At 39.7% G+C, this 115,343-nt stretch carries 75 protein-coding genes and 1 tRNA gene (1 of these 76 running past the window's edge); 30 read left to right on the top strand and 46 right to left on the bottom strand.

Annotated features, from left to right (window positions below; translation table 11 throughout):
- Nucleotides 1-379, bottom strand: partial view of a type I restriction enzyme HsdR N-terminal domain-containing protein gene (locus ASU31_RS17650; protein WP_057933599.1) — the 5' portion only. Its footprint begins 80 nt before the window's first position; the window shows 379 of its 459 coding nt (coding positions 1-379); the start codon lies at nt 377-379; the stop codon falls past the left edge of the window.
- Between the two features lie 191 nt (nt 380-570).
- Here ASU31_RS17650 and holA point away from each other — a divergent pair, with 191 nt between their 5' ends.
- Both holA and ASU31_RS17640 read left to right on the top strand, forming a co-directional pair.
- On the top strand, nt 571-1,593 hold the full coding sequence (holA, locus tag ASU31_RS17645; protein WP_057933598.1) for a DNA polymerase III subunit delta: 1,023 nt from the start codon (nt 571-573) through the stop codon (nt 1,591-1,593).
- A gap of 136 nt (nt 1,594-1,729) precedes the next feature.
- Complete coding sequence (locus ASU31_RS17640) at nt 1,730-3,988, top strand: glycosyl hydrolase family 95 catalytic domain-containing protein (RefSeq protein WP_057933597.1); 2,259 nt, start codon at nt 1,730-1,732, stop codon at nt 3,986-3,988.
- A gap of 219 nt (nt 3,989-4,207) precedes the next feature.
- Here the strand turns inward: ASU31_RS17640 and ASU31_RS27740 are convergent, their stop codons facing one another.
- Complete coding sequence (locus ASU31_RS27740) at nt 4,208-4,948, bottom strand: class I SAM-dependent methyltransferase (RefSeq protein WP_057933596.1); 741 nt, start codon at nt 4,946-4,948, stop codon at nt 4,208-4,210.
- 36 nt (nt 4,949-4,984) lie between these two features.
- Here ASU31_RS27740 and ASU31_RS17630 point away from each other — a divergent pair, with 36 nt between their 5' ends.
- The 4 genes from ASU31_RS17630 to ASU31_RS17615 all read left to right on the top strand — a co-directional run bounded on the left by ASU31_RS17630 (nt 4,985) and on the right by ASU31_RS17615 (nt 8,045).
- The gene (locus ASU31_RS17630; RefSeq protein WP_057933595.1) at nt 4,985-5,977 is read left to right on the top strand and encodes a helix-turn-helix domain-containing protein; all 993 of its coding nucleotides are present in this window, start codon (nt 4,985-4,987) and stop codon (nt 5,975-5,977) included.
- Nucleotides 5,978-6,466: 489 nt separating this feature from the next.
- Entirely contained in the window at nt 6,467-7,027 is a 561-nt protein-coding gene (locus ASU31_RS17625) for an RNA polymerase sigma factor (protein ID WP_057933594.1), read from the top strand.
- Entirely contained in the window at nt 7,008-7,277 is a 270-nt protein-coding gene (locus tag ASU31_RS17620) for a hypothetical protein (protein WP_157258085.1), read from the top strand. The genes ASU31_RS17625 and ASU31_RS17620 overlap by 20 nt, the downstream gene beginning before the upstream one ends.
- A gap of 78 nt (nt 7,278-7,355) precedes the next feature.
- Entirely contained in the window at nt 7,356-8,045 is a 690-nt protein-coding gene (locus ASU31_RS17615) for an ATP-dependent Clp protease proteolytic subunit (protein ID WP_057933592.1), read from the top strand.
- A 149-nt stretch (nt 8,046-8,194) separates the two neighbouring features.
- Here ASU31_RS17615 and ASU31_RS17610 read toward each other — a convergent pair whose 3' ends face one another.
- From ASU31_RS17610 to ASU31_RS17585, 5 genes are all read right to left on the bottom strand, one after another.
- Nucleotides 8,195-8,731 (bottom strand): hypothetical protein, encoded by a 537-nt coding sequence (locus tag ASU31_RS17610; protein WP_057933591.1) that lies wholly within the window; start codon nt 8,729-8,731, stop codon nt 8,195-8,197.
- A gap of 524 nt (nt 8,732-9,255) precedes the next feature.
- Nucleotides 9,256-9,753, bottom strand: coding sequence for a hypothetical protein (locus ASU31_RS17605; RefSeq protein WP_057933590.1), 498 nt, complete (start codon nt 9,751-9,753; stop codon nt 9,256-9,258).
- A gap of 127 nt (nt 9,754-9,880) precedes the next feature.
- Nucleotides 9,881-10,915, bottom strand: a complete 1,035-nt coding sequence (locus tag ASU31_RS17600) for a hypothetical protein (RefSeq protein WP_057933589.1) — start codon at nt 10,913-10,915, stop codon at nt 9,881-9,883.
- Complete coding sequence (locus ASU31_RS17595) at nt 10,912-11,202, bottom strand: hypothetical protein (protein WP_057933588.1); 291 nt, start codon at nt 11,200-11,202, stop codon at nt 10,912-10,914. The genes ASU31_RS17600 and ASU31_RS17595 overlap by 4 nt, the downstream gene beginning before the upstream one ends.
- Before the next feature lie 1,049 nt (nt 11,203-12,251).
- Entirely contained in the window at nt 12,252-14,009 is a 1,758-nt protein-coding gene (locus tag ASU31_RS17585) for a hypothetical protein (RefSeq protein WP_057933586.1), read from the bottom strand.
- A 327-nt stretch (nt 14,010-14,336) separates the two neighbouring features.
- Between ASU31_RS17585 and ASU31_RS17580 the strand changes: the two genes are divergently transcribed.
- Entirely contained in the window at nt 14,337-14,741 is a 405-nt protein-coding gene (locus ASU31_RS17580; RefSeq protein ID WP_057933585.1) for an EVE domain-containing protein, read from the top strand.
- A gap of 282 nt (nt 14,742-15,023) precedes the next feature.
- Nucleotides 15,024-15,587, top strand: a complete 564-nt coding sequence (locus tag ASU31_RS17575) for a hypothetical protein (RefSeq protein WP_057933584.1) — start codon at nt 15,024-15,026, stop codon at nt 15,585-15,587.
- Nucleotides 15,588-15,857: 270 nt separating this feature from the next.
- Here ASU31_RS17575 and ASU31_RS17570 read toward each other — a convergent pair whose 3' ends face one another.
- Together ASU31_RS17570 and ASU31_RS17565 are read right to left on the bottom strand one after the other, a co-directional pair.
- Entirely contained in the window at nt 15,858-17,039 is a 1,182-nt protein-coding gene (locus ASU31_RS17570) for a cation:proton antiporter domain-containing protein (RefSeq protein ID WP_057933583.1), read from the bottom strand.
- 70 nt (nt 17,040-17,109) lie between these two features.
- Nucleotides 17,110-17,631, bottom strand: coding sequence for an acyl-CoA thioesterase (locus ASU31_RS17565; RefSeq protein ID WP_029275086.1), 522 nt, complete (start codon nt 17,629-17,631; stop codon nt 17,110-17,112).
- 472 nt (nt 17,632-18,103) lie between these two features.
- On the opposite strand from ASU31_RS17565, the gene ASU31_RS17560 reads away from it, so the two are divergent.
- Complete coding sequence (locus ASU31_RS17560; protein WP_057933582.1) at nt 18,104-19,591, top strand: alpha-amylase; 1,488 nt, start codon at nt 18,104-18,106, stop codon at nt 19,589-19,591.
- 183 nt (nt 19,592-19,774) lie between these two features.
- Here the strand turns inward: ASU31_RS17560 and ASU31_RS17555 are convergent, their stop codons facing one another.
- From ASU31_RS17555 to ASU31_RS17530, 6 genes are all read right to left on the bottom strand, one after another.
- A complete protein-coding gene (locus tag ASU31_RS17555; protein WP_057933581.1) occupies nt 19,775-20,698 on the bottom strand; it encodes a hydroxypyruvate isomerase family protein in 924 nt (307 codons plus the stop codon).
- Between the two features lie 10 nt (nt 20,699-20,708).
- Nucleotides 20,709-21,719 carry an FAD:protein FMN transferase gene (locus tag ASU31_RS17550; RefSeq protein WP_057933580.1) on the bottom strand — a complete coding sequence of 337 codons (1,011 nt, stop codon included), beginning with the start codon at nt 21,717-21,719 and terminating at the stop codon, nt 20,709-20,711.
- A 10-nt stretch (nt 21,720-21,729) separates the two neighbouring features.
- On the bottom strand, nt 21,730-23,049 hold the full coding sequence (locus tag ASU31_RS17545) for a Gfo/Idh/MocA family oxidoreductase (RefSeq protein ID WP_057933579.1): 1,320 nt from the start codon (nt 23,047-23,049) through the stop codon (nt 21,730-21,732).
- A gap of 34 nt (nt 23,050-23,083) precedes the next feature.
- Nucleotides 23,084-24,049, bottom strand: a complete 966-nt coding sequence (locus tag ASU31_RS17540; RefSeq protein ID WP_057933578.1) for a formylglycine-generating enzyme family protein — start codon at nt 24,047-24,049, stop codon at nt 23,084-23,086.
- 340 nt (nt 24,050-24,389) lie between these two features.
- The gene (locus ASU31_RS17535) at nt 24,390-25,667 is read right to left on the bottom strand and encodes a type IX secretion system plug protein (protein ID WP_057933577.1); all 1,278 of its coding nucleotides are present in this window, start codon (nt 25,665-25,667) and stop codon (nt 24,390-24,392) included.
- Between the two features lie 531 nt (nt 25,668-26,198).
- Nucleotides 26,199-28,106, bottom strand: coding sequence for an ABC-F family ATP-binding cassette domain-containing protein (locus tag ASU31_RS17530; RefSeq protein ID WP_057933701.1), 1,908 nt, complete (start codon nt 28,104-28,106; stop codon nt 26,199-26,201).
- Between the two features lie 347 nt (nt 28,107-28,453).
- Between ASU31_RS17530 and ASU31_RS17525 the strand changes: the two genes are divergently transcribed.
- The 3 genes from ASU31_RS17525 (at nt 28,454) to ASU31_RS17515 (ending at nt 30,830) form a co-directional block, all read left to right on the top strand.
- Complete coding sequence (locus tag ASU31_RS17525) at nt 28,454-28,864, top strand: Rrf2 family transcriptional regulator (RefSeq protein WP_057933576.1); 411 nt, start codon at nt 28,454-28,456, stop codon at nt 28,862-28,864.
- A 74-nt stretch (nt 28,865-28,938) separates the two neighbouring features.
- Entirely contained in the window at nt 28,939-29,589 is a 651-nt protein-coding gene (locus tag ASU31_RS17520) for an NAD(P)-dependent oxidoreductase (protein WP_057933575.1), read from the top strand.
- 212 nt (nt 29,590-29,801) lie between these two features.
- Nucleotides 29,802-30,830: a quinone-dependent dihydroorotate dehydrogenase gene (locus ASU31_RS17515; protein WP_057933574.1), complete on the top strand. Its 1,029-nt coding sequence runs from the start codon at nt 29,802-29,804 to the stop codon at nt 30,828-30,830.
- Between the two features lie 876 nt (nt 30,831-31,706).
- Here ASU31_RS17515 and ASU31_RS17510 read toward each other — a convergent pair.
- The 4 genes from ASU31_RS17510 to ASU31_RS17495 all read right to left on the bottom strand — a co-directional run bounded on the left by ASU31_RS17510 (nt 31,707) and on the right by ASU31_RS17495 (nt 33,749).
- The gene (locus tag ASU31_RS17510) at nt 31,707-32,372 is read right to left on the bottom strand and encodes a DNA alkylation repair protein (RefSeq protein WP_057933573.1); all 666 of its coding nucleotides are present in this window, start codon (nt 32,370-32,372) and stop codon (nt 31,707-31,709) included.
- A gap of 292 nt (nt 32,373-32,664) precedes the next feature.
- Nucleotides 32,665-32,835 (bottom strand): hypothetical protein, encoded by a 171-nt coding sequence (locus ASU31_RS17505; RefSeq protein ID WP_057933572.1) that lies wholly within the window; start codon nt 32,833-32,835, stop codon nt 32,665-32,667.
- Nucleotides 32,836-32,869: 34 nt separating this feature from the next.
- Nucleotides 32,870-32,943, bottom strand: a tRNA-Cys gene (locus tag ASU31_RS17500).
- Between the two features lie 59 nt (nt 32,944-33,002).
- Nucleotides 33,003-33,749, bottom strand: coding sequence for a TrmH family RNA methyltransferase (locus tag ASU31_RS17495; protein WP_057933571.1), 747 nt, complete (start codon nt 33,747-33,749; stop codon nt 33,003-33,005).
- On the opposite strand from ASU31_RS17495, the gene tamL reads away from it, so the two are divergent.
- Nucleotides 33,740-36,166, top strand: coding sequence for a translocation and assembly module lipoprotein TamL (tamL, locus tag ASU31_RS17490; RefSeq protein ID WP_057933570.1), 2,427 nt, complete (start codon nt 33,740-33,742; stop codon nt 36,164-36,166). The genes ASU31_RS17495 and tamL overlap by 10 nt on opposite strands.
- Here tamL and ASU31_RS17485 read toward each other — a convergent pair whose 3' ends face one another.
- The 7 genes from ASU31_RS17485 to ASU31_RS17455 all read right to left on the bottom strand — a co-directional run bounded on the left by ASU31_RS17485 (nt 36,167) and on the right by ASU31_RS17455 (nt 44,270).
- Nucleotides 36,167-36,736: a 2'-5' RNA ligase family protein gene (locus ASU31_RS17485; protein WP_057933569.1), complete on the bottom strand. Its 570-nt coding sequence runs from the start codon at nt 36,734-36,736 to the stop codon at nt 36,167-36,169. It lies immediately after the preceding gene.
- Between the two features lie 483 nt (nt 36,737-37,219).
- The gene (locus ASU31_RS17480) at nt 37,220-37,750 is read right to left on the bottom strand and encodes a hypothetical protein (RefSeq protein WP_057933568.1); all 531 of its coding nucleotides are present in this window, start codon (nt 37,748-37,750) and stop codon (nt 37,220-37,222) included.
- Nucleotides 37,747-40,044 carry a patatin-like phospholipase family protein gene (locus ASU31_RS17475; protein WP_245224559.1) on the bottom strand — a complete coding sequence of 766 codons (2,298 nt, stop codon included), beginning with the start codon at nt 40,042-40,044 and terminating at the stop codon, nt 37,747-37,749. The genes ASU31_RS17480 and ASU31_RS17475 overlap by 4 nt, the downstream gene beginning before the upstream one ends.
- A 49-nt stretch (nt 40,045-40,093) precedes the next feature.
- Complete coding sequence (locus tag ASU31_RS17470) at nt 40,094-40,567, bottom strand: TspO/MBR family protein (RefSeq protein ID WP_057933567.1); 474 nt, start codon at nt 40,565-40,567, stop codon at nt 40,094-40,096.
- Between the two features lie 44 nt (nt 40,568-40,611).
- A complete protein-coding gene (locus ASU31_RS17465) occupies nt 40,612-41,961 on the bottom strand; it encodes a M28 family metallopeptidase (RefSeq protein WP_057933566.1) in 1,350 nt (449 codons plus the stop codon).
- A gap of 153 nt (nt 41,962-42,114) precedes the next feature.
- Entirely contained in the window at nt 42,115-42,735 is a 621-nt protein-coding gene (locus ASU31_RS17460; RefSeq protein WP_057933565.1) for a peptidase M16 family protein, read from the bottom strand.
- A gap of 698 nt (nt 42,736-43,433) precedes the next feature.
- The gene (locus ASU31_RS17455) at nt 43,434-44,270 is read right to left on the bottom strand and encodes an alpha/beta fold hydrolase (protein WP_057933564.1); all 837 of its coding nucleotides are present in this window, start codon (nt 44,268-44,270) and stop codon (nt 43,434-43,436) included.
- A gap of 156 nt (nt 44,271-44,426) precedes the next feature.
- Between ASU31_RS17455 and ASU31_RS17450 the strand changes: the two genes are divergently transcribed.
- On the top strand, nt 44,427-46,505 hold the full coding sequence (locus ASU31_RS17450) for a CehA/McbA family metallohydrolase domain-containing protein (RefSeq protein ID WP_057933563.1): 2,079 nt from the start codon (nt 44,427-44,429) through the stop codon (nt 46,503-46,505).
- Nucleotides 46,506-46,829: 324 nt separating this feature from the next.
- On the opposite strand, the gene ASU31_RS17445 is transcribed toward ASU31_RS17450, so the two are convergent.
- The 9 genes from ASU31_RS17445 to ASU31_RS17405 form a co-directional block, all read right to left on the bottom strand.
- Nucleotides 46,830-47,339 carry a hypothetical protein gene (locus ASU31_RS17445; RefSeq protein ID WP_057933562.1) on the bottom strand — a complete coding sequence of 170 codons (510 nt, stop codon included), beginning with the start codon at nt 47,337-47,339 and terminating at the stop codon, nt 46,830-46,832.
- On the bottom strand, nt 47,332-48,600 hold the full coding sequence (locus ASU31_RS17440) for a hypothetical protein (RefSeq protein WP_057933561.1): 1,269 nt from the start codon (nt 48,598-48,600) through the stop codon (nt 47,332-47,334). The genes ASU31_RS17445 and ASU31_RS17440 overlap by 8 nt, the downstream gene beginning before the upstream one ends.
- Nucleotides 48,597-49,886, bottom strand: a complete 1,290-nt coding sequence (locus tag ASU31_RS17435) for a condensation domain-containing protein (protein ID WP_057933560.1) — start codon at nt 49,884-49,886, stop codon at nt 48,597-48,599. The genes ASU31_RS17440 and ASU31_RS17435 overlap by 4 nt, the downstream gene beginning before the upstream one ends.
- Nucleotides 49,887-50,030: 144 nt before the next feature.
- The gene (locus ASU31_RS17430) at nt 50,031-51,233 is read right to left on the bottom strand and encodes a glycosyltransferase (protein WP_057933559.1); all 1,203 of its coding nucleotides are present in this window, start codon (nt 51,231-51,233) and stop codon (nt 50,031-50,033) included.
- A 10-nt stretch (nt 51,234-51,243) separates the two neighbouring features.
- Nucleotides 51,244-52,443: a glycosyltransferase gene (locus ASU31_RS17425; protein ID WP_057933558.1), complete on the bottom strand. Its 1,200-nt coding sequence runs from the start codon at nt 52,441-52,443 to the stop codon at nt 51,244-51,246.
- A gap of 12 nt (nt 52,444-52,455) precedes the next feature.
- Complete coding sequence (locus ASU31_RS17420; RefSeq protein ID WP_057933557.1) at nt 52,456-53,220, bottom strand: alpha/beta fold hydrolase; 765 nt, start codon at nt 53,218-53,220, stop codon at nt 52,456-52,458.
- The gene (locus tag ASU31_RS17415; protein WP_225876570.1) at nt 53,208-53,456 is read right to left on the bottom strand and encodes a phosphopantetheine-binding protein; all 249 of its coding nucleotides are present in this window, start codon (nt 53,454-53,456) and stop codon (nt 53,208-53,210) included. Before ASU31_RS17415 ends, ASU31_RS17420 begins: the two co-directional genes overlap by 13 nt.
- 35 nt (nt 53,457-53,491) lie before the next feature.
- Nucleotides 53,492-57,727: a type I polyketide synthase gene (locus ASU31_RS17410; protein WP_057933555.1), complete on the bottom strand. Its 4,236-nt coding sequence runs from the start codon at nt 57,725-57,727 to the stop codon at nt 53,492-53,494.
- Between the two features lie 223 nt (nt 57,728-57,950).
- Nucleotides 57,951-64,991: a type I polyketide synthase gene (locus ASU31_RS17405; protein ID WP_057933554.1), complete on the bottom strand. Its 7,041-nt coding sequence runs from the start codon at nt 64,989-64,991 to the stop codon at nt 57,951-57,953.
- 786 nt (nt 64,992-65,777) lie between these two features.
- On the opposite strand from ASU31_RS17405, the gene ASU31_RS17400 reads away from it, so the two are divergent.
- Nucleotides 65,778-67,106: a rhamnogalacturonan acetylesterase gene (locus ASU31_RS17400; protein ID WP_157258083.1), complete on the top strand. Its 1,329-nt coding sequence runs from the start codon at nt 65,778-65,780 to the stop codon at nt 67,104-67,106.
- Between the two features lie 21 nt (nt 67,107-67,127).
- Nucleotides 67,128-69,473: a glycoside hydrolase family 127 protein gene (locus tag ASU31_RS17395; RefSeq protein WP_057933553.1), complete on the top strand. Its 2,346-nt coding sequence runs from the start codon at nt 67,128-67,130 to the stop codon at nt 69,471-69,473.
- Nucleotides 69,474-69,850: 377 nt separating this feature from the next.
- Here ASU31_RS17395 and ASU31_RS17390 read toward each other — a convergent pair whose 3' ends face one another.
- From ASU31_RS17390 to ASU31_RS17380, 3 genes are read right to left on the bottom strand one after another with little or no spacing between them, the layout of a single operon-like run.
- A complete protein-coding gene (locus tag ASU31_RS17390) occupies nt 69,851-70,786 on the bottom strand; it encodes a glycoside hydrolase family 43 protein (protein ID WP_083505420.1) in 936 nt (311 codons plus the stop codon).
- A gap of 4 nt (nt 70,787-70,790) precedes the next feature.
- The gene (locus ASU31_RS17385; protein ID WP_057933551.1) at nt 70,791-72,329 is read right to left on the bottom strand and encodes an alpha-N-arabinofuranosidase; all 1,539 of its coding nucleotides are present in this window, start codon (nt 72,327-72,329) and stop codon (nt 70,791-70,793) included.
- Between the two features lie 16 nt (nt 72,330-72,345).
- Complete coding sequence (locus ASU31_RS17380) at nt 72,346-74,349, bottom strand: alpha-L-arabinofuranosidase C-terminal domain-containing protein (RefSeq protein ID WP_083505419.1); 2,004 nt, start codon at nt 74,347-74,349, stop codon at nt 72,346-72,348.
- Between the two features lie 466 nt (nt 74,350-74,815).
- Between ASU31_RS17380 and ASU31_RS17375 the strand changes: the two genes are divergently transcribed.
- From ASU31_RS17375 to ASU31_RS17320, 12 genes are all read left to right on the top strand, one after another.
- Nucleotides 74,816-77,218, top strand: a complete 2,403-nt coding sequence (locus ASU31_RS17375; RefSeq protein WP_167346200.1) for a carboxypeptidase-like regulatory domain-containing protein — start codon at nt 74,816-74,818, stop codon at nt 77,216-77,218.
- Between the two features lie 44 nt (nt 77,219-77,262).
- Nucleotides 77,263-79,110 (top strand): rhamnogalacturonan lyase, encoded by a 1,848-nt coding sequence (locus ASU31_RS17370; protein ID WP_083505414.1) that lies wholly within the window; start codon nt 77,263-77,265, stop codon nt 79,108-79,110.
- A 14-nt stretch (nt 79,111-79,124) separates the two neighbouring features.
- Entirely contained in the window at nt 79,125-81,470 is a 2,346-nt protein-coding gene (locus ASU31_RS17365; protein WP_083505413.1) for a glycoside hydrolase family 2 TIM barrel-domain containing protein, read from the top strand.
- Nucleotides 81,471-81,675: 205 nt separating this feature from the next.
- On the top strand, nt 81,676-82,446 hold the full coding sequence (locus ASU31_RS17360; protein WP_057933549.1) for a rhamnogalacturonan acetylesterase: 771 nt from the start codon (nt 81,676-81,678) through the stop codon (nt 82,444-82,446).
- 111 nt (nt 82,447-82,557) lie between these two features.
- Entirely contained in the window at nt 82,558-83,352 is a 795-nt protein-coding gene (locus ASU31_RS17355) for a rhamnogalacturonan acetylesterase (RefSeq protein ID WP_057933548.1), read from the top strand.
- A gap of 95 nt (nt 83,353-83,447) precedes the next feature.
- Nucleotides 83,448-86,351, top strand: coding sequence for an exo-beta-1,4-galactosidase (locus ASU31_RS17350; RefSeq protein ID WP_057933547.1), 2,904 nt, complete (start codon nt 83,448-83,450; stop codon nt 86,349-86,351).
- An 18-nt stretch (nt 86,352-86,369) separates the two neighbouring features.
- Nucleotides 86,370-87,497, top strand: coding sequence for a glycoside hydrolase family 88/105 protein (locus ASU31_RS17345; protein WP_057933546.1), 1,128 nt, complete (start codon nt 86,370-86,372; stop codon nt 87,495-87,497).
- A gap of 5 nt (nt 87,498-87,502) precedes the next feature.
- A complete protein-coding gene (locus ASU31_RS17340) occupies nt 87,503-89,998 on the top strand; it encodes a glycosyl hydrolase 115 family protein (RefSeq protein ID WP_057933545.1) in 2,496 nt (831 codons plus the stop codon).
- Nucleotides 89,999-90,000: 2 nt separating this feature from the next.
- The gene (locus ASU31_RS17335; RefSeq protein ID WP_057933544.1) at nt 90,001-92,454 is read left to right on the top strand and encodes a glycoside hydrolase family 31 protein; all 2,454 of its coding nucleotides are present in this window, start codon (nt 90,001-90,003) and stop codon (nt 92,452-92,454) included.
- Between the two features lie 263 nt (nt 92,455-92,717).
- Entirely contained in the window at nt 92,718-93,026 is a 309-nt protein-coding gene (gene rhaM, locus ASU31_RS17330; RefSeq protein WP_057933695.1) for an L-rhamnose mutarotase, read from the top strand.
- A 4-nt stretch (nt 93,027-93,030) separates the two neighbouring features.
- Nucleotides 93,031-95,802 carry a glycosyl hydrolase gene (locus ASU31_RS17325; RefSeq protein WP_057933543.1) on the top strand — a complete coding sequence of 924 codons (2,772 nt, stop codon included), beginning with the start codon at nt 93,031-93,033 and terminating at the stop codon, nt 95,800-95,802.
- A 29-nt stretch (nt 95,803-95,831) separates the two neighbouring features.
- Complete coding sequence (locus ASU31_RS17320) at nt 95,832-97,085, top strand: glycoside hydrolase family 28 protein (RefSeq protein WP_057933542.1); 1,254 nt, start codon at nt 95,832-95,834, stop codon at nt 97,083-97,085.
- Nucleotides 97,086-97,770: 685 nt separating this feature from the next.
- Here ASU31_RS17320 and ASU31_RS17315 read toward each other — a convergent pair.
- The 3 genes from ASU31_RS17315 to ASU31_RS17305 all read right to left on the bottom strand — a co-directional run bounded on the left by ASU31_RS17315 (nt 97,771) and on the right by ASU31_RS17305 (nt 103,970).
- Nucleotides 97,771-99,438 (bottom strand): GH39 family glycosyl hydrolase, encoded by a 1,668-nt coding sequence (locus ASU31_RS17315; protein WP_057933541.1) that lies wholly within the window; start codon nt 99,436-99,438, stop codon nt 97,771-97,773.
- Nucleotides 99,439-99,996: 558 nt separating this feature from the next.
- Complete coding sequence (locus ASU31_RS17310) at nt 99,997-102,960, bottom strand: glycoside hydrolase family 2 protein (protein ID WP_057933540.1); 2,964 nt, start codon at nt 102,958-102,960, stop codon at nt 99,997-99,999.
- Nucleotides 102,961-102,965: 5 nt separating this feature from the next.
- On the bottom strand, nt 102,966-103,970 hold the full coding sequence (locus ASU31_RS17305; RefSeq protein ID WP_057933539.1) for a family 43 glycosylhydrolase: 1,005 nt from the start codon (nt 103,968-103,970) through the stop codon (nt 102,966-102,968).
- Between the two features lie 348 nt (nt 103,971-104,318).
- On the opposite strand from ASU31_RS17305, the gene ASU31_RS17300 reads away from it, so the two are divergent.
- Both ASU31_RS17300 and ASU31_RS17295 read left to right on the top strand, forming a co-directional pair.
- The gene (locus ASU31_RS17300; RefSeq protein WP_057933538.1) at nt 104,319-104,594 is read left to right on the top strand and encodes a type II toxin-antitoxin system Phd/YefM family antitoxin; all 276 of its coding nucleotides are present in this window, start codon (nt 104,319-104,321) and stop codon (nt 104,592-104,594) included.
- Between the two features lie 3 nt (nt 104,595-104,597).
- Entirely contained in the window at nt 104,598-104,873 is a 276-nt protein-coding gene (locus tag ASU31_RS17295) for a Txe/YoeB family addiction module toxin (RefSeq protein WP_057933537.1), read from the top strand.
- 69 nt (nt 104,874-104,942) lie between these two features.
- Here ASU31_RS17295 and ASU31_RS17290 read toward each other — a convergent pair whose 3' ends face one another.
- The 5 genes from ASU31_RS17290 to ASU31_RS17270 form a co-directional block, all read right to left on the bottom strand.
- Nucleotides 104,943-106,943 carry a RagB/SusD family nutrient uptake outer membrane protein gene (locus tag ASU31_RS17290; RefSeq protein WP_057933536.1) on the bottom strand — a complete coding sequence of 667 codons (2,001 nt, stop codon included), beginning with the start codon at nt 106,941-106,943 and terminating at the stop codon, nt 104,943-104,945.
- A gap of 29 nt (nt 106,944-106,972) precedes the next feature.
- Nucleotides 106,973-110,215 (bottom strand): SusC/RagA family TonB-linked outer membrane protein, encoded by a 3,243-nt coding sequence (locus ASU31_RS17285; protein ID WP_057933535.1) that lies wholly within the window; start codon nt 110,213-110,215, stop codon nt 106,973-106,975.
- A gap of 579 nt (nt 110,216-110,794) precedes the next feature.
- Nucleotides 110,795-112,159, bottom strand: a complete 1,365-nt coding sequence (locus tag ASU31_RS17280; RefSeq protein WP_057933534.1) for a DUF3526 domain-containing protein — start codon at nt 112,157-112,159, stop codon at nt 110,795-110,797.
- A gap of 9 nt (nt 112,160-112,168) precedes the next feature.
- Complete coding sequence (locus ASU31_RS17275; RefSeq protein ID WP_057933533.1) at nt 112,169-113,614, bottom strand: ABC transporter permease; 1,446 nt, start codon at nt 113,612-113,614, stop codon at nt 112,169-112,171.
- On the bottom strand, nt 113,614-115,343 hold a 1,730-nt coding region (locus ASU31_RS17270), incomplete at its 5' end, for a TonB-dependent siderophore receptor (protein ID WP_057933532.1). The genes ASU31_RS17275 and ASU31_RS17270, both read right to left, overlap by 1 nt.

Below are 115,343 nucleotides of genomic sequence, written 5' to 3'. Positions count from 1 at the left end.
GCAAACCATTGGTTAACACAATCCATTTGGCCTGATGGATAGAATTGTACCGCGAAGCCTGATCGAAAACCGATTGCGTAATCTTTACTTTGGGTGCCTTACATTCAATTAACATCAGTTTTTCGCCAGCGGTATTGTAAACCAAAATATCGCTCCGCTTTTGTAATTGGTTTAAAACTAAACCGCCTTCAATCTGGATTAATGTACGTGGAAATTTCTTTTCCAAAACCAGGTGTTGTATAAAATGTTGGCGTACCCATTCCTCAGGTGTAAGTACGAGGTGCTTTTTCCTCAGCTCATCGAAAATGAAAACCAGATCATCTTTTTGGGTAATTTTAAATGGATAGGGCGGAAGGTTAAGCGGAGTAGGGGTAAACATTTTCTCAGTTGGCAGTTATCAGTTTGCAATTGGCAGTTAACCATGCAACAATAAACAATTTATCAATTATTACGGCTTCAAAGTTAGTTTAATTTTAAGATATGTAAGCGAATCTCAAATCTGGCACCTCACATCTTTAAATTATAAACATTTGCCTAAATCCTTAAAGCTAAATCGTAATTTTACGGGCAATGACTGCTGCCGAAATTATTAAAGATATCAAAGCCCGAAAATTCAAACCTGTATACTTATTGCATGGTGAAGAATCTTACTATATCGATCAAGTAACAGATTATATTGAAGATAAACTGCTGAACGATGCCGAAAAAGGTTTCAATCAGACGGTTTTATACGGAAAGGATACGGATATGGCTACGGTTTTGGGAGCGGCAAAGCGTTACCCGATGATGTCTGATTATCAGGTGGTAATTGTTAAAGAGGCACAGGATTTAAAGTGGGGCAAAGAAGATTCGAGCAGCAAAGAGGGCGAATTTGTGCTCAATTATTTTGAGAAACCTTTACCGAGTACCATATTGGTTTTGGCCTTTAAGTATGCGAACTTCGATAAACGAAAAAAAATCTACAAAGCCATTAATAAAAGTGGACTGATTTTTCAGTCAGATCCTGTGCGCGATTATAAACTGGTACCCTGGATTGAAGAATTTATTAAAGATAAAGGTTACAAGATCGACCAGCAGGCATCGGCTTTAATGGCCGAATATTTAGGAACTGACCTCTCTAAAATTGCCAACGAGATCGAAAAGTTAATGCTCAATGTTCCAAAAGAGGTAACCATTAATACCGATCTGGTTCAGAAAAATATAGGTATTAGTAAAGAATATAATGTTTTCGAATTGCAGAAGGCACTGGCTATCCGCGATGTGCTGAAATGCAATAAAATTATCAATTATTTCGCCAGCAACCCTAAAGCCAATCCAACAGTAATGGTTTTGGCCAATTTAGGTGGTTACTTTACTAAACTTTTAAAATACCACTATATCCCCAATAAGGCCGATGCGGCATCAGCTTTGGGCGTGCCTCCATTTTTTATTAAAGATTATGAGGTAGCTGCAAGAAATTACAACACAGGGAAGGTTTTCCAGGTAATCGGTTTACTCCGCGAATACGATTTAAAAAGCAAAGGTTTAGATAGTACCGGAAATGTTGAAGATGGAGAACTCTTAAAGGAACTCGTTTTTAAAATTGTGCACTAAGCTTTTTTTCGCAATAACCTGTTTTATATTATCCATCAAACGTTTGCGCAATTTTTCTGGATTTTATTGTAATTTAATATCATTATTTTAGAAATTGATAGAACACCACACGTGCTAACCATTTCTAAACAAACAAATGAAAACTAAATTTACCCTATTCTTTTTACTCCTGTGCTTTTCTTCAGCAGGTTATGCCCAATCTTTAAAACCTTATAATCTTTCCTTTCCTAAACTCGCCAACAAGTGGGATGAAGCCATGCCCTTGGGGAACGGTATGTTAGGTGTTTTAATATGGGAAAAGAACAACAAACTACGCCTTTCTTTAGATCGTGCAGATCTGTGGGATGAACGAAAAGCACTGGATATTTCGAAACTTAACTTTAAGTGGGTAGAAGAGCAGGTTCACCAAAATAACTATGCTGCCGTTCAAAAAATAGGTGATGAACCTTATGATAACAGTCCATATCCAACTAAATTACCTGCAGCGGCAATGGAATTTGATATTGCTAAGCTGGGTAAAGTGGTATCAAATGAATTGGATATCGAAACGGCCTTAAACACCGTAAAATTTGAAAATGGTACAGTTTTTAACTGTTACATTCATGCAAAGCGGCAACGGGGATATTTTAGTTTCGAAAATCTTAAATCAACGGCGATCATACCTAACCTGATTGTGCATAATTACGCTAATAATTTGATAGAAAAAGGCGATAACAGCCATGCAGGTGAGGGTTTGCAGAAACTGGGCTATGCAAAAGGAACAGTTAACAATACGATAAATAGTGTCCGTTACCGCCAGCCTACTTACCAAGATCATTATTATGAAGTGCTGGTTCAATGGAAAATAATGGCGAACGGCAATGTAATTGGTTCCTGGACTATTAGTAATGATAAAGCTGCAAAATTACCCGCTATTTCTTCAACGGCAAAAGAGCCAAAAGGCTGGAATTCTCACACCAAATGGTGGGAAGATTTCTGGAATAAATCGAATATCTCTGTTCCGGATCAGCTTATTCAAAAACAATACTATTTAGAAATGTACAAGTTAGGGTGTGTAGCCAGAAAAGGTGCGCCAGCCATAACTTTACAAGCCGTTTGGACAGCCGATAATGGCAGCTTACCACCCTGGAAAGGCGATTTCCACAATGATTTAAATACTCAATTGAGTTATTGGCCAACATATAGCGCTAACCACCTGGCAGAAGGAGCCACTTTTACCGATTGGCTATGGAAAATCAGAAAAAGTAACCTTACCTATACCAAACAGTATTTTGGCGTTGAAGGCTTAAATGTTCCTGGTGTAATTACTTTAAATGGCGATCCGATGGGTGGATGGATCCAGTATTCACTTTCGCCAACCGTAAGCGCATGGACTTCACAACATTTTTATTGGCAGTGGAAATATAGCATGGATAAAGCGTTTCTTAAAAGTAGAGCCTATCCATATATCCATGAAGCAGCAACTTACCTGGAGAATATTACAAGGTTGAAAGATGGCAAACGTTCACTGCCTTTAAGCTCTAGTCCTGAGTATAACGATAACAGTATTAAAGCCTGGTTCTTAAACTGGACCAATTTCGATTTGGCCTTAGCTAAGTTCTTATTTAACGCTGCGGCCGAAGTAAGCAAGGCAAAAGGTAAAATAGACGAAAGCAAACATTGGGCGGAAATGCTGAATCAGTTACCGGATTATGAAATAAATGAAACTGGTTTTACCATTGCACCTGGATCTAATTTAACAAGCTCGCACAGGCACATGTCGCAGTATATGGCCATATATCCGCTCGATTTATTGGATGTTAACCGCGAGAAAGATAAAACCATTATCGATAACTCCTTAAAACGGTTAGAAGAAATTGGTACAAGGGCATGGTGTGGTTACTCTTTTAGCTGGATGGCTTCTATATATGCAAGGGCTTACCAGGCCGGTAAGGCAGTAAAGCAACTGGAAATTTTTGCATCCAATTTCTGTTCGCCGAACAGTTTTCATTTAAATGGCGATCAAAAAGGGGGGCAGTACTCAGGCTTCACCTACCGCCCTTTTACCTTAGAAGGCAATTTTGCCTTTGCACAGGGCGTTCAGGAACTTTTATTGCAAAGCAGAAATGGTTATATACAGGCATTCCCGGCAGTGCCACAAAGCTGGAAAGATGTTACTTTTAATAATCTACGTGCTGAAGGCGCCTTTTTAGTAAGCGGCAATAAAGAAAACGGTGTGCCAACAACAGTAAAAGTTTATGCAGAAAAAGCGGGCGTTCTTAGAATTAAACTGCCTTTTAAAACTTATGTGGTAAGAGATATACCTGCTGAGAGTGTAAAAATGGGCGATGATGGAATTGCCGAAGTGAACCTGGAAAAAAAACAGACTATCGTTTTTGAAAACGGTTACGAATAACATTTGTTGGCCAGAAAATAGGATAATTAATCACAGCAGGGAAATACGCTTGCCCGAAAAAAGCAGAGGGGGGTAATTATCCTGCCCCCTCTTACGGTCATTTACTCCTTGAACGGTTGCTTAGCTTCCATGAATCAAATTTGCTTCCGTCACGGTTTAGCTATTTGAATCTCCGATCTTTTTAGAGATAATGCTTTGTTAAATTAACCACATTATTGATTATTTCAGGCCAGACACCATGATAAACGGTTTGCTGATTTCCTTTCCGTTTTGATCCATTATTGTCTCCATCATTTTCTTTACTTCAATATTCGAAAATCCCGATTTTTTGAAAAACGATTTTACTTCATCAATCTCATAAAATGTAAAATCGAGCTGCGTCCAGGGCAGGCCGCTACCAAAGTTTTTTTCAACAAAGGCAAGGTTCATTTTTCCTCCCGGTTTTAACACACGGTAGCTTTCAGCTAAGTATTTTAGCGGATCCGGCCAGAAATAAATGGTATTCGCCGTAAAACAATAATCGAATAAATTATCCTGAAAATCGAGTTTATCATCCGTTGTTTTAATCAATTCTATGGCATTATTACTGGCTTTATAAGCAAAAAAGGCTTCTTTTATCGTAGAGTCGGTAGAATAAGTGCCGGAGTAACTGATATTTTCTGCTTTTTGAAACAGATAAGAGAGGTGTTCGGTACCAGCTGGGCTGATTTCCAATACTTTTGCATTCGTTTTTAGTGGTAAATCTTGTATGAGTTTAAAAATTAAGGTGTTTTTGGGTGGGAGAACGTCAATTTTTTGATCTTGCGTTAATGTGTTCAGGTCTTCTTGCTCCTCCATGTTATAGTTATTAGTCTCTTGCGGTGCATTTCGCAATTCGGGCAAAATTGAAAAATAGCAGCTGTACGCTTTTACATCAAAAGGATTTTCTTTTACAGAAAATCGAATTGTGGATAACCCCATTACCTTAGCTCGGCTTTTTTTGTGATAATTGCCTTTATGGGAATCAATGTTGGTAAGGATTACGGGGCCTGGAAAAAGGTAGGGGGCAGCTTTAATGATCTTCCTGTTCGGGGAGGATTGGTAACAGAAAGGAAGGAGAAATACAGTTTTTCTTTTAGCGATGCCGAATTGGTACAGATCAATATCCCCGGTATTTACATTGTATATGGCGACATCCTGTTTAAACAGCAACAGATGTATTTCAGGCCCACTTACGATGTACCCGATATGGTTAAACTGCGTTTTACACTCTCTGGTAATGGCACGATCTTTAACCGGGTAAATAAGCAGCAGTACATCTTTAATTCCAACCAGCAGAATATTATTTACATGCCTGAGCTTGATGGTACAGGCAAATACGATACCGGCCATAGCTACCGCTTTTTTGAGGTACATTTTGCTAAAGAAAAGTTTTTGCAACTGGCAGAACATTCCACCAAAGCATTGCAGGTTTTGGCAGATTATGCCGATACCGGGCGTTATACACAGCTGGCGGAGCAAAACCTTCCCATTTCATGGGCCATGCAGCACTGCATCCGCGATATTCTAGATTGTGATTACCCCGAAGGTCTGAAACGCATGTTTATCGAATCGAAATGTATTGAGCTGCTTGTGCTCCAGGTCGAAGCTTTTGAACGTGCCATTAGCCAAAAACAGCCTTCCGCTTTACATTCCGCTTATGATAGGGATTGCCTTTATCATGCAAGAGATTACCTCATTGCCAATATCCACCAGCCACCATCGGTTGCCGAACTGGCTAAAATATGCGGCATTAACGAATTTAAACTTAAACAGGGCTTTAAAGGACTGTTTGATAACAGCATATTCGGTTATTTGAGTGATTACAGGCTTAACCATGCAAAAGAGTTGCTGCTCGATGGTCTACCCATAAAATCGGTGGCATTTATGCTTGGTTATTCATCTGTACAACACTTCAGCAATGCTTTTAGAAAGAAATTTAGCTCAACACCGGGTAAGCTGAAAAGTTAAACCGAGTTCCTGCTAAATGCTTATCATGTGAAACACAGATATTCAGTATAGTTTAGGCATTTTGCTAACCAACTTTAATAAAACACAGATTTTACCCAAGCACGCCTGTCAATCCCAGGGGCCGGGAAATCAAAAAAACAGTAGCACAACAGTATAAATGGCACTATCAAACCTAAACGCAGTGGTTTTGTGTTTCATGTTTGCAAAAACCTTTCAGCTAGCTCTAACAAACAAAACAAAGTGCCGCTGTTTTTTTGATGTGTATAAGGATTGTGTAAAAGGCCCATTGCTGGATCCGATAGCTATCGGATGACGAAGCATTTTTGCATACTTTTGATGCTTCAAAAGTTTGATGCCGTGCGGCATAGAGCACTAAAATAATTTCAGTGTTAGTATCTACACATTGGGCTAAAAGTGAAAAAAAATAATTGTTAATTTTAGGTGATATCTGATCAAAAATAGCCACATACTATATAAAGCATAGTAATCATGACAGCAACATCAACTAAAGAGCAGCCCAGCCAGCGCGAAGCACTTTTTATGAAACTCTACAAAGAAGCTTTTCCTTTGGTGGCAAGGCATGTAAGCAAGATGGGCGGATCATTTGAGGAAGCGAAAGACATTTTTCAGGATGCACTGGTGGTGTATTATGAGAAAGTACAGGTTTCTGGCCTGCGGCTGAAGTATCAGGAGAAAGCCTATTTATTTGGGATTGCCAAATATTTATGGATCAAACGTTATAACGAAAACGACAAGCAAGCTACCCTTAATTCGCTTGGCCTTGTTCTTAATGAAGAGATCGATTTGGCAGATACCGGATATGAGGAAGTTTCTTCGGGTAAACTGATGCATTTACTAGAGCAGGCCGGACAGAAATGTATGCAGTTGCTCAGTGCTTTCTATTACGAAAAACTGGATATGGAAACACTGGCAAAGCGGTTTGGCTTTTCGGGGGCACGTTCTGCAACCGCTCAGAAATTTAAATGCCTCGAAAAAGTGAAAGAAACGGTTAAAGCAAAATCCTTAAAATATGAAGACATCGTTGAATGAGCTCCGTTTAATAGAGCATTATCTGCTGTCGGACGATAAGGATGGAGAAAGTTTCCTCTTCGAAGCCAAAATGATCCTACAGCCTGAACTGAGGCAGCAAGTTTACTGGCAAAACAAAACTTATCAAATGGTGCGTGATTATGGCCGGAAGCAGCTGAAAAATGAAATTAATAACATACACGAAACGTTGTTTAATACCGATGCGCACCAAAGCTTCAGGCAAAAGGTAATGCGTTTCTTCAGCAAATAAACAATCAATTTAATTTATAAATCGTGCCTCATTATCAGGGCAGGGGCATTGTTATGCCTAAAATTTAAAATCAATATGATGGATATCAACAAAGAATTCCGCCTTTACGCGGTAAAACACCAACGTTTAAACAGTCTTTATGTAGACCAGTATATGGGCAGAACAGCTGCTCATATCATGCCTGTTGCCATGACGCCCTATATTACGGAAGAACGCCAGCTGAATGTGGCACAGATGGATGTTTTCTCGCGGTTGATGATGGACAGGATTATTTTTTTAGGTGAAGCCGTTGATGAGCGGAATGCAAATGTGATACAAGCACAATTGCTTTTTTTGCAGTCGGTTGATACCAAAAACGACATCCAATTGTATATCAATTCGCCTGGTGGATCGGTATATGCAGGCTTTGGCATTTATGATACCATGCAGTATATCGCGCCTGATGTAGCCACCATTTGTACGGGCATTGCACTTTCTATGGGTTCGGTATTGTTGTGCGCTGGAGCTGCGGGTAAACGTTCGGCCTTGCAGCACTCGAGGGTCATGATTCATCAAACCTCGGGTGGGACAGAGGGAACTGCCATTGATATGGATATCAGGATCAGAGAGGTGTTAAAAGTCCAGTCGGATCTGTACCACATTCTGGCGAAACATAGCGGACAAAGTTATGAGCGGATAAATGAAATTGCCAGTCGCGATTATTGGATGACCGCCATCGAAGCAAAGGAATTTGGAATGATAGATGAAGTGTTAATGCGTGGGGAATAGGGCTTGGTTTGGTTCAAATATCTTTATTAAATGTATTTAGCAAGGGTTAAAAACCTTAACCACCCCGCCCTTTGGCCCCCCTCCTAAATTAGGAGGGGAGTTGCCCCTCATAGCTGCATAAGGTAAATGGCCAATTAAAATTTGAACGTTTATGGTGTAGCTGCTAAACCGATCGTTTCATTATATTCATCACACTCAACAGCATTACACCAGGCATCGCAGTCTGACAGCCAATCATAAATCATTTTATAGGCAGCAGTAATTTCGGCAGAAAATTTTAAGGTTGCGCCTTCAAAATCATCCTCCTGAAAGATGTAGGCATTTAATCCAACATATAATAGTTCAGAAAGATGCTCCACATCAAATTGGCCAACGGCTTGTAGGTGATAACCCAGGTTTATGGCATAACGCTGAAAGGTTTCTTCATTGGCCAAGAGTTTTGCTTTGGTAAGCAGATTGATGATATTGTTTACATCATAAAGGGCGTTGGCAATAGTAATGGGTTTGTGTTTGCCAGAGCGTGGATCGGGCCCGATAGCTGCGCTAAGCATTTCAGTAAGGAATTGATTCGCATCCGATAAACTAATCATATCGAAATAGGCTTCAATCAGTTTCCGGAATTCTGTTACAGCTGCTACCTGATTTGGGAGCTGTGTGTTTGGGTTTTTACAATTGTTAGTCTGCATAACATTGAAATTAAAGTTCCTGGACGCTGCAGACTAACAAATAACTCTTTTCAGAGAAATTAGAAAATGCGTTTCTTAAACGCTCGTCCAGGAATATTTTTAAAATTTAATTGTTGAAATTGATCTCTCTCTGTTAGGTGAAAAAATATGTTATTTATTAATCTGCACCACTAAGATAAACACAATTAAATAATTCACGAAATCTTTTTGCTCAAATAAGGCATAAATAGGGGCGGTTTTATACTTGCAGTCGGCAGTTCAGATGTTGCAGTCGATAGTTCAGAGGTTGCAGTCGATAGTTCAGAGGTTGCAGTCGATAGTTCAGAGGTTGCAGTCGATAGTTCAGGCGTTGCGGTCTACAGTTCAGAGGTTGCAGTCGATAGTTCAGGCGTTGCGGTCTACAGTTCAGAGGTTGCAGTCGATAGTTCAGGCGTTGCGGTCGATAGTTCAGACTTTGCAGTTGATAGTTCTGACTTTGCAGTTTGACCCTTCCTAAAATAGCTAAACTGCCATTACAGGCAATTCTATCTCTTGTTTCCCATGGGGGTATATATTGGTATTATTGAAACAGAGTCTGGTTCTGAATGTCTAAACTTCAATTTTCCGAGTTCAAGTTTTAAATTGGTAGGTAGTTTGTAAATAACGTTATTCAGTCCATCAATTGTCTCCGATAATATGATTTCTCTAAGTAAGTTTTTTGGTATCGGTATCTTCTTCTCATTTATTTTCTTAATTAGATTATCCTTTTTTATTTCTAATGAGACTTGTTTTTCGAGTTCGGATAAAATATTGAATTCATAACAATTAAGAATTTTATTAATATCAAAGTTTACCCTATTAAAGATTATTTTTTTTACTAACAGCCCCTTTTTAATCGGTATGCGAAGTTCATTCAAAAGTTTGCTTCTTTCGTCAGGTTGCTTGAGTAGCAATTCAAATTTTTCAATCTCGACTTGAGAAAAATTGTTAAGGCATTTTAAAGCATTTATGGTTAAGGTCGCTTTCTTGTCTTTCTTTGCCATTGATTATGTTATTATCTTTAAATTATTTATAATCTTTTTTAGGACTTGACGAAGAACCAAATCGAAGCGCAAAGCTTCATTAACCACTGAACAGCCAATTATTGTAGGTGCTGTTATATGGAGCAGTTCACTCCGCAAGGTTAAGTAGTTTTCTAGCAAGTTCTGGGGTTAAAGGAGGGCCGCCTTTTTTTACAATGTTCTTAAGTTTATCTCGATATTCATCAGTAAAGAATACTACAATTTCCATATCTATTTTCTCTTCCCACTTTTCATAAAGTTCAATTAATTGAGGAGGATTTTCAATTGCCTCGCCAAATAATGCTGATTCTAAATAATATCTACGAAGTAAATTATATCTAAATTTAGTAAACAAGTTAAACACATTACTACTAATTTCATATTCACCGGTAGCTTTCATTTTAATGTCAATCAATGTTCTTAAATACAAAAAAGCAAGCGATATTCCTTCGATTATATGATTAAGTATAAATTTTTCTTTTTTTGAATAAAAGGAATAAGTTAATTCTAAAGCAATTAGATCACATGCGAATTCTTCATAGAAATGGGATAAGAAAGAGTCTCTTTTGTCTAGAGCAATTTTTTCCTTTAAAATGTCTGTGATTATTTTGGATGATTCTGTACTTTCTAGAAAAGTTTTTGATTTTGCCAATAAATTTGGGTTTTGATTAACTAGTGAGTGTGCAAATTCATGAAACAACACGAAAGACTCTTGTACCATAATTAGATCATTTTTTTTTACCAAAAAATCTTGAGGTAATTGAGTGAAGTTTGCACTCGCATTGACATGATATGATACTAGGTATGGTATGCAATTGTTGATATCGTTAATCAAATAATATTCTTCACCCAGTAGTTTGCATAAATAAGCCTTAACCTCTCGCTCTTCTTCATAATATATTAGTCTATTGAATTTATTAAAGCATTGTCCAAGATATTGATCATAGATAATATAATTTGAATTACCATATTTAAAGGTTTCACATAGCTTATTTAGTGAATGCACAATTATAACAGTTGGCAATTCTAGACTTGAATAAATTTTTCTAAGATGCTCGTATAGGTCAGGAAAATAAAAATAAATTTCCTTGCGTGGAGGATTTGGAAATTGAGCTCTAGAATTTTCGAGTATTTCGTCAATCACTTTTTAGATTTTAAGCTATTAAGATATTTTTTGAGATCTTGTTCAGTCTCAAATGTCATTTCAACGCCTTTTTTTATTAGCTTAATTTTTTTTTCTTTCTTCTTCTGATCAAGGAAAAACTGAATTATAAATGGTGAAGCTATGCTGACAGCTGTCAGTGCTATTTGCAAAAAGACTTCACCTCCATCCATTTTCTTTGAAGCTATATAGTTTGGATCATAAGTGTCACTTTCAAATAAGGATTGAAAAGTTGCTAGTTCAGATTGATCGAATTGTAGAGTTAACATGTTATTACTATTTAATATTATTAGGGTCTGTTGAATTGAATATAACACTTAAAGTTACGCAGCCAATTCTTTTCAAAATATTTGTTTACAATTAATGAAAAAATATTGTTTATTTTAGGAATTGCGTTTTAAAATAGTCTTAATCCGCGTTTAAATGTTTATAAGCATTTAAATGAAGTTGATCATGAGTGTTAATTTAGTCAGCAAGATATTAATTTTACTCGAGATTAGAATATCCAAAAATTAATCAATTTATATATTTACCATTCTAGCGCGAGTCTTAGTGCTTATAACTTCAAGCCTTAGCCTGACTTGTGCTTTGTAGCATATCAAGATCAATAATGAAAGCACAAGTCATCCAGTCCGCTCGCATAGACACTCAGTTTGCGCAAGTAATGGTGATCATTAGTTAATCATATAGGTTCGCATGTAGCGAATATATTAGAACCACTAGTATATACGAACAACCATTCTTTCTGCTTCTTTTCCCCACTGTACTTGCCATGTTTTACCATTTACTTGGTCAAGCAAAATGAAGTTATATACGTTAGTAGTAGGGTACAGGAAGAACCGGCCATTTTTCTCTTCGACAGAACTCACCTGAGAGACGTCCGAAAGTGAACTCTCAAATCTATACTTGCTATCTATACCCCATTGAACTTGCCACATTTGACCATTTCTGGTGTTCAGTTTAATAAATGTGTAAATGTTTCTAGTGGAAAAAAGTCGAAACACGACCGTGCTGTCCGGCGAAATATTTTGAACAGGAGGTTCCGAGGTATTTTGTGCAAAAGTTATAGTTGAAGATAAAATAAGAATGAAAGAAATCAAAGTGAATTTCATATTGTTTGTTTTTTATTTTTTAAAAGCGCAATGCAACTAGCCGATAGCCATTCTGGTGAAAATCTTGGCGTACTAATCTAAAGTGAGCGCCTGACTTTCGTTCCTGCACTATTATCTATATTAATAGTGAAAGCACACTTCATCAAGCCCACTAGCCTAGAAACTATCATTAGCACTAGTATTGAGACGGCATTAGTCCTTTTTGTTTATGTAAATAAATTTTTTATCATTTGTTTAATCGTACCGTTCTCTAGTTTTAGTCCGAGCGGTTTTGAAATGTCGTGTCCCTCGGTTAAATGCAAAGATGTATTGTATATTATTCCTAGTAAAAAATATGTCTCGGGAATATGTATTCCAATATTTTGGGCAAAATGCAGCTTATTCTTGGATCCATTTGTATTTATGAACTTCGTCTTGTTTGCTGGGTCTGGAATTAAATCATACACGAGTTTTTCTATTTGAATCCTAACTCCAAAACAAATCGCTAATGGATCAAATGCACTTTTCTCAAATAAGTATCTTCGTACCTCTCGGAATACTTTTTGAAAGAATTTTTCAGGCTTAGCCCAATCTACATTAAGTTTAAGTGCCTTAAACTCATGTTCCAAATCAATCGCATTGATCGTCGGATGATAGTGAAAGTAGTATGCATCTACTTGGTCTTTGATACTTAAGTCGTCTCTCTTGTAGATTATTTTTAGTATGTTTTGATTAGATTTTACATTTGGCTCTTTCAGGTAACCTACTTTAATTTTTGCGTCATTGAAACAGAAATGGTTGAAGAATAATGGGTCAAGATGCGTCAATAGAATGGGGAATATTCTACGCTTTTGTCTTTTCATTTCATCTATGAATGTTGAAACATAATATTGAAATGTTATAAGATTTGCGTCATCCATATAATCAAATATTTCATCTATTATAAGTATGCAATCCTTTTTCTTAAAATTCCTTCTTGATTTTAAAAGCAGGGCAATGAAAGTTAAAATATCTCTTTGGCCATTCGATATTTCATGAGCCTTTGGCCATCTTACAACAAGGCTGCTTCCTTCAACTTTTGGTTTGATGTCGAATCTATCCTTTACTGGGTTGAAGGATTCAATTGTTTTTGTGAAATCATCTTTTTCATCAAGGTAATATAGATATTTACAAGCTTTTTTGAAGTTGATCCCCATTCTATCCTTAACCGAAAGTATTTGCCATGCTGTAAAATATGCGTTCACTTCATCCTTAACCTCAACGAAACCAAATGAAGTGATTATGTCTACTAGCTTTCTAAACTCATCCAAAGCTTGAAATGAAGGTAAAATATTTGATTGAATCCATCCTCTAATAGAATTGCCTGTTCCATTTTGTCTATTTATAGCGGGAAAAGCAGAATCGAAAGTTTGTTGATATGATTTTAAGTCGAAACGAGTAAAGTCAATTTCACTTTCAATTCTGAAGAAGAGATGTCCACAGTTAAATAGGTTTGAAATGTTATTTAACAATTTGCCGCCATTTTCACCGAATGTCGATTTCATGGTAGAAGAGTTATAATCAAAATAAATTTTTGGAGGTATCGTTTGGATTAACGTAGTCGGCATTATGTCAAGAGAAGTTTTTGCAAATGCTGGACGTCCGGGGATTTTCTGTACCACAGATTTTGGCTCAGTCTGATTATTTATAACAAACACATCAAAGTAATCCGAAATTGTATTTTGAGTATCGTCTGCAACAAGTGTTTGCCCTGTTGTCAAAGTGAGAGTTAATATAGGTCTATTGTTAGCATCTTTTAGATAATAGTTTTTGTCGTCTAATTCAATTTTGTTGTTTCTTAAAGAATCAAATCCAATAGCGAAGGAGCTTTTTCCAAAGCCGTTCGGAGCAACTAATATGTTCGGTCTGTTAGCTGCTAAGTCAAGGGTAAACAGCTTGTGTCCAATGCCTTTAATGTTCGTTATCTCTATTGTTTTTATGTTCATTCTTAATACAGGGTGTTGTTTGTATAATGACGGCTAACTCCTGAGTATACGGTACTAAAAAATCAGAAAAACCTTCGTTATTTGTTAAACGTTTATAAACGCTAACGCTCAGATGATCTATTGTAAAGAGAAGGTGAAGAGTTTAAAATTTATTTAGTTTATCTAAATTATTAGTTTAATCTTAATCCTCAATACGGGAAACCATAATTACACATAAGTAAGTATGTCAACTTAATTGTGGTATTCGTTTATCTCCCCAACCTATTTCCTAATCCATTCCCTTTTCTTAGTTTTGAGGGCAAAATAATCGAAATAAATACAAGCAGCATGAACCATTGGTTAGTAAAATCAGAGCCTTTTAAATACAGTTGGGAAAAATTTAATGAAGATGGCCGTACCTTTTGGGATGGTGTGCGTAATTACCAGGCCCGTAATAACCTGAAAGCCATGAAAGAGGGCGATTTAGTGCTTTTTTACCATAGCAACGAGGGTAAAAATGTAGTGGGTATTGCCAAAGTGGTGAGGGAGTTTTACCAGGATCCAACTACTGATGATGCAAACTGGGTAGTGGTTGATTTATCGCCTGTAGAAAGCCTGAAAAATCCGGTTTCTTTAGAGCAGATCAAAGCTGAACCCAGTTTGGTTGATATCTCACTGGTGCGCCAGGGCCGTTTATCGGTAATGCCGCTTAAAGCTGCTGAGTTCGATAAGATTTTGGAAATGGGAAGCTAAATCAGTTTTCAGTTAACAGTTGGCAGTTGACGGTTTTCAGTTAACAATTTAATAGGTTAACACGCTTAAGGTGGAGTTTAAATCGTTGGAATGCTGATTATGCTGATGACCTGCAGGGTCGTAAACGAAAGCAGATCGCAGGATCTATTGATTATAAGGTAAAGGTTCGCAAAATTATTTAGATCTCCATTAAGGGATTTTGGCGCAAGTTAACTCAGAAACCTGAAAATTCTTCAAATTTTATTATATTGATAAAATATTGATAAATCTTAACGCCTTGATATGAAAACCATCTGTATTACACTCCTCTTTTTTCTTTCCTTTACTTTAGCAAATGCTCAAGGTATAAAACCTTACATCGCCATTCTAAAAACCCAAAATGGAAAATACAAAGGGATTTTATACAAAGTAGATTCTGTAAATGCGATCCTGAATCATGACAGCGAATTTATTAAGGTTCCGATTAATGAAATTAAAACAGTACAGATCAGAACGATTAAAAAGGGCTATAAAGGAACGAGTTTTATTAAAATAGGTGAAGATCGGGCAGAAGAATATAAAATGAATACAGCTGGTAAAATGGTTGATAAATGGGGTAAGGAAGAGCCGGGTCTGAAGGAAGATGCGGCAGCAACTGCATATTCTGTGGTTTTTACAACACTTGCAAATGCTATTGCAATGCCTATCCATGCCATTAATCCGAATCTGGCACGTTTTAACTTTAATAAAATAGATGAAAATAAGTTAAACGAACTCAGTTATTATTCCATTTACTATCAGGCCAATCCAAATGTGCTCGCCGAACTGCACCAGCTAAAAAGCATTTCAGCTACGTTTAAACCTTAGCGTGTTGCGGGTAGCGTTGGGAGTTTGGCGTAGAATGAAGCTAATCTGTCTAGATAGATCTCTCCATTTCACTGCGCTACAGTCGAGATGACGATCATTCTATTGGAATTTATACGGTTTAACCCAATGAACCAATGACCAATGGACTACTAACCGGTTTAAACAAATGACGATATATCTGTCCAGATAGATCTCTCCATTTCGCTGCACTACAGTCGAGATGACGATCATTCTACTAGAGTCTATACGATCAATCCAATGAACCAATGACTAATGAACCTTACCATTTCTTTTACTTAGCGTTATCCCCAACGTCATTACAATACTCGATCCCAGTACCACCAGGAATAAGAATGGCGTACCCACTTCAGGTATTTTTAAGGAAGCTGGCAGGTTGAAATAAAGCAAAATGCTAATCAAACCACGGGGGGCAATGTATAAAATCGGACTCAGGTTTTCTTTTTTGAATATTTTGAGAAATACCACTCTGATGATGTAAATCGATATCAAAATGAAAAGGCCATTGGCCAGTACAATTTTGTTATTTAAGTCACCGATATTCATCGTAAAACCAAAAATAACGAAGAAAAAAGTACGCAGAATAAAAGCACTTTCGGCCGATAACTGATAGAGTTGGGATAAATCGGCTGTTAAATTTTTGTATAAAAAGACACTTCTAAACCAGGCATTCTCAATCGTATCGGCATTGTTCAGAAACAGGCCTGTACTCAAAATCAACACCAGAGAGGATAGGTGGTAAGACTGACCAATGGCATAAACCAGTATCAGTATGGCTATAATTAAGAAGAACTTAATGTGGTGTACCAATCGGCCCATTACGTATAACAACACCACACAGGCAATGGCCGATAGTAAAAGGATGAGGAAGGTACTTAACCCCAAACCAATAAAAGCAGATGTATTGATCGAATGGTTGGTAATGGCAAAATTGAAGATGATAATCCCTAAAATATCAGAGAAAGAAGATTCATAAATTACAAATTCTTTATCGGTATTGTTTAATGCCGCTGCCGAAGGGATGGCAATAGCCGAACTGATTACACTAAAGGGAATGGCATTCGCTATACAAGTATATAAATCGTGATGGGTGATCTGATAAATAATGCCTGTGATTACCACGATGGTTCCAATTAAAATGCTTAGGGCAGAGAAAAAAGCACTGCGAATAATCTTGTTTTTATTCCGGTCGTATTTAAGTTCGAGCGAGCCCTCAAAAACAATTAAAATTAAGCCTACAGTACCCAATGTTGGTAGGATAGAGAGGAAATTGAAGGTATGTATCTTCAGGTTATCGACCAGCAAACGTAAACCAATACCTAAAAGGAGTAGCAATAAAACCGATGGTACTTTGGTTTTACTGGCCACTAAATCAAACAGATAAGAGAAAATAACTAATCCGCTTAAAATAATAAGAATGGTATAAGTTGTCATATTTTTCAGCGTAGGGTAAACCGCTAAAATAAAACAATCGTGCTAAGCAAAAAGAAATTTAGTGTAAAAATTATGCTTTAAAGAAAAGAGCTTTCAGTTCGCTGGCATCATCAGGGTTCATTTTTCCACCTAATACCAAACGCAATTGCCTGCGGCGCAGTGCACCATCAAATAGATCAATTTCTTCAGGCGTTTCTGGTATTAATTCTGGTACAGGGATGGTACGGGCACTCTGATCTACCGCAACAAAAGTATAATAAGCCTCGTTACTTTTTTGGCGTGCACCACTTGGAATATTCTCTGCCCAAACATCCAAACGAACTTCTACAGAGGTATTAAAAGCCCTGGTCACTTTGGCCTCAATGGTAATTACATCACCTAATTTAATGGGTTGTTTAAAAGAAACGTTATCAACCGAAGCAGTTACCACGATACGGTTACAGTGTTTTTGAGCCGAAATTGCTGCTGCAATATCCATCCAATGGAGCAAGCGCCCACCCATTAAGTTGTTCAAGGTATTGGTATCGTTTGGTAATACCAATTCGTTCATGATGGTAAAACTTTCTCTGGCAAATTTCTTTTTTAAACTCATTTGATGGCAAAAGTAAGTAAAATGTGGGTAAAATGGTATTGCAAATAGATGCTGGCGGATTTAGAAGTTGTTTCTGCGGCGATCTGCGAAATCAGCGGGAAAGATCATCTTTTTTGCGCAAACCTAAGTATTACGTTTGCCACGGAAGCACGAAAAACACGGAAAAACTTTAATCTCCTCTGTGATTTCTGTGTTTCGGTGGTTAATTAATTTTTGCATAGAAGTTATGTTTTAAAAGCGATTCCTTAGATTCTAGCGGATTGAAAGGATTTTTTTCTGCGGTGATCTGCGAAATCAGCGGGAAAGACATAGGCAACGTGGTTCCCGCAGATCAAACGGATTTTCGCAGATTTATTTAAGTGTTTCTACGGCTATCAGCGAAATCAGGGGAAAAGCATGCATAATATTGTTCTTGTAATTCAAAAACAAATTCATCAGCTATCATGTTATCCATACAAAAAAATCCAAATTAATGCAAAACCAGACCCTGATCCAATTTTTCCATTGGTATTATAATGAAGAACAAAATTTGTGGACTAAAGTAGCTGCCGAAGCGAGTCATTTAAAAGAAATTGGAATAACCGCTGTTTGGTTACCTCCAGCCTATAAATCAAACAATGCGGCTTATGATGTTGGTTATGCCGTTTACGACCTTTTCGATTTGGGCGAGTTCGATCAGAAAGGGAGCGTGAATACCAAACATGGCTCTAAAGATGAGTATATTAAAGCTATTGAAGCACTGCACGATAATGGAATTGGAGCTTTGGCCGATGCGGTTTTTAACCACAAAGCCGGTGGCGATGAACTCGAAAAAATAGCCGTTAGAACTGTAAATCCAGAAGATAGAAACGAATTTACCAGCGATGTTTTCGAAATACAAGCATGGACGAAGTTTACTTTCCCGGGGCGGCAGGGAAAATATTCTGAATTTATATGGAATCATGAATGCTTTAGTGGAGTAGACTGGGCCGAAGACCTCCAAAAAACGGCAATCTATTCGATCCAGAATTATTTAGGAGAAGGTTTTGAAGAGGTTCCATCTACAGAATTTGGAAATTACGATTATCTGATGTTTAACGATATCGATTACCGCAACAGGGCTGTAATTGAAGAATTAAAATACTGGGGCGAATGGGTAGTGGAAACCACCAAAGTAGATGGTTTTCGGTTAGATGCGGTTAAACACATCAATCCGGATTTTATTGTAGAGTGGATCGATCACCTGAACCAAAAATTTAACCGCGAATTTTTTATCGTGGCCGAAGATTGGAATGTGGTAGATAGAGAAGGACAATTGAAATACATTGAGATTACGGGTGGCCGGACACAAATATTCGATTCGCTTTTGCATCATAATTTTTTCCTGGCGAGTAAGGACGAGGAATTTGATATGCGGACGATCTTTGATGGAACCCTGGTTCAGGTAAAGCCTGATCTGGCCGTAACATTTGTTGATAATCATGATTCACAACCTTTGCAGGCATTAGAATCTTATGTTGATTTTTGGTTCAGGCCTTTGGCTTATGCCATCATCCTGTTGCGTATACAAGGGATCCCGTGTTTGTTCTTTCCTGATCTGTACGGAGGAATTTATGATGATAAAGACAAAGAAGGCGATGAGGTACATGTGGAGCTGGTCGCAATTCCTGCAGTAGAAACCATGAGTAAAATCCGTACAGCCTTAGCCTACGGTGAACAACGCGATTATTTTGACCATGGCATCTGCGTAGGATGGACCCGCGCAGGTGATGAGGAACATGAAAATAGTGGTTTGGCAGTATTGTTAAGCACAGGGGAAGAAGGCTTTAAAGAAATGGAAATCGGTAAACACTTTGCCGGAAAAACCTTTGTTGATGCGTTAGGTTATAGAGAGCAGGAAGTAATCATTGATGAAAATGGCTGGGCAGAATTTCACTGCAATGCAGGAAGTGTTTCAGTGTGGGTGTTGAAGGTGGGGTAGGAGAAGAGTTGATATTGTGGTCTGTGGGGACACAGACCACGGCATTGAGAATTTAATGCAAATATCTCTTCGAATGATCGTCATTTCGAGCGGAGTGCAACGCAGTCGAGAAATCTATTAGCTAGATCTCTCCATTTCGCTGCGCTTCAGTCGAGATGACGACGCTTTATTTGAACATATTAATTACAAAAAATTATCTTCAGCCCTGTAAGCAGAAATAACAGCCAATTCGCCCTCTTTTCCAGCTTTCGAATTGCCATGTTCCATACCCATTACCCCTTTATAACCTTTTTTATGTAAGTGTTTGAATAGATTTTTATAATTGATTTCTCCGGTTGTAGGTTCTTTCCGGCCTGGGTTATCGCCAATCTGGATGTAGGCAATTTCATCCCAGCAGCGGTCGATAGTTTTAATTAAGTCGCCTTCTGTACGTTGCATGTGATAAATATCGTAAAGGATTTTACATGAAGGACTTTTAACCGCTTTACAAACCGCGTAGGTTTCATTTGTTTTTTGAAGGAAAAGCTCTGGGGTGTCGCTCAAGGTTTCCAAAACCATAATCAAACCATGGGGTTCAAAAATTTCGGCCCCTGCACGCATGGCATCAATTACATTGGCAAATTGATTGCCATAAGGTAGATTGCGTTCATAAAACCCAGGAACTACGGTAAGCCATTTTGCATTACAACGTTTTGCGGCTTCGACTGATTTTTTGCAGGTTTCAACAAATTTGTCTTTAAATTCCTTTTTGCCAGTGGTTAAAGAAGTTTTCCAGTTATCGCCACCATCTACCACGAAAACGCCCATGCGCATACCCAGTTTCGCCAGGAGGTTTCCAATTTTTTCCTGTTCTTCTACTGAACGGTTTAGGTAGCCGTTATCTTCGATAGCACGGAAACCTTTATCGTACATAAATTGGATCTGATCTAAAAAACTCTTGCCCGCATGGTTTTCGAACATGCCCTGGTGTGGGGCATAATCCATGTTAAAAACCTTATCACTTAAGGTATTTTGCTTTTCAGCTGCAAAAGTACGGGTAATTCCGGCTCCTGTAGTAATTGCACCAGCAGTTAACAAGCTGTTTCTTATAAATTCACTTCTTTTCATCGGTTTGTTTTTAAAACGGATAGGTATTTTGTGTAATTAATCTTCTAAACCCTGTGGTTAAGGTATCAGCCACTTTGCCATCTTTTTGATGGTACACAAAATAAGCTTCGAGATTTTTTCTGCTTTTTACAAAGGCAATTGCATCTTTAAGGTGCATGGCCATTAGGGCATTGTCGTAACCATCGGCTGTAATGGCATCATTGGCGTATACTGTTACGCTGATCATTTCATTATCTAGCGGATAACCTGTTTTGGGGTCGATCAGGTGTGAAATCTTTTTCTTTCCGCTCTGGTGGAATTTCCGGTAGTTACCAGAAGTGGTGATTGCTCCTGAATTTATCGCAGCGATATGCCTGATTACCGGCGTTCCATCCTTATCTGGGCCTTCAATTCCGATCTTCATGGTTTCGCCATTGGGTTTAGGTCCTGAAATCCGAATTTCGCCCCCCAGTTCGGCTACATACTGCTTAATTCCTTTTTTTTCGAGATAAGCGGCAATTAAATCAACGCTGTAACCCTGGGCAATTCCGTTTAAATCGATCTGCACGCAAGGCTTTAGTTTGCTTAATAAACCATTCTTTAATTTTAGGTTTTTCATGCCTACGCAGGCGAGTATCGATTTAATGACTGCTGGATCGGGCTCGTTTTTAGCTTCTTTTGGCCCAAAACCCCAGGCCTGTACCAATGGAGCAACCGTAATATCGAAAACACCTTTTGTATCCCGATTGATCTCGAAACTCCTTTTGAGCACATCGTTTATAAAACGGTCGGTTTTGATTTCCTTTTTGGCAGCATTAAACTGATTTATCAATGATCCCTTTTTGTAAAGCGACATCGATAAATCAATTTCGTTTAATAAACTATCTATGCCTGCCTTAGTGGCTAAACTATCAGTGGCATAGTACATTATAGCATAATCGGTTCCTTGTGCATAACCATTGATTTTGTATTGCTTCACTTCTTTTTTCAAGGAGAAAGCAAAAATCAGTGGTAACAGGAAAAGTAAAAACCTATAACGCATCAGTTTAGTTTTAGATCACCTTTGCTTGTCCGGGCATGGCGATAGGGTATAGCCCTTTTTCATCAGGCATTAATCTTGGGTTCGCATCCCACGCAAAACGCTCCGGCATTAAACTGATGTTCGAAGCTAAAGCCTCATCCCATTTAATGGTTTGACCAGAGTAAGTAGCATAACGACCGATAATTGCAGAGAATGTACTGGTTGCAGCATAGTCTACATTACTGAATCTATATTCTCCCTTAGAAACAGCGTCGAATAGCTCGTCGTGTTCTGTTTGGTAAGGATTAGCGTTTCCTTTGGTATTGTGGTTATATAGCTCTTTGCCACTGTAATCTTTCATAATGGCCTGATTGCTGCCTGAAAGATAAATTTTACCTTTGGTACCTTGAAAAGATTCATCTACACGGTTACTGATACCCTCGAAATGTCGGCACTGGCTATTAATTACCGCACCATCTGCATAAGTTAATTCGATAGAGTGGTTATCGTAAATCTCTCCGTAATCTTTCCCTGTTCTCCAGGCACGGCTTCCCGTTCCCTGTACCGAAACCGGATGTCCGTTTTTTATCCAGTTGGCAATATCGATATTGTGTACATGTTGCTCAACGATATGATCGCCGCATAACCAGTTGAAATAATACCAGTTTCTCATTTGGTATTCCATTTCGGTTTGGTTTGCTTTACGCGGACGTACCCAAACGCCACCACTGTTCCAGTATACCTGGCCCGACATGATATCGCCAATGGCACCATCGTTAATGCGTTTCATCGACTCGCGATAGTTGGTCTGATAACGGCGCTGTAAACCTACTACAACATTTAATTTTTTCTTTTTAGCTTCTTCAGCGGCGGCCAATACCTTTCTAATGCCCGGTGCATCTACAGCAACAGGTTTTTCCATGAAAACTTGTTTGTTCTGTTTAACCGCTTCTTCGAAATGGATAGGACGGAAGCCCGGAGGAGTGGTTAACAACACTACATCGGCTAAAGGAATGGCTTTTAAATAAGCATCGAAACCTACAAACTGGCGTTCTTTTGGAACATCCATCTTTGCTGCAAATTTTCCGCTTAATGATTGGTAACTGCTGTCCAGGCGATCCTGAAAAGCATCGGCCATAGCGACCAATTTAATATTGAATTTGGTACTCAAGGCCTGGAAAGCGGCTCCGGTACCGCGGTCGCCACAGCCAATTAAGGCAATTTTAATCGTGTCAGAGCCCGAAGCATAAGCTCCGGCCAATGGGATACTGCTTAACATTGCACCGCCTGCGAGCATTGCTGTCGCTTTTAAAAAATCGCGACGATCTTGTTGGTTGATTGGTTTTTTCATGTGTTTAGTTTTTATTTTGGTTAGATAGTGTCGGTTAAAAGTCTTTTATAGGTTGTTTATTGTAATAAGCATCAATTTCAGCTTTTGATGGCGTTTTTACCGGGCGTACCAGGCGCATCCCCACAAACGGAGCTTCGGGGAACCACCAATTGCTTTTCGGAATCTGTGGATCTAATTGTTTCCACGATGGATCAGATGCTAATCTAGCTGTTGAAGTTAAATTGTTAGGTGTTTCATCATAAGAGCCCCCACGAACTACATTTGGATAGAGTTTTTCGGGAACTGCCACAGGATTTTCTGCAATTTTATCCTTGCTTTGACTATAGAAATCAGCGATGTATTGGTCGTAAGTCCATTCGCTAACGTTTCCGTACATGTCAAATAATCCCCAGGCATTTGGTTTTTTTTGCCCTACCTGATGGGTTTTATTGTCGCTATTGTCTTTATACCAGGCATAATCTCCCAATTTGGCTGCATCATTGCCAAAAGAATAATTGGTTTCGGTACCTGCTTTACAGGCGTATTCCCATTCTGCTTCTGTTGGTAAACGGTAGAAAATACCTGTACGCACATAAAGCCATTTGCAAAATTGAATGGCATTATATTGAGTCATTGCTACCGCTGGCTGGTGTTCTTTACCCATGCCAAAAGTCATATCAAGATAGGGTTTTGTAGGTCTGGTTACCGCATCTACCTCGGCTGGAATAGCACTTGTGCTGGCTTGTTTTTCGTAATCGCGATAAAGGAAAGGTTCGAAAATATCCCAGGTTACTTCGTGTTTTCCAATCCAGAAAGCATCGAGTTTAACCTCGTGAACGGGTTGTTCATCAGGTTTCCCTGTTTTGCTTCCCATCTTAAATTTGCCTGCTGGTATAGCCTGCATGTCGAATTTTAATTTTGTTCCATTAATGGATTGTGTGTACGATTCACTAGAAGTTTGTGCTGAAATCTGTGCGCAGGGATAGGCGATTAATGCTACGGCAATTAACTTTTTAAACATAATTTTTGGTTAGATACACTTATTTTCTAAGTGTTTATCTGGTTGCTTTCTGAAACACTAAAGTAAATAACCACATTTAAAACAAAGAAAACTTATGTAACAATAAAGGTAAGAAATGTAACATTAAAAGTCAAATTGACAATTAAATCGATCGTCATCCTGAACTTGTTTCAGGGTCTAATTGGCGAAGATCTTTTAAATCGAGCCTAATTTATAATTATTTGTCTAAGCGTATTATAGGTAAAAGGTCTTTTGCCACATAAGGAATATAAGGTCATTTAAGCTTATAGATCTTATATCGTTTGTTTTACACTTTGACGCATCATCATTGCAAGCTGATTTACCTTCTATCGGTAACTTTATTGCTCAAATTGGTATAACCAATCAATGTATCCCATCGCGCTCCGGGACGGCGATAATAAACAAAGATCTGATAGCTATTTTCAGTCTGGAAGAATGCACCTTCGAAAGGTTTGGTTTCCATTACCCTGGTGTCTTTATTAAACCAGGCAAATTCATAATCGTATAGGCCCTGTTTAAGTATAACGTTACCGTAAAACTGTTTCCTGTTGGCATCATAGAGCAATTTATTTTCATTGCTCATGGTATAATTGTTAAACCGGCCAACAACATAGGCATCGCCATTCGGGCCGGGTGCCGGAGCATTTAATGTAAATAAAACACTCATATACTCTGCTTCTGTTTTATCATCGCGTCCATCAGTATTGCGGATAAAAAAGTTTCCATTTTCATCGTACTGGTTGGCAAATGCACCGACAGTTCTGGCCGCATCCTGAAAAAGCATGACGTTTACGGATTGATTGTCGCGGTAAATATCTTTAACATTATCAGCCTTGTACCTTAAACTCCTCGTATCAAATTTTCTGAATTCATTATCTCCCCAAAAATCATTCGTATTGAGGTCGTTATAAACCAATTGGTTTGGTCTTACAAACGAAGGTTTAGTATTAACCTGAATAGTATTGGCATTGAAGTTTTGCATTACTACTGCTTTAATATCCTGATACGGGTTGGGGATAGGGAAAGCATGGTTAATAGTGAAATTGATTTTTTGTTTATAGTTCCTGTTTTCCACCTGCATGGAATTGTTTACTTCTGCCGCTACAGCAACCTGACTATCGAGGATGTAGAAACGTTGCGAAATAACAGGTTTGTTTTTATCGCCATCTAAATAAACTTTTAATACGTAGTTGCCCCCGATTTTTGGCTGGATTTGGGTATTGGGTAAACTGATTTCGTAATGGGTGTATTTTCGGGCGGTATTAGAAGAGTAGCGATAATTGATGATGCGGTCATCATTAAAGCTTCCTAAATAATCTATACTCGAAATTTTCGAAGTTTCCCATTCTGCGGTGCAGTGTTCTATGGTGTACCAGTAGTTTTGGGTGCCTGCAAGTAAATCGTCGAACGAAAAAGTTATGGTTTCTGACGAATTGAGCATAATTACAGGTAGGCTCTGCTCTTTATTGCTGTTATAACAAAGTACAGTTTTAATATTTGGAAGATAAATTTTATTCTCGTTGGTAAACGTTTTGTCGTTTTGTGCGAAGGCCAGGGTAGAGATGAAAAATAAAACCGGAATTAATATTTTCTGCATGGCTAAAAGTAAAGTTTTATTGGGAAGTGGCAAAACGCATCTTTAAGTTTGGCCACGGATGCACGGATTGACACGGAAGATTTTCAGCGTGCCGTCATTTCGAGCGGACCCGATAGCTATCGGGTGCAACGCAGTCGAGAAATCTACTAAACAGATCTCTCCGTTCCGCGTTGCTTCAGTCGAGATGACGCAACGATTCCTTAACTCCCGCCATATCCATGGTGTCAGATATTACTATCTGACACTAAATGATGAATTCATAAACAAAGCCAGATGGTAACATCTGGCTGCACATTATTTCTCTTGGGGCGTCATCTCGACCGTAGCGGAGAGATCTTTTTTATGGAAATTTGATTTGTTCAGCGTTGTCAACTTGAATAGCAAGGTAGCCTGAAAGTTGACAACGCTTCGATTTAAACCTAGTACACAGTTGATCATATGCTTAGTATTCCGTATTTCTGCGCTTCCATGGCAATAAAAAAAGCCACAGCATTCTCTGTGGCCTTAATATGCTTTAATAGGGGCTAAAAACTATCCTTCCAGCTCCATAATCTCAGCAGCTAAACTTTCCCATTTATTTTGGCAATTGTCTAACTCCTGTTTAGTCGCTAAATAACGTTTGTTGGCTTCAGCTAATTTATCGGCTTTGGCATAAACATGCTCATCAGCCAATTCTGCTTCAATATTTTTAACGTTCTGCTCCAGTTCTGTAATCAGCTTTTCTGTTTTTTGCAGTTCGTCGTTCAGCTTTTTTAATTGGTTGGCCGTATTTGGCGTAACTACTTTTGGCTGTTCCTTTTGTTTCTCGGGCATTTTAACCGGAATAGGTTTAGCCACAGGAATTACCCTTTTGCTATTCCATTCTTCATATTCGGCATAAGTACCAGGGTATTGTTTAATTTTTCCGCCTTCGATAAACCAGATTTTATTGGCTACATTATCTAAGAAATACCTATCGTGGGATACTGCAATAAAAGTACCTTCAAACTGTTGTAATGCCTGAATCAGAATGTTTACCGATTGGATGTCCAGGTGATTGGTAGGCTCATCCAGAATCAGGAAATTCGAATCTGTTGTTAATGATTTAGCCAGGGCCACACGCGATTTTTCCCCTCCCGAAAGCACTTTGATTTTTTTGAAAACATCATCGCCGGTAAAAAGGAAACAACCTAAAATACTACGTAATTCGGTATCGGTATGTTTTGGGGCAAATGCCTGTAATTCTTCTAAAATTGAATTTTCTAAATGTAGTGATTCTAACTGGTGCTGCGCAAAGAAAGTGGTGGTAACATTATGACCAGTTTCGCAGAAACCTTCAAATTTCTCTGCTCCTGCAATCATTCTCAATAAAGTAGACTTACCCTTACCATTTGCGCCGATCAAGGCGATTTTATCGCCTTTTTCAATCACTCCTTCAGCATCATCCAAAATATGCACATTTGGATAGCTTTTATTGGCGTGTTCTATACGCACCACGTGCCTGCCCGATGGTTTAGAAAATTTGAAAGCGAAATTTACGGTTGGGTTATCATCATCAACATCATCAATACGCTCCATCTTATCTAAAGCTTTCATCCGCGATTGTGCCATTTTAGCCTTGCTCGCCTTTGCTTTAAAACGCTCAATTAAACGTTCTTCCTGCTTGATTTTAGCCTGTTGGTTTTTAAATTCACCCTTCTGGATTTCCCCACGTAAGGCTTTTTCTTCCACATAGAAGCTATAGTTACCCGCATATACGGTTAATTTTCCTTTACGCGATTCGACCGTACGGTTTACAATTTTATCTAAGAAGTACCTATCGTGAGATACGATCACAATGGCCCCTTCAAAACCCATTAAATAGTTTTCCAACCATTTAATGGAAGGTAGATCCATGTGGTTGGTAGGCTCATCCAGCAATAGGATATCAGGAGTTTGCAGTAATATTTTAGCCAGCATTACACGCATACGCCAACCCCCTGAGAAGGTATTTAACGGACGCAATTGATCGGCTGTACTGAAACCTAAACCGGCCAAAATTTCATTTGCCCTGTATTCGATGTTGTAGCCGTCTAAAGCTTCAAATTCTTGCTGTTTATCGCTTAATTTAAATAGAACCTCTTCGCTATAATCCGTTTCGATTTTTTTTAGCAGTTCCTCAATCTCATCATGCAATTGGTTTTGGCGCTCGAAAGCCTCCATGGCCACATGCAAAATGCTATGGTGAGAATCGTAAGAAAGTAAATCCTGGTTTAGGTAGCCAATTTTCAGGTCTTTAGACATGGACACAGTACCTGAACTCGGGGCATATTCGCCTACAATTATTTTTAAAAGTGTTGATTTTCCTGTTCCATTGGCGCCGATTAAGCCAGCTCTGTCGCCAGGTTTAATGTGCCAGTTCGCGTCATCGTACAAGGCCCTTGAGCCAATCAGGAAGGTTAAATTATTTATTGAAATCATTTCGGCTGCAAAAGTACGAAATTTAAAGGCTTTTTTCAGCTGGAAAGTCAAATAGGATAAGCTAAAACATTAATTGGTTTTTGGGTAAGCAATACTTGCTAATTGGTGCCATAGTGACATTAAAAATCAATTTTTATAAAAACAAAAGCTTTTAAGTGCCTGTTTAGTAATTATTACTGTTTTAAATTGATACCCGATAAAACGCTTATCTGCTCTATATCCTCAAATTTTAGTGATCTATAAAACGGTAACGCATTATAATTGTCAGTACAGGGTTAAATGGTGTTAAATTTTTATGATGTATAAAAATTATCATACCTTTGTTCTGTAATAAAAATAGTTACAGTATGAATAGCAGTCATTTTTCCATATCGCTTCACATTCTTACGCTCCTCGATCAGGTGAAGGGGCAGCTATTGAATTCTGAATATATTGCCGGAAGCATCAACTGTAATCCTGTTTTGGTAAGAAAAGAATTGGCCAATCTACATAAACATGGCTTCGTGCAGAGCAAGGAAGGGAAGGGTGGAGGCTCTACATTGGCGAAAAATCCTGCCGACATCAATCTGGGTGATGTGTATAGGGCGGTTAAACAAAAAAGCCTGTTGGGCGAAAGCAAAAATGAACCTAATCCCGATTGCCCGGTAGGGAGACAGATTACCAAACACCTAAACGATTTATATGATGAAGCCGAAACCGCTTTGGTGAAAAATCTTTCATCTAAAACATTAAAAGATTTTAGTGCGGGTTTTAAATAAAAAATTTTGAATATAACTGTAATAAAAAACATTACAATTTAAACTAGATTAATAAATTTTAAAAATTAAATAACATGAAAGTAGCATTAATTGGAGCCTCTGGATTTGTAGGCAAAGCCATTTTAAACGAATTGGTAAGTCGTGGAAATGAAGTAATCGCCATTGCACGCGATACCGCTAAAATTGAAAGCAATAATGATAAGATAAGTAAGGTCGCTGTAGATGTTTTAGACACTGAAAAATTAGCAGCAGTTTTAAAAGGTGCCGATGCTGTGGTGAGTGCTTTTAACGCGGGTTGGACTAATCCGAATTTATATAACGATACGGTAAAGGGAGCAGCGGCTATTCAGGCTGCAGTAAAAGCATCGGGCGTTAAACGTTACATTTTTATTGGTGGAGCAGGTACTTTACAGATTGATGGTCACCAAATTGTAGATGGGCCGAACTTCCCTGCAGAATACAAGCCAGCTGCAACAGCAGTAAGAGATTATTTTAATACGCTAAAACAGGAGAAAGAATTAGATTGGTTGTTTTTTAGCCCGGCTATTGAAATGCACCAGGGCATCACCACTGGCCGTACCGGGAAATACCGTTTGGGTAAAACAAGTCCGGTTTTTAATGAAGAAGGCCGTTCTGTTTTATCAGTAGAAGATTTAGCAATTGTTATTGCCGATGAGCTGGAAAATAATGCACATCATCAGGAGCAGTTTACGGCAGCTTACTAAAGAAGTTGGTTCATTAGTCATTAGTTCATTGGTGGATGGCAGGTTGCCTAGGATTGATAGTTCATGGCCATAAAACCATTGACCATGAACTATAAACCAATGTTAGGATTAGGGATGGATTTGGACACTTAGACTAATGAACGAATGGCTATTGAACTAATGAACCAACTAACCTTTTTTCATAATTAGTATTAAGTTCTTATCTTCGTGCCATGTATCGCCTTATTAAACCAATATTCTTCAAATTTGACCCTGAAAACGTACATTATTTTGTAGTTAAGCGGTTAAAATGGTTTAATGATAAATTTCCACTAGGTAAAACCATTATCCGTAGCAGCTTTGATGTGCACATCAAAGGTTTAGAACGTGAGGTTTTCGGTATAAAATTCAGAAATCCTGTTGGGTTGGCCGCTGGATTTGATAAAAATGGAGAATATGTAGAACCACTTAGCAATTTAGGCTTCGGATTTATCGAAGTGGGTACGGTAACACCAATGCCTCAGCCTGGAAATGATAAGCCCCGTATGTTCCGTTTACCTAACGATGAAGCCTTAATCAACCGGATGGGTTTTAACAATAAGGGCGTAGATGTAATGGCTGAGCGTTTGCGCTTGCTAAAAGATAAACATCCTGATATTGTAGTTGGTGGAAACATTGGTAAAAACAAGGCTACTCCAAATGAAGATGCAGTAAACGATTATATTAAATGTTTCGATCGCCTTTTTGATGTGGTCGATTATTTTGTGGTGAATGTAAGCTCGCCCAATACACCAGGTTTACGTGAATTACAGGAAAAAGAACCGCTGAAAAAAATTCTCAATACCTTACAGCAGCGCAATCGTAAAAACGATATTTCACGTCCGATTTTATTGAAGATTGCTCCTGATTTAACAGATGCGCAATTGGATGATATTATCGAAATTGTGGCAGAAACCAAAATTGCAGGCATTATTGCCACCAATACAACCATTAGCAGGGAAAATCTGGCCACAGAAAAAGATTTGACTACGCAAACCGGTGGTTTAAGCGGTAAACCTGTTAAAGAGCGCTCCACTGAAGTAATCCGTTATCTTTCGGAGAAATCGAACAAAGCATTTCCAATTATTGGGGTAGGTGGTATTCATTCGGCAAAAGATGCAAAAGAAAAATTAGATGCCGGTGCATGTTTGGTTCAATTGTATACTGGTTTTATATATGAGGGACCAGGGTTAATCAAAAGCATCTGTAAAGAGTTAGTTTAAACATATTCACCCTGCGCCGAGCCATCACTCGTTTCTCGCCTGCGGGTTTTACGCTATTATCAGGTTTAGTTAGCAAGGTTTGTCTATAAAAGCGGGACTGAAATTGCCAAAAGAGCAGAACCAGCCGTTTCTTAATCATTATTAATATTTTTTCTTTTTTAGGAAATGAAAGTTCAGCGTTTCATGGGGATTGTAGCCCCGCCATCCGCTTTACTTCACCCGATGGAAAAATCGGGTTCGTGTTCGCTTCTGTCAGGTTTATAAACAATGGCTTGCTTTCAGTGCGCCGACCCAAGTTAAATAAACCCGATTGTCGGGAAGAGCTTCCGATCCTTCATCGGAACCCGCACCAAAAGGGGGGGGCTGAAATTGCCAAAAGATCAGAACCAGCCGTTTTTTAATCATTATTAATATTTTTTCTTTTTTAGGAAATGAAAGTTCAGCGTTTCATGGGGATTGTAGCCCCGCCATCCGCTTTACTTCACCCGATGGAAAAATCGGGTTCGTGTTCGCTTCTGTCAGGTTTATAAACAACGGCTTGCTTTCAGTGCGCCGACCCGAGTTAAATAAACCCGATTGTCGGGAAGAGCTTCCGATCCTTCATCGGAACCCGCACCAAAAGGGGGGGGCTGAAATTGCCAAAAGAACGGAACCTCTATTTCCTAATGATTATAAAAGTCTTTTATGTTTAGAAAATGAAGGGCAGCATTTTATAGGTACTGTAGCGCCGCCATCCGCTTATCCTGATTGAAAATAATCGGGATGCTTATGATTGTTTATTTAACAAGGTCTGAATTTTATGATTGAATGTTATTTGCCGGGCCTGCTCCAAACAGAGGGATATCATGCATGAATATGCTGATAATAGGTAAATAACTATTTCTGACGGCTTACCATCTCATTAATCCAGATTGGCGCAAAGGGAGAGGTGCAGCCCTTAGAAACAGGGTAATCGCGGTAAATGCCAAGTTTTTCGCCGATGGCCAAGGCTCTTTCTCTATAAATAGGGTGGTTAATGCCAATCTGGGCCAATGCAGTATTCATAGTCCATTGGATTTCTGGTGCAGCTGAAGGCATTTCTTTTTCAATCCGGTCAAGAATTGCCGTGATGTCTATTCCTTCAGGTGCCCGGGCTATACGTCCGCTGGTTAAGCTCCAGCCTGCACGGGCCAGCATAATATTTCCTGAATTCATCCATTTTTCCCTGAATTGTTCCTTATCAGGGTATTCTTTAACAATGTAATTGTAAAACCAATCGGCTGCCCAGGTAAAATTTTCTGATGCTACCATTTGCTCAATCTGTTCTGCAGACAGTGCTTTTGGTTTAAGGATTAAGATGGCCAGCAGTCGGGCATCAATGTTTTCAGTTTCCCAGAGTTTAAGTGCAAGCTCATGATCGGTTTTGATCTTTTTGGCTATCGCCCTGATTTCGCCCATTTTAACGCCAAAAATGTTTTCTCTGGCGCCGTTCTTAATATGCATGGCGCGGACTTTCTCTTCACCGAGCGATTCTAATTTTGAAAGAGTTTCTGTAAGATTCATGTGTCTTCGTAAATCTGATAGCATAAAGTTAAGATTTTAGGTAGTTAGTATATATCGTCACCCTGAATTTATTTCAGGGTCTATCTTGCGGGAAAGATGCTGACCACGTAGTAGCTACAAGACAATTGAAAATACTACCGCTACTTGTAAAACAAGTTCAGCATGACGATTGAATTAGAAAAGAGGCTTAGAATTACAATAAATACTGTGAGTACCAAAAATGCTAACGCATAAAAAAAGCATCCTTTGATCAGAAGGATGCTTTAAATCTTTAAGAAGAAATTTCTAAAAACTATTTTGCCAAAGTAGCTAAAACAGCATTGTTTTTAGCTAATTGATCGTTTTTAGGTTGTGCTGAGCGGCTTCCTAACTCGATGTTAGTTGCTCTCTTTAAAAATGCTACCTCTTGGTGAGCTGTATTTTTATTTCTTCTGTCTTTTCTTTTTAATCTGGTAACTGCCATGGTAATAACCTTTTAATTATTTTATTTGTACAAATGGAGGTCGAGAGCGGATTCGAACCGCTGTAGAAGGTTTTGCAGACCTCTGCCTAGCCACTCGGCCACTCGACCCTTAAATTCAAGGCTGCAAAAATAGCAATTATTAGTTAGCCCGCAAATAATATCTCAATTTAATTTCGAACTCGCACTAACTCAGCACAAAAGATTGCCGCACTTACTGCCACGTTTAACGATTCAGCCTCCCCAATTCTCGGAATGGTTACCGGTTTATTTATTTTTTTGATCACTTCTGCCGATATTCCCTTTCCTTCATTGCCTAAAATCACCAATCCTTCTGCTCCCCATTGGGTTTTGTAAATCGATTCGCCATCTAACAACGCCCCAAATACAGGGATGGTATTTTTCTCTAGCAAGGCTGGTAGATCCGCTTCATAAATATTTACCCGCGCCAACGAGCCCATTGTGGCCTGTACAGTTTTTGGGTTGAATACTTCTACACAGTCGGCAGAGCAGATGATGTTTTTAAAGCCAAACCAATCTGCCGTTCTGATAATGGTACCCATATTACCAGGATCCTGAACGCCATCTAAAACCAAAGTGAACTGATTTTTTAGCGCTGTTAGTGCTAATTCTCTGTTTTTTGGGATATGAATGAGCGCTAAAAAGCCTTGTGGCGTTTGCAGCGTACTAATCTTATCTAATTCGGCGTTCTTTACTTCAAATAAGTTTATATTTGCAGGCAATTTGGGTAACAAATTGTATTGTTCGCTGTTGTAAAATATAGTATGGATCTGGTAGCTTGATTGAAAAAATTCTTTTATGGATTTTATACCTTCAACAATAAATAAACCATGTTCTTTACGGTATTTTTTTTGATGTAACGACTTTATAAAACTAATCTGTGATTTTGAAAGCATACCAAAACTCAATAAATATTAAACTGAAAAGCACTGCAATATTACTATTTATTATTGTTTTAATTCAGGCCTGCTCATCAACTAAATACATTGCCGACTATCAATCGATAGTGAAAAAGGTAACTATTGATAGCGTTGATGCTAAATTTGAAGAACAGGCTTACAATTATGTTCAGAAAGATATCAGGCCGGCATCTAAGCTGAGTATCAATGTACCTTTGTACAATTTGTTCAATACAAAAGATGGCCGGTATAAAACAAGCGACATTAAACCATTTGGTACACCGCCTGCCATTTTGGATAGTACATTGGTCGAGATTTCCAGAACACAGATACAAAAGTTTTTAAAAAGTAAGGGCTACCGCCAGGCCGAAGTAACTTCTGCCATAAAGATTGCAGATAAAAAGGCCGAAATCGTATTCAGTGCCAAACCTGGTCCTGCTTATTTTATTGAGAAACTTTCCGATTCGATCCCAAATGTAAATATTAGGAATCTTTACGAATCTAATAAGGCTAAAATATCCCATTTACACAAGGGAATGCAGTACGATGAAGACTCTTTAACTTATGAAAGGGAGCAGATTTATCGCATCATGAAAGAAAATGGCTATTTCTATTTCTTAAGGCCTTATGTGAATTTTGATGTATATGGTGCCGAACCCAGTTCTAAGACTAACAAAATAGATTTGAATCTTAATGTAACAGATCCTGCAAATGGTCCGCATAAACAGTTTAATATTGGTTACACACATTTGTTAATTGCGCCAAATCCCGATGGTCTGCCCGATTCGGCAAGATATAAATTAAGCAAAGATACTTTGAACGGGATTATTTATACCGATTTCTCTAAGCGTTACAGACGTAATCCGATCGTTCGTTACGATTTTCTGAAGCAAGGTGACCTTTATGACATCCGGAATGAAAATCTTACCTACGATCGCTTGTATGAGCTCAACGTTTTTAAAAACGTAAAGATCGATTATTTCAGAAGGGACAGTACTTCAAATAAAATCAATGCGATCATTTTGCTTACCCCCCAAAAGGTAATGAGTAACCGCGTGGAGGGCGAGATTCCGTTTAATGGGGGTACCGTTGGCTTTACCCTCGGAAATACCTATACCAATAACAATATTTTTAGAGGAGCAGAACGATTTGAACTTCAGGTAAAAGGTGGTTTGCAATCGCGTATAGGTAATGGTGCCAAGGTTTTTAGTGATATTTATCAGCGCGATTTTTCAATCAGTGCCAGTATTTCGGTGCCAAGATTAATGATCCCTTTCTACAATCCGGTTTTAGGTGGCAACGGAATGCCGCACACTACTTTTGCAACCAGTTACATTTATGCTCTACAAAAAGATGTTTCGGTAAGAAGGATTTTTATCAACTCCATTACTTACGATTGGTTTGAAACTAAATCTAAACTCCACTCTTTTACCCCATTAAATTTCGAGTACCGTTTTGGTAACCTCGATACTTCAAAAGTGGATGCCGTTACCAGGTTTAACAACCTTTATTATTCTTCACTACTCGATCGTAAAGATTTAACACTGGGTATGAAATATACCTACACGCTGAATGCGGATAAGTTAAACCAGTTGAGAACTTTTGTTTATTTAAGGGCAGGGATGGATATTGCAGGCAATATGCTGCAGGGTATATCTAAGCTAACGGGTGCTAAGCATGATCCGGCAAACAACGACCCGGCAAAGATATTAGGCTTGCCTTTTAACCAGTACACCAGGCCAGAGGTGGATATTAGGTGGTATAAACATTTGGGTGGCGAAAGGCAATTTATTGCCCGTTTAAACACCGGATTAGCCTACGCTTATGGTAATTCAATTTTAACGGGTATTCCTTTCGAAAAGCAATTTTTTGCTGGTGGATCTAACGGCTTAAGGGCCTGGCAGGCCAGAACCATTGGCCCGGGTAATTATAATAGACAGGTACTTGCCAGCGATGAAGTACGGAAGGCTGTTTTTGGGCTGGATCAATTGGGTACTTTACGGATAGAAACTAATTTTGAATATCGGTTTACAGTTGCCCGGAAATTTTTCGGGGCTACTTTGAAAGGGGCAGCGTTCGTTGATGCCGGAAATATCTGGAATATCCGCAGAGGGGAATCGATTACACTTGAATACCCTGAGTTGGATGAATTGACCGTGTTTAAGCTTAGTAAATTGGCTAAGCAAATTGCTATTGGTACAGGTGTTGGTTTAAGGTACGACGTTCAGTATTTTGTTTTTAGATTTGACGTGGGATTGAAACTTAAAGATCCTCAGTTTATCGGATCAGACCAGTGGGTAATCAGCAAATTTTTATCCGGAGCCAGAGATTTTAAAAATAGCTATAACTCCACACACGGGCCTGATACTTATCGTTTTATACAGTACAACTTTGGTATTGGTATGCCATTCTAATTAATCGAAAAGGCTTAGTGTTTTAGGTTTTGTATCGGGATCTTTAAAAGAAAATTCTTTAAAGGGTTGCCATCTTTTATCTATGTGTTTGTAAACAGAAAAGGATGAAACCGGGAATTCGCGTTTAAATTTCCGGTCTTTAAATTCAGCAGAAATCTGTTTGAAAATGGGTGGTTTTACATCTCTAAACGCCAAAGTTAAATGTGGATTGAATTTTTCTTTTTTCGCTATCAATTTTAAAGGTTGTAATTCTCTGGCAATCTGTTTTTCCAGGCGCATTAATCCCTCATTTTGTTCAACATCGAGATAAAAGGTATGCTCCGGAAATGAATTGAAGTTTCGGAGTACCTGTGTAAATGGCCCAACGAAAGAAGCATCTTCTAAAGCTTTAAAAAACTTTTTTTCTGCATCATAAGTCGAAAGCTTTACCGGTGGGTATAAGGTGATGTGTGCGGGCCGTTTTAATGATTCATGCACATTAAATTTCTCTGAAATGTATGTTCTAATCTCGTCTATGTCTTCTGCAACAGAAACAGGAGGCACTAAACACACTAAAAATAGATTTTCCATTAAGCGAATTTACTAAAAATTTTAGTAAAAAAAAGATGTTTGTGCAAATTGTTAATTTCCTACTGTGGTAAACAATTTTTCTTTTACTGGAAGGCAATTGCAGAAGCTATTGGTTCTCTGTAGTCCCGCTCCCGCTTCTGCCGATTGAAATAATCGGCATCTCGCTTCGATCGGGCTTAGGGGGCTACAACAGTACTGCTATCGGTGGTAAAATAAACCCGACCGACAGCGTTATCCCGATTTAAAGTGATTTTTTTATCGTTATAATTTTATCGGGATTAAGCAAAGGGCGGGACTGGTATAACCGAAGTACCACAGGCCTTGCTTTTCTAAAAAGAGAATTTGCATTAGACCTTTATACGCTATACGATAAAGTTAATCGTTAAAAACGATTTGTTATTTTCACACTCGTTAGAAACGAGCGTGAGCATGAGTGGGCGTGAAGCTTGTTCTGCCTCGCAATAACGATTTTAGTTAGGAAAATCAGACGAGGTTCTTTAATCCATCGAATATGCTTTCGAAAAAGGTAGAAAGGTTTAAGCCATTGCTGTGGTTAAAATACACAAATACCAGAAAAACAATGACTACAAATATGATCAGTTTGCGGAAGGCAAAAGCAATAATTACCAGTATAATAGGAATGATGAAAAGCCATAAACTATTTATGGCATACGGACTTAGATCGGTATCTTTTTTATACACATACACCAGTTTGCTGTGGGTGCCAGAGTCGTTTTGATGTTTGATGTAAACAAAGGTAGATTTATCGATTGGTAAAGGCAGCACGGCTATGCCATCGTTAAATTTTAATACCTGTGTAAAACCACTTACACTAAAGGTGTAGATTCCGTTTATATTTTCGTTTGGGTTGTTTAACGAATCGGCCGCTATTATGGCCAGTTTATTGTTTTTAAGCAAATTTTCTTTTACCAGAAAATTATTGATTGCTGCGGTTTGTGCATGGCTGAAAAACCCGGTTAAACACAGCGAAAGCAAGAGTAAGATTCGTTTCATTCGATAGAACGTTTATTGTAAATTAAATAACCGATATGCAATAATACACCATTTCTTTTAACAGCATCATTATATAAATTATAACTTAGGCTAACCGGCCCCAGAGGGGAGTGATAAACCAGGCCAGCGGTACCCGCATAGCGTAATTTTGTAATAGGCTTCGCGTAATTTATATCCTGGAAATTATTCAGCTCAAACTCTTTATGGGGTAAAAATAAATAACCTTCTAATCTAAAATCGAGATTTTTTTTAACATTATAAATGTTTTTTATTCCGCCAGCGGCATAGGTGGTTGCCCTAAACTTATCCAGAAAGAGCGAGCGGCTATCTTGCAGGGGATAGAAGGCCGGAGCAGTTAACAGTGTTGCATAATAGTTGCTAAATAAAGGTTGATTAGAGAAAACGCCTTCCACAATATAACCCAAAGTATATTTTTTAAGGTGTAAAAAGTAATTTTCCTGGGTAAGTTTTATACTTCCCCACTGGCGCAAATGACTGCTGCCAGGAATTTTTACAAAACCTGGGGTGTTGCGGAAAATATTGCCGGGATTATAGTTTTCGCGGCCTGTGGTGTAATTGAAACTTAGCGAAAAGCTCTGACCTCTGCTGGCATACTGTTTCCGGTTTAACGAATTTTTTTCGAGATTTAAGGATCCCCTAAATCCATTAAAAATAGTTTGATCGAGCAGATCGCCTACCGCAAAGGTATTGTTTGGGCTATAGCGATCATTATTATTTATAAATGTAGAATGAAGAACAATTTTGGTATTGTAATTTAAAGGCATTCCCATCATAAGGTCAATCTTACGGTCAGATTGTTCGATGTAAATGGGGCGTGGGTTTTCGATAAATATCTGGCTGGTATTATAAAAATTCCAGTGATTATAGGTTAACTCCGCAGCCAGAAACAAGGGTAATCTGGTTGGATAATCTACCCGGCCATTAACCTGTACCGATTCGTAAAAGCGGCCAGAGTAAAAGCTGGTTCCAAAAGTATACGATTTTCGGTTGAGGTAATTGTACTGGGCACCTAAAAAAACATTGCTGATGGGCCTTGTAGATATATTGCCGCCTAATTCGAGTTTGAAGCTCTTTTTCGGCTGTGCCACCACCTCAAAAGTATAACTGTCTGTTGCAGCCTGATATGAAATTTTAGGAAATACAGTTTCGAAAGTTTGGTCGGCTACCAGTTTATAATACCCACGTTTAATATCTTGCAGGTTAAAAGTAAGTTTATCGCTTTTGAAAAGCCTTTCTACATATTTTTTCTGCTGACTGTTTACACCTGTTACGATGATGTTGCTAAACTTTAGATCTGGCTTTTTCGCATTAAATTTTTCCCTTCTTTCTGCCAGTTCTTCATCGCTCACTCTTTTGCTGATCAAGGCTTTAATCCTTGGCATATCGGCTATTGTTGCATCATAGCCTTTTTTAATCAACTCTTCTACGGGGGCAAAATTAGTTACACTATATGTAGCCAGATTGGGCTGGATGTATACGCCGTTTTTTCCGATCATGGTAGAATCCGATTTGGATAGAAACATGTATACCAAAAAGCGGTTCATTAAACGATCGTCTATGTTTTTAGGGTATTCGTTATAGGTTTTTGAAGAAACATTGGCACCGATCACAAAATCAGGTTTAAAGTCTCTTTCCATTACATCGGCAGGGAAATTGTTGTAAAGGCCTCCATCAAAAACATATTTTCCATCTAGTTTAATGGGCCGGTAGATAATCGGAACAGTCATGGTTGCCCTTACTGCTTCTGCTAAACTTCCTTTACTTACTGTTATACTTTTTTGCGAAAGTACATCTGCAACCATACAACGATAAGGAACAAAAAGATTATCGAAATTGTCTTTAGAAACGGCAGAGGCCTGGGCAAAAAGCTCAAGAAAGGCAAAATTTAATGGGATATCGTTAATCAGGTTAGAACGGAAGCTAAAATGAAAACCCGTATCAATAGCCACTTTTGCGGTAAGCATAGAGGCATTGGGTGCATTTTTCTGAAAGAAAAAGGTGTAGTCGCTGGTGTACCGCCCATTTACCCAGTTTTGGAAGTCGTTGCTTAGTGCAATTTTTTCTATCTCCGCAGGGCTATAACCTGCAGCATACATGGCGCCAACTATACCCCCCATCGATGTGCCGGTAATGTAATCGATAGGGATGTGGTTTTCTTCCAAAGCCTTTAATGTACCAATGTGCGCTAATCCTTTTGCACCGCCACCGCTAAACACAAGACCTACCTTTTGCGCCTGCAATTGGTTACAGCACAGAACGAACAGTATCAGCAAAAATCTTTTAAAAGCTACCACTCCCTAAAAATAGGGTTTTCTTTTAAAATTAGTTCAATATGAAAATGTTGTATGTTAAAAATGATGCAAAACTTACCCAAAGGATGTAGGGGATAAATATTAAACCCGCCCATTTGTTTATTTTATAGAACATGGAGGCATTGATAACAATGATGATCAACAGTAAAATAATTTCGGCCAGGGCAAAACCTATCTCGTGCAGATAAAAGAAAATAAACGACCAGCCCAAATTTAAAATTAACTGGATTAAATAAATGGCAACTGTTCTCGGGAAATGAACAATTTTATCTCGCCTAATCCACACCAGATAAGCCGCAATACCAATAAGTATATATAATGTGGTCCAAACTGGGCGGAAAAGCCAATCTGGCGGATTAAAGGATGGTTTGTTTAACGTTGGGTACCACGTTTTAACCGATTGAGCGGTTGCCCAGCCTCCTAAAGCACCAACACCCAGTGTGATGGCTATATTAACAATAAAAGCTAAAGGTTTAAATTTCATGCGCTAAATTTGAGTTTAAACAACGGTAAATCCTAAATGTTTTATTACCTGCCAATGCCCGGCACTATTGGGAGGCTTTCGGTATCGTCATTTCCGATGCTTTGTACCGCAAATAAATAATTGTCTTTACTGTAAGGTAATCTCAGTTCGGTGGCAGAAGTGAAAAATTTCTTTTCCCAAACGGCGCTGCTGGTTTCGCGCATTAAAACATAATAACCCTTTACTACGCTATTAACAGGTGCTTTCCAGTATAAAAAGGTAGAATTGCTCAGGTTTTTTACATCCACTTTTACTTCGGTAGGGCTAGACGGGGCTTTAGCCAGATTGGCCAAAACCGCAATATTTACACCTGTATTTTTACGTAAATATTCGAAATCCATAAATTCCTGAAGGTCGCCATACCTAACGCCTTTCTCCGTTCTAAGGTCTTGGTGCTGGTGATCGAAGTTTTCGTTCATTTCAGTTATGCGCACCGCTGTAAATCCATTTTCTACGAATGGGGTATGATCTCCGCCACGGAGAAATCTATCGTTCCTGTAAATTAATTTAACTTCTAACTGATCTACATAACGCTCGCCTATTTCTTTAACATATCGTGCCAACTGACGGCTTTTACCATCGTTCTCTAGACCAAACTGACGGATGCTCTTTGCGTTTTTATCCAGATCAAAGCTGGGTAAACCCTCGCTAAATACACGGAGTCTGGTATTGTCGATAATTTGTGTTTCGCTGCTGTTGTTGCTGCCAATCATATCATTGTTTAACATGGCATCTACATTCCAGTTTTCCTTTTTTGCTTTTGCAGCCATAAAACCAGAGCCTAATAAAGATTGTTCTTCACCGCTTACAGCTACAAAAATTATGGTGGCAGAAAATTTATATTGACTCATAATTCTTGCAGCCTCAATTACACCTGCAACACCACTACCATCATCATTGGCGCCGGGTGCATCACTGGTTCTGTTCATTACATCGGTAACACGGCTATCAAGGTGCCCGCTCACCACATAAACACGTTTGTCGTTTGCGTCAGTGCCTTTTAGTACAGCTACAGCATTGCCCAAAAGTGTAGGCTGATCTACTCTTTTGCCATCGGGTTTAAATGTAATGGTATCCAGGTATGCAGTAAGCCTGCCGTCACTTTGCCTGGCAAACTGATTAAACTTATTTACGACCCAATTTCTGGCAGCTCCAATTCCTTTCGTTTTACTTTTAATATCACTAAGTGTATTTCTTGTTCCGAAAGAAACCATTTTACTGATATATGATTTTAGCGAATCCTGGTTTACAGCCTTAACCATTTTATCAATATCCTGATTTCGGTTAACCACAACCTGTGCCTGTAGAGATAAACTTATGGTAAAAAGAAGTAGGAGTGTGTAGATTTTTTTCATCTGTTGGTTTTTTCAGAAATCATGATTTTATTTAAAACGAATATATTGAATGATTCCTTGAATATCGGCGGCTTAGGCCCAATCTCTTGTAACATTTTGGGCATAAAAAAACCCTTTGAAATTAATCAAAGGGCCTCAAATTTAATTTTAATATTACCTTGCCACAGTTAATGCAAGTTCTTGTGTGCGATTCCAGTTGCCAAAAGCTTTTTTAGCTGAAGCTTTGGCTGTATTTAATTCAACATCTCCGGCAATGGTTAAAAATGTTTTTTCTGGAGAAAGCTGGCTATAAAAGTTTTTAACATCGGCCAGGGTTAATGCATTAATCGAATTTTCATTTACCGTTTGGTCATAATCGTAATCCTGTAGTTTTAAACTGGCAATTAATTTAGCTTTAGCTGTATTAAAAGTATGCTGATCAATAGTTGCATGTTGAATCAGTTGGGCCATTACTCCCAGATCTTTTTCAAGATCGGTACTGGTGGTCGCCAGTTTGCCGCTATTGTCGTTGAAACTAATATTCGGGTTTTTACCTGCATTTTCGTTTAATATCGCATTTAATAATTCAACCACGCCATCTTTTTTATGGCCGAAAGCTTTGTTATCCAGTGTAAAACTTGAGTATGCTTTTGGCGACCTGTCATTTTCAGATATGATGATGTTCATGCCATTTTTGAGTTTATAGCCAACAGGTTCTTTAAAAGATTGTGCTTTAGCGGTGTAAATGCATAGCAAGCTTAATGCTGCAATGATGATTTTTTTGACTTTGTTCATTTTGTTCTTTATTTTTTATGGATGATGTTTTAATTGGGTATACGTTTTTAAGCTAATTTGGCATTATCTAGGTGTGGAGTGGGTTAAAATCCTAGACGAACGGGCGTATATACGTGATGAAGACTTAAATAGTTTTTACAAATATATATTTTATTCATTTTGTTCATTATTTATTTGTGAAAATATTCTCCAGCTATGCTAAGTTTTAATTGCAATGAAAACATGTTAGTAATGAACTGTTTAATAGTGGATGATCCATGTAATCGCCGGATGTAAAGTGAGCCACCTTTTGCAGATTAATCCAGCTTAAAAATTGATTGCTGAATGTATGGCTCGTACAGAAAATACTTTCAACCATTTAGGTAATGGTTTATGCCCCAAACTGAGCACCATAGCTGCAAGCTCTTGCAGATGATTTAACTGCCGATCAGTGTAGCGTAACGGGCAATGTCATTAAGTTAAGCCATTCGACACCAGCGAAAATTATTTAACCACAGATAGGAAGGATGCACACAGATATGAAAATCCGTGTTTATCTGTGGTTAAAAAACGCTTAACTTAATGACATTGGGGTAGCGGGTGAAGCCGATTACCATGATCTGCGAAAGGTTAAAAAAGAAGCACAGGTATTTTTAGAACAATAACCTGTACTTTTTCTTTGCTAAAAAGTTTTTAATTTATCGATGTTAAAAAAATCATTAGGAAGCGTACAGGTGATCGGATGCCGATTTTAAACTGATATCTTTAATAAAGTCTTTTATTTCCCTGATGGTTTCTTCTGGTTCGCTGATGTGCGGAAAATGTCCTGTGGCTTTCATTACAACCAAAAAATTCTCTGGTGTATTTTTATGGATAAATTCGCCGGCTGATAAAGGAGCCATAATATCGTTCGAACTTTGCAGAGTAAGGCTTGGTACTTCTAGGTTTTTTAATTTGTCTCTATAATCGGCCTTAAAAGTAGCCATTGCAAAGGCCAGGGCCACGCTTGGGTCGGTAGCCTCAAAACATTCCTGTAAAAAATCAGCTAATTCGGGTTTTAAAGGATTATTCATCACTATTGGTGCCAATTGCTTGCTCCAGGCTACATAATCATCTGCTATGTGCTCAAATATGGTTTCAATATCTCCAACATTAAATCCGCCGATATAATCACGGTCATTTAAATATCTCGGTGAAGGGCCAATAAAAACTAATTTTTTAAATGCTTCTGGCATCTGTAATGCGGCAATCATGCCAATCATGCTGCTTACCGAGTGACCAACAAAAATAATATTCTTCAAATCAAGCGCTTCTATAATATCGATTACATCACAGGCATATCCTTCGAGTGTAGCATATTTTCGTTGGTCGTATTGGCTTAGGTCTGAATCACCCGATCCAACATAATCAAATAGGATTACTTTATAGTCATTGAGAAAAGCATCTGTAACAAATTTCCAAGAACTCTGTGCACAGCCGAAACCGTGGGCAAATACAATTACCTGGCTACCTTCGCCAAGGATTTTAACGTTATTTCTGATGAGTATAGGATGCAAAATGTTTGGTTTTAATTCTATATTAAGTTAAGTAATGTTATGTGTTTTTTGTTAAAAAAATAAATAATGAACGAAATGCATTACTGATTCCAATATTTTATGTTTTGCACTTAATTGTTATCTTGCGTTATATCTATACTAAAACGATTAAGTTGTATGAGAAACAGTATTTCTATATTATTTATAATATGCTTTTCGGCATTTTGTGCGCAGAGCCAGGTAAACCTAAAAGCCTTTAAAACCAATGGTGCAACAGTTTCTTCCAATCAAAAAGAACTTGTACTTACCTGGCCAGCTGGCAAAGGAACCTTAGGTAAAATGATTTTAGACCTTGATCGTACCAAACCATTGTTTAAAAGTTTGCTGTTAGGTAAGCAAGGCGCCTTAAAAGAAGTTGCTGCTCATCTCGATCCTGCATTTGTACTAAGAATAGGTAAACGCACCTTAAGTCCAAACAGTGGGGGCTGGGATGTTTTTTTTGACCGGGTTCCAACAAGGCCATATACCACAAATGTTGTGAAGTTCGAAAAAGGAACAGCCAGTGTTTCTACTAAGGGTTCACAAACTGTGGTGCGAATAAATGGGCTTCAATGCGAAACCTTTAGCGGTGCTTTAGAAATAACACTTTATAATGGAAGCCCTTTGTTTAATGTGGCTGCAGTGATATCAACCCCAAAAGATTCTACGGCTATTTTATACGATGCCGGATTAACGAGCAAAAAAGACGCCTGGGCCAATATTGCCTGGAGTGATGTGAAAGGTAATCTTCAGAATGAGAAAGCGGTTAAAACAGATGCGAGTAAAAATCTTGAGGTAAAATACCGTACCGTTATCGGCGAAAATAATGGCGGAAGTTTGGCCGTTTTTCCTGCTCCGCATCAATATTTCTATCCATTGGATGAAGCTTTTAACCTTAAGTTTACCTGGAAAGGCAGCAACTATTTAGATCTGATTCCCGATTTTGGTATCGGCATCCGTCAGGATCCATTAGGCGATAAACGTTATGTGCCCTGGTTTAATGCACCGCCAAATACCCAACAGCGCCTTAATTTTTTCTGTTTATTGAGCACGGGGAAGGCGGGGGCAGCGTTGGATGAAGTTAAAAAGTTTACGCATAATGATACTTATGTGCCTTTGGCAGGTTATAAAACAATGGCTAGCCATTTCCACAATGAGTTTATTTCGGACGTAGTGCTGAGCGGAAAAGCCGTTCCGGAAAAGCCCGAATTTGTTGAGGTGTTGAAAAAGGCGGGTTTAAATATTGTTAAGCTTGCCGAATTTCACGGACCAGGACATCCAAAGGGACCAGATTCTGTTCGTTTAAAAGAATTAGATGCGTTGTTTAAACAGACTAAAAGATTATCTGATCCAAATTTTTTATTGTTACCAGGAGAAGAAGCCAATAATTTTTATGGTGGACATTGGCTGGCATTTTTTCCTAAACCAATTTATTGGATTATGTCGAGAAAAAGCGATCTCCCTTTCGAAACCAACGACCCGAAATATGGTAAAGTTTACCGCATTAATGATAAAGCAGAAATGCTTAAACTATTGGAACAAGAACATGGCTTGGCCTGGACTGCCCATGCCCGAACAAAGGCTTCGACGGGTTACCCAGACAAATATAAAGAAGAGGACTTTTTTAAATCGGAGACTTTTATGGGGGCTGCATGGAAAGCTATTCCAGGAGATCTTTCGTTGCCAACCTTAAGTAAAAGGGTATTGAACCTGATGGATGATATGGCCAACTGGGGTTTGAAAAAACACATTATTTCGGAGGCTGATATCTTTACCATTACTGAGCAAAATGAAATGTATGCACACTTAAACGTGAATTATTTACAATTGGATAAGGTGCCAAATTATGCCGATGGCTGGCAGCCTGTTTTAGATGTAATGCGAAAAGGAAAGTTTTTTGTATCGACAGGTGAGGTACTGATCCCGAGCTTTAATGTTAATGGAAAAGGCGCAGGAGAGACTTTGAAGATTGATCATAGTGGAAAAGCAAAGATAAATATGAACCTCAACTGGACATTTCCCTTAAGCTTTGTCGAAATTGTATCGGGTGATGGAACGAAGGTTTACCGAAACCGCATTAATTTGAATACTACACAGGCTTTTGGTAAAAAGGATTTTAGTTGGCCAGTAAATTTAAAAGGCCGACATTGGGTAAGGGTAGAGGCATGGGATATTGCTACTAATGGTGCTTTTACACAAATGGTTTGGCTGGAGTAACGGTTTCCCATTACTCGCCGTGTGTCATCCTGAGCAGAGTCGAAGGACCTTTGATGCAAATGCAATTTGTAAAAAAATCTCTATTATCGTCCTCTTTTGTAACGAGGATGAACGGGAAAGGCGATTTTATCGCCATTGTTTTTTTCTTTGTGCATTACAAATGCACATCTCGCTAATCCTCGTTACAAACGAGGACTATTTGGCTATACCTGAGATCGTCATTTCGAGCGGACCCGATAGCTATCGGGTGCAACGCATTCGAGAAATCTACATTTAACAGATCTCTCTATCATCGTCCTCGTTCAAACGAGGACGATATCAACATTATACCGCATCAATCCTAAACCTTCTAATGGCGAGGTAGAAAAAGGTAATGGAATATAAACCAGCCAACAATCCCGCGCATACAGCAGATGGGGTAATTCCGAAATCGTGATTTTTAGGGAAAGAGAAGTGTAGTGCGAGCATCAATGCAAATACCACCAAAATGCTGTACAAGCCATTTAAACCTGCTTTTTTCAATATAAAAGGATAACCTGTGATTTTTTCGTCTACCTTGTAATTTATAGCACCCGAATGCTGCAGTTCTTTTATTTTCTTTAAAATATCGAGTGTAATCATAAACGGTAACAATAACGACATCGGCAATAAAAACCTGGCCAGATTTTGCTCACCACTAAATAAATGCACCGAGTTTTGCGCTTTAAAAGCAAAATATGGCACTACTGTATTCAATACCGTGTTTGGGATAAGGTGTATCAGCAGGTTTTTGCGCACAAACTTTCGCCAGTTCGACACTCTGGCCTGCTCATCGTATTCCACTTTATCAGACATTGGCCAATTCGTTTAAATTTTCCTTAATCAGTTCCATTACCCTGTCTTTGATCTGCCAGGCTTCAAATTCCCGAAGAAATGATTCGTTTGACATAAAAGAGAAATCCAGCTGTCCGTTAAAAGTGCTGCATACTAAAGTGTTAGCATTTTTCCACGGGAAAGCGACTGTAGGACTATAAATCGTTTCAATAGAAAAATTCTGATAATCCTTCGGGATGTTTAAAAGCCCCATGTTGCTGAGGGTCACATCGTGCGTGCCCTTTGTTGTTTTCAAAAAGCCAATCATTTTATTTACCGATGAATGGAAATACTCACTCATGTTTAACAGGTCATGAACTTTCATTTCTGCTACTTTTGCTTCCAGATCGGTTTTTAAGCTTCGGGTTTTTGTCCAGAAATCATTTTCGCCTTGCACTAGTTTTAACTCTACAATGGGGGCAAAGGCAAACATGGTGTCTTGTTTTATGGCCTCTACAAATCGCCTGATATCAACCGGACAGATCACTTTGCCATGGGCTTTAGTGCCTTGCACATGTTTAAAAGCTTCCATAAAGACCACACAGATGGCGGCATGCACCGTTGTGTTTTCTTCCTTACACTTTATTAATAGGTTTTTAGTGTCTTCTGCACTGATTTTCCAATGAACGGCGTAATTGCTCCTATCTATGTTATTGTTTGAAGTAGATTTAAAAAAGAAAAACAAACGGCCAAGCGCTGCAAAAATTTTCCCTTTAAAATGGCCCGCCTTACTAATTATAAAATCTTCTGGTAACAGGTCGCGAACAGAAAGAAATGAAGGATATGGAGCCAGATCTTGTTCAGGATCATCAATCAAAGTCATCAGCTCCCGCATTAAATTTAAAATGGTAGTTCCGTCGCAAATACAGTGTGGAAGCACGAGCAAAAGGTCTGATTCGGTTTCGCCTTTTAGCCAAACTAACCTGGCTAACGGCTCGTTTGGGGCATCAAAAAGTTTATACCACTCTATTTTTGATTGTTTTAACCAATCCTCGTCTGTTAAGCGATCAGCAATTCTAACGGGTATTTTTCTAATGTTTTCGTTCCGTACGAAATATGGTGTTTTGCCTGTAGCATCGATATTCATTTGCAGTAGTGGATGTTTCTGCTGGATTTTAAACAGTGCCTTGTGCAAATTTTTTTCACTGATTTTACCCGAAATCTTAGCACCAAAAACACAATTTAATGGTGTTTTGGCATCTACATGCATTATTCTTTCTCCTAAAATTAATCTTCTTTTCATGCGGTCGCAGTTAAAATCTCGATTGGTTTTTCAACCTGTTCTTTAAGGATAGCTATTACTTTTTCTTTAATGGCTTCTGCTTCTACAAAAGGAACATAACCTTCGCTAGCCACAAAGGTGAAATCCATTTGATTGCGGTAAGTTGAGGCAATCATGGTGGTCGTGTTGCCTAATGGCCCCATTACCGAAGGGCTGAATATGGTTTCTACTTCGAAGTTTCGATATTGATAACCGATGTCTATTTTGCCCAGGTTGGAAAACATACAATCGTTACTCGATTTTCCATATTTTAAGAAATTGGTGAAGTTGTTTAACGCAGGGTGACAAGCTTCCATCATCATCATCAAGCTGTAAGGATTTAGTTTGGCCGATTTATCGTTCACATTTTTTTGTAGGACCTTCACATTATCAATAAAGTCTTTTTCTGGCACAAGGGAAAGTACAATCATTAATCCGAAGGCAAAAATGTGGTCTTTTTTAATAATCGGGTTAAAGTTCCTGATATCTACCGGGAGCGATATTTTGTTAAATGCTTTTTCTTTTCTCACCGCTTTAAAAGCCGTTAAAACTGCGGCACTCAACAAAGTATTTACGGTGAACTGATTGGTTTTGCAAAACTGGATGAGTTGTGTAGTGAAATCCTGATCGAATTTCCAGCGGATCATAAAATCATTTTTTCGCTCTACAGCTATTTTTTTGATCGGGATGATCCAAAGCGCTAATGTGGCAATTTTGCCGATCAGTCCGTTTTTGGTTCGGTTGCGGTAACTGTTTAATACTTTTTTCGGAATCACATCCTTTACACCCATAATTGGAATTTCTTTGCCAATATCGGTATCAGGGTCATCCAAAAGCTGAAGCAATTCTGTTAAAATAGAAAGTGCCGAAGTACCATCGCAAAGACAATGATGATATACCATCAAAAATTCGGATACTTCTTTACCTTTAACCCATGTAATGCGGCAAAGCGGAGCAATGAAGGCATCAAAAACGGTTTTCCACTCGTAAGTAGATTCCTGCTCCCAATGCCCATCGTTTAACCTGTCTACAATGCGAATGGGGATTCTAAAATTTTCGGTAAGATTGGTTACAAACCAAGGCCTTTTATCTTCGTCAAAACGTATTGCGGCGGTTAACCAGGGATGTTTTTTTTGGATTTTGAATAAGGCAAACCTTAAATCGTCTTCCTTGATTTCTCCCCTGATTTTGAAAGGTATTACAATGTTAAACGGGCTTTTTCCATCCCCGTATAACATCCTTTCGCCAAATAACAGTTTTCTTTTCATTTTTTAGTATTATAAAGGTTTCGTCATCCTGATCCGATAGCTATCGGATTTATTTCAGGATCTTAATAGCAGGAAAGATGCTGAAACGAGTTCAGCATGACGACCGTCCTTAGCGACCGTATTGTTAAAGTTGACAACTCACCATTAAGCCGTTTCCACAGCTTGGGCTGTTTTTGCAAAATCTTCCAACAATTGCACCGCCTTATCGTTACCGCCAGCTTCGATAAATGTTTCTTTTATTTTTTGTGCCGCCTCACGGTATTTAGGGTTTTCTAAAAGCTCGAAAACGGTATCTCTTAAATCGCTGATGCGCAACCTTTTGTAACGGATGCTTACTCCACAACCCGCTTGCTCAATTAGTTTAGCAGTATGAAAATGATCATAGGCGATGGGCGTGATCAACATCGGTAAACCATTGGTGAAAGTATCGTTTACGGTATTAAAACCTCCGTGGCAGATTACCGCGTCCATGTGTGGCATCAGCTCTGATTGCGGAACAAAACCGTTTACGATAAAATTATCAGGCCATTTTTCAAAAATATCAGGATTGGTGGCTGCAACAATGGTTACAGGCTGGTTTTCGAAAGCAGTAATCAGTTTTTGGAAAAATTCTTTACGGATGTCAACCAATAAAGTACCCAACGAAACAAAAACTTTAGGGGCGGTGGCTTGACTTAAACGTTCCCAATCAAAAGGGGCTAAATTTGGCCTGCCTTTTACCGGCCCAACAAAATGCATATGCGGTGGCTTTTCTTCAAAACCTGCAAAAGCCTGTGAAGTGAAAACCATATTCAACTCATGCGAATGGATGTGGATATCATCGCTATAAATGCCTACTTCTCTTTGTAAACCTTTAATTAAGTTTTGTTGCCATTCGAATATTTTGGGTGCACTGTTAGCCGTATCGCCCATTACATCTGGTGGTACTGGGGTAGTGGTAACAGATGGTATGCCTTTTAAATGTGCACTTAATGCACCAGCAAAGGTAATGCAGTCATTAATAATTACATCAGGTTTCCAGACGTCAACAAAGTTATTCAGCCCTTTCATCATCATTTTAGCAAAAGGAACATAGGTTTCTTCGAGGGCCAGTTTCATCACCTCCGGACCAGAACACGCAGGGCCATCATCCTGACGTTTTAAAATGCGTTGTATTTCATCAGCATATTCAGCCAGATCTTCTTCAGGGTAAATAAATTCGCCACCTTCAGGTAAATGCACCTGTGCAAGTGGGGTAATACCCAGCCATTTTACTTCATGGCCGCGGGCCAATAAACTTGCGCCAATACTTAAAGTTGGACTGATGTGGCCAAAAAAAGGCGGGACAACGAAAAGGAATTTTGACATAATGTATAGTTTAACTGATGAATACGTTTGAGGTTTTGTTGCTTAACGCTTCCAATAAATCGGCGGCACTTTCTGTCCCACCAGCTTCGATAAAGGATTGTTTAATTTGCTCTGCAGCGATTTTATAACTTTCGTTCTGCAGCACTTTGTTTACTGCTTCTTTAAGGTGATTAGCTTTAAAACGGTTAAAGTTTAAACGCTCTCCGGCGCCTACCCTGAAAACACGTCCGGCAACATGGCTTTGATCGTATGCTATTGGAATAACCACCATGGGCAGGCCATTCATCAAGGTTTCGCAAACGGTATTGTGGCCGCCATGGCAAACCACAGCATCAAGGTGAGGCAAAAGTTCTAATTGCGGTACCTGGCGCTGCACCGTAAAATTAGCTGGCCATTCCTCAAATAAAGCAGGGTCAGAAACGACAACTACATGTAAGTCTTCATTAGCGAAAGCCTCAATTACCTTGGCAAAAAAGGCTTTTTTATGCTCATGATCGAAGGTGGTACCAATGCTGACCAGTATTTTTGGTTTGCTGGTATGAAATGCTTCCCAGCGGAAAGGAATTGTAGTTTTGCGGCGGTTAAAAACAGGACCTACAAATTTAAAATGCTCGGGTAAATCCATCTCCCCAAAAAAATCTCTGGAGGTAAATACCAAAGTGGCAAGATCAGAGCAGGCAATAGAATCTGTGGTATTTATACCGAATTCTTTTTGCAGGGCTACAATCTGATTTACTTCCCACTCATGCACTTTGGGCAGCTCATCCATTACTTTTATGGCTGCAGGCGCGGTAACCGAGGTTACATAAGGATAATTTTTATTGCTTGCGGCAATTGCTCCGGCAAACATTTGATGATCAGTTATCACGATATCGGGCTTGAACTGATCCAGTATATCGGCAATACCATCATAACTGTGCCTGTTAAGCGGAATCAATACTTCCTCGTACAGAAATTTGATGCTATCGATGCCGTAAACAATCTTTTTGGTGATGATATCGAGGTATTTTTCTGAATCTTTTTTCTGTTGATCGTTTTGGTCGTAACTGATCAACAACAACTCGCCTCCAGCAGGAAGTTTATCCCCTAATGATTCATCTAAAGTAATCCATCCTACACGGTGGCCTCTTTCAAGCAAGGCAGTACCCATACTCAGTGTAGGGTTAATATGGCCAGTTAGCGGAGGAACAACAAATACAAATTTTGCCATGTGTGTTTAATTTTATATTTCCTGAAAGAAGTTTAACAATGCTTCGGCGATTACCAATGGTTGTTGTATCGGGATATTATGATCTCCCGGCACAGCAATTAACGAGGCATTTTTAATCATTCCGTCTAAATGTTTACCTGCGTTAAGGCAATTGGAATCAGTGCCATACAGCAATAGGGTAGACTGTTTTATGGTTTCGATTGCAGGGCTGCCAAAAAAGTCCTTTTCCAGCTCCATGTCGGTTTTAATCGAAGTTTGATAAAAAAGGTACTCGTACATGCGGTGGTTGCGTTCCATCTGCCTTTTACCCATTTTTACTTTTGTGGTATCAGTAAAATTTTCAACGTAGTGTTCTAAAAATTCACGGCTGTACTCATCAATAATTCCCCTTGTTTTATCGTCATTCGGATCTGGTGCTTCAATTATTGCCAGTTTGTTAATGCTTTCTGGAAAGCGGATGGCCATTTTTAAGGCAATCAATCCACCGAAACTATAACCACCTAAATGCACTTTTTGAAGGTTTAAAACCTCCATTAATGCAAACAGATCGTTTGTCATGCTCTCCAGGTCATATCCCTCCAAAGCCTTTTCGCTCATGCCATGACTTTTTAAGTCGTACAGTACCACATGATATTTTGTGGCCAATAGTGGCGCGATATTAAAATAATAAACAGATAGGTTACTGAACATCCCGTGAACGAGGACGATGGTTTCAGCAGCTTCTTTATTGAGCTCCTGAATGTGAACCGATTTGCCGTTTACTGTTATGATTGGCATTCTTCGATGTAAGAGATGATCATGCCTAAGTTTAAGTTGATCAGCTGATCTAGATCCATTGATGATAACCAGCCCGTAAAATCGATCTGTTCGCCAAAATGAGCTTTGATTTTTTCGGAAAAAGATACAATTTCGATGCTGTCCATTTCCAGATCTTTGGTGAAAGAACTTTCAGGGGTGATATCCATTTCTTCAACAAATTCTTCGCCGATTACTTCGGTGATAAATTGTTTCATGAGGTTGAAGATTTCTTCGCTGCTTAATTTTGTAGTTATAGTGTCCATCCGATGATATAGTTTTTATGTTTGATTGTTTTGATTGTGATGTTATTGATGCATAGTTCTTCGCCGTTGATTACTTCAACGGTATAGGCTTTTGGATTGCCCTGTAAACCTTTGCCCAGGTATTTCCCATAAGCTTCTTTAGCTACCCAGAACCGGGTTGCCCATTCTATTTTGTCGCGGCTTTCGAGCAGGGCCATTTCGTGATCGTTAAACACAAGATCGAAGAAACCGGCGCTCCGTTCTTCAATATGTTCGATATCGATACCAACAGGTTCGTTAAAACGGGCTATGCCGACGGCATCGGTACCTTTATGGGCAATCGAGATATTGATGTTATCTGTTAAACCACCTTTAACGTAAGGTTTGCGGAATTCATCCGAATAGATTTCGAAGGTAATGGGGTAACAGGCCTGATTTTTTTGTGTATTTAATAAATTCCGAACGGCATCTTTCGCCGCCACGCGACTGATCATCCAGGTTCTTCTTTTATTCGGTAAAAGGTTGTTGTGGTGTTTTTTTTCTGTCTGGTTGAAATATCTCTTCAGGATAAAATCCCATGATACCACACGTGAATAAGCATTGCCGAAAAGGAAAACGCCAGGTGCAATCTCTTCTGATAAACGGTTATGGAGTGGCGACATGGACACGTTCCAAAGCGGTTCGTCTATTTCCAATCTGCGGTTCTGCCATCCCGAAATGATAAGCCATGTGATGCCATCTCGCTTCATTACGATGTCGGCAGTGGCAAATTCATCATTTATTTCTGTAAGTACACAGGTACATTCGAATTGTCCTTTCTGATCGGCCATATCGCCGAAAAATTCTATTTCCTGAATTTTAACCGGGAAAGCAATCCTATCTTTTTCTAAAGTGAGCTGAAGCCATAAGCCAAATAATTGACCAGCATTATCGAGCAATGAGCCTTTTCCGCCTGAGGCTTCGATGATGCCAGTAATTCCTTTTTCGCCCACTGCGGTCAGTTTTTTGATGCCCTGGTAATCTGGTCCGTGGAACATGTGCGCATCATAAATCTGAGCAGCAGTGCGATCTATATCCAATAATTTTCCAATATCGAAAGTTCTGTTTGGAGCTGCACTTAACTGTGCAGCCAGCTGCACTTCTGCATTAGCAAAACGTTCCAGATTAAGGTATACTCTTTGTTCGTCTTTCCACTCACCAGTTACGGTTTCCTGAAAAGGTTTAACCACATTCATCCATTGAAAAACCCGCATATTCATGATTTTCTGCACCTTTTCTCCGGGCGATTGCGCGTTGGCGATTTCAGCAAACACTTCAAAAATCATGGTCATTGGAATTACCGGATCCATATCTTCAACCGTTGGCCAGCCTTTTGGTTGCCTTAACAGCGAGTGATCGATAAGGTAAGGGCAGTTCTCTAGGCTCACATCAAGTTTTTGGCTAAAAGGTTGTCTTACTGGTTTTATTGGCTTGGCTGGTGCCCAGTTGCTCGGCTGATCGACTTGTAAAGCTGCATTTTCGAATAGTTCTATCATTTCGCTCTGCATGTTGATCATTTCCATCACATTCTCATTAAAAGCCTGTAAAACCGGATGTTTAGCCTCTACAAAAGTTTTAGACGGTGTTGGTTGAGCTTGTTTAATGGTTAAACCTTTAAGCGTTTGCAGGTTATGGATAATCGGTGAACCCAGTTCGAGTTTAATGCCTTTGTTTTTTTGCGGTGGGGTAGATTTGATATTGCCCAAATAATTAAGGCCAATTTCTATTCCTTCAATAAAAAGTGCTGCCAAAACCCTTTGCAACTGCGTAATGCCCGAACGGATCGGCACATTGGCACTAATGGTGCTGATTTCTTTTCCCCTTAAAGTATCGTCGATAAAGCCGACCAAACCACCAGAACCCACCTGAATAAAAACACGAGCACCTTCTGCATATAACTTTTCAGTAAGCTCGCGGAAACGCACTGGCTTAATCAGGTGTTCGGCACTTAACTGACGGATGGCTTCAAAACCTTCGGGATAAGTTTCTAAAGTAGTAGCTGACCAGAGTGGTGTAGTGGTTTTCCGGAACTGCATATCCTGCATACCCTCTAGGATCAGACCTAGTTTATCGGCTACAAATGGAGAATGGAAACCCGATTGGAAAGGCAAAATCTGATGAAAAATCTGTTTCACCTTTAGTATCGGAACAAGCTCGTCAAGTGCGATTTTGCTGCCGCAAAGGATGACCTGTTGCGGGCAATTATCGTTTGAAAGGTATAAATCGGGTATACTTTCGATGATGGGTTGAAGGGTGTCTAAACCGCAACCCACGGCAATAAAACGCGAATCTTTCAGTTCAAAAGTTTCGGGGTTAAGCACATTCAGTAAATTCATTACCGAGCTTTCTTCTGCCAGTTCTGAAGATCTTGCAGCCAGCCATTCGCCAAGGCTATGCCCTGCATTCATATCGGATTTAATACCCAATTGTTTTAATGCCTGATCTAAAACGCTGCTTTTATTGAGTATGTTCAGGGCCTCGCTTAAAAGACCATCTTGTTTCTCGTTTTCATCAATATGAATGTTGAAATAATCGGCTACCGATTTGATTTCGCCACCTGCAAGACCATCTAAGCCAGGGAACACGAATGCAATTTTTCCATCGTTCGCCAATAATGGCGAATTGGTGTACCAGATATCCTGTTTATTTCTCCATGGCGAATTTTTAGCTACAATTTTTAGGGCTTTTTTGATCCTTTCTTCGCTTGGATTAAATAATACCAAGCGAAAATTGCCTTGTCCGATACTGTAATCTCCATTTTCGAGCGATTCGATCAAAGCCTCATGACTTGGTCTTGCGATAACCAATACTTCATCTTTTTTAGGCGTTTCGTAGGCACTTAAAACTACATGAGCGTTAATCCCTCCAAAACCAAATGCATTTACAGCAGCCAGTTTTGGTAAACCCGATTGGTTCCAGTCTATTGCTTTTTGCACGGCAGAAAAACGGGTTTCGGCCAGCTGTGCTACAGGCTCATCGCAATGTAAAGTAGGCGGTATGATTCCATGATACAAAGCCAGACTCGACTTGATCAATCCTGCTATACCTGCCGCGGGCATGGCATGGCCGATGTTTGATTTAACAGAGCCGATACCTGCTTTTGGCAGATCGGTATCCTGACCGAAAAACTGTTTTAAGGTTTCTACCTCGGTTTTATCACCAAGTGGGGTACCTGTTCCGTGAGCTTCTAAATAGCCAATATTTTTACTTTCTAACTCTGCGTTTTTCCAGGCTTCGGTGATTGCTTTAAGCTGGCCTTTAACCGACGGACTCATTACACTGGTTCCGCTGCCATCGCTACTGATGCCCACACCTTTAATTACAGAATAAATTTTATCCTGATCCCTGATTGCATCTTCGAGGCGTTTGAGCACCACAAAACCACAACCTTCGCCAATAATCAATCCATCAGCATTTTTATCGAAAGGTTTTATTTTTTCCTGTTTGGATAAAGCGCCCAATTGAGAAAATATACTCCAAAAAGCAGCATTCTGACCTAAATGTACACCGCCTGCAATAATCATATCGCATCGGCCACTATTCAGTTCCTGTACGCCGTGATCAACCGCGATGAGTGAACTGGCACAAGCAGCATCCAAAGTAAAAGCCAGTCCGCCTAAGTTAAGGCGATTGGCTACCAGCGAAGCCACTAAATTAGGGATCAATCCCATTGCGGTATCGGCACTAAAACGGCCTTTACGTAATTGAAATTCGTGTTTTACCTTTTCAATCTCTGCATCTGTAAGTTGTGGCATTAAGTCTTTCAATACACTCGAAATTTGCTCGCCAGTTCTTACAATTTCGATGGCACGGGTTGCCCCAGGCCCCACATAATTGCCTTTGCCAATAATGATCCCGGTTTTATCGAGGGAATATTTTTTTTCGAATACTGAAGCATCCTCTAATGCCTGGTGAACCAGATCTAAGGTTAACAGATGATCGGGTTCGGTACCTTCAACGGCTAAGGGTAAAATTCCGAAGCGTTGTGGATCAAATTGATGATCGGGAATAAAACCGCCACGGTTGCAATAAAAACGATCTACCCCGCTAACTGCTTTGTCGAAATGCACAGGATCAATCCGATCAGCCGGAACCTCTTGTGTAGAATCTACGCGGTTGATAATATTCTCCCAAAAGGCCTGCATATCTTTCGCACCAGGAAAAATGCATGACATTCCAATAATTGCTACGTCGCTTTTCTTCATCTTGTTCGCTTAGGGGGATCTTTCTAATCTTAGTTCTATTAATTTTATTTGTACTAACTATTTTTAGCCTGTTTCACTAATGCGATCGTCATAAGGCTGTATCATATTTGTATTTCAATCAAATTGTCATGTTGAGCCAGTCGAAATGCATTGTAAGACATTTGAAAGGTCCTTCGACAAGCTCAGGATGACAGTTCTATATTGATATCGACAGAGAATCCTTCTATGTCCAGGTGTTTCCAGCCATGATCAATACCTGGCTTTCTTTACCATATTTTAGTTCATTCAAGAAAGTTTCCATTCCATCCTGTAAAGGGATCAATGCAATTCCTCTTCGTTGGTACTCTTTTTCTAATGTTGGGGAAACCATACCTGCACCTTTCCACGGTCCCCAGTTAATGGCCATTACCTTGCCTTGAATTTTTTGTTTTAAGGCCCAGGCATATTTATCCATTACACTATTTGCTGCGGCATAATCGGTTTGCCCGCGGTTTCCATAAACAGAAGCAATGCTTGAGAAAAGGATCACAAATTGGGTTTCTGGCCTTAACTGCTCAGCCAATACCCTTAATGGTGTTACTTTGGTGTCGAAAACACGTCCGAAAGATTCAGGAGTTTTGCTGTGGAACAGTTTGTCTTCCAATAAACCTGCACCATGTACTACGCCATCTATGCGGCCATAATCTTCATAAACCTGATTGATCAAACGCGTTAGTGCTTCTTCATCTTTAAGGTCTAACGATTCGTAAACCACCGTCGAACCACCTTCCTCTAAAGTTGCAATACAGCGTAAAATCTGGTTGTTTTTGTAAATCCGATTCGTTTCCTGTTCTATCTCGGCAGGTTTTTTAATCTCGCCCTGTTTAATCACATATTGTCTGATCTCATCTTTGGTTTTTAACGAAGAGCTGGCTTCATTTGCCGAGGCGATCGGATTTGCCGAACGGCCCACCAAAATGTATCTGCAAGGATAATCTTTCGCGAAATGGATCATCAGTTCGGCTGTAATGCCTTGTGCTCCACCTAAAACCATCACCACGGCATCTTTATCTAAATGGATATGTGCATCGGTTTCGGTGCTCAGCTGGTGTGGCACCAACTCCATAATGTGTCTTTTATGGTCGTTGTAAATGATCTCCGAAGGTTTATCCGGATTCAGGATTTCGTTTAAGGTAATATTGGTGATTTCATCTGGCGACATTTTGGTTTCGAGACTGATAAAACGGCATTTGGTATGTTCGTATTCGCGGTCTAAACTTTTAAAGAAACCAGAGTAACCTTGGTAATTCCGTAAGAAAGAAATATCAGATTGATCGTTAAAATATTGTTTGGTATCTGCAATTAGGTACACCCATTTTACGGTATCAAAATTTAGCTTTTTAATGGTTGCGAAATGATCGAGAATGCCTACTTTTTGCTGTGCTTCGAACATGTTCAAAATGATGAGGCCCTGGTAGCCATCCAATGAGTCTTCAAAACTCACCAGATCGGCAATGGCACCATGTTTTTCGAGCACTTTCTTAATTTTTATCGCCTGTCCGCCACCATCATCGGTTAAGGCAAAACGCTGACCTTTTAAAATGGCTGCTTCGGTAATGGTCAATGCAGCAGGAGTTAGCTCAAATCTTAAACGGGATAATTTTTCTTTAACCGTTTGATCATCAATGCTCTCCTCAATAAGCTTTTTTGCTTCTGTAAGCACCTCCGAGCTTTCTGCTTCAACATCGGCAATCCAGTTAATCAGGGCGTTTAAGGTTTTGATTGCGGCCAGTTTTTCCATTAAATCATCAGCTTGTTCGCTTTGTGAGCCAAAACCGATTTTTTCTTTTAAAGAGGCGATAATTTCCATCCGTTTGATCGAATCGATACTTAAATCAGCTTCAAGATCTAAATCCATGCCCAGCATTTCTTTTGGATAACCTGTTTTTTCACTCACCACATCAAGAATGGCCGATTTTAACTGATCTAATGAAAATTTTGTCTGTTCTGCTTCAATTATTGGAGTTACTGCTACAGCAGGTGCACTCACCGCTTTTGGCTGTTCAGTATTTTCTGTAATCCAGTTTACCAGGCTGCTTAAGGTTTTAAGTCCGGCAAGCTGCTCCATAATTTTATCTTCCGGAAGGTTTAATTGAGAGAAACCACCCAGTTCGGTACGTAATGCACCGATAATTTCTACTCGTTTAATCGAATCGATACTTAAATCGGCCTCCAGATCCATTTCCATGCCCAGCATTTCCTGCGGATAGCCGGTTTTATCGCTTACGATCTGCAAAAGCACCAGTTTTAAGTCTTTTTGTGCAACCGCAGGTGTTATCACTTCGATGGTTTGCGCCTGAGGCACTTCTTGTTTTGCCGTAATCTGATTTTCGATACGGACTGGTTGAGGTGTCTGATATGATGTTAGGGGCTGGTTAACGATTTGCGAAGGCATTGCGGGAGCCTGTCCTAAAAAGGAAAGCATTACATCGCGTTGTGCCTGAATCAGCATTTTCATGCTGTGCAGATACTCCTGCATCATCAAGTCTTTGGCTGAGCCATTAACCTGTTGATTTTCAGTTAGTGTAGAGGTGTTATTCATAAGGATAATCGGTTTAGTAATAGGGGATGCACCATTTGCCGGAAGTTTACCCGTTGATGGAACAGCGTGTTGACCGTTCACATACCAGATAGCGGGACTTTTTTTATAAATTGAAGGTTCATCCAATTTGATGCTTTTAACAGAACGGCCTTCGAATAATTTTTCGAGTTTGATTTCGCGACCGGTAGCCATGTAACCAGCCAGTGTGCCCAGCAAATTGCTGAGTTTATTCTGACCTTGATCTTCGGTGTGTAAAATGACTTCGTCTTTACCGATGCAAGCTTTGGTTAAACCGCTTAGCACCTTGCCAGGGCCAACTTCTACGAAAACCCTGGCGCCGGCGGCATACATATCCCTAAGCTCATCAACAAAAAGGACAGGTTTTATCAAATGGTCGGTCAAACGTTCTTTTACAGCGGCAGCTTCAGTTGGATATTCTTTTGCTGTGGTGTTAGACCATACCGGAATTTTTAGATCATTAAAGTTTACGCCAGAAAGCACTTGTTGGTAAAGCTGTTTCGATTTGGCCACCAATGGACTGTGGAAAGCACAGGCCACCTCAAGCGGGCGGAAAGATATTTTGGCTTCTTTTAACACTGCAGCCAGCTGGCCGATAGCTGCTGTACTGCCTGCAATAACACATTGTGTTGGTGCATTAAAGTTTACCGGATAAACTTCTTTAATATCACCCAGGTATTGCGCAAGATCTTCCTGTTTTGCACTCACGGCAAGCATTGTGCCCGGATCGCCGTTTTCTACTGCATTTAAAATAGATTTTGCCCGTTCTGCGCTTAGGTGAACCAGGGCTTCTTCTTCAAAAGCACCAGCAAAACAAAGTGCCGGCAATTCGCCATAACTGTGGCCTGCAACCATATCAGGCACAATGCCCAATGATTTTAAGAAGTTAGCGATTGCAAGATCAACAATGCCCAGTAGGGGTTGTGCCATGCGGGTATCTTTTATGCGTTCTTTTTGTGCTTTCGCATCCGCATCATTAAATACAGTATTTGGGAAAAGGATTTTTTCATATTCAGGGTAAGCTTTCAATAGTTTTCTCATTTCAGGGAAAACCACAAAAAGATCCCTTGCCATATTTACGCGCTGGCTTCCCTGACCTGGAAACATAAAAGCAACCTTGCCATCCTGTTTTTGAGTAAGGTAGGTGTCTTTGCTTTCTACGCCAGATAAAACAAGGTCGATTTTCATTACCAGATCTTCTGCGTGATTGGCTACTATGCTCAATTGAACAGGTTTGGTATCATCAGTTGCTAAACTATAGGCAATATCTTTCAGTTCGATCTGATCGTTCAGTTCTAAGAGATTTTTAACCGAAATCACCCGTCTTTTGGCTTCCTCGTAAGTATCTCCCCTGAAAACAAACAGTTCTGATGGCCACGACTTTAAGATCGAATTTTTATTTTCGGTATTCTGAGCACTTTCCAATACAGCATGGAAATTTGTTCCGCCAAAACCAAAGGCGCTAACGCCAGCATATCTTTTTTCTTCCATCCATAAACCAGCTTCGGTATGAAAGGCAAATGGACTGGTTTGGGCGTTATAGAAACTATTTGGTGTTTTTAAATTGATGGTAGGTGGTTTAATACCATGGTAAACCGATAGCGATGCTTTAATCAATCCAGCAATACCAGCAGCACATTTGGTATGGCCAATCTGCGTTTTTACGGAGCCTAGATGTGTTTGTCCGGCGGTTGCGCCCGATTGATTAAGCATGTCGGTTAATGCACTGATTTCAGTTTTATCACCAACCACTGTGCCGGTACCATGTGCTTCTACCAGGCCTATCAGTGATGGCGTAATTCCAGCCTGGCTATAAGCCCTTTCTAAAGCATTTACCTGTCCGTTTTTACGTGGCGCAGTTAAACCAAGGCTTTTGCCGTCGCTTGATCCACCTACACCTTTAATAATAGAATAAATTGTATCACCATCGCGTAAAGCATCATCATATCTTTTTAATACGATCATGGCAATACCTTCGCCAAGGGCAATTCCATCTGCTTCGGAATCAAAAGTGGCACACCTTCCTTTTTTAGAAAGGGCATGTGTGCTCGAGAACATGAGGTAATCGTTAATACTGTTGTGCAGATCTGCTCCACCGGCCAAAACCATATCCGATTTTTCTAAAAATAACTCCTGACAAGCCAGGTCTATTGCTGCCAAAGATGAAGCGCAGGCCGCATCAACCGTATAATTCCGACCGCCCAGATTTAACCTGTTGGTGATCCTGCCAGAAATTACATTCGCCAAAATACCAGGGAAAGAATCTTCTGTTGTTTTTGGTAATACGGCATCTACTTCGGCTGGCATTTCGCCAAAAACCTGCTTGTAAAAACCTCTGAAACTATAACTGTTGGCAAGATCGTTTCCACCTTCAGCACCGATAATAACAGATACATTTTCATTGTCAACACCACCATCAGCATAACCTGCGTGCTGCATGGCCTGCTTGGCCACCATTAAGGTTAATAATTGGGTAGGCTCAATAGCCGCAAGCGATTGTGGTGGAATACCAAATTCTAAGGGATCAAAATCTATCCTCGGGATAAAACCGCCCCATTTAGAGTGCGACATATCGCCAGCAGTAGAGTCTGGATTATAATATAGTTCTTTGTTCCATCTTTCGTCCGGTACTTCGGTTACCGAATCTTTGCCTAGAATGATGTTACGCCAGTATTCTTCGAGGTTTTTAGCTCCAGGGAAAATACAGGCCATACCTACAATAGCTACATCTAAAGCTTTGGTTTTATTTTCAGGAGGTGAAGAAAGTGTGGCGTCTAAAATATGTGTATAGTTATTTTCGGCTACATCCTGGTGAAGATCGAGCAATGACATCACCTCTTTATGCATCGGTGCAATCTGACCGATCATATACATGCCCAGGTCAGTTTGTTCAGCTTCGTCGATTTTTACCAGTTCATCGCCGCGTCTTTCTATACCTTTTGCGGCAATACGTAAACGGCCAACATTTAGTGTTTCCAGTTTTGCCCAGATTTCTTTTTTATCCATTCCCTCTGCCTGAAGTTTCTTTTTTTCTTCGTTAAAGAAAGTGGCAAATGAAGAATTTAAACACCTGGTTTCATGTCCTGGAGCGGTTTCAAGCAGTACAGTTTCATTTGCCTGCATGGCTTCGTGTTGGAATTTATCCAAAATGGCGCCTGTGCTTACAGCTTCTTTGGTGTATAAATAAGCGGTGCCCATTAATACACCGATTTTCATTCCTTTAGCAGCTAAAGGAGCTGTCATTACTGAAATGAATGCAGTAGAAAAAGAATCGTGAATGCCACCGGCAAAGAAAACGCTGATGCTTTCCGGATTTTCTTCCTTTAACAAACGTTCAATCTGTTTTTCCCACAATACCATGCTGGATAGGGGGCCTACGTGGCCGCCACATTCGCGGCCTTCGAATACGAAACGTTTAGCGCCTTCTTTTAAAAACATATCTAAAAGAGAAGCAGAGGGCACATGAAGAAAAGTTTTTATCCCTGCTTTTTCGAAGGGCTTGGCCTGCGATGGTCTTCCGCCTGCAATTAGTAAAACAGGAGGTTTTGCATTTAAAATATATTCTTGTTGCTCATCTCTAAGCGCTTGTGGTGCAAAACCTAAAATGCCTACGCCCCAGGTTTTTTCGCCAGCCAGTTTTTTAGTTTCTTCGATCAGGTTTTTTGCAGATTCACCCTTTAGCAAGGATAACGCTATAAACGATAAGGCACCAGCTTCCGAAACTGCATCTGCAAACGGCGCTACATCGCTTACCCTGGTCATTGGGCCCTGTGCAATAGGGTAGGTGATGTTTAAATCTTTAGCAAGCGAGTTATTCGCTTTTATTACATTGATGGCTTTGGCCTGTTTTAAATGGCCGTAAATGGCTTCTTTTATGCCAAAAACCAACTTATCAAGCTTTTTATATTTGGTAACCAGGTCTATCGATAGGGCAATATCCTGACCCATTGGAAGATAATTTGTTTCCAGATTGTAACCATTAAAATGTTTTTGAAGACCATTATAATCTATATCTTCTGGCAATGCCGGCGAATTTGGACGGGCCAATACGCGGCAGTTATCGATCAGTTTGGTTTCTGTTCCGCTTAACTTACCACAAACAGTTTTTAAATCTTCAGGAGCAGAACATTCTGGGAATAAGGCGAGTTGGCTATCTAAAATAATCCCTGCTGCGCCTTGAGCAATTAAAGAGGCCGCACTATGAATACCTACACCACCCTGAACCCAAACCGGAATATGTGTAATTTCTTTAATAATCCGTTGAAAAAGTACAAAAGAAGATTCGTAAGCCACACGGCCAGCACCTTCATTTCCTTTCACTATGATTCCATCGGCACCCTTTGCTTGTGCAGCCAGTGCCGATTCGAGATCAAAAACCTGATAGATAATTTTTGCAGATGTTTTACGCTTTATCATGAAATCATATGGCGCAATAATTAAACTTACCTGGGCAGGAAGATCAATGTTGGCGAATACCGCCGAATTGATGCTTACACCAAAATCTGAAATACCCAACTCCACAAGTGAATGAAGTGCGTTTTCGGTTTCGGTTATGTTGTGCCCAAGACTGAGAACTGGAAAGCAATCTGCTTTTTGTAAATTAGAAACCAATTTACTATCAGGGATTTCGAAAGGAGTTACTCCAATAATGGCGTATTTGTTCATGGCTTTAGATTTTTCTACTTCTTCTGTTTGATGGATGACTAAAAGCGAAACATAATGGTTCTTTATGCCTGCCCGTAATACGCAATAACAGCGCTTTTTAGGGCTGCAATTAGTGTGTATGATTAATTAGACTAATATACGACTTGGTTAAGTCAATTTGTTTTAAAAATTTATAAATGAATGAACTGAACAAGCGTTTAAAAAGCAACCTGTTTTTTCATTTAAAAATGAATTTTATGAACAAAAATCTAATTAATATTTTCAATTATGGTTCTTTATGTAGTGTATTTAAATTTCAAATACAAAAAAAGACTATCCATATTGAGTTAGTATTAATAATGGGTTAATTTACAGATTTATTTTTATAATGAACTGATTTTATACGCTTTGTGTTTAATTTTTTTAATTTTTTGACTAAAAATTATCAAGTTTTTATTGATTTTAGCTCGTGAAATGGGGTTTTTGGTCTTATGGCTTAATATTTCTTGGACTTATAGTTTTTTAATTAAAAATTGAAGAAATTTATAGGGTGTTTTGAATGGTTTATCTTTGTAGTATTAATTAGTACTGATAATTGAATGTTTGTTGTTTTTTGAGTTTTACGGCAATGTACTTTTATTAAAAAAATGCTTAAATTTTAAATACACAACTCATTCTCGTTTAAATTGGGAATTGTTTTTATATATTCGTTTATAAATGTTATTAAGACGTTTATTTAACCAAATTTTATAGGAAAGCGATTATGATGGATTTATTCATCAAACAGATCTTCCAAACCTTAAGCATATGAGCATTCAAAAGTTTATTAAGCCATTCATTTTTCTTGGTTTAATTGTCAATCTATCCCAGGCCCAGGAAAAAACCAATTACAAATTTGATTTTGGTACCGGAAAGGTTGCTAAAGGTTATACGCCGGTTTTGCCAACTGATGTTTACAGTAAAGAAAAGGGTTATGGTTTCGATTTTGATTCGAAAGTTGATGGAGTAGATTATGGCGGGAAGAATTTTTTAACTTCTGATCTGGTGAAAAGTGATAAATCTTTTTATTTTTCGGTAACCGTTCCAGAAGGTAATTACAAAATAACAGTCACGCTTGGCGATCCAAAAGGCCCCGCATTAAGCACAGTAAAGGCAGAATCGAGAAGGTTGATGCTCGAAAATGTGAAAACCACATTTGGGCAATCGCTAACTAAAACTTTTATCGTAAATATTAAAGATAAACATATTACTGGCGGGCAATTGGTTTCGTTAAAACCACGCGAACTTACCAAACTCGATTGGGATGATAAACTTACTTTGGAGTTTGACCATCAAACGGCACTGCAAGCGCTCGAAATTACGAAGGTTGAGGATCAGGTTACCGTTTTCTTGGCAGGGAACTCAACTGTGGTGAACCAGGATGATGAGCCATGGGCATCATGGGGACAGATGATTCCCCGTTTTTTTAAACCTGGCGTTGCGATTGCCAATCATGCTGAATCTGGCTTAACACTGGGTTCATTTTTAGGGAGCAAAAGATTAGCGAAGGTTTTAAGTATTATGAAACCTGGCGATTACCTTTTTATTGAATTTGGGCACAACGATCAAAAAGATAAAGGGCCCAACGATGGCGCTTATAAATCGTATACCGAAAGGTTAAAAACATTTATTTCAGAAGTGAGGAAAAAAGGAGGAATCCCTGTTGTGGTTACCTCAACCAGTAGAAGATCTTTTGGCCCCGATGGAAAAATTGCAAATTCTCTTGGCGATTTTCCTGATGCTGCACGTAAGGTTGCTGCCGAAGAGAAAGTTGCTTTAATTGACCTGAATGCCATGACGTCGATTTTGTTTAATGCTTTAGGCGAAGAGCCATCGAAAAAAGCCTTTGTTCATTATCCTGCAAACAGTTATCCAGGTCAGGATAAGGCATTGGCCGATAATACACACTTTAATCCTTATGGTGCTTATGAAATTGCACAATGCATCATTTTAGGTATTAAGGAGCAGAAATTAGGCATAGCAAAATATCTGGTAGATGATCTGCCAAAATTTGATCCGGCAAAACCAGATAATCCTGCGGACTGGCACTGGCCAGAGAGCCCCAAAAGCAGTATAGTTAAGCCAGATGGGAATTAAAATAACATATTACTTATAAAGATGAAAAAAATAATTATCGCTGTATTGTTTACCGCCCTGCATGGAACTACTTTCGGACAAGCGAGTTTGCAGCCATTTAACTTAACGGAAGTCCGTTTGCTCGAAGGGCCTTTTAAACAGGCTCAGGAAACCGATAAAAAATACATGCTTTCGTTAGATGCAGACAGGCTTTTGGCGCCTTACCTCAGGGAGGCAGGATTAAAACCTAAAGCGGCATCTTACGGAAACTGGGAAAACACAGGTTTAGACGGGCATATCGGCGGACATTATTTGTCTGCTCTGGCTTTAATGTATGCTTCAACCGGTGATATAAAGGTTAAAGACCGAATGGAATACATGATTGCTGAACTGGATAAATGCCAGGTAAAAAATGGTAATGGCTATTTGGCAGGTATTCCTGGTGGCAAAGAAATCTGGAAGGAGATCAAAGCAGGCAACATCAGGTCGTCGAGTTTTTCGCTGAATGGAAAGTGGGTTCCTTTGTACAATATCCACAAAATTTATGCAGGGCTTTACGATGCTTATGCGGTTGCAGGTAATGCAAAAGCAAAGCAGATGCTCCTAAAACTCACCGATTGGTGTGTTGATCTGGTTTCGGATTTATCTGATCAGCAAGTACAAGAACTGCTAAAAAGCGAACATGGTGGGTTGAATGAAACTTTCGCACATGTTTATGCGATAACGGGTAATCAAAAGTATCTTCAACTCGCAAAACGGTTTTCGGATCAATCCATTCTAAATCCACTATTAAAAAATACTGATTCCCTGAATGGTCTGCACGCAAACACACAGATTCCTAAGGTGATTGGTTTTGAGCAGGTCGCCTTGTTGGATAAAGATCCTTCCTGGGCAAATGCGGCTGCTTTCTTTTGGAAAACAGTAGTAGAACATAGAACGGTGGCCATAGGTGGAAATAGTGTTAGAGAGCACTTTCATCCGGCCAATAACTTTTCTTCGATGACTGAATCGCGGGAAGGCCCAGAAACCTGCAATTCCTACAATATGCTGAAGCTCACCAAACAGCTATTTTTGGCCGCGCCTTCTAACACATATCTCGATTATTACGAACGTACGCTTTATAATCATATCCTCTCTTCGCAGCGGCCAGAAGGTGGTTTTGTATATTTTACACCGATGCGGCCGGGGCATTATCGTACTTATTCGAGTCCGCAGGAGAGTTTTTGGTGCTGCGTAGGCTCGGGATTGGAAAACCATGGTAAATATGGGGAGCTGATTTATGCTCATAACAAGAATGATGTGTACGTAAACCTTTTCATTCCTTCTACCTTAAACTGGAAGGAAAAAGGTATTCAGCTTACACAACAAACGCTTTTTCCTGATGCAGAAAATACAACGATTAAACTTCAGGTAAAAAACAAACACCGTTTTGTTTTACATTTCCGTCGGCCATCCTGGGTAGAGCCAGGAAAAATGACTGTTTTGGTGAATGGAAAAAAAGTTGCCACCAAAAGTAATGCGAATGGGTATGCCAGTATCGATCGTGTTTGGGCTACCGGTGATGTGCTTAACATTTCCTTGCCCATGCACACCACCACTGAGTTTATGCCCGATGGTTCAGATTGGGTGGCCTTTCTTCGTGGCCCGGTTGTGCTCGCTGCGGCGATGGATACATTAAATCAACCTAATTTATTAGCCGATGGCAGTAGGATGGGGCATATTGCTTCAGGACCATTATTCCCGATCAGCGATGCACCACTCGTTACAGGAACTAAAAATACCTTAGCAAATGAAATTACTTTGATTGATAAAAACAGTTTAACCTTCAGTGCTCAAAATGCGATCTATCAGCCAAAATATAAATCTTTAAAATTGGTTCCTTTTTATACCCTGGCCGAAAAGCGGTATGTGGTTTATTTCCCTTACAGCAGCACAGAGGCATTGCCAGAGCGTGCAAAGGCGATTAAGCTGGCAGAAGAAGAAAAAATGAAAACGGAACAGCGAACCGTCGATCTGATCAATACCGGAGAGCAACAGCCAGAATCGGATCACAATTTTAAAGGTGAGCAAACCGATAACGGAACTTATCAGGAAAGGCATTTTAGAAACGGAAAAGCATGGTTTAGTTATGTGCTTAAAAATAAAGATTTATCGGCAAATAAGCTGAGTTTAACTTATTACGGAAAAGAAAAGAATAAAAACTTTTCTATTTTGATTAATGGCGTTGTAATTGAAAAAGTAAAGTTGGATGGAAACAAAGGTGATACTTTTTATACACAGGAATACCTAATCCCCAAAGAGCTATTAAAAGCAGATTTAGAAGTGAAATTTGTTGCCGATCAGGGATCAGCTACTGCAAATATATATGAGGTGAGGTTGGTGAGATAGATAGCTGGCGTCATTTCGCCTTATTCCGTGGTCTGTGTCCTCACAGACCACTAGCATTATTCAAATCGATCGTCCTCCTGAACTTGTTTTATTAGTTGTGTTTATTGTGTTCAATGGTCTAATAGCTACTTCGTGGTCAGGATCTATGAGGAAGGTTTTTGAAGTGGATATGTGTAGACTATAAAGATGCTGACCTGTAGCGAAGCGGAAAGCTACGTAGTAAAACAAGTTCAGCATGACGGGTGGCAGGTAAATTGATGTGATTTAACAATGTGATCTGTGCGGACACAGACCACGGGTGAATTATCCAATGCGATCGTCCTCCTGAACTTGTTTCAGGACCTTATTTGAGAAAGTTTTATACTCTTTAGCATGTTTTATTGCTTTAATAAGGTTTCCAGTTCTTTTTTCTTAATTGTTAGTATAGTTCCGTGCCTTAAACCTTTTGGTAAGGAGATTTTATCAGAAACATCGGTCCAGTTTTTTAAACCTGCAGATTGGATTGCGCCATATTTATGGTCGCGGTACTTATCAAAATAAACCATCCAGTTATTGCCGATTTTTAAGGTTGTTGGTCCTTCTGCCCAGTAATTCCCAGTAATTGGATTTCCAGCTTTGCTGTAAGGACCAATCAATTGATCGGCATAAGCTATTTTGATATTCTTTTGAGCAGGCTCGCGGGTCTCGTCTTTTAAAAACATGATAAACTGTTTCCCATTTTTTACAATAGTAGCATCAATTACATTAAAACCCGGATCGTAAAGCAGTTTGGTTTCCGAATAGGTTTTGAAATCTTTGGTTGTAACGTAATACATTCTGTGATTGTAACCGCTTTCTTCAGTTGAGGCCGTTTCATTAAACTTACCTGTAATCGTTGTAGCCCAATAAATCATATAGGTTTTAGTGCGGCTGTCGTAGGTGATTTCAGGTGCCCAGGTATTTCTCGCACCATCTTCTTTAGCCATTACAGGCAAAAACTGCTGTGTGCTCCAGTTAATCAGGTCTTTCGAACTGGCATAACCAATTCCTTTATCTTTCCAGCTTACTGTCCAAACCATGTGAAATAAGCCATCAGCCCCCCGGATAATACAAGGATCTCTCATCAATTTATCTTTGCTTACCGTAGGTGTAAGGAACGATTGGTCATTTTTAAGCGCGGTCCATTTGTAAGCATCGTTACTATAGGCCAGGTGCAACCCGTCTTCCCCATTACCTTTGAAATAGGCAAAGAGATAAACCTCCTTTTTCGACTGTGCCTGGGCATTAAAGCAAGCCGATAGTAAGATTATAAAGAGGTATATGAGTTTTTTCATCATTTTATTTTAATTCGAGTACCACAACCGATTGCGCAGGCAACTCAACTTTAAGCGAATTTCCTGATTTTTTTGCGCCTGTAAATTTTGCATTGTGTACTTTGTCCGAATCGCTAAATGTATTTACATCGGTAAGTTTGGCCGAGGTTAAAATCTGTCCTGTAACTGAGCTCCATTTTAAACCATCTAAAACGGTACTTAAGGCAATTTTCTTGTTTGGATCTAAGTTTACCAACGAAATATGAATAGCGCCGCTTGCATCCTGAGAGGCAGAAACATTTAAAGCCGGAATTTTTTGATCGCCTACAGTATAATCAGGACTGGTAAAGGCAATTGGTAGATATCTGGCATCCTGATGCACTTTGTACAGATCAAAAACATGATAAGTAGGGGTTAAGATCATTTTATCCTTTTCGGTTAAAATTAAGGCCTGTAAAACATTAATTGTTTGTGCCAGGTTGGCTACTTTAACACGATCGGAGTGGTTATTAAAGATATTCAAAGTTGTGCCGGCAATTAAAGCATCGCGTAAACTGTTCTGTTGATACAAGAAACCAGGGTTTGTTCCAGGCTCTACATCCGTCCAGATTCCCCATTCGTCAACCACTAAAGCCACTTTCTTTTTAGGATCGTATTTATCCATTATTGCTGAGTGTTTGGTTACCAGTTCTTCCATTTTTAAACAATTTTTCATGGTCGAAAAGTATTGTGCCTCATCAAATTTGGTAGCCGATCCTTTTTTGCCCCAGTTTCCTGTTGGGATGGTGTAATAGTGTAAAGTTAATCCCCACATCTGGTTGCCGATGTTTTTCATACAGGTTTCTGTCCAGTTGTAATCGTCAGAATTTGCGCCGCTGGCAATTCTTTTTAACGGAGCGCCCGGATAATTACGTGCATAAGTGGCATACCTGCGGTATAAATCAGAATAATAAGCAGGCGTCATGTTTCCTCCGCAACCCCAGCTTTCGTTACCCACGCCCCAGAAAGAAACTTTCCAGGGTTTTTCTCTACCATTTTGGCTGCGGATGGCCGTCATTGGGCTTACACCATCAAAGTTCAGGTATTCTACCCATTTGGCCATTTCTTCAACGGTTCCGCTGCCTACATTACCTGCAATGTAAGGTTCGCAATCGAGCGTCTGACAGAGGTCTAGAAATTCGTGTGTACCAAAACTATTGTCTTCAGTTACGCCGCCCCAGTTGGTATTTACCATTTTCGGGCGTTGGTTTCTCGGCCCTATGCCATCTCTCCAATGGTATTCATCGGCAAAGCAGCCACCCGGCCAACGGAGGTTTGGAACTTTTATCTTCTTTAAAGCATCTACAATATCTAAACGGATTCTTCCTTTATTGGGAATAGTCGAATTTTCATCCACCCAAAAACCATCATAAATGCAACGACCCAAATGCTCGGAAAAATGACCGTAAATGTGCTTGCTAACCATCTGATCGCCAGCAGGTTTAATGGTTAACGGGGTTTCGCTTTGTGCATGCACTAAAATAGAACTGCAGAATACAGCCGCAGATAAGATAAATTTTTTCATCATGATCTCGTTAAATCTATTGGTTAAATGGAATTTTGATAACGTTAAAAGAATAAGGTTTTAAAGTGATGTTGAGTTTTTTGCCTTTTAGGTTAATAGCGCTTTTTTGTGGACTAACCGCTTGGGGATTTTCGAAAGAGTTGAGTTGATTTAGGTTACTGTTCGCTATTTCCTCTTTGGTGGCCTTACTCTTCAGTTTCATTTTTCCTTCCAGGTCGAAATCAATATTTTGTGCCTGATCGGAGTTGTTCGCAATTTTAATGATCAGTTCTTTTTTTGCCTGATCGGTTACTGCAGATGCGTAAAGGCCATCCTGACCGATAATGTTCTTCTCGTCAAGCGTAATCGAAATTACATCGGTTCCTTTATTCGTAGAAAACTGTTTCTGTACATAATAATCAGGTGTTCCGTACGATTTCAGGTTATCTACCCAGATCATATCGGGAGCCCATTGCCAGGCATCGATATGGGCGAAAAGCGGGGCATAAGAGGCCATCTGTACCACGTCGGCATTGCGCTCCAAACCTGTCATCAACGAGGCCGAAGCTAAAGCACTTTGCCAGTTGTTGCGGTTACTTCCAACTATACTATTGTCTGCATGTACGGCGTATTCGCCAACAAAAATCTTGGTTCCGTTTCTTGGGTAATTATCGTAACGGCCGGCATTTTTTAAAAACCAATCGGCAGGGCGGTAATAGTGTTCATCTATAAAATCGGCATTATTGCTTCTTAAAGTTGTGTTCAACAAATTAAAACGGTCGCCTTCGGGATCGGTACCAGAGCTGTTGATCAGTTTAAAATCGGGATACTTGGCTTTTATGGCTTTAGTGAAAATCGCCAGCCTTTCCAGGTACTGTGGGCCCCAGTTTTCGTTTCCAACACCCATCATTTTTAAATTGAAAGGTTTTGGATGGCCAAGATCTGCCCTCATTTTTCCCCATTTGGTTGTCACATCGCCATTGGCAAATTCGATCAGATCTAAAGCATCCTGTACATAAGGATCGAGTTCGTCAAGAGAGGCTACTTCCGCTGAATTAAACTGACAGGCCATGCCACAGTTTAATATCGGTAGCGCATCAGAACCTATATCTTCTGCCAGTTGGAAATATTCGAAAAAGCCCAAACCAAAACTCTGGTAATAATCAGGTGCGGGGCGGTGGGCAAATTCCGTATTCCAGCGGTTCATTAACAGTTGTCTGTTTTCAATCGGGCCGATGGTTTTTTTCCATTGATAACGATTGGCCAGGTCGGTGCCTTCTACAATGCAGCCGCCAGGGAAGCGGATAAAACCAGGTTTCATATCAGCAAGTAACTGTACCATATCGGCCCTTAATCCCTGCGGGCGGTTTTTCCAGGTGTCGCTGGGAAATAACGAAATCATATCCAGATCGATATTCCCTTTTCCCTGAAACCCAATAGCAAATTTTGCTTTTGGGTCGGTTTCTGTCGCGGTAAAACTTGCTGATTGTTTTTTCCAGTCGTTACCGGTTTGGTCGGGTGTTAAACTTCCCTGTCCGATAACTTTATTGTTTGCATCTTTTAGTAATAGCACAAGTTTAACCCCAGGAGTTGATTGACGGTACATCACAGAAAAATCGTAACGCAGGCCTTTTTTTACGCCAATGCCTTTAAAGCCTTCATTTACAAGCTCAAAATCGCCGGTTTGTTTTTTTACCTGCAAATATCGTGGATTGGCGGTATTCACCTCTTTTCGGTTCACCACCAATATTTCGCCTTCCTGTGGTTTTTTTGGTTGGAAAGTCCAGCCCATTAGCGGTTTTGCAAATTCGAAAGAGCGGTTTTTGATCAGTTCGGCATAAATGCCACCATCGGCGCCAAAGTTGATGTCTTCAAAAAAAACGCCCCACATGTTAGGCTGTACCTTGGCAATGGAATGGTCTGTTTTAACTTTGATCACTTTTGCAGTTTGTGCCTGTACTTCGGAAATGCATCCGATTCCAATTGTTGCATACGCTATGCATGCCGAAAACACACTTTTTACAGGGTAATTTAATTTCATACGGTTTAATATTTGGAAGATCCTAATGGTAAAAGTAAAATATTTAAAATAATAAACGTTATCTAAACATTTATTTTTTTGTCCATCCATGATTTTGTTGGTAAATTCTACAATCTTAGCATTTGGGAAAATGATACAAGCATCTCAAATATCGATTGAGATAGTAAAAGGGTTTAGTAAAGTAACTTTTTACTTGATGTTTAAAATTTATTGAGCAGAAACCTTTAAAATCTTTCCTATAACATATTGTCATCGTCAAAAAGCAGGATACTACAGGATGCACCTTAAAGATATACTATTTACATTCGACATGAATCATTCAATGGCTGCTACCCAGCAGCTGTTATGATCCACTAACCAATAACACATGATGAGCCTTCGTTTCTTCAATATTAAAATATTGACTATTTTATTCAGTAGGGCTTTTATGTGCAAAATGGCTGGCTCACTACTTGATAAAAGAACTATGAATCTTAAAAAATATACTTTGCTTGGCTTTTTAAGTGCAGCAACACTTTGTGGTTCGGCGCAACAAAAAGCTACAGATAAACAATCGGTTAAACTCTTTTTTGAGAAATCATACCTACAGGTAGACCGCAGTTATTACAGCACTGGCGAAGATGTATGGTTTAGCGCCTATTTGGTAAATGGAAAAAGCAGCAGTTTAACCGCTACCAGTAATAATTTATATGTGGAGCTGCTTTCGCCAAAATCGGAAGTTTTAGACCGGAAAATGATCAGGTTGGATGGTGGACTGGGAAAGGGAGATTTTAAACTGAAAGATTCTATTCCTTCTGGTTGGTACGCCATTAGGGCTTACACCAATTGGATGCGAAACTTTGGCGATGATTTTGTTTTTCAAAAACGGATCCACATTAGCAATAATATTATTGAAAACGCTTCTTATTTTACCCGAAATCCGGTCAAAAAAAACGATGTTTCCAATTCGAAAAAATCGATTGCCTTTTTCCCTGAAGGTGGATCGCTGGTTGAAGGATTAACCAGTATTGTAGCCTTTAAAACCAATGATGATATTGGAAATGGGGTTAAAGCCACAGGAAGTGTAATCTCATCAAAAGGAGATACCGTAACTACTTTTCAAAGTACCGATGCGGGAATGGGCATTTTCGCTTTTACACCCAAAACTGATGAGAAATATAAGGTTGAAGGATTTTATGGCAAAGAAAAATTTTCGTCGGAAATGCCCGTAAGTCTTAAAAAAGGCCTCTCATTACATGTCACTACTGATTCTTTAAATATCAAAGCAAGTATTAGTGCCAACGCGTTAATGTTCGGCGAGTTGAAGGATAAAAGCATTTCGCTGGTAATTAAACATGCGGGCGATAATATTTATTCCGGATCGATCAAATTAAGTAAAGCTATAGTATCAGTATCTATCCCAACAAAAGGTTTTCCGAATGGTATTGCAAGCATAACCCTGCTCGATGAACAGAACAGGCCTAATTGTGAACGGCTTATTTTTATACAAGACGAAAATAAGGTCAATTTCTCAATTACCCCAAACAAAGCAGCTTATAAACCAAGAGAGAAAGTGCTTATTAAGGTAAAAGCGACCAATTTTCTTGGTCAGCCAGCTAAAACAGCATTTTCCTTAGCTGCTGTTGATGGACTTATTCCAGATGATGGAAATGATATTGTTTCGTATCTGATGCTGCAATCGGAAGTAAAGGGAGATATTAAAAACGCTGCACAATATTTTGATGCTAAAAATCCATCTCGTTTAAAACAGCTCGACTTATTGTTGCTTACCCAGGGCTGGAGAGATTATATCTGGAGAAAACTGGCCGATTCGGCTATTAAAATAAGCTATTTGCCTGAGCCTGGCATCACAATTAAAGGAATGGTAAGAGAGAAACTGGCCGATAAACCCATTCCGAACATGAATATTACCCTGTTTGGATCCAACTTTACTGGCAATAAAATCTACACTACGAAAACCGATCAGAGCGGACGTTATTTTCTGGATGGACTCAGTTGGTATGGCAATCAAACGGTAAAAATTTCATCCAAAGATGATAAAGGAAAAAAGGGTGGTTGGCTGCAGATCGATACGCTGATTAAACCTTTAAATTTAGCGCCGTTAAAAACGATTTCATCTGGAATTTCGAACACCCTGAATGTAGAAATCGGTAAACGTATGGATTATAACCGGACTTACAAGTTTGGCGATTCGATCAGTCTTAACGATATTGAGATTAAAGCTGCTCAAAATAACAAGGTGGTTCTGTTTCAGGATGTACTTACCTCATTTGGTTATCCCGAGGAAGTTTTTAACATTACAGCAGCCGATTATTCTTACAAGGGATTGGAGCATTTTCTGTTAACAAAGGCTAAAGGAAGTTATCCGGCAGAAGAAAACGATAGTCTGGGGAATGAAGGGGTCACCTTTATTGCCAATGGAAAAAAAGTTAGGCCGGTGATTAAAGTTAACAACAGAGAAGAACTCTTTACCGAACGCTTAGATTATTACAGTTTAACCATGGATCAGATTAATCAGGTTAGAATTCAGCATTTATTAAATAGCACTGGAAAAGATGTGTACCTGATTAGCCTAAATTTGAAAGATGAGGCCTTGCGTGGACCAAATTTAGATTTGCTGAACCTCAATTTAAACGGTTATTATGCCGCAAGGACTTTTTATTCGCCTAATTATAGCAGTCCGGCAACACCGAATAAAGATTTACGTACTACTATTTTCTGGGTACCAGCTGTAAAAACCAACGAAAATGGCGAAGCAACTATCACCTATTTCAACGGAGATAACAAAGCCGACATTTTGATCAAAGCCGATGGAATTACCGACAAAGGAGTGGCCGTATCGGCGAAAACAGGCTATAAAGTTCAATAAATCATGAATCGATTATATTTTTTAATTAAGATTGTACATAAACCATGATCAAAACCATTACAGTTTCCTGCTTCATGATCAGCTTGTTCTTTGCTACACAGCTTTTCGCTCAGCGCCAAATGGAAAAATTGGGACGTGGTGTAATTGCTATACGACAAAATAGCGATTCTGTTTATATAGGCTGGCGGATGTTGGGTACCGATGCCGATGACATTGCTTTTAACCTGTACCGCAAAAGCGGAAATAATGAAGCCATAAAACTCAATCACGATCCCATTACCAAGAGCACTAATTTTGTAGATGCGGGGGTTAAATTCGATCTTCCGAACAGCTATTTTGTAAAACCCATTTTAAAAGGCAGTGAATTGGCAGCCAGTAAGTCTTTTACGTTGGCAGCCAAGCCACCTATTCAGCAATATTTAACCATTCCTTTAAAAACACCAGGGGGTTACACGCCTAACGATGCTTCGGTAGGCGATTTAGATGGAGATGGTGAATATGAAATTGTATTGCACCAAACTGGCCGGAGCAGGGATAACTCATCAAATGGTATCACCGATCCGCCGATTTTTCAGGCCTATAAATTAGATGGAACTTTTTTGTGGGAGATTAATTTGGGAAAAAATATTCGCGAAGGGGCCCATTACACCCAATTTATGGTGTACGATCTGGATGGTGACGGCATTGCCGAAATGGTATGTAAAACTGCCGACGGAACAGTAGATGGCAAGGGGAAAGTAATTGGCAATGCGACTAAAGATTGGCGTAACCCGAACGGTAAAATATTGGATGGTCCTGAATTTTTAACCGTATTTAGTGGTAAAACCGGAGAGGCATTAGCCACAACAGATTATATTCCTGCCCGTGGCAATATTGGCGCCTGGGGTGGTAGAGGTGGCAATGGAAAAAACGATAATACGGGTAACCGTGTAGATCGGTTCAACGCCTGCGTGGCCTATTTGGATGGGATCCATCCAAGTGTGGTGATGTGCCGGGGTTATTATGGCAGAACGGTTTTGGCGGCCTGGGACTGGCGTAATGGCAAACTAACTTCCAGATGGGTATTTGATAGTAAGGATAGTAAAAACCCTTTTTCTGGGCAGGGAAACCATAACCTAACCGTTGCTGACGTAGACCAGGACGGAAAAGACGAAATTATTTACGGTTCGATGTGTGTAGATGATAATGGAAAGGGATTGTACACTACGGGCTTAAGGCATGGCGATGCCATTCATGTTTCAGACCTTGATCCGGAACACCCAGGTTTGGAGGTTTTTGGTGTACACGAAATAGAAGAAGGTACAAAAGGCCCAGGAGCTGCGGTTTATGATGCTAAAACGGGCAAAATATTATGGGAAGGATCGCAAGATGAAGATGTGGGCAGAGGAGTAGCCGATAATATCGATAATACCCGTTTTGGCGCACAGATGTGGTGGTCGGGATCGAATGGATTATTTGATATCAAGGGCAATCGGATCGGTAATCAGCCCCGATCGACCAATTTTTTAATTTATTGGGATGGTGATTTATCAAGGGAACTTTTAGATGGCAACCGTATAGATAAGTACAATGTGGGGAGGCTTTTTACGGCAAATGGAGCTGTTTCTAACAACGGAACTAAATCTACCCCGGCTTTAAGTGCCGATATTTTTGGCGATTGGCGCGAAGAATTGATTTTAAGAGCCGAGGATAATCAAAGTTTAAGGATTTACAGCACCACTATTCCGACCGAATACCGCAACTATACCTTAATGCACGATCCACAGTACCGTTTAAGTATTGCCTGGCAAAACGATGGCTATAATCAGCCGCCGCATACGGGTTTCTATTTCGGTTTTGGTATGAAGAAAGCACCAAAACCTAACATTACTTTGATAGAACCGAAAAAATAAACGAATCCGAAACTATGACTAATAGCAGATTATATATTCTCATTTTTACATTTTTGTTTAGCTGCTATGCTACAATTGCACTATCGCAGGTAGTAAAAGAACAGGCGAGGGTAATAACACCTTTTGATCAGGACTGGAGCTTTAATCAAGGCGATGTTCAGGGCGCAGAAAAAGCTGATTTTGATCAAACCAAATGGCGGAAATTGAATGTTCCGCACGATTGGAGTATCGAAGGGACTTACGATAAAGCCAATTTAACTGCCCGTGGCGGTGGCTATTTGCCTTCGGGCATTGGTTGGTACCGCAAAAGTTTCAATCTTGATGAAAGCTTTGCGAAAAAGAAAGTAACAATCGAATTTGATGGCGTAATGGCCAATAGTGAGGTATGGATTAATGGATTTTATCTAGGCAAGCGCCCTTATGGCTATATTAGTTTTACTTACGATTTGAGCAAACACTTAAAATTTGGTAAAGGCAAAACAAATGTGATTGCGGTAAAAGCCGATAATACTGTACAACCTGCTTCGCGTTATTATACCGGTGCCGGAATTTACAGGCATGTGCGTTTAGTGGCAACAGATGCCGTTCATATTGCAGATTGGGGTGTTTACGTCACTACGCCAGATGTTACCACGCAAAAAGCTACGGTTAAAGTAAAAACAAACCTTATAAACGAATCTGCCCAAAGTACTCAGGTTACTGTAGAAACAGCTGTTTTAGATCCTGCCGGAAAAATTGTTAAAACTGCCCAGAGCAAGCAAACCATCGCTGCGGGTAAAAATATTAATGTAGATCAGGATATTGTTGTGACCAATCCAAAACTTTGGAACCTGGAAAGTCCGGATTTGTATAAAACCTTAACCAAGATAACCGTAAATGGAAAAGTTATCGATGATCAGTTGAATACCTTCGGCATCAGGGCTTTTAAGTTTGATGCAGCAATAGGTTTCTGGTTAAATGGCGAAAACTTTAAGTTAAAAGGAGCTTGCCTGCATCATGATGGTGGTGCAGTTGGTGCAGCAGTGCCGTTAAGCGTGTGGAAATTCCGTTTAGAACGCTTGAAAGAAGTAGGGGTAAACGCCATCAGAACTGCTCATAATCCCGTTGCGCCAGAATTTTTGGATTTATGCGACCAACTGGGCTTTTTGGTGATGGATGAAACATTCGATACCTGGAACTCGGCAAAAAATAATGGCGAAAAAGGTTACAATAGATTTTTTACCGAATGGTGGGAGCGCGATACGCGCGATATGGTGATGCGCGACCGTAATCACCCATCCATCATAATTTACAGTGTTGGGAACGAAATCCATGATGATTTAAACAGCCCGGAGGGATTCAAAAAATATGAAGATCAGCAAGATCTTATTCACCTACTCGATCCAAGCCGTCCGGTAACCATGGCGCTTTTCCGTCCGGCCAATTCGAAGGTTTACACTAATGGGTTTGCCGAAACTATGGATGTTGTTGGACAGAATTACCGTGAAAATGAATTGGTAGCCCTGCACAATCAAAAACCGAATTTAAAAGTAATCGGCACCGAAAATACACATGTAATTCAGCAATACTTGGCACTTCGCGATAATCCTTTTATGGCAGGCCAGTTCCTTTGGACGGGTTTTGATTATCTTGGAGAAGCCGATTGGCCTCAGATTACCAATGGACAGGGTTTGTTCGATAGGATTGGCAGTTGGAAACAGCAAAGTTTACAGCGCCAGAGCTGGTGGTCGGAGAAACCTGTTGTACACATTGTTCGCAGAGAAGATAATGCTGGCGCTGGTGCCTGGATCAACAATTGGACACCTACCGATTTCGATACTTACGATGATGCAAAAGTTGCCATTTATAGCAATTGTGAAGAAGTTGAACTTTTTTTAAATGGTAAATCGCTGGGCAGCAAACCTAAACCAACTGATGATTCTCCACGTTTATGGGATGTAACCTTCGAGAAAGGCAGTATTAAAGCGGTTGGTAAAAATAAAGGCAAAATAGTTTCATCAGAAGAACTTAAAACCGCAGGTGTGCCAGCTAAAATTATATTATCGGTTGATAAAAACAAAATCAGTAACAGCTGGGATGACGTGGCTTTTGTAACTGCAAAAATTTACGATGAAAATGGAAATATTTGCCCAAATGCGGATCAGTTGATCAAGTTTACCATTTCGGGCAGTGGAATTATCGATGCTGTTGATAATGGCAATATAACCAGTCATGAAATGTATAAAGCAACACAGCGTCATGCCTATCAAGGTGTTTGTATGGCCAATATTAAAGGTAATATGCCCGGAACCGTCGAAATTAAGGCCTCTGCTGATGGTTTGGAAAGCGGTGCAATAAAATTAGAAGTGGGTAATAAATAATGTCGGTCTTTGAGACTGTGTAATAAATATAGATTTGTCATCCTGTCCAAGGGACTCCTGCGGAGAGCCTGTCGAAAGAATTTTTTAAATATGCTTTGAGGTGTTTCGACAAGCTCAACATGACAGTTCCTGAAGAGAAATTGCCAAAGGATGCAGGACAACAATAAATAACATTTATAAAATAGTTAACATTGATAATAATAAAATGAAGCTTAAACCCATAAAACTACTTACCGCAATAGCCATCATCTTTTTGGCTTCGGCATTTATAAAAGGCAACAAACCCGCATTACACACTATTGGCGATTCTACAGTCCGCAACTCAAACAAAGAAACATGGGGCTGGGGAACACCGATTGCTTCCCTATTTGATACGACAAAAATCCATGTAGAGAATAATGCAATGGCCGGAAGAAGTACCCGTACCTTTTTATCGGAGGGCAGATGGGACAAAGTTTTGGAAACATTAAAACCAGGTGATTTTGTTACCATGCAATTCGGTCACAATGATGGAAGTGTTCCTGATACCACAAAAGCAGGTAGAAGAGGCGTATTAAAAGGAACCGGCGAAGAAACCAAAGTATTAACCTGGCCGGATGGAAAAGTAGAAACCGTGCATACTTATGGTTGGTATATCCGCAAATTTGTTCGTGAAACCAAAGCAAAGGGTGCTACGCCTATTGTACTTTCCATGATCCCCAGAAATATTTTTAAAGATGGTAAAGTGCTTCGGGCCAATAACGATTTCGGAAAATGGGCAGCTGATGTAGCCAAAGAAGAAAATGCCTATTTTGTAGACCTGAATAAAATAACGGCTGATAAATATGATGCGCTTGGTCCGGATAAGGTAAAACTGTATTTCCCCGGCGACCATACCCACACCAATTTAGAAGGCGCAAAAGTTAACGCTGCCTCTGTTGTAGAAGGAATCAGGGAATTGAAAGACTGTGATTTGAAAAAGTATCTAAAAGACTAGAAGTCGGAGGTCCGAAAGTCCGGTGTCCGAAGACTAAGGAGTATAGCAAATCACCCATAAATCAATCTGAGTAATCTAATAATCTGTGTAATCATCCCGAAGGTAATAACCATGAAATCAACTAAATCATACCTGAATCTAATTCTCTTAACCACATTCATTATTTTTTCTTCCTGCATTATCTTAAAACAGCAGGCAAAGCCCACTTTATTCCTCATTGGCGATTCGACTGTTAAAAACGGAAAAGGCAAAGGCGATGGCGCTTTATGGGGCTGGGGAAGTTTTATCGGAGATTTATTTAATTCCGAAAAAATCAATGTAGAAAACAATGCACTTGGCGGTACCAGCAGCCGTACTTTTCAAACCAATGGTTTGTGGGATGCTGTTTTGGCAAAAGTAAAAAAAGGCGATTTCGTGATGATGCAGTTTGGCCATAACGATAGCAGCCCATTAGACGATACCGCCCGTGCCCGTGGTACCATAAAAGGTATCGGAACAGAGCGTAAGGAAATTTACAATCCAATCAAGAAAAAGCAGGAAGTGGTATATACCTACGGTTGGTACCTGCGCAAATTTATCAGCGATATTAAAGCTAAAGGAGCAACGCCGATTGTTTGCTCACCAATTCCGCGCAATCCGGTTAAAGATAATGCTATAGTTTTAGCCAACGATAGTTATGCAGGTTGGGCCGAAGAAGTTGCAAAGGCCGAAAAAGTCGATTTTATTCCATTGAATCAGATCATTAAAGATAAATATGCTGCTTTAAGCGCGACTGAGGTGAAGGCATTTTTTACCGAGAAAGACCATACGCACACCAATGAAGCAGGAGCGAAGTTAAATGCAGTTGCTGTTGTAGAAGGCCTAAAGAAATTAAAAAACAATAAACTGAATAGCTACCTGAAATAAGCTACCGAGCAGGATACTACAGGATGCTTTCCTGCCGACATTGTGTTATTTTAACCGCCTAACCAAATACCAGCGGTAATAAACCGTCCAATTCTATGCAGATACAGGTTAACCGAGTTTTCAAAGTGCTGATAGGCATTGCTTTTATATTTTTAAGCATCGCGCAGATACATGCCCAAAGCATTTCGCTTGCCGGCAAATGGCGCTTCAAGATGGATGCTAAAGATGAAGGTATAAAAGGAAAATGGTATTCAACCGTTCTTCCCGAATCAGTTAATCTGCCAGGCTCGATGGCCGAAAACTTAAAGGGCGATGACATTACCCTCAAAACAAAATGGACCGGGAGTATTTACGATAGTTCGTACTTTTTTCATCCCCGTTTAGAAAAATACCGTAAACCAGGTAACCTGAAAATACCTTTCTGGTTAACTCCCGCCAAACATTATACAGGTGCTGCATGGTATCAAAAAGATATCGAAATTCCTGCCAATTGGAAGGGTAAAAGACTGGTGTTATCTTTAGAATATCCTCATTCAGAAACAAGGGTTTGGATAGATGATATCGAAATCGGAACGCAGTATACCTTTGTAGTTGCGCAAAATTTCGAACTCCCGGCAAATCTAAAAGCAGGAAAACATACCATCACTTTATTGATCGATAACCGTATCAAAACGATAAATGTGGGACAGGATTCACATAGTTTAACCGATCACACTCAAGGAAACTGGAATGGCGTAGTTGGAAAAATGGAGGTAATTGCCGGTTCGCCTGTTTATTTTGAAGATATTCAGGTTTACCCCGATTTAAAAAATAAGTCTGCCAAGGTTAAAATCCAGCTTAAAGCCAATGCTAAGCAATCCTCTACCGGAAAAATTACGCTTGCCGCTACAACTTTCAATACCAAAAATTCGTTTCAGGTTAAGCCTGTAACAGCAGCTTACCAAATTACAAATGGTGACGGTGCTTTGGAAATCAATTTGCCAATGGGCGATAAAATAGCCACCTGGGATGAGTTCGATCCGGCATTATACCGTTTAACAGCAACTTTACTATCGAAAGATGGCAAAAAAGACGAGAAAAAGCTACAATTTGGCATGCGTGAGTTTAAAGCCGTAGGCAGAACTTTTGAAATTAACGGTCGCCCGGTTTTTTTACGCGGCACCGTTAACAATTGCGAATTTCCTTTAACAGGTTATCCATCAATGGATGTTGCCGCATGGGTACGCATTTTTAAAATTTCGAAAGCTCATGGATTAAACCACATGCGTTTCCATTCGTTTTGTCCGCCAGAAGCCGCTTTTATTGCTGCAGATCAAATCGGCTTTTACCTTCAGCCAGAAGGACCAAGCTGGGCCAATCATGGTTCATCTATCGGAGATGGAAAACCGATTGATCAGTTTATTTATGATGAAACCAACCGCATGACCAAAAACTATGGCAATTATGCATCCTTTTGTATGATGGCCTATGGAAATGAACCACGTGGCAAACAAGTGGAGTACCTTACTAAATTCAATAATTATTGGAAAGCCAAAGATTCAAGAAGATTATATACTGGGGCATCAGTGGGTGGTAGCTGGCCAGTTATTCCGAATAATGAATTTATGGTTAGGGCTGGTGCCAGGGGTTTAGATTGGGGCAGAAAACCAGAAAGTATTTCAACCTATGCCAAACAGATCGAACAATTTACAGTGCCTTTTATAGCACACGAAATGGGGCAGTATTGTGCTTTCCCCAATTTCGAAGAAATAAAAAAATATACAGGTGTTTATCGAGCGAAAAACTTCGAAATGTTTCAGGAAGATCTTAAAGACCACGACATGGCCGATCAAGGACACGATTTTTTAATGGCTTCGGGTAAATTACAAGCCCTTTGTTATAAAAATGAAATCGAAAAAGCATTGCGAACGCCGAATTACAATGGCTATCAGTTATTGTCGCTAAATGATTATCCAGGACAGGGAACAGCACTTGTTGGTGTTTTAGATGCCTTTTGGGATGAAAAAGGTTATATCAGCACTAAAGAATTCAAACGTTTTTCTAACAGCACAGTGCCTTTGCTAAAAGTTTCAAAATTTGTTTTTACCAATAACGAAACCTTAGCAGCCGCAGTAGAAGTGGCACATTTTGGAAAGGCACCAATTGAAAATGCAAAACTCTCGTGGACACTCAAGGATGAAAGCGGCACAAATGTGGCAAAAGGTAATTTCAATCCTAAAACCTTAGCGGTTACCAATTGTATTGCCATTGGAGAAATCAAATTTTCATTAAATAGTATTACAAAAGCAACAAAACTAAAACTGGAGATTACCATTGATGGAACTGAATTTGCGAACGACTGGAGTTTCTGGGTTTACCCTGCACAATTGCCACAGGTTAAAAGCAATGTGTATTACTGCACCAGTTTAGATGACAAAGCCCAATCCGTTTTGGCCGAGGGAGGCAATGTCTTTCTCAATGCAGCAGGCAAAGTGGTGAAAGGGAAGGAAGTGGTGCAAACTTTTCTGCCTGTTTTTTGGAATACATCGTGGTTTAAAATGCGTCCACCACATACTTTAGGTATTTTGTGTGATCCAAAACACGCCGCTTTTAACAACTTTCCGACAGATTTTCACAGCGATATGCAGTGGTGGGAAATCGTAAACAAATCGCAGGTGATGAACCTCGAAGATTTTCCTTCAGGATTTAAGCCAATAATTCAGCCGATCGACACCTGGTTTTTAAACCGCCGTTTGGCATTAGTTTTCGAAGCAAAAGTAGGTAAGGGGAAATTAGTGGTTTCGAGTGCCAACCTCTCACCTGATTTAAAAGATGCACCTGCTGCGCAACAACTTTATTTCAGTTTGCAGCAATATATGACGTCTGCCCAGTTTAATCCAAAATATGAAGTGGCCTTTAATACTGTAAAGGATATCTTCGAAAGTCCATCGAAAATTCAGTTCGATACCTTTACAAAAGATAGTCCGGACGAGTTAAAACCAAAACCAAAAACCAATTAAGATAAGCGAAATACCACCATGAAGAAATTTATATTCAGCGCTGCAATAATATTCAGTATATCTATCCAGCTACTTTTGGCACAGAAAATCCCTAATAAAAAAGAGGTTTTAAAAGTATTAAAGTCTACTAACGCTTATTTTATGAATAAGTGGCCTGATGCCGGGAAATCGATTATAACCAACAGGGAGCGGCCAAGCAATATCTGGACAAGAGCCGTGTATTACGAAGGATTGATGAATCTTTATAAAATCCATCCTGAAAAAGAATATTACGATTATGCCGTTCAATGGGGCCAAAAACACAATTGGGGTTTAAGAAACGGGATTACTACAAAAAATGCCGACGATCAGGCCTGTGGGCAGACCTATATAGATCTTTACCTGATTGATAAACAACCCGAACGCATTAAAGACATTAAAGCTTCTATCGATCTGGTAATCAAATCGGGCAAGGTAAACGATTGGACATGGATTGATGCGATCCAAATGGGCATGCCTGTTTTTGCTAAACTTGGTAAATTATACAACGATACCACCTACTACAATTACATGTATAAAATGTATATGCATTCCAAAAATACGGAGGGTGGAGGTTTATACAACGCTAAAGATGGTCTTTGGTGGCGCGATAAAGATTTTGTGCCTCCTTATAAAGAACCAAATGGCGAAGACTGTTATTGGGCCAGAGGAAATGGATGGGTTGTGGCTGCATTGGTACGTGTATTGGAAATTATCCCTGAAAATGAAGTTCACCGCAACGAATATTTAAAAACCTATCACGAAATGATCAAAGCTTTGGTACCAATCCAACGCACTGATGGTTTCTGGAATGTAAGTTTACATGATGCGACACATTTTGGTGGTAAAGAAACTTCGGGCACTGCTTTATTTGTATACGGCATGGCCTGGGGCGTAAATCAGGGTATTTTAGATAAGGCTACTTATTTGCCTATCATCACCAAAGCCTGGAATGCCATGACCAAAGATGCTGTTCAAAAAAATGGCTTTATCGGTTATATGCAAGGTACAGGTAAAGAACCAAAAGACGGGCAGCCTGTAAGTTATACCAGCGTACCTGATTTTGAAGATTATGGTCTGGGTTGTTTCTTATTGGCCGGAACAGAAGTATACAAGCTTAAAAAGTAATTAAAATGAATTTCAGAAATTTAGGGCCGTTATTGATGTTGTTGTTTTTGTTGCCCAAACAAAATATGGCGCAAAGGGCGGGCATTGCTGTTTCTGAAATTAACAGTGTTTCATCTTTCCCGATTGTGGATGGAGGAAAAGCAGCATCAATTTACATCGATGAAAAAGATGCCGAAGTTGTTGGTATCGCTGCCGAAGCGTTTAAAGACGATATTCATTTATTAACAGGGACAACAAGCCAGGTTTTGAAAAGTAATCCTGCTTTAAGTACTTATTCCATCATTATCGGTACCATGGGGCAGTCGCTTTACATCGATCAATTGGTTAAAACTGGGAAAATCAATAGGATTGCTTTAGCAGGCAAATGGGAAACTTTTTCTGTTTCAGTGATCGAAAATCCCTTAAAAGGCGTGAAAAGAGCATTGGTAATTGCCGGTAGTGATAGACGTGGGACTGCTTATGGCGTTTTTCAACTTTCGCGGATGCTTGGGGTATCCCCGCTATGTTGGTGGGCGGATGTGAAACCGGCAACAAAAAAATCGTTATACGTAAAAGCTGGTCAGCCTTTGGTAGAATCACCATCGGTTAAATACCGCGGTATTTTTATCAATGATGAAGATTGGGGCATTCAGCCCTGGGCCGCTAAAATGATGGATACCGATGTGAAAGATATCGGCCCAAAAACCTATACCAAAATATTCGAGCTGCTGCTCAGGCTAAAAGCTAATTACATCTGGCCGGGCATGCATCCTTCAACCAAAGCCTTTTATTACTATGCCAACAATCCGGTAATGGCCGATAAATATGCCATAGTTTTAGGTTCCAGTCACTGCGAACCCATGCTGCGGAATAATGTTTTCGAATGGGCAGAGAATTTTGAGCACGAATACGGTAAAAAACCAGGCGAATGGCGTTATGATCTGAATAAAAATGAAATTGCAAACTATTGGACCGACCGTGTAAAACAGGCAAAAAATTACGAATCGATTTATACTGTGGGGATGCGCGGTATTCACGATGGCAGCATGCCGGGTCCAAAGGATAAAAATGCAAAGGTAAAACTGCTGGGAGAAGTGATTGCCGACCAAAGAACGATTTTGAGTAAAAACATTACAAAGCCTGTGAGTTCAATTCCGCAGATTTTTTGCCCTTACAAAGAGGTTCTTTCCTTATATCAGGCCGGATTAAAACTGCCTGATGACGTAACGATCGTTTGGGCCGACGATAATCATGGTTATATCCGCCAGCTTTCGAACCCTGAAGAGCAAAAACGCTCGGGTGGAAGCGGGGTGTATTATCATATTTCTTATTGGGGTGCGCCGCAAGATTATTTGTGGCTTTCTTCAATTTCTCCATCGTTGATTTCGTACGAGTTAAGCAAAGCTTACCAGTATAAAGCCGACCGCCTTTGGGTGATAAATGTGGGTGATATTAAGCCTGCCGAAATGGAAACGCAGTTTGCCATGGATTTGGCCTGGAATGTAAACCAATGGAAACCCGAAAATGCGGATAATTATGCCGAAAGCTGGGCTGCTGAGACTTTCGGTGCCAAATTTGCAAAACCCATTGCCGAAATAAAGGCTGTTTATTACCGCTTGGCGCATGCTGCTAAGCCAGAGCATATGGCCAGTGTTAATTTTACCGATGCCCAGGCCGAAGAACGTTTGGATGCTTATCAAAAGATTTATGACCAAGCTAAAAGCTTAAATGATCAGATGCCAGCACGTTTGAAAGATGCTTATTTTGAATTGATTATGTATCCTGTTGAAGGTGCCATGCTGATGAACCAGAAGATTTTATACGCAAAGAAAAGTCTGTTTTTAGCCGCAAACGGCGATCAATCGGCCTTAACTTATTCGAAAAAATCAAAAGCTGCTTTTGAGCAGATCCAGTTGATTACCAAAAAATACAATGAAGAAATTGCAGGCGGCAAATGGAACGGAATGATGAGCTGGAAACCACGCGATTTAGCCGTTTTTAAAATGCCTAAAGTGGCCGATTCTGTAACGGCGAAATCATCAGGCATTGCCACTAAATCTGAAAATAAAATTATTGTAGGTGCGGCTAAATATGTCGAGAAATCAGTGCCGAAGGGTCTATCTTTACAAACCCTAAAAGGACTTGGTTTAGGTGGTGATGGTATTTCTCTTTATCCTTTTACTTTTAAGCCATTCGGGGAAACAGCGCTTCAAAATGCCGCCTTTACTATTTACGAAGTTGATTTCAACACACAAGGCGAACACCAGATCGAAGTGAAATGTTTACCTACCCAGGGCGTTAATAATGGTATTAAAGTGCGTTATGCTGTTTCTGTAAATAACGACAAGCCGCAGGTCATTAATATTTCTCCGGCTTCAGAAAATAATATCTGGAAACAGAATGTATTACAGGGTTATGCATCGGGCATAACCAAACACGAGATTAATAAAACAGGTAAATCGACTGTGAAAATTTATATGCTCGATCCGGGCTTGGTAATTAACCAGTTGGAAATACAATAAATATGATGAAGAAACTTTTAGCTTTTGCCCTATCCTTAATTTTTATGCTTGCCTTCGCCAGCGCACAAAGTATTGGCGATTATAAATCTGGTTTTAAGAAAACGGGCAATACCGTTTCATTTTTAACTACAAAAGGAGAAGTGAAATTGGAGTTCTGTACACCAGAAATCTTCAGGATCAGAACCAGTTGGAACGGGAAATTCGAAGCCAACGAAAACCTGATGGTGATTAACTACAACTGGGCTAATGTAGCGGTTAAAGTTTCAGATAAAAAGGATCATTTTTTACTTGGTACCTCAAAATTGGTGGTTAAATTATACAAAACCCCTTTCAGGATTGATGTTTTTGACGTCACAGGTAAATTGCTGAGCAGCGAAGTCAATGGAGGGATAGTTAAAGAAAATACACAGGTTGGGGTAAGCAAAAAACTGCAGGCCGATGAGCATTTCTTTGGTTTTGGCGAGCGCATGGATTTTATGGACCGCCGCTTTAAAAAAGTAACCTTAAATGTTGGGCGTGGTAAAGGTTTGCCGCATGCCATTGGTGCTTATAATATATTGGAAGCCAATTATTGTCCTGTTCCGTTTTTTATGAGTACAAAAGGTTATGGCATTTTCTTCCATAATTCTTTTGCTACCGAATGGGATATGGGTGCTTCTAAAAAAGATCAGTATAGTTTCAAGGCTGCTGATGGTGAATTGGATTACTATTTCATGTACGGACCAACTTTTCCGGCTATTTTAGATCATTATACCAGTATTACCGGCAAATCGCCGATGTTGCCGCAGTTTGCTTTAGGCTTACATGCAGGTACGTACAGTGGTGGTACATGGGGCCATGAGGCACAAACTTCCGATCATTATGTGGTTGAGTTGGCAAAGAAATACCGGTCGTTAGGCATTCCGGTTGATCTGCTTTGGTTAGATTCTACCTGGAGGTTATTTGGCGAAAATGGAGGTAAAGGTGCAACTTCTTTCGAATGGAGAGAAACCTTTAAAGATCCAAAATCGATGTTCGATAGTCTTTACGCCATGAACTATAAAATGGTTGGATTGCATCTGCGTCCACGGTTTGATAATGCCAAAAAGTTAAATCTGTTAGATCAGGCCAGAGCACAAGGTTATACTTATCCTGAAAATGGTAAACCCGGCGAATTTGTAAACTTTTTTGATGAAAAGGCAACGCAATGGTGGTGGGATAATGGCGTAATGCGGGTAGCAAAATTAGGTGCTAAATTTCTGAAAACCGATGAAGGCAGTGCGTTTGGATCTTTAGCCAACGAAAGTGAGAAGGTTGGTCCAACAGGGAAAGATGCAGAACGTTTGCACAATCTTTTTCCAATAGCTTATGCCAAAGCACCGTTTTTGGAGTTCGAAAAGTTTAACGGTTTTAGGGGATTAAATCAAACCAGGGAGGGTTATTCGGGCATTCAACGTTATCCGTATATTTTTGCAGGCGATTGGCCTAGTGAATGGCAATACTTTGCTCCGGTAATTAAAGCCGGACTAAATGTTGGTCTTTCGGGTGTAGGTTCCTGGGCACATTGTATGGGCGGTTTCGAACATCAGGCCGATCCGGAGCTATATATCCGTTGGGTGCAGTTTGGGATGTTTAGCCCGATTGCACTTGTTTTTGGGATGGATCACCCCGGTTATAAAGAACCCTGGAAATATGGTGAAGATGCTTTGCGTAATTTCAAAAAATACGATCTGTTACGTTACCGTTTGTTTCCTTATATGTATACTAGTATGCATCAGCAATACGAAACAGGTTTGCCAATGATGAGGGCTTTGGTACTCAACCATCAGGATGATGAAAATGTATACGAAATTGGCGATCAGTACCTGTTTGGAGATAACTTAATGGTTGCCCCGGTAACCACCAAAGGCGCCGTTACCCGTTCGGTTTATCTACCCGAAGGTAGCTGGTTTAACTACTGGACGAGCGAAAAATACGAAGGCAAAAGTTATCATCATGTCGTAGCACCTTTAGATACCATTCCTTTGTTTGTAAAGGCAGGAAGTATTATTCCGATGCAGCCAGAAATGGCCTACAGTGGTGAAAAACCTGTTGATGTGATTACCCTGGATGTTTTTCCTCATGGATTATCTAAATATGATATGTACGAGGACGATAATTTAAGTGCTGCATACAAAACAGGGAACTTTGCTTTAACGAAGATCACTTCTTCTTTAACAGCATCGGATTTAACACTGAAAGTGGCTAAGCCAGCAGGTAATTTTAAGCCAACTAAACATAAATACCTGGCTAAAATACATTGGACAGGAAAGGCAGATCCAAATGGTGTCTCAGAAAATGGTATTAAATTGAAAGTTTTAAAAACACCAGATCAATTGGATAAAACTGAGGGTTGGTTTTATGATGCAAAGAATAAAATACTTTGGGTTAAATCAGCCGGAGATAACAGTGCTGATTTGAGCTTTGTAGTGAATTGATAGGTGGTTAGTTCCTCGGTTTGTGTCCCCACAGACTGAAACTGAACGATTTCAGTTTGGGTATAAAATACATAATTTTAGCGGTTCGTGGGGACACGAACCTCGGCGGAAGCTTTGTCGTGAATTAATGGGTGGTTTGTGCCTCGGTCTGTGTCCCCACAGACCGAAACTGAGCGATTTCAGTTTGGGTATAAAATACATAATTTTAGCGGTTCGTGGGGACACGAACCACGGCGAGGAAAATTCTTAAAAAAAACGAAAACATGAAAATTGCATTCAAAATGAAACTTAAACCCGGTTTTGAAACAGAATACAAAAAGCGCCATGATGAGATCTGGCCAGAGTTATCTGCTTTGTTAAAAGAAAATGGGATCAGCGATTATTCTATTTTTTTAGATGAAGGAACCAATATACTTTTTGCCGTGCAACAACAAAATGGAAGCTCCTCGCAAGATTTGGGCAGCACCCAGATTGTACAGAAATGGTGGGCATACATGGCCGATATTATGGAAACCAATGCCGATAATTCTCCAAAAACATTTCCTTTAGAAATGGTATTCCATTTAGATTAAAAATATGCAATTACATAGATTCTTTTCTGTTCTGCTGCTTAGTACATCGATTTTTAGTTTAGCTAAAGCACAAAAGCCTGTTAAAAATAAAAGCAATTGGCCTGTTATCGAAAAGCAGATGAAACCCTGGACCCGCTGGTGGTGGATGGGAAATGCTGTAGACGAACAGAATTTGAACCTGGTTTTAAAGAAATACGCAGATGCTGGTCTTGGCGGTGTAGAAATTACACCAATTTATGGCGCTAAGGGTTTTGAAAAGCAATATTTGCAGTTTTTATCGCCAGAGTGGGTGAATATATTACGCCATACGGTAAATAAAGCCAATACTTTAGGCTTGGGTGTAGATATGAATACCGGCACAGGCTGGCCTTTTGGCGGTCCGCAGATTAAGCCCGAAAACGCCGCTACCAAACTGATTACCCAACAATATAAACTCAAGGCGGGAGAAAAGTTAACGGAAACCATTAAAGTTAAAGAAGCCAAACAGGATTTCGCGCAGTTACAGGCTTTAACTGCATATGGTAACAATGGTGAGGTGCTCAACCTGCTTTCTAAAGTTGAGGGTGATGGATCTTTAAATTGGTCGCCAGGTAGTGGGAGTTGGGATATTTATGCTGCTTTTGCAGGTAAAACCAGACAAATGGTTAAACGTGCAGCACCTGGAGGCGAAGGTTTTACTTTAGATCACCTCGATAAAAATGCAGTTGATGTTTACCTCAAAAGATTTTCGGATGCTTTTGGAGACAAACCACAAGGTGTTCGGTCGTTTTTTAACGATAGTTATGAAGTTTATGGTGCAACATGGACACCAACTTTCTTTCAGGAATTTAAGAAAAACAGGGGTTACGATCTGGCCAGTCATATTAAAGAATTAACCGGTAAGGATTCTACAAATGCAAATATTGCCCGTTTAAAATCTGATTACCGCGAAACCATGGATGAACTTTTGCTCCATAATTTTACGCAAAACTGGAGTAATTGGGCGCATCAGCTTAAATCGGTGACCAAAAACCAGTCGCATGGTTCGCCAGGCAATCTGCTCGATCTTTATGGAGCGGTTGATATTCCTGAAACCGAAACCTTTGGTTCAAGTTACTTCCCGATTCCAGGTCTTAGGCGTGATGCTGGAGATATCCGCAACGTAGATCCCGATCCGATAATGAGCAAATTTGCATCATCTGCAGCACATACAGGCGGCAAAAAACTGGCGTCTTCCGAAACCTTTACCTGGTTAACCGAGCATTTTAAAACTTCATTTTCGCAATGTAAACCAGAAGCTGAGCAATTGTTCCTGGCAGGGATAAACCATATTTTTTATCATGGAACCACCAATTCGCCAGCAAATGTATCCTGGCCGGGATGGCTGTTTTATGCCTCGGTAGAAATGAACCTGAACAACAGTTTATGGCCACAGGCGCAAGGATTAAATAACTATATAGCCCGTTGTCAATCTATTCTCCAATCAGGAAAGCCAGATAATGAACTTTTAATCTATTGGCCAATTTATGATGTATGGAACAAGGCGAAAGGTTTAGATATGCCCTTAAAAGTACATGATGTTGACGAGTGGCTGCACCCAACAGCCTTTTATAAACTATCAAAAGAACTTTCTAAATCGGGTTATTCTTTTGATTTTGCATCCGATCGATTGTTAAAGCAATCAACGGTTAACAAGGCATTAATAAGTACCAATGCGACTGCTGCACCATATCAGGTGTTAATTGTTCCGCAATGCGAAATGATGAGCACGGAAACGCTAGATCAAATGATAAAACTGGCCAGCAGCGGAGCGAAAGTCATTTTTCAGGCATTGCCTAAAGATGTTCCTGGTTTAAATAATCTGGAAGTAAGACGCAAACAGCTAAAGGCCAGCCTGGCTAAATTGATTTTTACAGATGGCGCAGATGGTATTAAACAGTTTAAAGTTGGTGCAGGAGTAATTTTATTGGCTAACAATGTGCAAAAAGCATTAAATGCAATCGGCATTAACAGAGAAACTTTAACCGATTCGGGCCTTCAGTTTATCAGAAGGAAAACAACAACTGGTAAATATTATTATCTGGTTAACCACACCGCTAAAGATATTGATACTGAACTTTCCTTAAATGAAGAAGGACAGGTTTTAATCATGGATCCGCAAAGCTCGAATGTAGGTTTGGCGGCAGTACGCGATAAAAAGGTTCGTGTACAGCTTAAATCGGGAGAAAGTTTGTTTTTAAAGGTCGGTCAGAATGGAACAACCAAAACTCCTTGGGTTTATTTAAACAAAGCTGCCCATTCAATCAATCTTAACCAACCATGGAATTTACATTTTACCGAAGGTGGGCCGGAGCTTCCTGCAGATCAGCAGTTAGCTAAACTGGTAAGCTGGACTACTTTAAACGACCCTAAATTACAGGCCTTTTCTGGTACTGGTGTTTATACTTCAAGCTTTACGCTGAGTTCTAAAACTGCTAAAGAGTATGTTTTAAATCTGAACGAGGTTGATGAGTGTGCCAGGGTGTGGATCAATGGACAGGAAGTTGGTATTTTATGGAGTATTCCTTTTCAGGCCCGTGTTGGCAAATATTTAAAAGCAGGCCATAATACCATCAAAATTGAAGTGGTTAATTTGATGGCGAACCGCATCCGTGATATGGATATCAAAAAAATACAGTGGCGAAATTACCACGAAATCAATTTCGTAAATATTAACTATAAGGATTTTGACGCTTCGGGCTGGAATGTAATGCCTTCGGGCTTAATCGGCCCGGTAAGTATTACAGCTTTCAATTAATCGTATATCATCATCCCTTGCATTTTATCATGAAAAAACTCATTATACTCGCTTTGTTGATCGCCATTGGTATAAATGCCATGGCTCAAGATTATGTCATCACAAAATTTGGTGTTGATGCCGATAGCACCAAACTGAATACCAAAGCTATTCAAAGTGTAATAGACAAGGCTTATCAAAAAGGAGGAGGAACGATTGTAATCCCTAAAGGTGTTTATCTTAGCGGAGCACTCTTTTTTAAGCCTAAAACGAAGCTTTTGTTGCAAGAAGGCGCGGTACTTAAAGGATCTGATAACATAAAAGATTACCCTTTTATCCCATCGCGGATGGAAGGCAGGAGCCTTAAATACTTTGCGGCATTAATTAATGCAACAAAAGTAGATGGTTTTAGTATTTCAGGCCCAGGCACTATTGATGGAAATGGCCTCAAATTCTGGAGAACATTCTGGGCACATCGCGATTCGCTTAAAAAATTAGGAAAAGAATCTACAAACCTTGAAGTGAGCCGCCCACGGTTACTTTTTATCTGGGGATGCAATAATGTGAATATTAAGGGGGTGAAATTGCGTAATTCTGGATTCTGGACAACCCATTTGTATCAATCTAATGATGTATTAATTGAGAATTGCGACATCCGTTCGCCATTTAGGCCTGTAAAAGCACCCAGCACTGATGGTATAGACATTGATTTTTGTAAAAAAGTAACGATCAGGAACTGTTATATCTCTGTAAATGATGATGCCATTTGCATTAAAGGTGGTAAAGGACCCGATGCACAGAAACTGCCAGAAAATGGTATTGTTGAAGATATTTTAATTGAAAACTGTACCATTGGCGAAGCACATGCTACTTTAACCATGGGAAGCGAGTGTATTCATGCGCGCAATATTACCATGCGAAACTGTAAGGTAGAGAATAACTGTCCGATTTTAAAAATGAAAATGCGTGGAGATACGTTTCAGCTCTACGAAAATATTACGGTAGAAAACATTACCGGGAAATGTGGCGCTATCATTGATTTAAATCCCTGGAAACAGTTTTTCGATTTGGCCGGTAGCACCGCAAAGCCATTTGGTACGATTAGAAACATCAAGATCTCAAACATTAAAGTAGAAGCAACAAAATTTGGCGAAATGGATGGGAATCCTGAAGATAAAGTATCTGGTTTTCTTTTTAAAAATTTGGAAGTAACGACTAAAACACCATTTTTGAAAAACAGATATCAGGATGTTAAAATTGAGAACGTAATGGTAAACGGAGCACCATTGGTCGTTAAACCTTAGTGCTGAAGATAACTAATAATTTCAGTCAGCGGGCAACGGTAAATTGTGTAGTACAAGCATTGTGTTCCCCTAAAAATATTTTAGTATTAGAAAATAAACGGCTTGTGGTTCTTGGCGGTTTTTAGTCCCGCTTCATTTCAAGTCCTCGCTACGCTTTGGGCTTTACATTACAATCGGGTTTAGGAACGAGGGTTTGTGCACCCTGCAACTTTACAAATGAAATGCTGTTGTAGCCACTTAGCCCCTGTTGAAGCGATACCCTGCAGCAACGAGGCACGAGGAAGCGAAGCGGAAAACGGGAAGAAATTTAGTATTTACTACAGGCCTTGCGCTCTAAATGTGAAAGTATTTAGTGTCAACTTTAACCTCGGTATGTGTCCTCACCGAACGAAAAAATAATATTTAGGTGGTTTGTGAAGACACAAACCACGGCAATTTTCATTGCTCGCGCTCGTTTCCAAACGAGTGCGTAAATAACATTACGATTATATCGTTATAAACGATTGTTTATTTAACGCTTGTTAGAAACGAGCGTCGGCTGAGATTGTGGGTAACCTTCATCCTCGGTATGTGTCCTCACAGAACGGAAAAAAGAATATTTAGGTGGTCTGTGGAGACACAGACCACGGAATTGGAGAAAAATACCTTTTTTATTTCTGTGTTTCGGTAGCAAAAAAGCAAAATGCTACCAGTCAAGCTTCAATAAAGCAACACCCTGCCTGGCTAGTTCAATTTCAAAAGCAGCCGAGGTGTCAAATTTCCTGGGTTTACCAATCATTTTAAGCTGGCCGGATTTTTCTAATGCTGCAATTTGTTTCGCATCTGGATTTTGAGGTGAACCCATTTTTTTCCATTCTGAATAAGAATTGCTGTTTTCGGTATCAATGAGATATACTGTGACAGTTACCGTTTTTGCAGGTAATTTATTCAACAAGATGGAAACAACATCTTTCGAATCCGCTTTATCCTCATCATGGTAATTCCACAACATAACAGCAGCGGTTTTCTCAGCTTTAGTGGCTAAAACACCTATATCTGTCTGCGGTTTTCGGATGCTTGAATCTAAAATAGAATTTAAATTGTACATGCGGTTACTTATGGCTTCAACACGGTTCCCTTTCATCTGGCCAAACATACTGAATACATTTAACACAGGTTTATCAACACCATTGGTGGCTAAATCGCGAAAACCTGCAAACCAAGGCTGATTTTCAAATTCGAACGACCAGGTAACAGCACCTAAAAGGTTGATGTTATATTTATCTGTAATTTCGTAAAGCCGGGCAAAAGAAGCTGCGGTGTAACTCGAGTACATCGTGCCGTTTCGGTAGGCATTTTCAGGATTGGTACTCATGCCACAGGCTGCACAGCCTTCAGGATCGGATTCGCCGATAATTACAGGGATATTTTTAAGTTGAGGGTATTTACTAATGATCTTATAATTTCCATCAATATTGCGGAGCTGAGCCCTTACATTCATCACTACAGTTCCATTAACCACCCTTGGTGAGCCTTTCGCATGAAAAAGAACAGCATCTAAAGGAGAACCGATTTTACCTGTTACATAATTGGTGTCGTTTAAACAATGTTTGATAAAGGCATCCAGGTACTTCGTTCCGCCACCTGTTACGTTGGCACCACCAATTTTCGCAGTAGGTAAAGCACGTTTTAGTCCATCGGCAGCGTAATCGTAAAGTTTAAAGAATTCGGCCTGTGTACCTTTCCAATAAGCGCCATCCGGCTCGTTCCACACTTCCCAATACCAGCTTTCTACCTCAGCCTTGCCATATCGTGCTACACAATGTTTTACCCATTCGTAAACCAGATTGCCCCATTTTTTATAATCTTTTGGCGGATAGGCCCAGCCGGTTAAAATTTCATCATACCGGGCGCCAGGTTTCCATTTGTGTTGATAGGGTTGAGGTTTGGTTGAAAGTGCCTCAGGCATAAAGCCTATTTGAGCCAAAGGTTTCATGCCTCTTTTTACGTAGGTATCGAAAATCTGATCAACAATTTTCCAGTCGTAAACCGGATTACCTTTTGCATCTTCTGTATAGGCATTGGTAGATCCCCATTTTAAAGCAGGTGTGCCATCTCCGGAGGTTAGCAGGTTATGCGCACGTACATATACCGGAACCGGACTTAATTTAGAAATCTCGGTCAATAACTTCTGGCCATCTTTCATATAGGTGTAATTCGGTTCATCGTAGCCAAACCAGGCCCAAATGGGTTTCATGGGCGCTATATTCTTGTCGAAATTAACCTCGATGCTGGCTTTAGACTGCGCATTCGCCGTATGGATGAAAATGCTTAAGCTAAATAGTAGGAAATAAGCTTTTTTAAATGTTTTCATATAGTGTTATTTAATATCAATCTGAGGGCTAATTTGTCTCCTCGAAGTGTCGTCATTTCGACCGCAGTGTTCCAAAGGAACTCCTTCGGAGGAGAAATCTTTTAAATTTCATTTCAATAACTTGGTTCAAGGATCTCAAAATCTGTCCGTAGCGTTCAGTAGGGCTCTACGGACTATCAATGGAAAAGAGTCTCCGACTCGTTCTTGTCAGTTGAGTTTGAAACTCAATCTTATAATTAAATCCGTAGAGACGCTGCGCTTAACTCTACGGACAGTTCATGTTATTTAATATCAATCTGAGGGCTAATTTGTCTCCTCGAAGTGTCGTCATTTCGACCGCAGTGTTCCAAAGGAACTCCTTCGGAGGAGAAATCTTTTAAATTTCATTTCAATAACTTGGTTCAAAGATCTCAAAATCTGTCCGTAGCGTTCAGTAGGGCTCTACGGACTATCAATGGAAATGAGTCTCCGACTCGTTCTTGTCAGTTGAGTTTGATACTCAATCTTATAATTAAATCCGTAGAGAGGCTGCGCTTAACGCTACGGACAGTTCATCGTTTAAGGCTGCTCGTAAATTTCTGCTTCAATAATACTTATACCACCTTTTAGTTTGGTTTCTGCACGGTCAACACCATCATCAAGTTTTTTACCATTTACCTCTACGCCAATATATGAGTTTTCTTTTTCTTTTCCGGAGCCTACTAACTGTATGGTAACTGTTTTTCCTTTTGTTGCTTTGCAATTTGCTGTAAAATAACCCAGGCTGGGTTTGCTATTGCCTTCGAAAACCACTTTTCCATCAACCAGGATCCTTAATGGATAAATTTTGGTTCTAAAACCATTTAATTTTAAGGAGACTGCTGATACTGTACTTTCTTTCGCTAAAGTATATTTGATCCATGCGGAAGTGATCTTTCCATCGTTTACCCAATCGCTCAATTCATTATCATCGAAGCTTAAGTTGGCTTTTTCGCTGTTTGCACCCGCTTCGGCAGCAACAATTTTGATCGATTTACGGGAAACTGTGTATGAGGGATCAAGTGGTGTTGCACCTTTGCTTAAGTTCGGTTTCAAACCATCACTTGGTAATTGGTTAGATAATCCCTGAGCAGTATTAACCGGTAAAGTTTCGAAAGAAAGGCTTGCAGACTGTAAGTCTTCTGCTTTTGCGGTTAAATTAATTTTCCCGGCGGCAGTTGTCGATCTGATGAGCACTCTGTTTACCCCATTTTCTACTGGCAGGTTTTTAGCCAAAACATAATTATCTGGTCCCTGGGCTATGCCTCCGCGCCATTCGGCAGGGCCATCTAAACTAAAGTTAACCATATTTGAAGCCGTAGGGCAACGGTTTCCATCCTGATCTGTTACTTCAACCTGAACCAGCACCACATCTGCGCCATCAGCCTTAAAACCGCTTGGGTTTTTCATTGCAGTAAGTTTTAACCCTACTGGCTTGCCCGCTGTTTTTAGTTGAGTTTCTGCCAGTTTTTTTCCTGATGAGGAATAAGAAATGGCCTTTATTGTACCTGACTGGTAAGTTATGTTTTTAAAGGTGAACAGAAAACCATTACTTTTTTCGCCAAAACCCAGCGATTTATTGTTCAAAATCAGCTCTACCTTGTCGCCACTGGCTACCACATATACATTCTTCTTAACGCCAGCTTTGTAGTTCCAGTGCCCGATTAAGTGGATGCCAGTTTTTTTTGCATCAACCCAACCATCCCACATTACTTTGTGTGCAAAAAAGGCATCTTTAGGAATGCGCATTGCATCCACTTCACCACTTCTGCGGTAGTTTTCTTCGCCGCGATGGTGGGTATTGGAATCAGAAAATATAATGTTTACCCCACCAGAACTTACCCTGGTTCCTGTTCCTGGGCGTTCTTCGTAATATTCGTTCCAACGGATTACATCTTCAATGGCAAAAGAATCCTGGTTGCGGTTATAATCGCTGGCATCGGCATCTTTGTATTTCGGACCTGCACCATTTACATGGAAGGGAGGGGAGAATTCATCCCAATATTTCCGTAGGGCCTCATCTCTCGAATATTCCATAGACCATACTGGTTTGGTTGCACTTTTATTGATGTACAACATTTCGCCGCCATATTCGGCTTCAGGGATATCGAGCATTTCTCTCGACCCAATAGCTCTGCCGCCATTTGGATCATAAAGATTTCTAATGTCTTTCATTTCCTGCATGTGCGCTGTACTGATCGATTCGTTTCCACATTCGTAAAAAACGATACTCGGGTTATTGCGGTTGTAAATAATGGCATCTGTCATTACCGCTTTTCGCTGGTCCCAACGGGTTCCGGTAACATCTTTTTCCGAATCTCCGGCTGGCATGGCCTGGATCAAACCTACACGGTCGCAAGATTCTATATCCTGTTTCCAGGGTGTAATGTGCATCCAACGTACCAAATTGGCATTACTTTCTACCATGAGTTGATTACTGTAATCGCTTAGCCAAGGAGGTACCGATAGGCCTATTGCCGGCCACTCGTTACTGCTGCGCTGGGCATAACCCTTCATCATCAATACCCGGTCGTTTAAATAAACCATGCCGTTTTTAAATGCTGTTTTTCTAAATCCGGTTTTGGTGCTCAGCTCATCGATAATCCTGCCTTCAGATTTTAATCTTGAAGTAACCGTGTACAAGTAGCCGTAGCCCCAGCTCCAAAAATTTAAGTCCGTTACCAATGCCTGTGCTTTTAAGGTTAAAGTATCGCCAGCTTTGATATTGGTTTCTGCAGATTTAAAAGTTTTAACAATTTTTCCATCAAGGTCTTTAAGTTCTACCTCATAAACCAGTTTTTGATCTGCAGCACTTTCATTTTTAACCTGCGATTCGGAAACCACTAAGGCAGATTTACCTTTAATATTGAAATCTTTAGCGTAACAGTAGTTACCTGTTGTTTTTAAAGTAGAATAAAGAGGAAGTGTTTGATATACATTACCGGTAACATGCAAGCGTACGTTTTTCGATATCCCCCCATAATTGGCATTAAAATTTTTATCGTTCCATTGGTAGCCAGAGTTGGTCGCCTTTTCTTTGTAGTTCCAGGCATTATCGATTCTAACTGCAATCACATTTTCTCTGTTCTGATTAATTAAGCTGCTAATGTCGAACCCAAAGGCCATTACGCCGTTTTCATGCCGGCCAATAAATTTTCCGTTCAGGTAAAATTCACCAGCCTGCCTGATGCCCTCAAATTCAAGGAATATTTTACTGCTTTGATTGGTTTCTGAAATGGTAAAATGTTTGCGGTACCAGGCAATACCGGTTGATAAATCTTCTATAGATTTTTTGAAAGCTTCATCTTCGTTCCAGGCATAGGGTAGGGTAATCGGTTTCCATGCCTTATCATCAAAATCGGTATTTTCTGCACCTGGTAAATCACCTACAAAGAGTTTCCAGCCAGGATTAAAGTTGTAGGTTTTTCTCTGGCTAACTGATTGTTGCGCCAAAGCCACAAAGGGCAGTAGTGCAACCATTAAGAAAAGGTAAATATGCTTCATTATATTTAGTTAGGGCTTAATTTAATAGCTAAGGATTTATCACGGTTGCAGCTGATTTCACCATTGGAGTATTCTAGTTCTGCCAGTTGAATTACACTTCTTCTGGTCGTGTAGTTATCGATTCCTTTATTTTCAGGTGTTCGGTCAGGGTGGGTAAAGTAATAGATGTAGGCTTTATCTCCATTCACCACAACATCGGCATGGCCGCCCATTACACCATCATCGGTTCCTTTTCCGGGTGCCTGTAAAATGTTTTTGGGCTGGCGTTTCCAGGTGAGGAGGTCGGTAGATGAATATATGCCTAAACCGTTCCAGTTGTCGACCACCATCCAATAAGTGTTCTTCCAATAGAAAACTTTCGGGCCTTCACAGCCTTTATCGCCAATTAACTTTTTGCCGCTATCTTCCCAGTTGTACAGATCTTTACTATCGGCATAATAGATGGATTTGCCAGCCATTTCATTGTTGTAATACATGCGCCAGCCTTTGTTATCAGGCAATTTAAATACACAGGCATCAATGCAGCGATCGGAGGCCAGGTTCAGTTTGGATTCGAATTTCCAGTTGATGAGATTTTTACTGGTAAGGTGAACAATGTACCGTGGGTGGCGCCAATCTTTAAAAACGCCAGGCACATAGGTTAAATACATATGGTATAATCCCTTATTTTCGATTACTTCGGGTGCCCAATGTGTATAATCAGTTAGCCGGTATTGAATATCGCAGGTATCGCGGTACTTCCATTTTACACCATCTTCTGATTCTGCAATGCCGATACGTGTGCGATGTACCCAACTTACACCATCGAGGTTTTTAGCACTTGCCCTGCGGTTGGTATAAAACATAAACCACTTCTTTTCTCCTTTATTCCAGATTACCACCGGATCGGCAGCGCCATCATAAACAGGATCGCTGTACAATGGCTTGGGAACTAGCGTTGTTTTATTGCTTTTTTGAGCAAAAGCACATATAGAAAATAGTATCAAAAAGGCAAGGAGGAGTTTCTTCATCTCAAATTGATCATTATTGGACAGTTTCTATACCATTGGAATAAAAACGCCATTAATAAAAAGGAAATATTTGGTTAAATAGTTTAAACGAGATTAACGTTTAAAATTGAGAGTGCCATCCTGCTCTATCCTGTAGAGAATAGGTTGCATATGGATAAACAGCTTTTAGCGCTTTTCAAATGCTTGAAAGAATGCTTTATCCGATATAGCGAGGTGGTAACAAAAGTAATACAATTTAACGGAGCCGAATATAAGATGAAAGGAAATAATAATATAGGTCATGTTATTTATTTTTCTTTGGTTTTTTGTACGTTATGATGTACATTTGATTGTACAAATTTTATAAATATGAAAGCAGTGACCATTTCTTCTCTGAGAACAAACATGAAAGGCTATTTCGATGAGGTAAGTGCTACAGAGGACGTTTTGATTGTTCCAAGAAATAATAATGAAGATGATGCTATTGTAGTGATTTCAATTAAAGAATATAATGCACTTACCGAAACTGCACATCTCATGTCAACGGAAGCAAATCGTAAAAGATTAGAAAACTCAATTGAAAGTTTGAAAGTAGGTAAAACTAGGAGATTCTCTTTAGAAGACGGAAAATCGGTTGAGGACTAAGCTATGAATATCGTATTCACTGAAGAAGCTTGGGAAGATTTTGAATATTGGATGGATAACGATGCGGAAGCAGAAAGAAAAATCAGAGAACTGTTGAAGGACATAAAGAGAACTCCGTTTCATGGTTTGGGCAAACCAGAACCATTAAAGCATAATTTAAAGGGCTTTTGGTCGCGGCGGATTACCGGGGAGCATCGTCTGGTTTATCAAATATCGGGCACCAAAGGTAAAGATCAACAATGTGCCGTTATTCAATGCCGGTTTCACTACAATAAATAGTAAATATCCAAACAAAAAAAGAGCAATAAACCCGAAGGTAAATTGCTCTTTTTTTAAGGCTTAATTTGCTTACCAACCTGGGTTTTGCATAGCTTGTTTTTGTTCAGGTGTTAATGCTGCGCCCCCGCTCTTAATCACATCTAAGAAACTTTGAGGAATTGGGCGCAGGTAATGTTTGCTTTCTGAAGGCTTTGCCTCATCGTTAAAGGCAGCGGTTCTGGCCACCAATGTTTTGGTACGTGCCAAATCTTCCCAACGCAATAACTCGCCCATTAGCTCTCTCGAGCGTTCGTTTAAGATAAAAGCTGTAAACTTATTTTCCTGTGAGGTAGCACCAATTTTATCATAAAACTCTTTGTTGGAGTTAAATATATCGGCCTCGCTATTTAAGTGCATACCGGTTAGGGTAGTGGCAGTTGTGGCGGTTAGGTTATTCGACTCGAAATAGCTGTTTTTATCAGAGTATGAAACAAATGGCGCTGTGTTTGCAGCAGGGTTGTTTTTATACGACGCACCACCATCTACATACGCTGATCTGTCTTCTCCCTCTTTATACGCAGCGCGGTCTCTAACTTTATTTAGGTATGGAATGGCCTGCGCAAACTGGCCCATTCGTCCGTAAGCTTCAGCTGCAATTAAATAGGTTTCTGCCAGGCGTGCTAAAATGCCATCACGTTGACCAAATTGTGATGCAACAGCATTTCTGGAACCATCCATAAATTTAGATAAAGCAACAAACTGACTTACACCATAATTTCCATGCCCACCCAAATAACTTTGGGGTTGGCCAGCAAAATACCTTACATACATACTTGGTTTGCGGCGGCCAATATCGGTGGGAAGTGCAGGGTTTGCATTTGCAACGGCAGGTGTATACCTGGTATCGCCTGCATTATTAACGATATATAAAATAGATTCTTCTCCGCCGGCAAATTTTGCTTTACCAACAAGATCTGGTGTTGGCGCTGTTCCTGCTGTCCAAAGTGGTGCTCCGGCAGGCCTATTACATAAATAACGTGTTTTAAAACTTTTCCAAAACCTCGAGTCGTTTACACGGTCGAAAACATCGAGGGCATAATCCGTAGATCTTAAACGCTGGAATTCACGATCGCCCGGGATATCGCGTTGCATACCGGGTAAATTTTGGTAAATAGAGGGATAATACAAATGTACCTGGTTACCATAACGCCCCTGAGTAGCTGTATTGCCAGAAAATTGTGCGGCTAATATGATTTCTTTGTTGGTTTCGTTCGCGCCATCAATGGTGGTGAAATTCCATAAATCGCTAAAGTTGGTAGCCAGGGTATGCTGACCGCTGTTAATCACCAGGTCGGCATATTTTACTGCATTTTGTAAATCAGCAGTTTTGGTATCGCTATTCCATGCATTGTTTATTTCGCTTGCACGGAATAAATATGCTTTTGCCAAAAAGTGCGCAGCTGCCCATTTGGTAATCCGCCCGGTTTCTGTTACTGTAGCCGGTAAAAAGTTATAAGCCTGTGTGAAATCTTGAATCACTTGCTCATATACCTCTTTTGCGCTGTTCCTTGTAAATTCTTCCTGAATGAAATCCTGTGCTTCTAACCTCAATGGAACACCACCATACTGTTTTACCAGTTTAAAGTAATCGAAAGCACGCATAAAATAACCTTCGCCCAGGCGTGTGTTTTTACTTGCAACCTGATAATACAACGGCACGTTCTTGATAAGAATATTGGCCGAATTTATGTTTTCGTACATATTATCCCATACACTGGCCACATCCGAATTAAGGGAATTTAAACTTGCGTCGTAAGAGTTCCACATTTGTTCGGTTCTATCTCCACCAACGGTAAATTCATCCACTCCATAGTTGGATGTAGTGTATGCCCAGGTGTAATTAAAATGAAATTTTAAACTTTGGTACATGCCTATGGTTAAACCGTCGAGGCCATCAGTTGTGATAAAATCTGCAGTGGTACGGGCATTAACAACTTCTTCATCTAAGAAGCTTTTTTTGCAAGAAGTAGGGAAAATCATTAATCCTCCTAATATTGCAGCACCCGATAATATATTTATAATCTTTTTCATGATCAATTTCTTTAAATAGCGATTAAGGATTACAGGCTAACATTAACACCAAATACTACACCTCTGTTAAAAGTTGAGGTAACGGTATTGTTGGATGAGATGCCCGAATCGGGATCAACCCAGCCAACATTAGAGTAAATTAAACCCGGATTAATGGCCTGTGCATATACCCTTAATTTAGATAACGCTAATTTTTTAGCAATTTTTTCTGGGAAATAATAACCCAATGAAATATTTCTGATTTTTACGAAAGATCCGTCCTGGTAGTTCATAGAACTTCTGTAAGGGTCGCCGGCTGCACTTCCATAATTTGGTGCAGGATAATCGTTTGTTGGGTTGGTTGGTGTCCAATAGTCAACCAAGCGTTGGGCAAAACGGCCCTGAAGCGATTCTGCACCTGTGGCAATCAAGAAATTATATCGTGCAATAATAAAAATAGAAAGGTCGAAGTTTTTGTAATTAAAAGTATTGGTAATCCCGCTGGTCCAGCTTGGCGTGTAACTTCCTCTTATCATTCTATCGTTATTGGCATCAATTTTATAATCGTTATTTAAGTCCCTAACCCGAATGCTGCCTGGTTTAAAAGCGCTTGCTGCCGGTAGGTTAGCATTAAATTTTGCCATTTCAGCTAAGTCTTCAGGCGTATTTTGCCAGATGCCATCTTTTACAAAATCGTAGGCCACTCTAACCCTTTGACCGATGAACAATAAACTGCCAATTACATCGCCGTTGGCCAATTTAACCACTTTATCTTTGCTCGCCGAGAAACTTAATGTTGTAGACCAGCTAAAATCTTTGTTTTTTAAGTTCACAGTGTTCAGGGTAATGTCGATACCTTTATTATGGGTTTCTCCAATGTTATCGAAAGATGAAGTATAACCATTTATCGAAGAGATATCTTTTTGCAATAACAGGTCGGTGGTTTTAGATTTATATAAGTCTACGGAACCGCCAACTCTTCCTTTAACTAAACTAAAATCAAGACCAAGGTTATATTGTAAGGTATGCTCCCACCCAAGCGCCTTGTTTGGTAAGGTAGGCGGATTGGCCAGTGATGCATCAGAAGCTACATATCCGGTTTGTACCGAACCACCATAAGTATAAGTTAAGGGCTGTAATTTACCTAAAGTTGTTCCATAAGAAATGGCCGAATTACCTACACTACCCACACCTAATCGAAGTTTCAATTGATCAACCCATTTAATATTTTTCATGAAATCTTCCTGATCTATACGCCACGCAATTGCAGTAGAAGGGAAAAAGTCCCATTTGTTGCCTTCAGCTAATTGCGATGCACCATCCCAACGGGCAGATGCAGTTAACAGGTATTTGCTATTAAAGCTGTAATTAACCCTGGCCATGTAAGATACAAGCGTGTTTCTGCTCAAATCGGTACTAAAAGCATCAAGGCTCGGAATATTGGCCCCGCCTAAGCCATACCAAAGTGGGTTACTTAAAGGGATTTTAGTTCCCGTCATTGATGAACTCTCTTCTTTAAAGAGCGATGAACTCTGCAATAAAGTAACGCCAAAGTTGTGCTTTTTTATTGTTTTATCGTAGTAAACCAAGTGATCTAGCGTATAGGCAAATCTGTTGTTTTGGTTAAGCTGAGCATAATTGGTAGAACCTGATTCGCCCGCACCGCGATTGATTGATTTTGCGTCCTGATATCTTCCGTTGTAGTTGTTGTAAAAATCAGGCCCGAAGTTAATACGGTACTTTAATCCTTTTAAAAGGCTTACTTCAGCATAGAAAGAGCCGATTGTTCTTAACACTTTACGTAAGTTAATATTGTATTGATCCTCACCCACTGGATTTTGAATATTGATATCGGCACCTGGTAAATTAATCCTGTTACCATTTACATCAAAAGGTACAGCAACAGGCAGCATGCCAAGTGCTGCGCCATATAAACTGCTCGGCCCTGTTGCATTACCTGTTGAAAATCCATAGTTCTGCAAGCCATAAGATGCGGTAATGTTAGCCCCGAATTTAAACCACTTTACCGGATTCAATTCTACACTTACCTTAGAAGTATAACGGTTATAATCCTGGCCAAGTTCTGTACCAATCTGGTTTAAGTAGCCAAATGAGGCGTAGGCTTTTAATTTGTCTGTACCACCACTGGCGCTTAATACATGGTCTTGAGTAATGCCAGTCCGTGTAACCAAATCAGTCCAATTTGTTGTGGGCACTAAGCCGCCATTGTAAACTCCATTTTGCCAGCCTTGGGCAATGTTCGCCGTTACATAACTATCGTTAGGGAATATACGGTTATCATCTGCTTGTGTTGGTATAGTGGGATAGGTGCTGCTTGCCTGCGCTGCAGGATTTAAATAACCTACACGACGGTAAGCATCGCGACGGAATTCTATGTATTCGGCAGCATTCATCATCTGTGTTCTATCCTGGATGGTTTCGATGGTTGCCGTACCCACATAATCTAAAGTTAATCTGCCGGCTTTACCTTTTTTAGTGGTAACCAGAACAACGCCGTTTGCTCCTTTTGATCCATAGATTGCAGTTGCCGATGCATCTTTTAAAATGTCGATGGTTTCAATATCGTTAGGATTGATAGCTTCGATACCACCTGCGGCAAACGGAATACCGTCTACGACGTAAAGAGGTGAATTACTAGCATTTATAGATCTTACACCTCTGATTAAAATGGAGCCAATCTGACCTGGGCGCTCGTTCGAAGTAACATCAACCCCGGCTGCTTTGCCTTGTATGGCTTGTAATGCATTTTGTACGGGTCTCGATCTGATCTGTTCTGCACCCACGCTTACAACCGCTCCCGTTAAGTCACTTTTCTTTACGGTATTATAACCAACAACTACAACCTCATCTAAATCATTTGTGGAACTTTTTAATTGGATGCTGATCGTTGTTTTTCCATCAACAGATACCTCTTGTGTGGTATATCCAATGTACGAAACCACCAAAACCGGGTTGCTCACGGTTGATGGGATAGTAATGGAGAAAGCACCGTTGGCATCGGTAGAAGCAACAATGGTAGTGCCCTTCACTTTAATGCTAACGCCAACTAAAGTTTCACCTTTTTCATCAACAATTTTTCCTTTAAGGTTAACATCTCGTTTGCTCGTTGAAATGTTTGTACCCACAGTTCTTGGTATTGCTTTACGGTTGGTCGCATCTGCAGTATTCGCCACACAGAGTAGGCACAACGCCGACATACCCGTAATCAGGATTTTTTTGTACGAAGAGCCTTTTCGTCGCTTTAGATTTTCTGGATAAAAATTAAGATCCATAGTTTTATTGGTTATGTAAATATTTGGTTATTTAGCCAAATAGCATATCAGATGGAATGTGCTATCTGTTTTGAGGGCATATGATTAAGCAATTAATCCGTTATTTATTGGATGAATTAGCAGTTGTGGAATGAAAATGAGTTAGTTTTTAATGTTTTTTTGACTACAATAGTCTTTGCTTCGTTCTTAAGGCTTTAAATGGCAGTATAGGAGTGATTAAGTGCAAACGATTGCATTGTTTGATGTGTGGTTTTTCTTGCTCATATAAGTATCGATTAAAATAATTGATTATATTTGGTTATACGAGATTAGAACTTTTATTTCGTTAGTCCATCCTGTTCCATCCTGTAGGCACAGCCAGATGTAAAGATTTTCTTTTTTGGGTTATAGGTTTTAGTAAATGGTTCAATAGTTATTTGCTGCAACCTGAGATTAACCCATACTGTTTTTGATTTCAGCTAGTTTTTATTTGACAAGCCATCACCTATTCAATATTTGTAACTTTTTAACGTTTTTATGATAAAAAAAATGGTCTATGTAAACACAGACCATTTTTATATTGTTTCAACCGTAGTAAACTTAAAATTGTTCCTGCCTTTTAAAGTTAAAAGCTGTTGATCCAATTAGGATAGCTGTAAATAGCGATATGGAAAGGAGATTTACCCATACCGATGGCTTTTGCTGCGGACTATATTTTTCCAGTTTATAGTCCTTAATATCTGTACTGTCTACTGCCTTATTAAGAAAAATTGTTGGATAAAAATGCAAGCGGATCTGCTCGTGATATTTTCTAACCGCCTGTTGGAAATCGAGGTGGTTATTAAGGTCCGATCCAGCCATATTGTTTATCCCCAACTGGGTTTGTATGGTAGGGAAGAAAAATGCAAGCGTATTTGTAAATCGCTGTCTGGCGGCCAGTTTATTCTCAATTGCGTGCCTGCTTACCATTGCCTGATCATCGCCCATCTGTTGCATTGCATAATACCAGAACCAGCTAAAAGTTTTCTCTTGTGGGAAAGGATATTGCTTCAGCTGCGGATAATGTTCAAAAAATGGTTTCATTGTAACTTCTTTGGCCATATCCCATTTTTCGTGATAGCCCTCGCGTTGGTTAATTACATTCTGCAGTGCCTCTGGCATGGGATATTTTCGGGTAAGAAAAAGGTTAAGTGATGCTGGAATTACAATGCAGATAAGTACCCAAACGGCAACCAATGCCGATGCATTAAAGTTAGATGATTTTGCTAAAGAAATGATAAAAAATGAAACTGCAAACCAGAAGGCCAGATAAAACATAATAAGTGCAGTTATTGAAAAGAAAATGAAATCTACAGGCAAATGCAGATAAAGAATAGCTACAAATAATAGGAACAAAGCAACAGAAAAAATTACGGCCACCCTAACTAAAAATTTTTGCCAGATTACCTGAAAAGACTGGTTAGTTTGCGCGCTTAAAAGCGACCAGACTCCACTTTCTTTTTGCTCCGAAAGTAAGTTATAGCTAAAGGCAATAATCACCAGGGGAAATAAAAAGATAAATACAAAACTCAGATCCATGTTACCAAAAAGCAGGCTTACCGGATTATTAATATCTGTATCGTAAATCTGACCTTCTAAACCCAGCATGGTTACCGAGATTAAATAAGGGTTAATATCCCGCTGCCCATTAGCAAAGGCAGCCCAGGCATTGGGCGCATTAGCCAATGAAAACTTATTGTGGTAAAACAGTAGGCCAATATCTTTACCAAAATGATCGATATTGCTGAGGGTATTTTTCTTTTGTAGCATTGCTGCTTTTTCAATTACAGCCTGTTGATTGTCAATAAATGTTTTGCCGAAATACAAACCGGCAAAGCCTGTAATCAGCAACACAATGATGCCTATCCATGAGGAGCCGTTTCTAAAAAACAGTTTAAATTCGAGGTTATATATACTTTTTTTCATGCTTAATAACTATATCGTTTTAATCCACCTGGTCGTGTACTGTAGCAGCATAACCGTTGCCAATAACCAACAGGTTAAAGCACTTAGTGCCAATAACTCATTTGTTATTACTGAACTTAATTTGCCAAAGCGGTAATTGAAATCAGGTTGTTCGGCCCAGTTGGCCTTACTAATGGCCAAAGGTTTTTCTTTTTCTCCTGGGGCAATGTTGCTGATCTTATCTATCTGAAGTTTATTCATCTTTTGAGCCAGCTGATAGCGGTAGGCTTCTGCCTGGTTCTGAAAATCAACAAAGGTGTCAAAATCAGAGGCTGTTATGGCCATCGAAATATGTTTTAGGGATAGATAAGGGTTCATGAAACCTGCTACCGCTGTAATGCTGTTCTGCTTTTCAAAAATTTTATTCAGTTCCCTTTGGTGGTTGCTGTAAATTTTTGAGGTTATTTTTTCGCCCTCTGCCATAATATAGCCACCATAGTTAAAAGGCAGTTTTTTTACATCGGTAACACCGTAAGTTTTGAGTAGTGAGTCTTTAATTGCAGCATAATGTGGGTCATCTGGATTATGGCTATCACCCTGTTTATGGATGTCGGCAGCAATGGCATCTGCAAACGCTATTTTAGATGGCGAGGGATAGATTTTTACGCCGATTGCCTGGGTAATCCTGGGCATAATGACCATAAAAAATATCCAGCAGGCCAATAAAGTAGTTAGGGCTGATTTAGAACTGCGCGCAAATGCCGAAACCAAAACCGTTATGGCCGATACAATGAAGAAATAAATTGCATAGCTAAAAATCAATATCATTAAGCGCAAACTGGCATCACCACTAATCTGCCAATGACTTAGCGAGGCCCATAGCAAAATGGTAAGCAGCATAAGCGGGATAAATATCGACAAACAAACACCAATTATACCCAATGTTTTGCCCCAGAGAAGCTGTTTCCAGCTTACATTTTGGCATAGCAGTATCTTTAATGTTCCCGATTCGCGCTCAGCCGAAATGCTGTTGTAACCTAAGAAGAAAATGAGTAATGGTACCAGGAGTTGCAGCACCATGGCCACACTGATTTCGCCGAAGCGCAACATGCCGTTAGAAAAACCTGCTTCACTAAAATTTACTGTGTTTTGTTTATGCGCTTCTAAAAAGATCGACACACCTGCAAAACTCTCTATCCCAAAATCGAAGAAACTGAGTTCGTGTTTCTCGCGAAAGGCGAGGTAACCATAGTGCGCCATCCGGTGTGGATGTTTATCTGGTTTTGCCAGCCATTGTGCCCTAACCAATTCTTTATAGTGCAGGCGCTGATTGTTTTGTGTTTTAAAATTTTGCCAGCCTACATAGGTAGCCAAACCAAGCGATAAACCTAATAAAAGGGTTAAGGCTAAGGTGGCCCTGTTGTTAAGGGCGGTTTTAAAAGTTTGTTTAGCTATAGTGCTTATTCTATTTGGCATTATATTCTATAGGTTACGTTAAACATTACATTTCTTGGAGTACCAGGGAAAAGGCGTAGATAGTTTTGTGCGCCAACCCAATAGGTTTTATTTAAAATGTTATTCATATTTACAGCCAGTTGTACCTTAGAACCAGCAGGCGAATAATAAAGCGCGGCATCTAAAAGGGTATAAGCCGGCAGTACAAAATCTCTGATGTACAAGGGAAGTTTCGTGCCGCTATACTGTAAACCTGCTCCAAAACCTATTCCCTTTAGCTTACGGCTTTCAAAGTTGTAGCGTGTCCATAAGCTGGCACTGTGTTTTGGTGTGTTCTGCACCCGTTGACCAATTAAATCAGGATTAAAATCATCCTTAATAATGGCATCTACATAACTATAACCAGCATTAAACTGCCAGTTAGACCTGATAAAGCCAGAAGCTTCGAATTCGACACCACGGCTGCGTTGGGCACCGCGTTCTATCAGGCGGTTTACATCCAACGGATCGTTTGCATTCATCAATAGGTTTTTCTGGTTGATTTCGAATACCGAAATGTTAACCATTAAACTTTTATTCAACCATTCAGATTTTGCACCAATCTCTTTTAAATCACTTTCTAAAGGCTTAAAATTGGTGCCTGCAGGTGGTGGAACAATAACCAGGGTTGAGGTATTGCCTTGTGGTTGGTACCCCTGTAGATAGGTTGCGTAAAGGTTAATGTTTGCGTTTATGGCATAGGTAATTCCGGCCCTTGGCAAAAGCTTATGCTGATAAATTTTCTTTTCGGTAGCCAATTTGTAATTGCTGTAATCCTCATACCACTCTTGTCGTAAACCCAATGTTAAGGTAAGCTGATGGTATTTTATCTGATCCTGCAGGTATACTGCGTTAACCAGATTATATGCAGCCGGAATTTCTGTTTTGGTAAAAACGTAATCGCTTAAATTTTTAATGGTATAGGTTGGGTTGGCGAGGTTAAAGTGCTCTACATTGGGCACGGGTGCATTTATACCATTTATTGCCTTAAATAAATAGAGGTCCTTTTTTGTTGGATCGTACCTTGCTGCGATGCTTCCATCTTTTAAACGGTAACCCTGAGCCGAGTTTTCGCCACCGCCCCGCAGTTTCTGGGTGTTTATTCTATCGTACCCGATTACCAGTTTGTGGCTTAAGTTAAAAGTATTGGCGTTTATGCTGAAATAGGTGCTTAAATTGTCGGTCCGCCATTTTTGCTGACGCTGAACGGCACGCATAGCCGCTAATGTAGGGATAGGTTGATTGTTTTCGTCAACGCCAAAAGCATTGGTAGTTCTATGTTCTAAAAGATCTTCGTTCCAGTTTTGCTTCATATAGGCCACGTTAAATACAATATCCTGTGTAAGGCTATGCGAAAAATTGGTCATCAACATTAAATCCTGGCTGTTAAAGCGGTCGTTACTGGCACCCATATTGAAACTGATCGGTGTGCTTTTTAAATCTGTTTTACCAGCAATTGCGCCAAAAATAGCCTGCCCACGGTCTAACCTTGAGTTGCTGTTGTTCATTACCACTTCTACATTTAAGCTGGTTCGATCGTTCGGGATGTATGAAAAAGAAGGGGCAATCAGGTAACCCTTTCTGTATTGCAGGTCTCTGAAGCTTTTACTGTCTTCATAACCTACATTAAGCCGGTAAAGCAGCGTTTTATCGGTATTTAAAGGACCTGTAAAATCTAAAGCGCCTCTAATGGTGCTGAAACTTCCGGCCG

The organism is Pedobacter ginsenosidimutans (genome assembly GCF_001442625.1).
Lineage (GTDB): Bacteria > Bacteroidota > Bacteroidia > Sphingobacteriales > Sphingobacteriaceae > Pedobacter > Pedobacter ginsenosidimutans.
The sequence above is the reverse complement of the archived record's forward strand: the minus strand, read 5'-3'. Positions and strand labels throughout refer to the sequence as shown.

What these genes read in the sequence shown, in the direction of transcription:
- holA (WP_057933598.1), top strand. Translation starts at nt 571, where the DNA reads ATGACTGCTGCCGAAATTATTAAAGATATCAAAGCCCGAAAATTCAAA.
- ASU31_RS17640 (WP_057933597.1), top strand. Translation starts at nt 1,730, where the DNA reads ATGAAAACTAAATTTACCCTATTCTTTTTACTCCTGTGCTTTTCTTCA.
- ASU31_RS27740 (WP_057933596.1), bottom strand. Translation starts at nt 4,948, where the DNA reads ATGGGGTTATCCACAATTCGATTTTCTGTAAAAGAAAATCCTTTTGAT.
- ASU31_RS17630 (WP_057933595.1), top strand. Translation starts at nt 4,985, where the DNA reads ATGGGAATCAATGTTGGTAAGGATTACGGGGCCTGGAAAAAGGTAGGG.
- ASU31_RS17625 (WP_057933594.1), top strand. Translation starts at nt 6,467, where the DNA reads ATGACAGCAACATCAACTAAAGAGCAGCCCAGCCAGCGCGAAGCACTT.
- ASU31_RS17620 (WP_157258085.1), top strand. Translation starts at nt 7,008, where the DNA reads ATGAAGACATCGTTGAATGAGCTCCGTTTAATAGAGCATTATCTGCTG.
- ASU31_RS17615 (WP_057933592.1), top strand. Translation starts at nt 7,356, where the DNA reads ATGGATATCAACAAAGAATTCCGCCTTTACGCGGTAAAACACCAACGT.
- ASU31_RS17610 (WP_057933591.1), bottom strand. Translation starts at nt 8,731, where the DNA reads ATGCAGACTAACAATTGTAAAAACCCAAACACACAGCTCCCAAATCAG.
- ASU31_RS17605 (WP_057933590.1), bottom strand. Translation starts at nt 9,753, where the DNA reads ATGGCAAAGAAAGACAAGAAAGCGACCTTAACCATAAATGCTTTAAAA.
- ASU31_RS17595 (WP_057933588.1), bottom strand. Translation starts at nt 11,202, where the DNA reads ATGTTAACTCTACAATTCGATCAATCTGAACTAGCAACTTTTCAATCC.
- ASU31_RS17585 (WP_057933586.1), bottom strand. Translation starts at nt 14,009, where the DNA reads ATGAACATAAAAACAATAGAGATAACGAACATTAAAGGCATTGGACAC.
- ASU31_RS17580 (WP_057933585.1), top strand. Translation starts at nt 14,337, where the DNA reads ATGAACCATTGGTTAGTAAAATCAGAGCCTTTTAAATACAGTTGGGAA.
- ASU31_RS17575 (WP_057933584.1), top strand. Translation starts at nt 15,024, where the DNA reads ATGAAAACCATCTGTATTACACTCCTCTTTTTTCTTTCCTTTACTTTA.
- ASU31_RS17570 (WP_057933583.1), bottom strand. Translation starts at nt 17,039, where the DNA reads ATGACAACTTATACCATTCTTATTATTTTAAGCGGATTAGTTATTTTC.
- ASU31_RS17565 (WP_029275086.1), bottom strand. Translation starts at nt 17,631, where the DNA reads ATGAGTTTAAAAAAGAAATTTGCCAGAGAAAGTTTTACCATCATGAAC.
- ASU31_RS17560 (WP_057933582.1), top strand. Translation starts at nt 18,104, where the DNA reads ATGCAAAACCAGACCCTGATCCAATTTTTCCATTGGTATTATAATGAA.
- ASU31_RS17555 (WP_057933581.1), bottom strand. Translation starts at nt 20,698, where the DNA reads ATGAAAAGAAGTGAATTTATAAGAAACAGCTTGTTAACTGCTGGTGCA.
- ASU31_RS17550 (WP_057933580.1), bottom strand. Translation starts at nt 21,719, where the DNA reads ATGCGTTATAGGTTTTTACTTTTCCTGTTACCACTGATTTTTGCTTTC.
- ASU31_RS17545 (WP_057933579.1), bottom strand. Translation starts at nt 23,049, where the DNA reads ATGAAAAAACCAATCAACCAACAAGATCGTCGCGATTTTTTAAAAGCG.
- ASU31_RS17540 (WP_057933578.1), bottom strand. Translation starts at nt 24,049, where the DNA reads ATGTTTAAAAAGTTAATTGCCGTAGCATTAATCGCCTATCCCTGCGCA.
- ASU31_RS17535 (WP_057933577.1), bottom strand. Translation starts at nt 25,667, where the DNA reads ATGCAGAAAATATTAATTCCGGTTTTATTTTTCATCTCTACCCTGGCC.
- ASU31_RS17530 (WP_057933701.1), bottom strand. Translation starts at nt 28,106, where the DNA reads ATGATTTCAATAAATAATTTAACCTTCCTGATTGGCTCAAGGGCCTTG.
- ASU31_RS17525 (WP_057933576.1), top strand. Translation starts at nt 28,454, where the DNA reads ATGAATAGCAGTCATTTTTCCATATCGCTTCACATTCTTACGCTCCTC.
- ASU31_RS17520 (WP_057933575.1), top strand. Translation starts at nt 28,939, where the DNA reads ATGAAAGTAGCATTAATTGGAGCCTCTGGATTTGTAGGCAAAGCCATT.
- ASU31_RS17515 (WP_057933574.1), top strand. Translation starts at nt 29,802, where the DNA reads ATGTATCGCCTTATTAAACCAATATTCTTCAAATTTGACCCTGAAAAC.
- ASU31_RS17510 (WP_057933573.1), bottom strand. Translation starts at nt 32,372, where the DNA reads ATGAATCTTACAGAAACTCTTTCAAAATTAGAATCGCTCGGTGAAGAG.
- ASU31_RS17505 (WP_057933572.1), bottom strand. Translation starts at nt 32,835, where the DNA reads ATGGCAGTTACCAGATTAAAAAGAAAAGACAGAAGAAATAAAAATACA.
- ASU31_RS17495 (WP_057933571.1), bottom strand. Translation starts at nt 33,749, where the DNA reads ATGCTTTCAAAATCACAGATTAGTTTTATAAAGTCGTTACATCAAAAA.
- ASU31_RS17485 (WP_057933569.1), bottom strand. Translation starts at nt 36,736, where the DNA reads ATGGAAAATCTATTTTTAGTGTGTTTAGTGCCTCCTGTTTCTGTTGCA.
- ASU31_RS17480 (WP_057933568.1), bottom strand. Translation starts at nt 37,750, where the DNA reads ATGAAACGAATCTTACTCTTGCTTTCGCTGTGTTTAACCGGGTTTTTC.
- ASU31_RS17470 (WP_057933567.1), bottom strand. Translation starts at nt 40,567, where the DNA reads ATGAAATTTAAACCTTTAGCTTTTATTGTTAATATAGCCATCACACTG.
- ASU31_RS17465 (WP_057933566.1), bottom strand. Translation starts at nt 41,961, where the DNA reads ATGAAAAAAATCTACACACTCCTACTTCTTTTTACCATAAGTTTATCT.
- ASU31_RS17460 (WP_057933565.1), bottom strand. Translation starts at nt 42,735, where the DNA reads ATGAACAAAGTCAAAAAAATCATCATTGCAGCATTAAGCTTGCTATGC.
- ASU31_RS17450 (WP_057933563.1), top strand. Translation starts at nt 44,427, where the DNA reads ATGAGAAACAGTATTTCTATATTATTTATAATATGCTTTTCGGCATTT.
- ASU31_RS17445 (WP_057933562.1), bottom strand. Translation starts at nt 47,339, where the DNA reads ATGTCTGATAAAGTGGAATACGATGAGCAGGCCAGAGTGTCGAACTGG.
- ASU31_RS17440 (WP_057933561.1), bottom strand. Translation starts at nt 48,600, where the DNA reads ATGAAAAGAAGATTAATTTTAGGAGAAAGAATAATGCATGTAGATGCC.
- ASU31_RS17435 (WP_057933560.1), bottom strand. Translation starts at nt 49,886, where the DNA reads ATGAAAAGAAAACTGTTATTTGGCGAAAGGATGTTATACGGGGATGGA.
- ASU31_RS17430 (WP_057933559.1), bottom strand. Translation starts at nt 51,233, where the DNA reads ATGTCAAAATTCCTTTTCGTTGTCCCGCCTTTTTTTGGCCACATCAGT.
- ASU31_RS17425 (WP_057933558.1), bottom strand. Translation starts at nt 52,443, where the DNA reads ATGGCAAAATTTGTATTTGTTGTTCCTCCGCTAACTGGCCATATTAAC.
- ASU31_RS17420 (WP_057933557.1), bottom strand. Translation starts at nt 53,220, where the DNA reads ATGCCAATCATAACAGTAAACGGCAAATCGGTTCACATTCAGGAGCTC.
- ASU31_RS17415 (WP_225876570.1), bottom strand. Translation starts at nt 53,456, where the DNA reads ATGAAACAATTTATCACCGAAGTAATCGGCGAAGAATTTGTTGAAGAA.
- ASU31_RS17410 (WP_057933555.1), bottom strand. Translation starts at nt 57,727, where the DNA reads ATGAAGAAAAGCGACGTAGCAATTATTGGAATGTCATGCATTTTTCCT.
- ASU31_RS17405 (WP_057933554.1), bottom strand. Translation starts at nt 64,991, where the DNA reads ATGAACAAATACGCCATTATTGGAGTAACTCCTTTCGAAATCCCTGAT.
- ASU31_RS17400 (WP_157258083.1), top strand. Translation starts at nt 65,778, where the DNA reads ATGAGCATTCAAAAGTTTATTAAGCCATTCATTTTTCTTGGTTTAATT.
- ASU31_RS17395 (WP_057933553.1), top strand. Translation starts at nt 67,128, where the DNA reads ATGAAAAAAATAATTATCGCTGTATTGTTTACCGCCCTGCATGGAACT.
- ASU31_RS17390 (WP_083505420.1), bottom strand. Translation starts at nt 70,786, where the DNA reads ATGAAAAAACTCATATACCTCTTTATAATCTTACTATCGGCTTGCTTT.
- ASU31_RS17385 (WP_057933551.1), bottom strand. Translation starts at nt 72,329, where the DNA reads ATGAAAAAATTTATCTTATCTGCGGCTGTATTCTGCAGTTCTATTTTA.
- ASU31_RS17380 (WP_083505419.1), bottom strand. Translation starts at nt 74,349, where the DNA reads ATGAAATTAAATTACCCTGTAAAAAGTGTGTTTTCGGCATGCATAGCG.
- ASU31_RS17375 (WP_167346200.1), top strand. Translation starts at nt 74,816, where the DNA reads ATGAATCTTAAAAAATATACTTTGCTTGGCTTTTTAAGTGCAGCAACA.
- ASU31_RS17370 (WP_083505414.1), top strand. Translation starts at nt 77,263, where the DNA reads ATGATCAAAACCATTACAGTTTCCTGCTTCATGATCAGCTTGTTCTTT.
- ASU31_RS17365 (WP_083505413.1), top strand. Translation starts at nt 79,125, where the DNA reads ATGACTAATAGCAGATTATATATTCTCATTTTTACATTTTTGTTTAGC.
- ASU31_RS17360 (WP_057933549.1), top strand. Translation starts at nt 81,676, where the DNA reads ATGAAGCTTAAACCCATAAAACTACTTACCGCAATAGCCATCATCTTT.
- ASU31_RS17355 (WP_057933548.1), top strand. Translation starts at nt 82,558, where the DNA reads ATGAAATCAACTAAATCATACCTGAATCTAATTCTCTTAACCACATTC.
- ASU31_RS17350 (WP_057933547.1), top strand. Translation starts at nt 83,448, where the DNA reads ATGCAGATACAGGTTAACCGAGTTTTCAAAGTGCTGATAGGCATTGCT.
- ASU31_RS17345 (WP_057933546.1), top strand. Translation starts at nt 86,370, where the DNA reads ATGAAGAAATTTATATTCAGCGCTGCAATAATATTCAGTATATCTATC.
- ASU31_RS17340 (WP_057933545.1), top strand. Translation starts at nt 87,503, where the DNA reads ATGAATTTCAGAAATTTAGGGCCGTTATTGATGTTGTTGTTTTTGTTG.
- ASU31_RS17335 (WP_057933544.1), top strand. Translation starts at nt 90,001, where the DNA reads ATGATGAAGAAACTTTTAGCTTTTGCCCTATCCTTAATTTTTATGCTT.
- rhaM (WP_057933695.1), top strand. Translation starts at nt 92,718, where the DNA reads ATGAAAATTGCATTCAAAATGAAACTTAAACCCGGTTTTGAAACAGAA.
- ASU31_RS17325 (WP_057933543.1), top strand. Translation starts at nt 93,031, where the DNA reads ATGCAATTACATAGATTCTTTTCTGTTCTGCTGCTTAGTACATCGATT.
- ASU31_RS17320 (WP_057933542.1), top strand. Translation starts at nt 95,832, where the DNA reads ATGAAAAAACTCATTATACTCGCTTTGTTGATCGCCATTGGTATAAAT.
- ASU31_RS17315 (WP_057933541.1), bottom strand. Translation starts at nt 99,438, where the DNA reads ATGAAAACATTTAAAAAAGCTTATTTCCTACTATTTAGCTTAAGCATT.
- ASU31_RS17310 (WP_057933540.1), bottom strand. Translation starts at nt 102,960, where the DNA reads ATGAAGCATATTTACCTTTTCTTAATGGTTGCACTACTGCCCTTTGTG.
- ASU31_RS17305 (WP_057933539.1), bottom strand. Translation starts at nt 103,970, where the DNA reads ATGAAGAAACTCCTCCTTGCCTTTTTGATACTATTTTCTATATGTGCT.
- ASU31_RS17300 (WP_057933538.1), top strand. Translation starts at nt 104,319, where the DNA reads ATGAAAGCAGTGACCATTTCTTCTCTGAGAACAAACATGAAAGGCTAT.
- ASU31_RS17295 (WP_057933537.1), top strand. Translation starts at nt 104,598, where the DNA reads ATGAATATCGTATTCACTGAAGAAGCTTGGGAAGATTTTGAATATTGG.
- ASU31_RS17290 (WP_057933536.1), bottom strand. Translation starts at nt 106,943, where the DNA reads ATGAAAAAGATTATAAATATATTATCGGGTGCTGCAATATTAGGAGGA.
- ASU31_RS17285 (WP_057933535.1), bottom strand. Translation starts at nt 110,215, where the DNA reads ATGGATCTTAATTTTTATCCAGAAAATCTAAAGCGACGAAAAGGCTCT.
- ASU31_RS17280 (WP_057933534.1), bottom strand. Translation starts at nt 112,159, where the DNA reads ATGAAAAAAAGTATATATAACCTCGAATTTAAACTGTTTTTTAGAAAC.
- ASU31_RS17275 (WP_057933533.1), bottom strand. Translation starts at nt 113,614, where the DNA reads ATGCCAAATAGAATAAGCACTATAGCTAAACAAACTTTTAAAACCGCC.